Annotated in this window: 108 protein-coding genes (2 of these 108 only partly in view); 46 read left to right on the top strand and 62 right to left on the bottom strand. The window is 73.4% G+C overall.

Translation table 11 applies throughout. The features are described 5' to 3' along the window. The 6 genes from PSED_RS29800 to PSED_RS29775 all read left to right on the top strand — a co-directional run. Positions 1–423: the 3' end of a class I adenylate-forming enzyme family protein gene (locus tag PSED_RS29800; RefSeq protein WP_013677954.1), read on the top strand. The gene continues 1,092 nt to the left of window position 1, outside the view; only the last 423 of its 1,515 coding nucleotides appear in the window; its start codon lies beyond the left edge, outside the window; its stop codon occupies positions 421–423. Continuing rightward, positions 416–2,842, top strand: a complete 2,427-nt coding sequence (locus PSED_RS29795) for a xanthine dehydrogenase family protein molybdopterin-binding subunit (protein WP_013677953.1) — start codon at positions 416–418, stop codon at positions 2,840–2,842. Before PSED_RS29800 ends, PSED_RS29795 begins: the two co-directional genes overlap by 8 nt. 1 nt (position 2,843) lies before the next feature. After that, on the top strand, positions 2,844–3,623 hold the full coding sequence (locus tag PSED_RS29790) for an enoyl-CoA hydratase/isomerase family protein (RefSeq protein ID WP_013677952.1): 780 nt from the start codon (positions 2,844–2,846) through the stop codon (positions 3,621–3,623). Next, entirely contained in the window at positions 3,623–4,495 is an 873-nt protein-coding gene (locus tag PSED_RS29785; protein WP_013677951.1) for an FAD binding domain-containing protein, read from the top strand. Before PSED_RS29790 ends, PSED_RS29785 begins: the two co-directional genes overlap by 1 nt. A gap of 59 nt (positions 4,496–4,554) precedes the next feature. After that, positions 4,555–5,763 carry a xanthine dehydrogenase family Fe-S subunit gene (locus PSED_RS29780; RefSeq protein WP_233899199.1) on the top strand — a complete coding sequence of 403 codons (1,209 nt, stop codon included), beginning with the start codon at positions 4,555–4,557 and terminating at the stop codon, positions 5,761–5,763. Between the two features lie 75 nt (positions 5,764–5,838). Beyond that, positions 5,839–6,942 (top strand): serine hydrolase domain-containing protein, encoded by a 1,104-nt coding sequence (locus PSED_RS29775; RefSeq protein ID WP_013677949.1) that lies wholly within the window; start codon positions 5,839–5,841, stop codon positions 6,940–6,942. Positions 6,943–6,996: 54 nt separating this feature from the next. On the opposite strand, the gene PSED_RS29770 is transcribed toward PSED_RS29775, so the two are convergent. The 5 genes from PSED_RS29770 to PSED_RS29750 form a co-directional block, all read right to left on the bottom strand. Next, complete coding sequence (locus tag PSED_RS29770; protein ID WP_013677948.1) at positions 6,997–7,491, bottom strand: DinB family protein; 495 nt, start codon at positions 7,489–7,491, stop codon at positions 6,997–6,999. 87 nt (positions 7,492–7,578) lie between these two features. Beyond that, positions 7,579–8,565, bottom strand: a complete 987-nt coding sequence (locus tag PSED_RS29765) for a phosphotransferase (RefSeq protein ID WP_013677947.1) — start codon at positions 8,563–8,565, stop codon at positions 7,579–7,581. 18 nt (positions 8,566–8,583) lie between these two features. After that, complete coding sequence (locus PSED_RS29760; RefSeq protein ID WP_013677946.1) at positions 8,584–9,960, bottom strand: phenylacetate--CoA ligase family protein; 1,377 nt, start codon at positions 9,958–9,960, stop codon at positions 8,584–8,586. 47 nt (positions 9,961–10,007) lie between these two features. Beyond that, positions 10,008–11,009: a cation diffusion facilitator family transporter gene (locus PSED_RS29755; RefSeq protein ID WP_013677945.1), complete on the bottom strand. Its 1,002-nt coding sequence runs from the start codon at positions 11,007–11,009 to the stop codon at positions 10,008–10,010. Positions 11,010–11,045: 36 nt separating this feature from the next. Beyond that, entirely contained in the window at positions 11,046–12,869 is a 1,824-nt protein-coding gene (locus tag PSED_RS29750; protein ID WP_013677944.1) for a glycoside hydrolase family 15 protein, read from the bottom strand. A gap of 102 nt (positions 12,870–12,971) precedes the next feature. Here PSED_RS29750 and PSED_RS29745 point away from each other — a divergent pair, with 102 nt between their 5' ends. After that, positions 12,972–13,544 (top strand): QsdR family transcriptional regulator, encoded by a 573-nt coding sequence (locus PSED_RS29745; protein WP_013677943.1) that lies wholly within the window; start codon positions 12,972–12,974, stop codon positions 13,542–13,544. Positions 13,545–13,652: 108 nt separating this feature from the next. Next, positions 13,653–15,155, top strand: a complete 1,503-nt coding sequence (locus tag PSED_RS29740; RefSeq protein ID WP_013677942.1) for a carboxylesterase/lipase family protein — start codon at positions 13,653–13,655, stop codon at positions 15,153–15,155. A 21-nt stretch (positions 15,156–15,176) separates the two neighbouring features. Here the strand turns inward: PSED_RS29740 and PSED_RS29735 are convergent, their stop codons facing one another. The 12 genes from PSED_RS29735 to PSED_RS29680 form a co-directional block, all read right to left on the bottom strand. Next, a complete protein-coding gene (locus tag PSED_RS29735; RefSeq protein WP_013677941.1) occupies positions 15,177–15,908 on the bottom strand; it encodes an FAD-binding oxidoreductase in 732 nt (243 codons plus the stop codon). Beyond that, complete coding sequence (locus tag PSED_RS29730) at positions 15,898–16,506, bottom strand: sulfite oxidase-like oxidoreductase (protein ID WP_013677940.1); 609 nt, start codon at positions 16,504–16,506, stop codon at positions 15,898–15,900. Before PSED_RS29730 ends, PSED_RS29735 begins: the two co-directional genes overlap by 11 nt. A 103-nt stretch (positions 16,507–16,609) precedes the next feature. Continuing rightward, positions 16,610–17,407, bottom strand: coding sequence for a polysaccharide deacetylase family protein (locus PSED_RS29725; protein WP_013677939.1), 798 nt, complete (start codon positions 17,405–17,407; stop codon positions 16,610–16,612). Between the two features lie 464 nt (positions 17,408–17,871). After that, positions 17,872–19,773, bottom strand: a complete 1,902-nt coding sequence (locus PSED_RS29720) for a feruloyl-CoA synthase (protein WP_013677938.1) — start codon at positions 19,771–19,773, stop codon at positions 17,872–17,874. Position 19,774: 1 nt separating this feature from the next. Continuing rightward, entirely contained in the window at positions 19,775–20,962 is a 1,188-nt protein-coding gene (locus PSED_RS29715; protein WP_013677937.1) for a thiolase family protein, read from the bottom strand. 94 nt (positions 20,963–21,056) lie between these two features. Further along, positions 21,057–21,668 carry a hypothetical protein gene (locus PSED_RS29710; protein WP_013677936.1) on the bottom strand — a complete coding sequence of 204 codons (612 nt, stop codon included), beginning with the start codon at positions 21,666–21,668 and terminating at the stop codon, positions 21,057–21,059. Between the two features lie 13 nt (positions 21,669–21,681). Then, positions 21,682–23,736 carry a hydantoinase B/oxoprolinase family protein gene (locus PSED_RS29705; protein WP_013677935.1) on the bottom strand — a complete coding sequence of 685 codons (2,055 nt, stop codon included), beginning with the start codon at positions 23,734–23,736 and terminating at the stop codon, positions 21,682–21,684. Then, positions 23,733–25,952 (bottom strand): hydantoinase/oxoprolinase family protein, encoded by a 2,220-nt coding sequence (locus PSED_RS29700; protein WP_013677934.1) that lies wholly within the window; start codon positions 25,950–25,952, stop codon positions 23,733–23,735. Before PSED_RS29700 ends, PSED_RS29705 begins: the two co-directional genes overlap by 4 nt. Then, positions 25,949–26,326 (bottom strand): acetone carboxylase subunit gamma, encoded by a 378-nt coding sequence (locus PSED_RS29695; RefSeq protein ID WP_013677933.1) that lies wholly within the window; start codon positions 26,324–26,326, stop codon positions 25,949–25,951. Before PSED_RS29695 ends, PSED_RS29700 begins: the two co-directional genes overlap by 4 nt. Further along, on the bottom strand, positions 26,326–28,209 hold the full coding sequence (locus PSED_RS29690; RefSeq protein WP_013677932.1) for a hydantoinase/oxoprolinase family protein: 1,884 nt from the start codon (positions 28,207–28,209) through the stop codon (positions 26,326–26,328). Before PSED_RS29690 ends, PSED_RS29695 begins: the two co-directional genes overlap by 1 nt. 141 nt (positions 28,210–28,350) lie before the next feature. Next, a complete protein-coding gene (locus tag PSED_RS29685) occupies positions 28,351–29,736 on the bottom strand; it encodes a phenylacetate--CoA ligase family protein (protein ID WP_013677931.1) in 1,386 nt (461 codons plus the stop codon). Continuing rightward, positions 29,733–30,452 (bottom strand): FadR/GntR family transcriptional regulator, encoded by a 720-nt coding sequence (locus PSED_RS29680; protein ID WP_013677930.1) that lies wholly within the window; start codon positions 30,450–30,452, stop codon positions 29,733–29,735. The genes PSED_RS29685 and PSED_RS29680 overlap by 4 nt, the downstream gene beginning before the upstream one ends. Positions 30,453–31,156: 704 nt before the next feature. Here PSED_RS29680 and PSED_RS29675 point away from each other — a divergent pair. Both PSED_RS29675 and PSED_RS29670 read left to right on the top strand, forming a co-directional pair. Then, the gene (locus tag PSED_RS29675; RefSeq protein ID WP_013677929.1) at positions 31,157–31,651 is read left to right on the top strand and encodes a cupin domain-containing protein; all 495 of its coding nucleotides are present in this window, start codon (positions 31,157–31,159) and stop codon (positions 31,649–31,651) included. A 59-nt stretch (positions 31,652–31,710) separates the two neighbouring features. Next, the gene (locus tag PSED_RS29670; protein WP_041760136.1) at positions 31,711–31,914 is read left to right on the top strand and encodes a hypothetical protein; all 204 of its coding nucleotides are present in this window, start codon (positions 31,711–31,713) and stop codon (positions 31,912–31,914) included. Positions 31,915–32,057: 143 nt separating this feature from the next. Here PSED_RS29670 and PSED_RS29665 read toward each other — a convergent pair whose 3' ends face one another. From PSED_RS29665 to PSED_RS29645, 5 genes are all read right to left on the bottom strand, one after another. Next, on the bottom strand, positions 32,058–32,315 hold the full coding sequence (locus PSED_RS29665; RefSeq protein ID WP_013677928.1) for a hypothetical protein: 258 nt from the start codon (positions 32,313–32,315) through the stop codon (positions 32,058–32,060). A gap of 43 nt (positions 32,316–32,358) precedes the next feature. Further along, positions 32,359–33,633 carry an aminotransferase family protein gene (locus tag PSED_RS29660; RefSeq protein WP_013677927.1) on the bottom strand — a complete coding sequence of 425 codons (1,275 nt, stop codon included), beginning with the start codon at positions 33,631–33,633 and terminating at the stop codon, positions 32,359–32,361. A gap of 112 nt (positions 33,634–33,745) precedes the next feature. Continuing rightward, positions 33,746–34,963, bottom strand: a complete 1,218-nt coding sequence (locus tag PSED_RS29655; RefSeq protein ID WP_013677926.1) for a cytochrome P450 — start codon at positions 34,961–34,963, stop codon at positions 33,746–33,748. After that, entirely contained in the window at positions 34,960–35,685 is a 726-nt protein-coding gene (locus PSED_RS29650) for a VC0807 family protein (protein WP_013677925.1), read from the bottom strand. Before PSED_RS29650 ends, PSED_RS29655 begins: the two co-directional genes overlap by 4 nt. Before the next feature lie 140 nt (positions 35,686–35,825). Then, entirely contained in the window at positions 35,826–37,091 is a 1,266-nt protein-coding gene (locus PSED_RS29645; RefSeq protein WP_013677924.1) for a cation:proton antiporter, read from the bottom strand. 76 nt (positions 37,092–37,167) lie between these two features. Here PSED_RS29645 and PSED_RS29640 point away from each other — a divergent pair, with 76 nt between their 5' ends. Further along, positions 37,168–37,623, top strand: coding sequence for a flavodoxin family protein (locus PSED_RS29640; RefSeq protein ID WP_013677923.1), 456 nt, complete (start codon positions 37,168–37,170; stop codon positions 37,621–37,623). Between the two features lies 1 nt (position 37,624). Here PSED_RS29640 and PSED_RS29635 read toward each other — a convergent pair whose 3' ends face one another. Then, positions 37,625–38,149: a mannosyltransferase YkcB-related protein gene (locus PSED_RS29635; protein WP_013677922.1), complete on the bottom strand. Its 525-nt coding sequence runs from the start codon at positions 38,147–38,149 to the stop codon at positions 37,625–37,627. A 189-nt stretch (positions 38,150–38,338) separates the two neighbouring features. On the opposite strand from PSED_RS29635, the gene PSED_RS29630 reads away from it, so the two are divergent. Together PSED_RS29630 and PSED_RS29625 are read left to right on the top strand one after the other, a co-directional pair. Beyond that, complete coding sequence (locus tag PSED_RS29630; protein WP_013677921.1) at positions 38,339–39,739, top strand: right-handed parallel beta-helix repeat-containing protein; 1,401 nt, start codon at positions 38,339–38,341, stop codon at positions 39,737–39,739. An 83-nt stretch (positions 39,740–39,822) separates the two neighbouring features. Then, positions 39,823–40,716 carry an LLM class flavin-dependent oxidoreductase gene (locus PSED_RS29625; protein ID WP_013677920.1) on the top strand — a complete coding sequence of 298 codons (894 nt, stop codon included), beginning with the start codon at positions 39,823–39,825 and terminating at the stop codon, positions 40,714–40,716. 17 nt (positions 40,717–40,733) lie between these two features. Here PSED_RS29625 and PSED_RS29620 read toward each other — a convergent pair whose 3' ends face one another. Genes PSED_RS29620 through PSED_RS29610 form a run of 3 tightly spaced genes read right to left on the bottom strand, consistent with a single transcriptional unit; the run spans position 40,734 to position 44,151 of the window. Then, positions 40,734–42,179, bottom strand: coding sequence for a glycosyltransferase family 39 protein (locus PSED_RS29620; protein WP_202946320.1), 1,446 nt, complete (start codon positions 42,177–42,179; stop codon positions 40,734–40,736). A gap of 35 nt (positions 42,180–42,214) precedes the next feature. Then, on the bottom strand, positions 42,215–42,916 hold the full coding sequence (locus PSED_RS29615) for a TetR/AcrR family transcriptional regulator (protein ID WP_013677918.1): 702 nt from the start codon (positions 42,914–42,916) through the stop codon (positions 42,215–42,217). Positions 42,917–42,939: 23 nt separating this feature from the next. Further along, a complete protein-coding gene (locus tag PSED_RS29610; RefSeq protein WP_013677917.1) occupies positions 42,940–44,151 on the bottom strand; it encodes a YbfB/YjiJ family MFS transporter in 1,212 nt (403 codons plus the stop codon). A 198-nt stretch (positions 44,152–44,349) separates the two neighbouring features. On the opposite strand from PSED_RS29610, the gene PSED_RS29605 reads away from it, so the two are divergent. Beyond that, on the top strand, positions 44,350–45,507 hold the full coding sequence (locus PSED_RS29605) for an aromatic ring-hydroxylating oxygenase subunit alpha (RefSeq protein WP_013677916.1): 1,158 nt from the start codon (positions 44,350–44,352) through the stop codon (positions 45,505–45,507). Positions 45,508–45,510: 3 nt separating this feature from the next. Then, positions 45,511–46,002 carry a hypothetical protein gene (locus PSED_RS29600; protein WP_041760135.1) on the top strand — a complete coding sequence of 164 codons (492 nt, stop codon included), beginning with the start codon at positions 45,511–45,513 and terminating at the stop codon, positions 46,000–46,002. A gap of 100 nt (positions 46,003–46,102) precedes the next feature. Here PSED_RS29600 and PSED_RS29595 read toward each other — a convergent pair whose 3' ends face one another. The 4 genes from PSED_RS29595 to PSED_RS29580 all read right to left on the bottom strand — a co-directional run bounded on the left by PSED_RS29595 (position 46,103) and on the right by PSED_RS29580 (position 53,064). Next, entirely contained in the window at positions 46,103–49,345 is a 3,243-nt protein-coding gene (locus PSED_RS29595; RefSeq protein WP_013677914.1) for a bifunctional cytochrome P450/NADPH--P450 reductase, read from the bottom strand. Further along, entirely contained in the window at positions 49,342–50,061 is a 720-nt protein-coding gene (locus tag PSED_RS29590; RefSeq protein ID WP_013677913.1) for a hypothetical protein, read from the bottom strand. The genes PSED_RS29595 and PSED_RS29590 overlap by 4 nt, the downstream gene beginning before the upstream one ends. Continuing rightward, positions 50,054–50,245 (bottom strand): hypothetical protein, encoded by a 192-nt coding sequence (locus PSED_RS29585; RefSeq protein WP_013677912.1) that lies wholly within the window; start codon positions 50,243–50,245, stop codon positions 50,054–50,056. The genes PSED_RS29590 and PSED_RS29585 overlap by 8 nt, the downstream gene beginning before the upstream one ends. A 119-nt stretch (positions 50,246–50,364) precedes the next feature. After that, positions 50,365–53,064, bottom strand: coding sequence for an ATP-binding protein (locus PSED_RS29580; RefSeq protein WP_013677911.1), 2,700 nt, complete (start codon positions 53,062–53,064; stop codon positions 50,365–50,367). A 138-nt stretch (positions 53,065–53,202) separates the two neighbouring features. On the opposite strand from PSED_RS29580, the gene PSED_RS29575 reads away from it, so the two are divergent. Continuing rightward, the gene (locus PSED_RS29575; RefSeq protein WP_013677910.1) at positions 53,203–54,435 is read left to right on the top strand and encodes a metal-dependent hydrolase family protein; all 1,233 of its coding nucleotides are present in this window, start codon (positions 53,203–53,205) and stop codon (positions 54,433–54,435) included. 6 nt (positions 54,436–54,441) lie between these two features. On the opposite strand, the gene PSED_RS29570 is transcribed toward PSED_RS29575, so the two are convergent. Then, on the bottom strand, positions 54,442–55,443 hold the full coding sequence (locus tag PSED_RS29570) for a helix-turn-helix transcriptional regulator (protein WP_013677909.1): 1,002 nt from the start codon (positions 55,441–55,443) through the stop codon (positions 54,442–54,444). A 63-nt stretch (positions 55,444–55,506) separates the two neighbouring features. Here PSED_RS29570 and PSED_RS29565 point away from each other — a divergent pair, with 63 nt between their 5' ends. Continuing rightward, a complete protein-coding gene (locus PSED_RS29565; RefSeq protein ID WP_013677908.1) occupies positions 55,507–55,914 on the top strand; it encodes a VOC family protein in 408 nt (135 codons plus the stop codon). Positions 55,915–55,952: 38 nt separating this feature from the next. Next, positions 55,953–56,537: a TetR/AcrR family transcriptional regulator gene (locus PSED_RS29560; protein ID WP_041762807.1), complete on the top strand. Its 585-nt coding sequence runs from the start codon at positions 55,953–55,955 to the stop codon at positions 56,535–56,537. Here the strand turns inward: PSED_RS29560 and PSED_RS29555 are convergent. Beyond that, positions 56,521–57,384, bottom strand: a complete 864-nt coding sequence (locus tag PSED_RS29555; protein ID WP_013677906.1) for an SCO6745 family protein — start codon at positions 57,382–57,384, stop codon at positions 56,521–56,523. The genes PSED_RS29560 and PSED_RS29555 overlap by 17 nt on opposite strands. A gap of 95 nt (positions 57,385–57,479) precedes the next feature. Between PSED_RS29555 and PSED_RS29550 the strand changes: the two genes are divergently transcribed. Together PSED_RS29550 and PSED_RS29545 are read left to right on the top strand one after the other, a co-directional pair. Next, a complete protein-coding gene (locus PSED_RS29550) occupies positions 57,480–57,950 on the top strand; it encodes a GNAT family N-acetyltransferase (protein ID WP_013677905.1) in 471 nt (156 codons plus the stop codon). A gap of 1 nt (position 57,951) precedes the next feature. Then, a complete protein-coding gene (locus PSED_RS29545; RefSeq protein WP_013677904.1) occupies positions 57,952–58,854 on the top strand; it encodes an NAD(P)-dependent oxidoreductase in 903 nt (300 codons plus the stop codon). A 13-nt stretch (positions 58,855–58,867) separates the two neighbouring features. On the opposite strand, the gene PSED_RS29540 is transcribed toward PSED_RS29545, so the two are convergent. Further along, complete coding sequence (locus PSED_RS29540; protein WP_013677903.1) at positions 58,868–59,542, bottom strand: biliverdin-producing heme oxygenase; 675 nt, start codon at positions 59,540–59,542, stop codon at positions 58,868–58,870. Between the two features lie 112 nt (positions 59,543–59,654). On the opposite strand from PSED_RS29540, the gene PSED_RS29535 reads away from it, so the two are divergent. Then, positions 59,655–59,885: a hypothetical protein gene (locus PSED_RS29535; RefSeq protein WP_013677902.1), complete on the top strand. Its 231-nt coding sequence runs from the start codon at positions 59,655–59,657 to the stop codon at positions 59,883–59,885. A gap of 9 nt (positions 59,886–59,894) precedes the next feature. On the opposite strand, the gene PSED_RS29530 is transcribed toward PSED_RS29535, so the two are convergent. Next, positions 59,895–60,311: a hypothetical protein gene (locus tag PSED_RS29530; protein ID WP_013677901.1), complete on the bottom strand. Its 417-nt coding sequence runs from the start codon at positions 60,309–60,311 to the stop codon at positions 59,895–59,897. A gap of 67 nt (positions 60,312–60,378) precedes the next feature. Beyond that, the gene (locus PSED_RS29525; RefSeq protein WP_013677900.1) at positions 60,379–60,993 is read right to left on the bottom strand and encodes a dihydrofolate reductase family protein; all 615 of its coding nucleotides are present in this window, start codon (positions 60,991–60,993) and stop codon (positions 60,379–60,381) included. 18 nt (positions 60,994–61,011) lie between these two features. On the opposite strand from PSED_RS29525, the gene PSED_RS29520 reads away from it, so the two are divergent. After that, a complete protein-coding gene (locus PSED_RS29520) occupies positions 61,012–61,347 on the top strand; it encodes an ArsR/SmtB family transcription factor (RefSeq protein ID WP_013677899.1) in 336 nt (111 codons plus the stop codon). After that, positions 61,344–61,811, top strand: coding sequence for an SRPBCC family protein (locus PSED_RS29515; RefSeq protein ID WP_013677898.1), 468 nt, complete (start codon positions 61,344–61,346; stop codon positions 61,809–61,811). The genes PSED_RS29520 and PSED_RS29515 overlap by 4 nt, the downstream gene beginning before the upstream one ends. A 4-nt stretch (positions 61,812–61,815) precedes the next feature. Here PSED_RS29515 and PSED_RS29510 read toward each other — a convergent pair whose 3' ends face one another. Next, complete coding sequence (locus PSED_RS29510) at positions 61,816–62,865, bottom strand: NAD(P)H-dependent flavin oxidoreductase (RefSeq protein ID WP_013677897.1); 1,050 nt, start codon at positions 62,863–62,865, stop codon at positions 61,816–61,818. A 248-nt stretch (positions 62,866–63,113) separates the two neighbouring features. Between PSED_RS29510 and PSED_RS29505 the strand changes: the two genes are divergently transcribed. Both PSED_RS29505 and PSED_RS29500 read left to right on the top strand, forming a co-directional pair. Next, positions 63,114–64,292, top strand: a complete 1,179-nt coding sequence (locus PSED_RS29505; protein WP_233899196.1) for a L,D-transpeptidase — start codon at positions 63,114–63,116, stop codon at positions 64,290–64,292. 132 nt (positions 64,293–64,424) lie between these two features. Further along, positions 64,425–65,654 (top strand): PucR family transcriptional regulator, encoded by a 1,230-nt coding sequence (locus PSED_RS29500; RefSeq protein ID WP_013677895.1) that lies wholly within the window; start codon positions 64,425–64,427, stop codon positions 65,652–65,654. On the opposite strand, the gene PSED_RS29495 is transcribed toward PSED_RS29500, so the two are convergent. Further along, positions 65,610–66,059, bottom strand: coding sequence for a TraR/DksA family transcriptional regulator (locus PSED_RS29495; RefSeq protein WP_193788430.1), 450 nt, complete (start codon positions 66,057–66,059; stop codon positions 65,610–65,612). The genes PSED_RS29500 and PSED_RS29495 overlap by 45 nt on opposite strands. A gap of 54 nt (positions 66,060–66,113) precedes the next feature. After that, positions 66,114–66,467, bottom strand: coding sequence for a hypothetical protein (locus tag PSED_RS29490; protein ID WP_013677893.1), 354 nt, complete (start codon positions 66,465–66,467; stop codon positions 66,114–66,116). Positions 66,468–66,907: 440 nt separating this feature from the next. Between PSED_RS29490 and PSED_RS29485 the strand changes: the two genes are divergently transcribed. From PSED_RS29485 to PSED_RS29470, 4 genes are all read left to right on the top strand, one after another. After that, positions 66,908–67,189, top strand: coding sequence for a DUF3040 domain-containing protein (locus PSED_RS29485; protein WP_013677892.1), 282 nt, complete (start codon positions 66,908–66,910; stop codon positions 67,187–67,189). A gap of 156 nt (positions 67,190–67,345) precedes the next feature. Further along, a complete protein-coding gene (gene ctaD / locus PSED_RS29480; protein WP_013677891.1) occupies positions 67,346–69,043 on the top strand; it encodes an aa3-type cytochrome oxidase subunit I in 1,698 nt (565 codons plus the stop codon). Positions 69,044–69,075: 32 nt separating this feature from the next. Next, positions 69,076–69,252, top strand: a complete 177-nt coding sequence (locus tag PSED_RS29475; RefSeq protein WP_013677890.1) for a hypothetical protein — start codon at positions 69,076–69,078, stop codon at positions 69,250–69,252. After that, positions 69,249–70,142: a hypothetical protein gene (locus PSED_RS29470; RefSeq protein WP_013677889.1), complete on the top strand. Its 894-nt coding sequence runs from the start codon at positions 69,249–69,251 to the stop codon at positions 70,140–70,142. The genes PSED_RS29475 and PSED_RS29470 overlap by 4 nt, the downstream gene beginning before the upstream one ends. Here PSED_RS29470 and PSED_RS29465 read toward each other — a convergent pair. The 3 genes from PSED_RS29465 to PSED_RS29455 all read right to left on the bottom strand — a co-directional run bounded on the left by PSED_RS29465 (position 70,111) and on the right by PSED_RS29455 (position 74,224). Continuing rightward, entirely contained in the window at positions 70,111–71,205 is a 1,095-nt protein-coding gene (locus tag PSED_RS29465; RefSeq protein ID WP_013677888.1) for a zinc-dependent alcohol dehydrogenase, read from the bottom strand. The genes PSED_RS29470 and PSED_RS29465 overlap by 32 nt on opposite strands. 134 nt (positions 71,206–71,339) lie before the next feature. Continuing rightward, entirely contained in the window at positions 71,340–73,079 is a 1,740-nt protein-coding gene (locus tag PSED_RS29460) for an MFS transporter (protein WP_013677887.1), read from the bottom strand. 206 nt (positions 73,080–73,285) lie between these two features. Then, a complete protein-coding gene (locus tag PSED_RS29455; RefSeq protein WP_013677886.1) occupies positions 73,286–74,224 on the bottom strand; it encodes a hypothetical protein in 939 nt (312 codons plus the stop codon). Positions 74,225–74,417: 193 nt separating this feature from the next. Here PSED_RS29455 and PSED_RS29450 point away from each other — a divergent pair, with 193 nt between their 5' ends. Together PSED_RS29450 and PSED_RS29445 are read left to right on the top strand one after the other, a co-directional pair. Next, a complete protein-coding gene (locus PSED_RS29450) occupies positions 74,418–75,014 on the top strand; it encodes a carboxymuconolactone decarboxylase family protein (RefSeq protein ID WP_013677885.1) in 597 nt (198 codons plus the stop codon). A gap of 103 nt (positions 75,015–75,117) precedes the next feature. Beyond that, positions 75,118–75,858, top strand: coding sequence for a DUF5995 family protein (locus tag PSED_RS29445; RefSeq protein ID WP_013677884.1), 741 nt, complete (start codon positions 75,118–75,120; stop codon positions 75,856–75,858). 64 nt (positions 75,859–75,922) lie between these two features. Here PSED_RS29445 and PSED_RS29440 read toward each other — a convergent pair whose 3' ends face one another. From PSED_RS29440 to PSED_RS29425, 4 genes are all read right to left on the bottom strand, one after another. Next, positions 75,923–77,911, bottom strand: coding sequence for a potassium transporter Kup (locus PSED_RS29440; RefSeq protein ID WP_233899194.1), 1,989 nt, complete (start codon positions 77,909–77,911; stop codon positions 75,923–75,925). A 133-nt stretch (positions 77,912–78,044) separates the two neighbouring features. Then, positions 78,045–78,299 carry a hypothetical protein gene (locus tag PSED_RS29435; RefSeq protein WP_013672487.1) on the bottom strand — a complete coding sequence of 85 codons (255 nt, stop codon included), beginning with the start codon at positions 78,297–78,299 and terminating at the stop codon, positions 78,045–78,047. A 153-nt stretch (positions 78,300–78,452) separates the two neighbouring features. Then, the gene (locus tag PSED_RS29430) at positions 78,453–79,649 is read right to left on the bottom strand and encodes a glycosyltransferase family 4 protein (RefSeq protein ID WP_049803539.1); all 1,197 of its coding nucleotides are present in this window, start codon (positions 79,647–79,649) and stop codon (positions 78,453–78,455) included. Between the two features lie 73 nt (positions 79,650–79,722). Continuing rightward, positions 79,723–81,201, bottom strand: coding sequence for an amidase (locus PSED_RS29425; protein ID WP_013677881.1), 1,479 nt, complete (start codon positions 81,199–81,201; stop codon positions 79,723–79,725). A gap of 315 nt (positions 81,202–81,516) precedes the next feature. On the opposite strand from PSED_RS29425, the gene PSED_RS29420 reads away from it, so the two are divergent. Next, on the top strand, positions 81,517–82,293 hold the full coding sequence (locus PSED_RS29420; protein ID WP_013677880.1) for a methyltransferase domain-containing protein: 777 nt from the start codon (positions 81,517–81,519) through the stop codon (positions 82,291–82,293). A gap of 20 nt (positions 82,294–82,313) precedes the next feature. On the opposite strand, the gene PSED_RS29415 is transcribed toward PSED_RS29420, so the two are convergent. Next, the gene (locus PSED_RS29415) at positions 82,314–82,814 is read right to left on the bottom strand and encodes a carboxymuconolactone decarboxylase family protein (protein WP_041762768.1); all 501 of its coding nucleotides are present in this window, start codon (positions 82,812–82,814) and stop codon (positions 82,314–82,316) included. Between the two features lie 50 nt (positions 82,815–82,864). Between PSED_RS29415 and pdxR the strand changes: the two genes are divergently transcribed. Beyond that, positions 82,865–84,268, top strand: coding sequence for a MocR-like pyridoxine biosynthesis transcription factor PdxR (gene pdxR, locus PSED_RS29410; RefSeq protein ID WP_013677878.1), 1,404 nt, complete (start codon positions 82,865–82,867; stop codon positions 84,266–84,268). A gap of 30 nt (positions 84,269–84,298) precedes the next feature. On the opposite strand, the gene PSED_RS29405 is transcribed toward pdxR, so the two are convergent. Further along, positions 84,299–85,459 carry a luciferase domain-containing protein gene (locus PSED_RS29405; RefSeq protein ID WP_013677877.1) on the bottom strand — a complete coding sequence of 387 codons (1,161 nt, stop codon included), beginning with the start codon at positions 85,457–85,459 and terminating at the stop codon, positions 84,299–84,301. 245 nt (positions 85,460–85,704) lie between these two features. Here PSED_RS29405 and PSED_RS29400 point away from each other — a divergent pair, with 245 nt between their 5' ends. Continuing rightward, the gene (locus PSED_RS29400) at positions 85,705–86,937 is read left to right on the top strand and encodes an IS110 family RNA-guided transposase (RefSeq protein WP_013677876.1); all 1,233 of its coding nucleotides are present in this window, start codon (positions 85,705–85,707) and stop codon (positions 86,935–86,937) included. Positions 86,938–87,032: 95 nt separating this feature from the next. Here PSED_RS29400 and PSED_RS29395 read toward each other — a convergent pair whose 3' ends face one another. After that, positions 87,033–87,467: a VOC family protein gene (locus PSED_RS29395; RefSeq protein ID WP_013677875.1), complete on the bottom strand. Its 435-nt coding sequence runs from the start codon at positions 87,465–87,467 to the stop codon at positions 87,033–87,035. 250 nt (positions 87,468–87,717) lie between these two features. Between PSED_RS29395 and PSED_RS29390 the strand changes: the two genes are divergently transcribed. The 6 genes from PSED_RS29390 to PSED_RS29365 all read left to right on the top strand — a co-directional run bounded on the left by PSED_RS29390 (position 87,718) and on the right by PSED_RS29365 (position 97,240). Then, positions 87,718–88,728 (top strand): TerC family protein, encoded by a 1,011-nt coding sequence (locus PSED_RS29390; protein ID WP_013677874.1) that lies wholly within the window; start codon positions 87,718–87,720, stop codon positions 88,726–88,728. A 49-nt stretch (positions 88,729–88,777) separates the two neighbouring features. Beyond that, complete coding sequence (locus tag PSED_RS29385; protein ID WP_013677873.1) at positions 88,778–92,194, top strand: ATP-binding protein; 3,417 nt, start codon at positions 88,778–88,780, stop codon at positions 92,192–92,194. 85 nt (positions 92,195–92,279) lie between these two features. Then, a complete protein-coding gene (locus PSED_RS29380) occupies positions 92,280–94,265 on the top strand; it encodes a maleylpyruvate isomerase family mycothiol-dependent enzyme (RefSeq protein WP_013677872.1) in 1,986 nt (661 codons plus the stop codon). Further along, complete coding sequence (locus PSED_RS29375; RefSeq protein ID WP_013677871.1) at positions 94,262–94,642, top strand: DsrE family protein; 381 nt, start codon at positions 94,262–94,264, stop codon at positions 94,640–94,642. Before PSED_RS29380 ends, PSED_RS29375 begins: the two co-directional genes overlap by 4 nt. Before the next feature lie 193 nt (positions 94,643–94,835). Next, positions 94,836–95,726, top strand: coding sequence for a hypothetical protein (locus PSED_RS29370; protein WP_143770671.1), 891 nt, complete (start codon positions 94,836–94,838; stop codon positions 95,724–95,726). 62 nt (positions 95,727–95,788) lie between these two features. Beyond that, positions 95,789–97,240, top strand: a complete 1,452-nt coding sequence (locus tag PSED_RS29365; RefSeq protein ID WP_013677869.1) for a hypothetical protein — start codon at positions 95,789–95,791, stop codon at positions 97,238–97,240. A 44-nt stretch (positions 97,241–97,284) separates the two neighbouring features. Here the strand turns inward: PSED_RS29365 and PSED_RS29360 are convergent, their stop codons facing one another. Then, positions 97,285–97,839, bottom strand: a complete 555-nt coding sequence (locus tag PSED_RS29360) for a sigma-70 family RNA polymerase sigma factor (protein WP_013677868.1) — start codon at positions 97,837–97,839, stop codon at positions 97,285–97,287. A 106-nt stretch (positions 97,840–97,945) separates the two neighbouring features. Between PSED_RS29360 and PSED_RS29355 the strand changes: the two genes are divergently transcribed. Together PSED_RS29355 and PSED_RS29350 are read left to right on the top strand one after the other, a co-directional pair. Continuing rightward, entirely contained in the window at positions 97,946–98,152 is a 207-nt protein-coding gene (locus PSED_RS29355) for a hypothetical protein (RefSeq protein ID WP_013677867.1), read from the top strand. Between the two features lie 11 nt (positions 98,153–98,163). Next, complete coding sequence (locus PSED_RS29350) at positions 98,164–98,901, top strand: zf-HC2 domain-containing protein (RefSeq protein ID WP_013677866.1); 738 nt, start codon at positions 98,164–98,166, stop codon at positions 98,899–98,901. Positions 98,902–99,114: 213 nt separating this feature from the next. Here the strand turns inward: PSED_RS29350 and PSED_RS29345 are convergent, their stop codons facing one another. From PSED_RS29345 to PSED_RS29295, 11 genes are all read right to left on the bottom strand, one after another. After that, positions 99,115–100,425, bottom strand: a complete 1,311-nt coding sequence (locus PSED_RS29345; RefSeq protein WP_013677865.1) for an IS30 family transposase — start codon at positions 100,423–100,425, stop codon at positions 99,115–99,117. A gap of 91 nt (positions 100,426–100,516) precedes the next feature. Beyond that, the gene (gene zwf, locus PSED_RS29340; RefSeq protein ID WP_013677864.1) at positions 100,517–102,010 is read right to left on the bottom strand and encodes a glucose-6-phosphate dehydrogenase; all 1,494 of its coding nucleotides are present in this window, start codon (positions 102,008–102,010) and stop codon (positions 100,517–100,519) included. Between the two features lie 153 nt (positions 102,011–102,163). Further along, positions 102,164–103,108 (bottom strand): quinone oxidoreductase family protein, encoded by a 945-nt coding sequence (locus PSED_RS29335; RefSeq protein WP_143770669.1) that lies wholly within the window; start codon positions 103,106–103,108, stop codon positions 102,164–102,166. Between the two features lie 180 nt (positions 103,109–103,288). Further along, positions 103,289–103,858: an NADPH-dependent FMN reductase gene (locus PSED_RS29330; protein ID WP_013677862.1), complete on the bottom strand. Its 570-nt coding sequence runs from the start codon at positions 103,856–103,858 to the stop codon at positions 103,289–103,291. A 27-nt stretch (positions 103,859–103,885) separates the two neighbouring features. After that, positions 103,886–105,250 carry an NtaA/DmoA family FMN-dependent monooxygenase gene (locus PSED_RS29325; RefSeq protein WP_013677861.1) on the bottom strand — a complete coding sequence of 455 codons (1,365 nt, stop codon included), beginning with the start codon at positions 105,248–105,250 and terminating at the stop codon, positions 103,886–103,888. Further along, a complete protein-coding gene (locus PSED_RS29320; RefSeq protein ID WP_013677860.1) occupies positions 105,247–106,440 on the bottom strand; it encodes an LLM class flavin-dependent oxidoreductase in 1,194 nt (397 codons plus the stop codon). The genes PSED_RS29325 and PSED_RS29320 overlap by 4 nt, the downstream gene beginning before the upstream one ends. Positions 106,441–106,718: 278 nt before the next feature. Further along, positions 106,719–107,015, bottom strand: a complete 297-nt coding sequence (locus tag PSED_RS29315; RefSeq protein ID WP_013677859.1) for a DUF3349 domain-containing protein — start codon at positions 107,013–107,015, stop codon at positions 106,719–106,721. A gap of 39 nt (positions 107,016–107,054) precedes the next feature. Beyond that, the gene (locus PSED_RS29310; protein ID WP_013677858.1) at positions 107,055–107,297 is read right to left on the bottom strand and encodes a hypothetical protein; all 243 of its coding nucleotides are present in this window, start codon (positions 107,295–107,297) and stop codon (positions 107,055–107,057) included. 11 nt (positions 107,298–107,308) lie between these two features. After that, a complete protein-coding gene (locus PSED_RS29305) occupies positions 107,309–108,463 on the bottom strand; it encodes an inorganic phosphate transporter (RefSeq protein ID WP_013677857.1) in 1,155 nt (384 codons plus the stop codon). A 165-nt stretch (positions 108,464–108,628) separates the two neighbouring features. Further along, the gene (locus tag PSED_RS29300; RefSeq protein WP_013677856.1) at positions 108,629–109,036 is read right to left on the bottom strand and encodes a DUF427 domain-containing protein; all 408 of its coding nucleotides are present in this window, start codon (positions 109,034–109,036) and stop codon (positions 108,629–108,631) included. A 65-nt stretch (positions 109,037–109,101) separates the two neighbouring features. After that, complete coding sequence (locus PSED_RS29295; protein ID WP_013677855.1) at positions 109,102–109,311, bottom strand: hypervirulence associated TUDOR domain-containing protein; 210 nt, start codon at positions 109,309–109,311, stop codon at positions 109,102–109,104. Between the two features lie 330 nt (positions 109,312–109,641). On the opposite strand from PSED_RS29295, the gene PSED_RS29290 reads away from it, so the two are divergent. Beyond that, positions 109,642–110,118 carry a hypothetical protein gene (locus tag PSED_RS29290; RefSeq protein WP_013677854.1) on the top strand — a complete coding sequence of 159 codons (477 nt, stop codon included), beginning with the start codon at positions 109,642–109,644 and terminating at the stop codon, positions 110,116–110,118. 39 nt (positions 110,119–110,157) lie between these two features. On the opposite strand, the gene PSED_RS29285 is transcribed toward PSED_RS29290, so the two are convergent. Continuing rightward, positions 110,158–110,955 (bottom strand): COG4705 family protein, encoded by a 798-nt coding sequence (locus tag PSED_RS29285; RefSeq protein ID WP_013677853.1) that lies wholly within the window; start codon positions 110,953–110,955, stop codon positions 110,158–110,160. A 133-nt stretch (positions 110,956–111,088) separates the two neighbouring features. Between PSED_RS29285 and PSED_RS29280 the strand changes: the two genes are divergently transcribed. After that, on the top strand, positions 111,089–111,511 hold the full coding sequence (locus tag PSED_RS29280; protein ID WP_041762753.1) for a YccF domain-containing protein: 423 nt from the start codon (positions 111,089–111,091) through the stop codon (positions 111,509–111,511). Between the two features lie 27 nt (positions 111,512–111,538). Here the strand turns inward: PSED_RS29280 and PSED_RS35420 are convergent, their stop codons facing one another. Next, positions 111,539–111,847, bottom strand: a complete 309-nt coding sequence (locus tag PSED_RS35420; RefSeq protein ID WP_083845326.1) for a nuclear transport factor 2 family protein — start codon at positions 111,845–111,847, stop codon at positions 111,539–111,541. Between the two features lie 193 nt (positions 111,848–112,040). On the opposite strand from PSED_RS35420, the gene PSED_RS29270 reads away from it, so the two are divergent. Both PSED_RS29270 and ectA read left to right on the top strand, forming a co-directional pair. After that, a complete protein-coding gene (locus PSED_RS29270; protein ID WP_013677851.1) occupies positions 112,041–113,642 on the top strand; it encodes a flavin-containing monooxygenase in 1,602 nt (533 codons plus the stop codon). Positions 113,643–113,863: 221 nt separating this feature from the next. After that, positions 113,864–113,945, top strand: the start of a protein-coding gene (ectA, locus tag PSED_RS29265; protein ID WP_013677850.1) for a diaminobutyrate acetyltransferase. It continues 449 nt past the right edge of the window; 82 of the gene's 531 nt are visible here — the first part of the coding sequence; it begins with the start codon at positions 113,864–113,866; its stop codon lies off the right edge, out of view.

Here is a 113,945-nt window from a genome sequence, read left to right as displayed (position 1 = left end):
GCGAAGGCGATCCGTGACGGCTGGTACTTCACCGGTGATCTCGCGGTCGCCGACGACGACGGTGACCTGTGGGTCTCCGGCCGGGTCGACGACATGATCAACTCCGGCGGCGAGAACATCTATCCGGACGAGATCGAGGCGGCCCTCGTCCGGTGCGCCCACGTCGCCGACGTGTGTGTCGTGGGCCTGCCCGACGAGCGCTGGGGGCATGCCGTGACCGCGTTCGTCGTCCCGGCCGCCGGCAGTGACCCCGTGGTCGCCGCGCAGGCGACGATGGACTTCGCCAGGGCGCAGCTGCCCTCGCTCAAGCGCCCGAAGCGGGTGATCAGCGTGGACGCCGTTCCCCGGTCGGCCGTCGGGAAGACGTTGCGGCGCGTGCTGGCCGCGGGGGACTACACCTCACGGGGTGAGGTGCATGTCTGACGTTCGCGCTGCGCGGTGGACGCCGTCGCGCGTCGAGGACGCCGCGCTGCTGACCGGGCACGGCGGGTTCCTCGACGATCTCGACCCGCTGCCGGGGACGCTCGTCGCGGCGGTCGTCCGCTCGACCGTCGCACACGGCAGGCTGCGCTCGGTCGACCTCACGCGGGCCCGGGCCCACCCCGGTGTCGCGGCCGTCATCGGTCCCGACGACGTGCGCGCCGCGGTCCGGCCCTTCCCGCTGTCGACCGCGACCCCGATGCCGTACCACCCCACCGCGGTCGACCGGGTGCGGTTCGTCGGCGAGCCGATAGCCGTCGTCGTCGCGACCGACCGCTACACCGCCGAGGACGCCGCCGAGCTGGTCGACGTCGAGTACGAGCCGCTCGAGGCGGTCGTGTCCCCGCGGCGCGCGCTGGAGCCCGACGCCCCGCGGCTGCACGAGGACGCCGACGGCAACGTCGCGACCGACCGCACGTTCTCCTTCGGTGCCGTGGACGAGGCCTTCGCCGCGGCGGCGACCGTCGTCGAGGCCGACTACGACTTCCCGCGCTACTCGTCGGTGCCGATGGAGTGCTACAGCGTCATCGCGCACTGGCAGGACACCGATGCGGGCCCCGCGGTCGAGGCGTGGGCGAACTTCCACGGCCCGTTCACCATGGTCCCGGTGATGGCCGGGGCGCTGGGCGTCCCGACCTCGCAGGTGCGGCTGCACGTGCCGGCCGACATCGGCGGCAGCTTCGGGATCAAGGCCGGCATCTACCCGTACGTGGTGCTGATGGCGCTGGCCTCCAAGCACGCGGGCCGGCCGGTCCGGTGGACGGAGGACCGCCTCGAGCACCTGCTCGCCAGCTCGACCGGGGCCGACCGCGCGATGCACTGCGCCGCGGCCGTCGACGCCGACGGGCGCGTCACCGCACTGAAGGTCGACCTCGTCGACAACGTCGGCGCCTACCTGCGCCCACCCGAACCGTCGACGCTCTACCGCTGCTTCGGAAACGTCACCGGCCCGTACCGCATCGGGGCGGTGGAGATCCGCGCGCGTGCCGTCGTGACGAACACGATGCCCACCGGGCTGAACCGGGGGTTCGGTGGCCAGCAGCTCTACTTCGGGCTGGAACGGCTGATGGACGCGGTGGCCGCCGCGACCGGCACCGACGCCTTCGAGGTGCGACGGCGCAACCTGGTCGACGCGTTCCCGCACGAGACCCCGTCGGGCGGCGTGTACGACTCCGGTGACTACCGGGCCGCACTGGCGCTCGCGGAGAAGAACGCCGAGCTCGACGAGCTTCGGGCCCGTCAGGCCGCCGCGCGCGCCGACGGTGCGTACTACGGGATCGGGGTCGGCCTGGTCGTCGACCCGTCCGGGACCAACATCGGCTACGTCGGTCTGGCCACCCCCGCCGAGCAGCGCAAGCCGGGGCGCGACAAGTCCGGCTCCACCGAGCACGTCCGGATCTCGGTGGACCTGCAGGGCCGGGTCACGGTGCTGCTCGGCAGCGTCCCGCAGGGGCAGGGCCACGCCACCGTGGCCCGGTCGGTGGCGGCCCGCCGGCTGGGGCTGCCGGAGGAGCAGGTCCGCGCCGTCGTCGACATGGACACCGCGACCACGCCGTGGACGGTGACCTCCGGCAGCTACTCGTCGCGCTTCGCCCCGCTGGTGACGAGCGCGGTCGTGCAGGCGGCCGACCGGATCGCCGAGACCGTGCGGGCCGCCGGGTCGGTCCTGCTCGACGCGGCACCCGAGGAGCTGGAGCTCGTCGACGGGACGGTCCGCCACCGCGACGACCACGCGCGGGCCGTGCAGTTCCGGCACGCGGCCGGGCTCGTGCACTGGGACCCCGGCGCGCTCCCGGACGGGGTGTCGGCCCGGCTCTACGAGGAGGCCGCGTTCACCCCGCGGGAGATCCGCGCGGCGACGCAGGACGACCGCATCAACTCCTCGCTGTGCTACGGGTTCGTCGCCGAGATCGTCGCCGTCCGGATCGACCCGGACACCCTCGAGATCGACATCGACCGGGTGTCGTCGGTGCACGACGCGGGCACGGTGCTCAACCAGCAGCTGCTCGACGGGCAGGTGCACGGGGCGCTCACCCACGGGCTGGGTGGGGCGATGTACGAGCAGTTCACCTACGCCGACTCCGGCCAGCCCACCGCGGGCACGTTCCTGGACTACCTCTGCCCCACGAGCGCGGAGGCGGGGTTCGACCTTCGTGCCGACCACGTCGTCAGCCCGTCGCCGCTGACGCCGCTCGGTGCCAAGGGCTGCGGCGAAGGGTCGTCGATGAGCTTCCCCGTCGCCTTCGCGAACGCCGTCGCCGACGCGCTCGCCCCGGCCGGGGTGTCGATCCGCAGCCTCCCGCTGCACGGCGAGGTGCTGCATCAGCTCCTCGACGCGGACCAGCAGAAAGGAACCGACTGACATGGCGCTGACCGGCGGGGACGTCCTCCTCGAGCGCAGCGGCGACGGACGGGTCGCCTACCTGACCCTGTCGCACGGCAGGTACACCGTGATCACCTGGGAGATGCGCGGGCTGGTCGCGGACCGCTTCGCGGAGATCGACGCGGACCCGGACGTGCGTGTCGTCGTCGTGCGCAGCGACGGCGAGCACTTCACCTCCGGGGGTGACATCGCCGGCTTCATGGAGGTCGACCCGATCGACTTCACCGATCTCGGGCACAACGTCACCGCCGCGGCGCGCAGCCCGAAGCCGGTGATCGCCGCGATCGACGGCTACTGCTTCGGGGTCGGGCTCGAGCTCGCGCTGTCCTGCGACATCCGGCTGGCCACGCCGCGCAGCCAGTTCGCGCTGCCGGAGATGAACCTCGGCATGATCCCGGGCTCGGGCGGCACCCAGCGGCTCGCCCGACTGATCGGGTTGTCGCGTGCGAAGTTCCACATCATGACGGCCACCCGGATCGGGGCGCAGCAGGCCCTGGACTGGGGTCTCGTCGCGGGCCTGCACGACGACCGCGCCGCGTTGACGGCCGCGACCGACGAGCTTGCGGCGAAGATGGCCACGTTCTCGCCGATCGCGCAGCGGACGGCCAAGGAGGTCCTCGACAAGGGCGTCGACGGGCCCCTCTACACCGGCATCGACCTGGAGCGGAAGGCCTACGCGATGCTGCGGTCGAGCAACGACTTCGCCGAGGGCGTGAAGGCGTTCGGAGAGAAGCGCAAGCCGGAGTTCACGGGTCGCTGATGAAGCCCGCACCGTTCGCCTACGTCCGCCCGGCCGCCGTCGCCGACGCCGTCGCCGAGCTCGCCGACGGCCACGGCAAGGTCCTGGCCGGGGGCCAGTCGCTGGTGCCGGTGCTGGCGATGCGGCTGGGCCGGCCCGCGACGCTGGTCGACATCACCGCCATCGAGGAGCTGCAGCAGCTGCGCCGCACCGGGGACCGGCTGCGGGTCGGCGCGGCCGTGCGGCAGCGCGGCGTCGAGCGCGCCGCGGACGCGGCCGCGGTCCCGCTGCTCGGGATGGCCCTCCCGTTCGTCGGGCACCGCGAGCTGCGCTCGCGCGGCACCGTGTGCGGGAGCCTCGCGCACGCGGACCCGGCCGCGGAGCTCCCCGCCGTGGCCTGCTGCCTCGGGGCCCGGATCGAGCTGGCCGGCCCCGCGGGACGGCGGACCGTCGACGCACGCGGGTTCTTCGTCGGCGCGATGACGACGGCCGTGGGCGCCGAGGACGTCGTCACGGCGGTGGAGTTCCCCGTCGCGGCGCCGGGGGACGGCTTCGGGTTCGGCGAGATCGCGCGCCGGCACGGCGACTTCGCGCTCGCCGGGGTCGCCGCGGCCGTGACCGTCCGCGAGGGCGCGGTCGACGCCGCACGGCTCGCCGGGTTCGGCATCTCCGACCGCCCGGTCTTCCGCGACGTCACCGCGCTGATGACCGCGGTCGGTGACGACCCCGACGCCCTGCGCGGCGCGACGGCTGACCTGGCCCGCGAGCTCGTCGACACCGGGGGCGACGGACACGGCTCCACCGGCTACCGGCGACGCCTGTTCGCCGTGCTGACCGCGCGCGAGCTGGGCGCGGCGCTCGCCCGGGCCCGGTCGAGCGAGGTGTCACGATGACCGGGTACCCGCGACCGCGCCCCGCCAGGGTCGGGCCCGGCGAGGCGACGGACGTCCGGATGACCGTGAACGGAGCCGAGGTCACGGTCGCCGTCACGCCGCGGATGCACCTGGCCGACGTGCTGCGCGAACAGGTCGGCCTCACCGGTACCCACCTCGGCTGCGAGCACGGCGTGTGCGGGATGTGCACGGTGCTCGTCGACGGCGACGCCGCGCGGGCGTGCCTGCTGCTCGCCGTGCAGTGCGACGGCGCCGAGGTCGTCACCGTCGAGGGGCTCGGGCGTGCCGACGACCAGCACCCGCTGCAACGCGCCTTCTCGGCCCACCACGGGCTGCAGTGCGGCTTCTGCACGCCGGGCATGTTGATGAGCAGCTACGACCTGCTCGCGAACGGCCCGCGGGGCACCTCGGTGACGCCGGAGGAGCTCCCGGCCGAGATGTCGGGGGTCTTGTGCCGGTGCACCGGGTACCGCGGGATCCTCGCCGCCGTCGCCGACACGGCCGCCGCCCATCCGGACGGGCTGCCGCCGCCGGCGAACCTGGAGTCGCGCACGGTGCTCGCCCGGTCGCGGGGCCCGGCCGCGGCGGAACCGGGGACCGAGCAGCCGGCCTCCGGCCGGGCCGGCGCGACCGAGGTCCGGGTGCCGTCGGGGGCGCCGTCCGCCTCGGTGGCGGTGAGCAGCGCGCTCACGTCCGACATCGACGACGTCTGGGCCGTCGTGCTGGACTTCCGCAGGCTGGCCAGGTGCCTGCCCGGTGCCGAGCTCGTGGAGACGCTCGACGGCGGGCTGTTCCGCGGACGTGCACGGGTGCCGCTCGGCCCGGTGACGCTCGCCTTCGAGGGTCTCGCCCAGGTGCTGGACTCGGATCCGGGGCAGCACCGGATGCGGCTCGTCGCGCAGGGCACGGACGTGGGCGGCAGCGCCACGCAGGCCGACATCCGGCTGGCCGCGCGCCCGGGTCCCGACGGCGGCACCGTGCTCGAGGCGGCGGCCGACCTCCATCTCACCGGCCGGATCGCGCAGTTCGGCCGTGCCCTGGCCGGCGACGTCAGCCGGCGCATGTTCGAGCAGCTCGCCCGCGCGGTCGACGAGGCCGCCCGCACCGGCGCCGACCCGGTGGTGTCCGTGCCGGGCCCCGCGCGGGTCCTGCTGGGGGTCGCGCGCGACGCCGCGCGACGGGTCGCGGCCGAGGCGGTGGTCCGACTGCGGACCCGACTGCGACCCCGACCGCGACGCGGTCGACGTGCCCACGGACCGAACGGGTGAGCCCGACGATCTAGCTTCAACCATATATTCTGCACTATCTTGCTGGTGCTCCCATCCATCGGCAAGGAGGCCGCAGTGAGTTCTGCTTCGACGAGTTCCGCTTCGATCGACCAGGTGCTCTACGAGGGCGCCGCGGGACCGGCGGCCGCGGGGGCCGAACGGCCCGCCACGCCGGACTCCATGTTCCGCATCGCGTCGATGACCAAGATCGTCGCGACCGTCGCCGCGCTGCAGCTCGTCGAGCGCGGTGACCTCGACCTCGACGCGCCCGTCGAGAAGTACCTGCCGCAGTTCGCCGACGTCCGGGTCCTCACGGGGTTCGACGGCGACACCCCGACGCTGCGGCCCCCGGCGTCGTCCGCCACGGTCCGCCAGCTCGTCACCCACACCGCGGGGTTCGGCTACTGGTTCTGGAACGCCGACGTGCACCGCTGGGAGGAGGTCACCGGCACCCCGAACGTGCTCGCGGGCGACCGGGCGATCTTCTCCGCGCCGATGGTCGCGGACCCGGGGACCCGCTTCGAGTACGGCATCAACACCGACTGGCTCGGGGAGGTCGTCGAGGCGGTCAGCGGGCAGCCGCTGAACGACTACCTCGCCGCGCACGTGTTCGAGCCGCTGGGCATGCGGAGCGCGACGTTCGCCCCGACCGCGGAGGCCCGGAAGGACCTGGTCGCGGTGCACGTCCCGACCGACGACGGGTGGGCGGCCACCGAGATCGACTGGTCGCCCACCCCGCAGTGGTGGGCCGGCGGCCACGGCATCTACTGCACCCCGCGCGACTACGCGCGGTTCCAGCAGATGCTGCTCAACCGCGGATCGCTCGACGGGGCGACGATCCTGAACCCGGAGACCGTCGACGACGCGTTCCGCAACCAGATCGGCGACCTCGACTTCCCCGTGCACATCCCGACCGCCGAACCGGAGACCTCGGGCCCGTGGAACGGTCCGGCGGGTCTGAAGTGGGGGCTCGGGCTGCTGCTCAACACCGCCCAGGCCCCCGGCATGCGGGCGCCCTACAGCGGCGCCTGGGCCGGAGTGTTCAACACCCACTTCTGGGTCGACCCCACGACGGGCGTCAGCGGGGCGATCTACAGCCAGTTCCTCCCGTTCATCACCGACGCCGCGCTCGGCGTGTACGCGGACTTCGAGCGCGCGGTCTACGCCGAGTTCGGCTGACTGCCGGCCGGCGGGGTGCGCCGGGCGGGTTTCGTGCCCGCTCGGCGCAGCCCGCTACCGGCCGGTGACGCCGTCGATCTGCTCGCGGAGGATGTCGGCGTGGCCCGCGTGCCGCCCGGTCTCCTCGATCATGTGCGTGAGCGCCCACCGCACCGACGGGGTGCGATGCCCCGGGTCGGGGTGCGGCACCGGCGCGCCCAGGTCGGCGCAGCCGTCGAGTATCCGGTTGGCGCGGTCGACGGTGTCCCGGTAACGGGCGACGACCTCGGCGACGGTGTCCTGCGGGTCAGCGGGGAACGTCGCCGGCCAGCTCGCGACGTGCGCACCGAGGAACGTCGCCGCCTCGACGGCGGTCAGGTGGGTGAGCAGGCCGAGGAGGTTGGTGCCCGACGGCACGCCTGCGGTGCGGACCTGCGGCTCGGGGGCGTCCTCGACCTTCGCGGCGACACCGGCGCGGAGGTGGTCGAGGAAGCCGCGGAGGACCTCGGCCTCGGTGTTCCCGGTCCGGGGTGGCGGCGTGTCGCGTCGACGGCCGGAGGTGGCGGGCATGGCGGCTCCCTTCGCGGGGTCAGGTCCTACCGGACGCGACGGCGCGGCGCCCCGGTCGTTGCCGGAACGGCACGCCGCGGCGGTCGCTCATCCGGACCGCGCGTCGTCGTGGGCGGCGGCGAACCGCTCGATCGTGGCCAGGCAGACGTCGTCGGGCTGGAACGTGCCCGCGGCCCAGGTCTGCAACCAGGAGCCGAGGCCGAAGGCGGGGGTGCGCCGATAACGCGACCAGGCGTCGGCCGGGCGGTGGCCCAGCGCGTCGAGGTAGCCCTCCAGCAGGGCCCGCTCGTGCTCGCGCCGGTCGTCGACGCACAGGCTCGACGTGACGAAGTAGCCGACGTCGTGGACCCAGCTGCCCGAGCGGACGAGCTGCCAGTCGTAGAAACCGACGCCGGTCCCGACGCCGTAGGTGTTGCCGGGGTGGGGATCGCCGTGCAGCAGCGTCTGCGGGCCGGTCGACGCGGTGCGCGCCCAGGCCCGGAAGTCCCGGTCGAGATCGGCCGCGCCGACGCGGAGCCGGTGCCCGGCGCGCCGCAGCTTCAGCAGCGCGTGCACGAAGCCGCCGCGGACGACGGGCGCCCAGGCCGGGCCGAGCCGCCACGGTCGCGCGAAGGCCGGCAGCCGGGCGTCCCAGTAGGCCGCGTGCAGTCCGGCCAGTTCGCGCAGGCCGGCGGCCACCTGCTCGACGCCCAGCGGTACGAGCGCACTGTGGGGGCGGCCGCCGCGCAGGGTCACGTCCTCCATGACGACGACGGTCGCGAGCCGGCGGCGGTCGGCGGCCGCGGCGTGGAACGCGGGGTGTTCGAGCGGCAGCCGGGTCCCGTGGCGGACGAGGTCGGTCTCGGCCTCGCGGGCACCGAGGGCGGTCAGCGCGAGGCGGCCCAGCACGCGGCCCTCGCGCTTGACGAAGACCCGCGGCGGGCCGGGTCCGTCGGCGTACGACACCTCGACGAGGGCCCGGGAGTTCGTGCCGTGGACGACGTCCCCGACCCGGGTCCGGGTGACGGGCCTGCCCAGCGCGGCACTCATCCACGACGGGGTGAGGTCGGACCAGGCCCGTGGCGCCGTCAGCACGACCGGATCATCGCGCGCTCACCCGGGCAGTGCGACGAAGCGGCGGAGCTTGCCCGTCGCGGCGTGCCGCGGGATCCGTCCGACGGTCTCGACCCGGATGGCCGCGTCGGCCAGCCCGTGCGGCGCCACCGACGTGACCAGCGCGGCGGTGACGGCGTCGACGTCGGGGGTGCCGACGACGAGCACCTCCGCGCCGTCCGGCGTCTGCCGGACCTGGTACTCGGCGATCGCGGGGTCGGTCCCCAGCACGTAGCGGAACGCCGCGGCCGGGACGGTGGCGCCCGTCGGGTAGTGGAAGTCGTCGTCGCGGCGACCGGCGATCGAGGCGACCCGTGGCATCGCGCTCCCGCACGGGCACGGTCCCGGCAGCAGGGTGACCTCGTCGCCGAGGTCGTAGCGCAGGAACGGGAAGGTGCGCCCGGCGAGCCCGGTCGCGAGCGTGCGGACCGCGGGCTCGTCGGGTCCGACCGGGCGGCCGTCGGCGTCGACACGTTCGAGGATCACCTCGTCGGCACAGATGTGCAGGCCCTCGCCCTCCCCACAGCCGACGGCCTGGACCCCGATCTCCGTCGAGCCCCACAGGTTGTGCACGGGCACGCCCCACGCGGCGGTGATGGCGTCGCGGTCCTCGTCACTCAGCGGCTCGGAGTTGGTGCTCACCCGGGTGGGGGCGACGTCGAGCCTGCCCGCGGTCACCTCGCGCGCCAGGCGTCCGATCACCGACGCGTACCCGACGAGCTGGGTCGGCCGGGCGTCGGCCACGGCGGCGCGTACCTCGTCGAAGGCGGCCGCCGCGGGGATCACCACCGTCCGCATCGCGTCGTCGGTCGCGACGTCGAAGAGCGGGGTGCTGGCGTGCGGCGGCCCGCCGGCCTCCAGCACCCCCAGCACCGACGGGCCCGACGGGCCGGAGCGGCGCGCGCCGCGCACCTGCCACCGCCAGGCCAGGCACGCCAGCGTGACGAACTGGTCCCAGTCCCAGACGTAGACGCCGCGGACGCCGGTCGAGCCGCCGGAGCTGAACACCTGCAGGCCGTCGGGGCCGTAGGAGAACCACTGCTGCGAGGCCAGCACGGCCTCGGCCCCGGCCCGGTCGACGCGCGGTGCGGTGACGATCGCGTCCCATCGGTCCTGGGCGTCGCTCTTGAGCATCGGGGGGATCCGGACGAGGTCCTCGACCGTGGCGGTGGCGGGGTCCACTGTGGTCAGCCGTGCCGCGTGGAACGGCGAACGCTCGCGGGCGAAGGCGAGCAGGGAGCGCAGCCGCTGGGTCCGGTAGCGCTCGATGCGTTCCAGGGGCCAGTCCGCTCGTGCGACGTGGTCCTCCAGCGCGGCCCGGACGGCGGCGAGGTGGGCGCCGCGCAGCCGCTCGTAGGCCGCCTTCGGGTCGGACATCGGCCCAGTGTGGACCGGTGGCGCGGCCCGGTCGAGGGTGCGGGACCTCAGCCGGTGCCCTCGCCCTGGCCCGTCGGGACCGGCCGGTGGGCGGGGCCGTGCGCCTCCTCGCAGTGGTCGGACTCGTCGTGCGCGCCGTTCTCGTGGTCGACCTGGAGCGTGGTGTGCCGCAGCCCGTGCCGGCTCCGCAGCACCTCCTCGATGTCGCTCTGGACGCGGTGGCAGTCCTCGTCGTGGAGGACGAGGACGTGCGCGGACAGCGCGGCCTCACCGGAGGTGATCTCCCACAGGTGCAGGTCGTGCACCTCGGCGACGCCCGGGATGGCGACCAGCTCGGCGCCGAGGGCCTCGGGGTCGGTCCCGCGCGGGGCGGCCTCCAGGAAGATGCGGCCGGACTCGCGGACGAGGCCCCAGCCCGCCTTGACCATCAGCGCCGCGACGACCAGCGCGGCGATGGCGTCGGCCCGGGTGAACCCGGTGGTCACGAGGACGACGCCGGCTATGGCCGTCGCGACGAAGGCGAAGAGGTCGTTGAGGATGTGCTGGAAGGCGCCCTCGACGTTGAGCGAGGTGCGGTTCGCGCGGCTGATGCACCAGGTCGCGGCCAGGTTCACGACGATGCCGACCAGCGCGGTGATCAGGACGAGCCCGCCCTCGACCTGCGGTGGGTCGACGAGCCGGCTGATGCCCTCGTATCCGAACCAGACGGCGAGCAGCAGCAGCGTGATGCCGTTGGCCTGGGCGGAGAGGATCTCGATGCGCCGCAGGCCGTAGGTGTACCCGCCGGTGGCCGGCCGGGCGGCGAGCCGGATGGCGATGAGCGCCAGCACGATCGCGGCGGCGTCGGTCAGCATGTGCGCCGAGTCGGACAGCAGCGCCAGCGAGCCCGCGACGAGCCCGATCACGAACTCCGCGACCATGAACGCCGAGATGAGGACCAGCGCGAACGTGAGCCAACGCCGGTCGGTGGCGGCGGACACGCCGTGCCCGTGCCCGTGGCCGTGCCCGTGTCCGGTGGCGGCGCCGGCCGGCTCGCGCAGTGCTCCCACGCCCCGGAACTTATAGTGTTATGCGCATAAGTGCAATCAGCGTCGGCGGTCGAGCGCCTCGTCGAGGGTGACCGCCGCGTCGATCAGGGCGAGGTGGGTGAACGCCTGCGGGAAGTTGCCGATCTGCTCGCCGGTCAGCGCGATCTCCTCGGAGAACAGGCCGACGTGGTTGGCGTAGGTCAGCATCTTCTCGAACGCGAGCTGCGCGTCGTCGAGCCGACCCGCCCGGGCCAGCGCGTCGACGTACATGAACGAGCACAGCGAGAACGTGCCCTCCGAGCCGCGCAGACCGTCGGGGGAGGCGGCCGGGTCGTAGCGGTACACGAGGCTGTCGGTGACCAGCTCCTGCTCCATCGCGGCGAGGGTGGAGTGCCACATCGGGTCGGTGGGCACCACGAACCCGACCGTCGCCATCCGCAGCAGCGACGAGTCGAGGACCTTGTCGTCGTAGTGCTGGACGAAGGCCCGCCGCTCCTCGTCGAAGCCGCGGGTCATGATCTGGTCGTAGATCGCGTCCCTGGCCGCCGTCCAGCCCGCGACGTCGGCGGGCCGGCCGCGTTCGCCGGCCATCCGGATGCCGCGGTCGAACGCCACCCAGCTCATCAGCCGGCCGTACGTGAAGTCCTTGCGCCCGCCGCGGGTCTCCCAGATGCCCTCCTCCGGCTGGTCCCAGTTGCGGGCCAGCCAGTCGAGCACCCCGCCGATCTGTTTCCAGCCGCGGTGCCCGTAGGCGATGCCGCGCCGGTCGGCGAAGGAGATGCTGTCGAGCGCCTCGCCGTAGATGTCGAGCTGCAGTTGGTCGGCGGCGCCGTTGCCGATGCGCACCGGCCGTGAGCCGCGATGGCCCGACCAGTGCGGCAGCTCCTCCTCGGAGAGGTCGGACGTGCCGTCGACGCGGTACATGATCTTGAGCGGCGAGCCCGAGTCGCCCGCCTCGCCGACCCGTTCGCGCAGCCAGCCGACGAACTGCGCCGCCTCCCCGGTGAAGCCCATCTTGAGCAGCGCGTACACGCTGAACGACGCGTCGCGCACCCACGTGTAGCGGTAGTCCCAGTTGCGCTCGCCGCCGAGCTGCTCGGGCAGCGCCGCGGTCGGCGCCGCGACGAGCGCACCCGTCGGCCGGTAGGTCATCAGCTTGAGGGTGATCGCGGACCGGCCGAGCATCTCCCGCCAGCGGCCCCGGTAGGTGGAGCGGCCCAGCCAGGTCCGCCAGAACCCGACGGTCTCGTCGAACAGCTGCCGCAGTTCGGCGACCCGCATGTCCCGCGGCGGCCCGGACGCGCCCGCCTCCAGCACCATCCCGCGCAGATCACCCGCCTTGAGGTCGACGCGCACCTGCAGGTCGCCGTCGTCGACCGCGACATGCCCGAGCTCCGGGTCGCCGGGCTCGCGCACGCCGTGCAGCGTGAGCGTGAGGTCGTCGGTGGCGAACACCGCGCCGTGGTCGTTGAGGTGCAGTGCGTGCCGGGCCCGCCCGTAGTCGAACCGCGGTGCGATGTCGACGTCGAACGACACCTCGCCGCGCACGCACCGCAGCATCCGCACGATGCGGTGGTGGCCGGTGACGTCAGGGCCGGCGGGCGGCATGAAGTCGACGACCTCGCTGACGCCGCCCTCGGAGATGAACCGGGTGATCAGCACGGCCGTGTCCGGGTGGTACATCTGCTTGGACTGGTAGACCGCCCGGCTCGGACGGATCCGGAAGTGGCCGCCCTTCGCGTCGTCGAGCAGAGCCCCGAACACCGACGGGGAGTCGAACCGAGGGCAGCAGAACCAGTCGATGGACCCGTCGGTGCTGACCAGGGCCGCCGTGTGCAGGTCCCCGATGAGACCGTGCTCGGCGATCGCCGCCTCGACCATCGTCGTCCCCCTCGCTCGTCCGGCCGTGATCAGCTTTTCAGTCACCGCAGCCCGGCGCCAGGCCCCGTCGACCGGGCCGCGACGGCCGGGCACGATGTCGCCATGACGGGGACGGCCGAGGGGGTCACCGCGGCGGTCCGGCTGGCGCGCCGGGCCTTCGTGGCCGGTGAGCGCATCGACCTCAATCGGCTCTCCGCCGAGCTGGGGGTCGACCGGACGACGCTGTTCCGCTGGGTCGGCAACCGCGACCAGCTGATCGGCACGGTGCTGATCTCGCTGGCCGACCCCACCCTGCGCGGGGTCGCCGAACGGACCGGCGGGTGCGGCCCCGAGCGCGTCGGGAGGATCATGGGCGAGTTCTCCCGCGCCGTGATCGAGGCGCCGTACTACCGCGCGTTCCTGCGTCGCGAGACCGAGCGTGCGCTCAGGCTGATCACCACCCGGGCCGGGCCGGTGCAGCGCCACGTCGTCGAGGCGGTCCGGGAGCTCGTCCGGGTCGAGCTCGCGCGCAGCGACCGGGTGCCGACGATGCCGCTGCCCGACCTGGCCTACCTGGTGACCCGCATCGCCGAGTCGTTCATCTACACCGACCTGATCAGCGGCGAGGATCCGGACGCGGACAAGGCGGAGGCAGCCGTCACGGCGTTGCTGCGCGGGGCCTCCCGGCCGCGGTGACGGTCGGGCGGCGCCGCCGCTGCCGCCATCCGGCCGTTGACAGCGGTTCCGCGCGGGGCCACGGTGGGACTGCAACATTTCGCCGATCTGTGGCAAAGGAGCCGACAGATGACGGAGCACCCGCGAGTGACGATCCGGTCCGGTGCCGTCGAGGGCCGGTGGCGCGACGGGGTCGCCGCGTTCCTGGGCATCCCCTACGCCGCGCCGCCGTTCGGGGCGAACCGGATGGCCCCGCCGCGGCCGGTCGAGGCGTGGGACGGGACGCGCGACGCGGGCCGGATGGGCCCGACCGTGCCCAAGGGCGACTACCCGCCGCAGTACCAACCGCTGTTCCCCGAGGTCGTCGTCCCGGGTGAGGACTGCCTGAACGTCAACGTCTGGACCCCCGATCCCGGCGCGGCCGGGCTGCCGGTCCTGGTCTGGATCCACGGCGGCTCGTTCATGAACGGGTCCAACTCCGTCGCCGAGTACGACGGGACGGCGTTCGCCCGCGACGGCGTCGTCTGCGTCGCGGTGAACTACCGGCTCGCCGCGGAGGGCTTCCTGTTCCTCGACGACTCCGCCGAGGCCGGGGTCGCGAACCTCGGCCTGCAGGACCAGGTCGCGGCGCTGGAATGGGTGCGCGACAACATCTCGGCGTTCGGCGGCGACCCGGACCGGGTGACCGTCGCGGGGGAGTCGGCGGGCGCGATGAGCGTGACGACGCTGACGGCGATGCCCTCGGCACGGGGCCTGTTCGGCCGCGCGATCACGCAGTCCGGTGCCTGGGCGCACACGCTCACCCCGGAGCTGGGTCGCACCGTCGGCAGGCTGCTCGCCGAGGCGCTCGGCGTGCCGGCGACCCGCGAGGCGATCGCCGCGGTCCCGCTGCCGCGGCTGGTGCAGGTGGCATCGGACCTGGTCGTCGAGGTGCAGACGGCACCCGATCCGCAGAAGTGGGGCAGCATCGCGATGAGCCTGCTGCCGTTCGCCCCGGTCGTCGACGGCACGCTGCTCCCGGAGCATCCGCTGGAGGCCGCCCGCGCCGGCCGGACCGCGCCCGTCGACCTGCTGACCGGATGGAACCGCGACGAGGCCCGGCTGTTCCTGGTGGCCGCGGGCACGATCGACCTGGTCGACGAACCGACGCTGCTCGGGGGCGCCGCCGCCTACGGCCTCGGCCCCGACGGGGTGGCCGCGTATCGCGAGGCCCGACCGGGGGCGAGCCCCGGCGACCTCATGGCGGCCCTGGTCACCGACTGGTTCTTCGGGGTCCCGGCACTGCGCTACGCCGAGGCGCGGGTCACCGCCGGCACCGGGACGAGCTGGGTCTACCGGTTCGACCACCCGGAACCGGGCGTCAACGGCGGGCTCGGCGCCTGCCACGGCGTGGAGATCCCCTTCGTGTTCGGCACGGCCGACCACGAGAGCACGCGCACGCGGATCGGCCCGCCGTCCGCCGCCGTCACCGAGGCCGCGCACGGCGCCTGGACGGCGTTCGTGACGCGCGGCAATCCCGGCTGGGACGCCTACGACCTCGACCGGCGCATCACCGGGCTGATCGCCGAGAAGGCGCAGGGCGTGCCGGACCCGAACCGCTCGGACCGGCTGCTGTGGGAGGGCGTGCGGTAACCCGGCCGCGTCGCTGCCGGGTCAGCCCGGCGCGACGCCCGCGCCGAACCGCTCGACCCGGATCGTCGACGCCGGCTGACCGCCCACCGCCAGGTGCGTCTCCATCGCGAGGGTGAACCGCGTGGAGCCGCACAGGTAGACGGTCGCGCCGGGGTCGACCAGCGCGCCGAGCACCGCCGCGTCGAGCCGGGTCGGCCCGGGCGGCAGGTCGTTCACCCGGGTGAGCGCGACGAGCGCCTTCGCGGCGCGCAGCTCGTCGACGTAGGGCAGCTCGGCCGCGGACCGGGCCGTCACGGCCAGCGACAGCAGCTCGGGACGGCCGATCTCGTGGGCGTGCCGCAGCATCGACACCAGCGGCGCGACCCCGCTGCCGCCGCCGATGCCGAGCGCCCGGCTCCGCCCGTCCCACACGAACCAGCGCCCGATCGGGCCGCGGGTCTCGAGCAGGTCCCCCGGCTCGACGACGTCGACGAGGAACGTCGAGACCTCCCCGTCGGGGATGCGCTCCACGTAGAGCTCGACCAGGTCCTCCGACGGCGCCGAGACCACCGAGTACGACCGGCTCGCGGTGTAGCCGTCCTCGGCGCGCAGCCGCAGCACGTAGTGCTGGCCGGGCCGGTGCGGGATCCGGTCCGGGACGTCGAGGCGCAGCACCACGCCGCGGTCGCCGTGGTGGGTCACGTCGACGACGCGGGCGTCGCGCCACCGGGTCGCCCGCGCGGCCGCGGCTCTGGTCAGGTCGTCAGTCACCATCGAAACGCTGCTCCAGCCAGGGGTCGCCGCGCATGTGGTAGCCGTTGCGCTCCCAGAACCCCGGCTCGTCGGAGTCCCGCAGGGTGATCCGGCTGATCCACTTCGCGGACTTCCAGAAGTACAGGTGCGGGACGAGCAGCCGCACCGGGCCGCCGTGCTCACGGGCCAGCGGCGCGCCCTCGTGCTCCCAGACCACCCAGGCCTTCTCGTCGACGACGTCGGCGAGCGGGAGGTTCGTGGTGTAACCGGTCGACGAGGTCACCATGACGTGGGTGGCCGTCGGCAGCGGGCGCGCCGCGTCGAGCAGCACGTCGACCGGTATGCCGGTGAACCACGTGTCGAGCTTCGACCACGTCGTCACACAGTGGATGTCGCCGCGCCAGGTCGATGCGGGCAGCGCGCGCAGCTGCGCCCAGTCCCACGTGACCTGTTCCTCGACCGCCCCGTCGACGGTGAGCCGGAACCGGTCCGTGCCGATGCTCGGCGTGGACTCCGCGGTCAGCACCGGCCACGAGGAGCCGACGTCGTACTGGCCCGGTGGCAGCCGGGGGTCGCGCGCCGAGGCCCGTCGTCCGACGAACCCCCTCGTGACGGCCATGATCCACCTCGCAGTCGTCGCGTCGTCGGGGCGAGCCTACGGCCCGCCCGGGTCCCGGTGGCGGTCCCGCGCAGACGGTACCGGGCAGGGCGGGTGTCGGGCGTCAGCCCGTGGCGCGGCTCGTCCCGAACATCTCGTCGAGGGTCACCGGGGTGAGCCGCCGCTGCCGGATCAGGTCGGTGACCTGGTCGAACAGTCCCAGGATCGTCGGGTGGTTGGCATGCCCGAGGTTGATGACCCCGGGCTGGAGGTACTTGCGCGCCATGCCCATCAGGAACTCGGGGGTGACCGTCTCCGAGTCCGAGAAGGAGCCGTCCCACAGCACGGTGCGGGTGTAGCCGAGCTCGCCCGCGAGGGCGTCGATCGCCGGGGTGCGGAACCCGAAGGGCGGCCGGTAGTAGGGCCGGGTCGTGACGCCGAAGGTGGTGACGACCCAGTCGTCGTTGCGCTCGAGCTCGGTGCGCCGGTCCGCGTCGCCGAGCTTGCGCAGGTCGCGGTGGGTGAACGTGTGGTTGATGATCTGCACCTGACCGGTGGCGACGAGCGGGCGCAGGACGGGCGCGTGCGGGGCCCACGAGCGGTTGTAGGTGCCGTTGGGGCTGAACGTGAGGTGGATGCCGGTGCGCTGGGCGAAGTCCACGTAGCCCGCGACGACGTCGGGTGCGGTCCCGTCGTCGACGGTGAGCGCGATGCGCCGGTCGGTCGCGCCCGTCGGGCCGTGGCTGAGGACCTGGTTCGGCCCGGGGTGCGGCCCCGGGACGGGTGGCAGCGGCGGGACCGCGGCCGGCGCGCCCGGCGTGGGACCGGGAGTGTCGCCGGGATGGCCGCAGCCCGACAGCAGCGCCGCCGTCCCGACGGCGAGCATCAGCAACGAGCGGCGGTCGACGGTGCGCCGCAGCATCGGGCCGAGGGGAGGCCGCCGCGGAGCGGCCGGACCGTCGGGAGGCACCACGGGCAGACCGTATCCCTCTCCGCGGGGGCTCTCCGCGCGGGTGAGGGGCCGGCCGGGCGTGTGTCACGACACACGAGGGCCGCGACCGCCGCCCCCGGCGGGCCTGCGCCGAGCCCGACGCGAGATGCGCCGGCGAGCGCGGGCAGGGAGCGGCCGAGGTCGATCCCCCTGCCGAAACGGGCACGAGCGGCGCGACCGGCGCGACGAGGTCGACGGGCGTCGCGAGAAGGGCGACGAGAAGCAGCGCGCCGCAGCCTTGCCGATCTGGCTGCACATCGGCAGCCGCCACCGCAACCACACCGCGCTCGGCGGCCGGCCACCCGTCACCGCGTCGGCAACCGGTCGGGAGCCATGCCGGCCGCTCGATTCGTGCGTCACTCCACGAGAGGTGGACTCGCGAAGTCGATCTGTTCTCACGATGAAGCAGGGCCTCGACCGCGAACAGCCACCGGCGCCGACTCGATCATGCGGGCGTCACCGTCCGGCGAATAGAGCAGCTCCACGAGGTCGGCTCGATGCTCCAGGACCGCCCGCTGGTTGATGTAGCCCTTGTCGGTGATCTCGCCTGCGTCGAGGTCGGGGGGTTCGTCGCAGAGCAGCAACCGCACGACTCGCCCTGCAGACCCAGTGCCGGCTCCGGCCTGGGCAAGGGCGGCGGCGAGGTGTCGCCGCAATGCGGGGTGGTCGAGTTCCACGTCGCCGTCCGGGGGGAGGCCGCAGACGGCGCGGGCTTCGTCGATGTTGAGCCACGCGAGTGCGGTGATCTCGTCGCGGTCGTGGCCGGCGAGGACCACGTCGGTCAGCACCCTCGCAGCTGACAGAAGCCTGCCGCGGACCGTCGCGACGCTGACCCACGTGCCCGTCGCGAGCTTGAAGTCCTCGGCGATCCGGCCGTCGAACATCAGGCCCTGGCCGGGGTCCTCCGCGTCGACCAGGACGACTGCGTCGCCGGTCCGGTAGAAGCCCTCGTCGTCGAACGCGTCGGCGGTGGCATCAGGGCGTTCGTGGTAGCCCGGTGTGATCGACGGGCCCGCGATGCGGATCTCCTGCTTGCCATCGGTGGGGACGAGCTTGAGGCGTACGCCGGGCAGCGGCACCCCGATGCAACCGCAGCGGGAGCCGAACCAGTGCGCCGACGTGGCGGCGGGCGCGGTCTCGGTGGTACCCCACGAGGCGGTGAGCGGGATCGGATGATCGGCGTGCTTATCGACGAGTAACTCCAGGCGATCCCACAGCGCCTGCGGGAGCGCGGCGGCGGCGTAGAACAGCAGCCGTAGCCGGGAGAAGAAGTGTCGGGCGAAGCCGGGGTCCGCCTCCAGACGCGGCACGAGCAGTGTGTATCCGGCCGGCACGTTCACGTAGATCGTCGGGGGGACCTCGGTGAGGGCGGCGATGGTGCGGTCGAAGTGCACCGGAGCGGGCCGTCCTGCGTCGATGTGCAGGGTGCCGCCATTGCTGAGGACCAGGCCGAGGTTGTGGCTGCCGCCGAAGGTGTGGCTCCAGGGCAACCAGTCCACGAGGACGGGCGGCTCGCTGCGCAGGAACGGCCAGACCTGCCGCATCATCTGCTGGTTGCTGGTGAGCATCCGGTGGGTCGTCAGCACACCTTTGGGCGACCCGGTCGACCCCGACGTGAAGATGATCTTCGCGACGGTGTCGGGTGCGATTGCGTCGTAGGCCTGCCGGGCCGCACGGCCCGGTCGCGTCGTGGCGAGTTCGTCGAACGTGACGATCGAGCGCCCGGCCCGGGTGCCGGAGCCGCACCGCGTGACGACGATCGGGGCGCTCGTGCCGTGGGCATGGGCGACGTCGACGACGGCGTCGATCGCCGCGGCGAACGCCCTCGCGTCGTCGACGAAGACCACCGAGGGCCGGACGAGCGCGGCCATGGCGCGCAGCTGACGATGGTCGGCCGAGGACAACGAGTACGCGACGCTCGCGGGCACCACCGGAACACCGGCCAGGTAGCAGGCCAGCGTCACCTGCAAGTGCTCCGGGGAGTTCCCGGACAGCACCAGTACCGGGCGGTCGGGGCCGGCGCCGAGGTCGAGCAGCGCCTGCGCGAGGCCCTGGGCTGTGGCACGGGCCTGGCCGTAGGTGACGGCGCGGCGACCCTCGGGCGTCGGCTCGGTGATCAGCAGCTGGTCGGGTGCCGCGTCGGCCCAGCGGTGCAGTTCCTGCCCGACGTGGTCGGGATGGGCGTGCAGCTCGTCGGTCGACTGCAGCAGGACCGCGCCGTCCGGGCACGCCTCGGCAACGATCCGCGGCCGGGCGAATGTTGCCGAGGTCGTCCCGCCGTTGTCAGCTCCGGCCATGTCAGTCGGTCACCTCGAGCACGAGTGCCCCGCCGGTGTCGCCCGCCGCGCATCCGGTGAACAGCCCGACTCCTCCCCCACGCTCGCGCAGGGTCCCGATCAGCTCGGCGATCGCCCGCAGCCCGGTCGGCCCCTGCGGATGACCCCAGATGAGGCTGCAGCCGTGGGTGTTCATGCGCTTGACGTCGATGCCGGTCTCGCGGCTGAGGTAGAGGTCGTTGACCGCGAACGGGTTGTGCGTGGTCACCGCGGCCACGTCGCCGATGCTCCGGCCGGCCGCCTGCAGCGCGGCGGCGGCCGCGGGCACCGGGGCCTGGGGCATGCGGCTCTTGGCGACGCGGGCGAACCCGGTGCCGAGCAGCCTGACGACCCCGGCCCCTCCGGAGAGGTCGCGGGCGCGGTCGACGGTGGTGACGACGGCGCCGGCGCAGCCGTCGGCGGGGTGGGTCTGGGAGGCGAAGGTGTGGACGCCGTCCGGACCCGCGGGCGGGAGCTTGCCGATCGCGTCGCGTTCCTTGGAACGGACCCCTTCGTCCGCGTCGAGGACCAGCGTGCCGTTCTTCTTCGCGATCTCGACCGGCACCATGTAGCGCTTCTGGAAGGCCCGGTCGTCGGCGAGTGCGGTCGTGTACTGCTCCCACCGCAGTGCCGTGAGGTCGTCCAACTCGTCGCGGGTCGCGCCGAGCTCGGCTGCCACGGCTTCCCCGGCCGTGTTCATCGACGTCCCTGCCCAGGGGTCGCGCGCGAAGCTGTCGAGTACCCAATGCTCCTGGACGGGCGCGCCGCCCTGCCGCGACGGGGCCGGATAGGTCAGCGTCGGGCCGTTGGAGGTCCGGTCGGTGGCGACCACCAGCTGCACGCCGCCCGTGCTGTCGACGGTGTGCGCGGCCGCATGCAGCGCGGCGACGCTCGTCGCGCAGGCCTGACTGATCATCGGTCCGGTCACGCCGATGGCGCCGAGCCGGGCGGCGAGGGTCGGCGCACCGTAGAAGATCGCGGGCTGCGGGACCGTCCAGCCCAGGGTCAGGCCGGTGATCTCGGCGGGGTCGATGTCGCGGTCGGCCATCGCGCGGGAGGTGACGGCGGCGGCGAGGTCGAGGCTCGAGACCTCGGCCAGCGATCCCTGCCACTTGACAAACGGGGACGACCAGGCGTGGCCGAGGGGGATTGCTGCATCGCTGTACTGCATGAAGGTGTGTCCTTGGTGTAGTCGGTCGCGCGCGGGCTCGGCGACCCCGGGAGCTGGGACGGTCTCCCGGAGGTCACCGAGGTTCCGCGCGGTGTCAGCCGTGGACGCCGGCGACCCAGTCCTCCACCAGTGGAAGGGGGGTGCCGTCGGGCACCTCCCCGTCGGTGAGGACCAGGCCGGTCTCGGCGACCGGCGCGTCGAGCGGTACTGCCTCGGCTCCGAGCAGGCCGGAGTTGCCGGTGCCCAGAACGTGCGCCATCGCCCGGTGGAACCGGGTGACGTTGCCGATCGTGCGGGCGTCGGCAGCATCGACGTCGCCCTCGAGGACCACGCCGTCGACGCCGGCGTCGAGGAACGCGCGGACGGTGTCGACCAAGCCCGGCCCCGGCCCGAGGACGGCGAGCAGCACCGCGTTGTCCCCGACGGTGACCCGCAGCCGCCGTGTCGCCTCCAGCGCGGTGCCCAACCGCGCCTCACGGTCCTGGGTGAGGACGCCCGGGACGGTGACCGGCACGCCGTCGGGCCGGACGGCGTCGAGCAGGTCGCCCAATCCGTTGGCGAGCTGGGTCGGATCGCTCAGGAACGCCTCCCAGGGGCGTTCGGCGATCTTGGCGGCGAGCCGCAGCGCGAGCGGGACGGCCAGGGTGTGCGGGCCGCCCCGCCGCGCTGCGATGGCCTGCGCTCGTTGGCGAGGCGCGAGACTCATCGACGGCCTCCGGTCACATCCGCATGAGCGGGTTCACGACAGCCGCGTCCGGCCACGACCCGTAGAGGTTCAGGACCTCCTCGGGAGGCTTGCGTCGCGACCAGCCCTCGTGGAACTCGTCCCACGTCTTGCCACGGGCCTTTCGCTCGGCGAGCACCTCGCGGCGGAAGGCCGAGGTGCTCTCCTGGTCGACGCGGCCGGTGCGCTCGTCGAAGCGCACGGCGTAGACGTTGGTGGCCGACCATTCCGAGATCAGGCCGTCGGTGACGTCCTTCTCCACCGCCTGCGGGTCCCGGTCGAGCGGGTCGCCGTAGCCGGCTCCGCCGGTGGAGATGCCCAGGGTGATGACCTGGTCAGACATCACCGGACGTGCGGTGCGGGCGTAGGTCTCGGACACGATCTCTCCGCCGTACTTCCCCGCGAGCAGGCTGGCGAGGTCGAGCGTGCCTTCGTCGCCGGCGCGCAGCAGCTCGGGGATGTCGACGCCTTCCATCGACAACCCGGGACAGGTGCACATCGTGTACCCGCCGAACAGCGGCTGCGGGGTCTGGACGATCGAGTTGTCCGCGATCGACATGAAGATGACGTACGGGACGTGGTGGGTGACCCAGAGCTGGGCCGTGCCGACGCCGCCGCGGTGTTTGCCGGCGCCGCCGGAGTCGGGCCAGTGCTGGGAGAACGGCACGAGCATCGGCAGCTCGTTCTCCATGTTCTCCACGTCCGGGGCTCGCCCGAACGCGCACCACGGGAAGCCGTAGGCGTTGATTCCGTCGGAGTGCGAGCGGGCGCCCTGGCCCTCGGTGTTGATCGTGTAGGCGAGCATGTCGGCGAAGGGCATCCCCCACTGCGAGACGCCGGCGAGCACGGAGGCGTTGCCGCCGTTGCCCAGCGAGGCGGTGACCTGGCGCCACTCCGTGGTGGCGAACCTCGCCCGGCCGACGCAGTTGGCGATCGAGCTCATCGCCCCGGTGGCCGCCATGACCGCGCAGCTCGTGGCTGCGTTGGGTGCCGGCGAGAGCATCGAGTTCGGCGGGAACTCGAAGTCGATCGGCTGGAACGTCGCCGAGGAGATCGGCAGGTCGTGGAAGACGTACTCGTAGATGTAGTTGGCGAGGTGGCCGATGACCGCCTGCGGGTGGGCGTTGTAGGACGACCCGTTCTCCGGGCTGGTGCCGGTGAAGTCGATGTGGAGGGTGTCGTCCTTCTTCGTCATGGTCATGAAGCAGTTGCGCATCAGACCGTGCTCGGTGCCGGCCGAGTCGGAGAACGTCGCGCACCGGTAGACACCGTCGGGCCAGGATGCGAGCCGCTTGCGGGCACCCTGTTCGGCCTCGATCAGCATCCGGCGGAACAGACCGGTGACGAAGTCCTTGCCCTCGCGGGCGAACATCTCCAACAGTCGCACCCGCACCCGGTCCGCGGTCGTGCAGCGGGCCCGTAGGTCGACGGTCACGCTCGTCTCGGAGCGCAGCCCGAAAGCGGCGAACATCTCGATCACGTCGTGGCGCAGGACGTGGTCGTGCCCGATCTTCATCGGGGGCAGGTTCATGCCCTCGTCGAACCGGGACTTCGCCGAGACCGGCATACCTCCCGGCTCGCAGGCGCCGGTCTCGGTGGTGTGCGACAGGGCCGCCGTCCAGGCGACGAGCTCGCCCTCGAAGAACACCGGCATGATCGCGACCTGGTCGGGGTTGTGGATCCCGCCGTAGAGCGCGTCGTTCGTGTACCAGATGTCGCCGTCGGCGATGCCCGGGTTCTCGCGGAAGTTCTTCAGGATGTATTTGATGACGATCGGCGGGATGACCGCGTGCAGATACGTGCCCGCGGACGCGTTCACGAGGTCGCCCTGGGCGTTGAACATCGCGACGATGGAGTCGCCGGCGACGCCCATCTGCGACCGGGAGCTGCGCATGAAGACCTCGTAGCCCTCGTCGAGGATGTCCGCGGTGCGCTGGACGCCGATCTCGTAGTCGCCGGGGCTGACCGCGTCCAGGCAGGATCGCTCGTAGTCGGAGGGTTCGCTGACCTTCAGGGCGGCGAGCTTCTCCTCCAGGCTCGGGTAGCTCATGCGGGCGCTCCTTCCAGGGTCGGCGCCGCGGTGCGGGCGGGCTGGGCCGCGTCCGTTCCGGCGACGTCGGAGTTCTGCAGCAGGCCCAGCCCGTGCCGGTCGATCGTCAGGCTCTTGCCGGGCGGAATGACGATGGTCGTGAACTCGGCCTCGACCAGGGCGGGGCCGTCGACCTGGTTGCCGGGCCGAAGCTGGTCGAAGGCGAACACCGGGGTGTCGACGCGGCCGCTCTGCTCCGGCCAGTACGCATTGCGGGAGCCGGTGCGTGCGGCGGAGGCGTCCTTCCCGACGAGGTCGTGGACCGGTAGCGCGAGCTTCTCCGTGGGCACGGTCGCCTTCACGATGATGTTCTCGATGTAGGCGCCGCCGGGCTTGTTGACCACGTGCGGGCTGAACGCCTCCGAATACTCCTTCTCGAACTCGTCGTAGACCCGCTGCGCGTCCTCCGGCGAGTTGATCGACAGCAGCGGCGAGGCGACCCGCTTGACCTGCACCTGTCCGCCGTAGAGCATGTCGAGCTCGACGGTGAAGACGGCCGAGTCCGGGTCGAGACCCTCGGAGGTCAGATCGGCCCTGGCCTGCGCGACCATCTCCTCGATCGGCGCGTTGTAGGCGGCGTAGTCGTCGGTGAACTGCTGGGTCATGCCGTTGAGGAACAGGATCCGCTTGGACTGCTCGTAGACGTGCATGATGTCCATGACCGAGCTGCCCAGCGCGGAGAACACCGGCGCCTGCGGGAAGATCACCGACGTCGGGACGTCGGCGCCGTAGCCGGCGACGTGGGTGGGGCCCCCGCCGCCGAAGGCGAACAGGACGAAGTCCTCCGGGTGGTAGCCGCGGAGGTGCACCTCTCGCTTGATGGCCGACGCCATGTTCTGCTCGACGATGCGACGGATCAGCGCCGCCGCCTCGTCGACGCCGAGCCCGAGTGGCTTGGCGATCTTCAGCTCGATCGCCTCGACCGCCTTGTCCCGGTTCAGCGGCATCCGGCCGTTGAAGTAGCCGTCCGGGGAGATGTATCCCAGCACGACGTCGGCGTCGGTCGTGGTGGGCTCCGTGCCACCCAGGTCGTAGCAGACCGGTCCCGGGTAGGAGCCGGCCGAACGCGGCCCGACCTCGAGCCGACCGCCGAGCAGCTCGTTGATCCAGGCGATCGAGCCGCCGCCGGCGCCCATCGTGGTGGACTGCAGCATCGAGATGCCGACCATCCACTTGTCGATGATCGGGCGGAACTCGTAGGAGCGCACCGAGGCGTCGACGACCATGCCCAGGTCGAAGCTGGTGCCGCCGACGTCGGAGGCGATGACGTTGCGGTACCCGAGCGCCTTGCCGATGTGGTAGCTGCCCATCAGCCCGGAGATGGGGCCGCCGTTGTAGGTGCGCGACGCGGTCGTCTTGAAGATCTCCGCGGAGCCGCCGGTGTTGTGGGTGAGCAGGAAGCTGCCCCGGTAGCCGTGGTCGCGCAGCTGGTCCCAGGTGCTCTCCATCTCGGCCTTGATGGAGCCCTGCAGGTACGCGTCGAGGATGGCGGTCATCGTGCGCTCGTACTCGCCGACCTTGCCGACGACCTCGTGCGAGAGCACGACCGGCAGGTAGCCGACGTGGTAGCTGCGGTACTCCTCGCGGATGATCTCGCGGATCCGGCGCTCGTGCTCGGGGTGGGCGAAGCTCCACAGCAGCGACACCGCGATCGCGCGGGCGCCGCCGTCGACGAGCTTGCGCAGCTTGCGCCGCACGTCGTCCTCGTCGAGGGGGCGCAGCACTGCACCGAATGAGTCGACCCGCTCCCGGACGCCGGCGATCATGTCGCGGGTGATCAGCGGGGCCGGTTTGTTCTGGACGGCGACGTTGCGTCGCTCGGAGATCCGGGTACCGTCGGTCCACTGGGCGCCGCGGCCGATCAGGATCGCGTCCTCGTGGCCCTCGGTGGTCAGCAGACCCAGCCGCGGCCCCTTGCGCTCGATCAGCCGGTTCATCGCGACCGTGGTCGAGTAGCGCACCAGCTCGATCTGCGGCAGCAGCTCGTCGATGGACATCTCGAGCTGGTCGGCGCCGTCGGTCAGGACATCGAGGAAGCCGACCGACAGGTCGTAGGGCGTGGTCGGCGCCTTGGCGCTGATGCGGCGGTCGCCCCAGGTCAGGACGAGGTCGGTGAACGTGCCGCCCACGTCGATGTCGATCGTCCTCCTGCCGGCCTTCACGCTGGGACGACTCATTTGGCTACCTCCAGCTTGCCGTGCTCGTTGATGCGCAGCTGGCCGGAGGCGAGCTTGCGCTTGAGGCTGTCGAGGTCGATCTCGGTGTCGTGGGTGATCGGGTGCCCCGGCGGCAGGTACTCGGTCTCGACCTGACGGCCACAGCCGGGGCAGTAGAACTCGAGGATCCGGATCCACTCGGGGTTCGGCGCGAAGGTGAACTCCCCGTCGATGAGCGGCGGGTGCACCTCGCTGGGGTCGCGTTCGTAGATCAGCAGCCCCTTCTTGTAGTTGTCCCGCGCGTCACCGACGTCGTGGCCGCAGGAGTGGCAGTGCCAGCGCTCGGAGTCGACGTCGAGGTCGAGGTACTCCGCGACGTGGATCGTGTTGGGCATCAGTTGCCTCCTCTGGTTGCCACGGCGTCGCCGGTGGGATCCACGGCCAGGGACCAGCCAGGCCCGACGAGCCAGGTGAAGCTGCCGCCGTCGACGAGCGCGGGACCGGTCACCGTCGAACCGGCCACGGACGCCCAGTCGCGGGTCGGGATGCCGCCGCGCTCGCCCCTGCCGCCGGCCCCCGCGCCGCCGGTGACCGCGGCCTTCTCCAGGCTGGGCAGGGGAAACCTGGCGGTCAGCCGGACCAGCGACGGATCGTCGACGGCGGACAGCGCCGCCTCGACGGACCCGTCGGCCGTGCCTCGGGAGCCGCCGGTACCGCGGACCTCCCAGTGCAGCACCGCCTCGTCGGGTGGGAAACCCTCGCCCTCGAGGTCGCGGCGGGCCTCGTCGGCGAGCAGCTCAGCACCGGTCCGGGCGGCGTCGGCGGAGTTCACGGCGGACTCGTAGACGTGCAGGACGTCGGAGATTGCGGAACCGTAGGCCGAGAGCACGTTGCCGAACCCGAACATCCGCACCGTCCGGGCACCGATCCGCTCGGCGACACCCGTCGCGAACAGTGGGCCGTTGCCACCGAAGGCGTACACGGCCGTGTCGGCGGGGTCCCAGCCCATCTCGGTGGCGGTCTCGCGGGCGAGCGCGGCGGTCATGTCGAACGCGATGTCGACGATGCGCTGGGCCGCCTCGACCGGGGAGATGCCCAACGGGTCCCCGACGGTGCGGGCGATCGCGTCCCGGGCCGCGTCCGCATCGAGGGTGCGTCTGCCGTCGAGGAACGCGTCCGGCGCGAGGTAACCGAGCAGGAGGAACGCGTCCGTCGTCGTCGCGTTGCGCCCGCCGAGCCCGTAACAGGCCGGCCCCGGGGCCGCGCCCATGGAGTCCGGCCCGAGGGAGACCGTGCCCCCGGAGGCGCGGGCGACCGACCCGCCGCCGAGTGCAATGGAGCGCAGCAGGGGCAGGTTGGTGCGCACCGGGATGCCGAACAGGTGTCCCTCGTCTCGGTCGACGACGCGCCCGTTCTCGACGGCCGAGACCTTGGCGGTCGTGCCGCCGACGTCGATCGCGAGGACTTTCGCGTCACCGAGCCGGGCGGCCTCTGCGGCACTGGCGTGGGTGCCGAACAGGGGGCCGGACTCGATGGTGTCGAAGGCGGTCGTCTTGCCGATCCGTGCGACACCGCCGTTGATGTGTCCGACCAGCACGTTGCCGCGCCACGAGTGCTCCTGCTTGAGCGTCTCCTCGGCGCGGTAGAGCGTCGTGGCCAGCGAGGGGTGGACGTAGGCGTTGATCAGGGAGACGAACGTCCGCGTGGAGTCGTCCGGGCGCAGCAGAATCTCACTCGCCGGTAGCGCGGGGATAGAGCCGAGGAAGTGGTCCGGGTACTGCGCATCGATCATCGACACGATCTTGCGTTCGCGGGAGTTGTCCTCGAACGCACCCTCGAGCGAGATGTTGATCCGGCGGATGCCCTTGTCGAACAACCCCTTGACCGCGGTGCGGACCTCGTCGTCATCGGCGTCGGCGCTGATCCCGGTGATGTTCTCCCGGGTGATGAGCGGTCCGAGAACCGTCGCCGCTTCTTCGGGCGAGGTGTAGAGGTCGTCTTCGTGGCCTGCGCTGACGATCAGGCCGAGCTTGGGCCCGGACTTCTGGGCGAGCACGTTGGAGGTGATGGTCGACGACCACCGAATCAGTGCCACATCGTCGAGCAGATCGCGCAGCGACGCGGCCCCGACGTGCCCGCGGGCGGCTTCGAGAATCTCGAGGAACGAGAGGGTCACGTCGTGCGGCGTGGTCTCGACCTTGATCGAGAACACCGTGCCGTCGCCGCTGACCAGACCGTCGGTCATGGTGCCGCCGGTGTCGATGTCGATGTTCAGCATGCGCTCGTCACCTCCTCGGTCAACGCTGTGCGGGACTTCATCCGTGTCCTCTCCTCGGTGCGTCGTCGGTGCGGGTGCGTCGTTCGGTGCGCCGGTTCGGTGCCTCCGCCGTCGGTCGCCGGCGTGCCTGGTGCGCGGGTGTCATCGGCGCCTCCTCACCAGCTGGGCCTTCATCTCCCAGCGAGGAAGTGAGTTCGGCGGGACCAGATCGACGGTTGCGGCGACGACCAGCTTGTCCCGCAACATGTTCTCGACGTCGACTCGCAGCTCGTCGAGATCCTCGACGTCGAGGCCGTACTCGACCTGCACCCGCATCGGGGGCCTCACGAGCGGCCCGGGGTCGGACAACACGATCTGCATGGCGCCGGTCGTCCGCGGAGCCATGGACGCGACCACGTCCTTGACCGCACTCGGCCACACGTTCACCCCGGCCACGAACAGCAGGTCGTCGGTCCGGCCGACGCAGTGCAGCCGCGGGCTGGCCCGTCCGCAGGGGCAGCTCGTCGCGGCGACGACGACCCGGTCGCGGACCCGGAACCGCACGAGCGGCACGCACTCGCGCTGTAGGTGCGTGACGACGAGCTCGCCCTCCGCGCCTTGGGTCCAGTCGAGCCGCTCCCCGCTCTGCGGGTCGATCAGCTCGGTGAGCAGCTGGTCCTCGGCGCACAGGTGCAACCCGTCCTGCTCGGGGCAGCTGGCCAGGTAGATCGGGAAGACGTCGGCGTTGCCCATCCCGTCGCCGACGACGGCGCCGTAGTCCGCCTCCAACCGCGCCCGCACCGCGGGGATGGACGCGCCGGGCTCGGCGCCGAGCAGGAGCTTGCGCAGGCCCAGCTCGACCGGCTCCAGACCGAGCTTGTTGCGGCAGTACTCGGCGAGGTAGGTCGCGTACGACGGCGTCGACATCAGCACGGTGCCGCCGAGGTCGCGGATGCTCTGCACGACCCTGTCGCTGCTGCCCGTTCCGATCGGGACGAAGGTCGCGCCGATGCGTTCGGTCGCGTCCTTGAGCGGCAGCCCTCCGACGAAGAAGCCGAGGCCGAACGCGTGCACCACGACGTCGTCGGGTCGCATGCCCTCGCAGTAGAGGACTCGGGAGACGACCTGGGTCCAGTCCTCCAGATCACGGGCGGTGATTCCGACGTAGGACGGCCGCCCGGTCGTCCCGCTCGACGCGTGGACGCGTACGACGTCGGCCATCGGGACACCGGCGTGGCGTCCCAGCGGCGGGGCTTCGAGCTGGCTGTCGCGAAGCATCTCCTTCGTCGTCAGCGGGGCATCGAAGTCCTCGAGCGAGGTGACCGAGGTGGGGTCGAACCCGTGCTCGGCCCAGAGGTCGGCGTAGAACGGCGAGCGCCCGGCAAGGCCGGCCAGTTGGGCGCGGAGGCGGTCGAGCTGCAACATCCGCATCCGCTCGCGCGGCATCGCCTCGACCGCCCGGTCGAACAGCTGCCCGTCGGGCCCGCCGTCGTCCACGCTGGACAGCGGGCGTGGCACGCTCCCGTCGAGCGCCCCGGAACTGGTCACCTGTCCTCCTCCCGCTGGTCCCGGTCGTCTTCGAAGTCGAGCAGGTACTTCCGCATCGCGCGCTCAGCGGCGCCGCCCTCGCCGTCCTCGATCAGGCGCACCACGTGGGCCAGGCCGTCACGTGCGCGACCCGGCCAGTCCCGTTCGCGGACCCGCTGCCCGAGACTCATCGCAACCGGACCCCGCAGACTTTCGAAGACGGCGACGAACACCGGGTTCTGCGAGGCCTCGACCAACGCGACGTGGAAAGAGGCGACGGCCGCGACGGCGCGTGCCGGTCGCGTACCGGCCATCCCCAGCATCCGCAGCGCCCGCTCCAGGTCCGCGGTATCGCCGTCCTGCGCACTCAGCCGCGCCGCCATCGGCTCGACCGCCAGCCGCACGTCCATCACGTGTCGCGGTTCCACGTCCATCGTGGACAACGGGGCGGCAGTGATCGCGTGGAACTCCTCCGGTTCCGGCATCGCCACGAAGCGCCCGCCGCCGTAGCCGCGGCGCACCTCCAGGTACCCCGAGACCTCGAGGGCCTTGAGGGCCTCGCGCAGCATCGGCCGCGACACCCCGAGCTGGCCCGCGAGCTCCGGCTCCGAAGGCAGTCGCTGCCCCGCCACCAGTTCTCCCCGCACGATCGCGCCGCGAAGGCTGGTGACGATCTTCTCGAACCCGCGGCCCGCCCCGATCGGCTCGAAGACGAACTCCGAGTCCTGCACGGACATCCCGTTCTCCCTCCAGGCCTGCCCGTGTCATCTCGGCCACCGCACGCACTGGCGGGCCCTTCACCTCGAGATGAAGAGCCGGTCCGAGCCGCCCGATGAGGGGGCAGCGGGGGCGGAGCCAAGTCGTCACTGACGTTCTCCGAGGAGGCGATCGATCCGATGTAACCGAATGATGTCTGACATCAGCTAGTGAGCGTGCTCACTGTAGCAACCGGGTCGGCCCTGTCAATAGCTCTTCACTCACCTGACGTTCCGTGACGTTCTTGTAGAAGAATCCTGCTATTTACCAGCACCGTTCCGGCCAGTGGAACTGAATACCGCCGTTCGGTGAGACCTGGCTCACCCACGGCCCGATGACACTTCAGCTGACATCTGACGTCAACCATGAGGCTGGAGGTTCCATGGATGGCTTGAAGGGGCTGGCCAACGGATCCCGGGGCGGGCGAGCAGTGACGGTTGGAGCGCAGAGGTCCGCACCTTCGAATGGACCGTTCGGGGCCCCGCGGTCGGGCCGTGCGGCCCTGGTGAGTAGGCGAGGGCTGAGCTAGCGTCCGCGCCGCAGCCGCAGGCTGACCACATCGTCATGGTCCCAGGGGCGTGGGGGTGCGGGGCCGGCCTGAGAGCGGGACGTGTGATTCCGGGCCCGGCGTCCGCGCCGCGTCCAGCCGGGGACGTCGCCGCGTTCGCGAAGGAGGGATGGCTCGATGGCCGAGCGATCCACCCCGTTCATCCTGGAACCGGACGGCACACGTAGGGAGGGCGCATTTCTGCCCTTCAAGGTGTGCGCGCCGGACACCGGCGGATTGCTGAGCGTCTGTGAGTTCACGCTGGATGCGTGGGATTCCGGGCCGGTCCTGCACCGGCACACGGACGTGGACGAAGCCTTCTATGTGGTGTCCGGTGCTCTGGAGATGCAGCTCGACGACGAACGCCTCGTGGCGCCTACCGGCGGGTTCGCCTGGGTGCCGCGGGGAACCGCGCACACGTTCGCCAACGGCGGAACCGACCCGGTTCACGTCATCGCTCTCGCGGTGCCGGGAGGGATCGAGGACATGTTCGCGGAGCAGGCAGCCCACATCGTCGCCAGTGGAGGCGCTCCGGACGAGTCGGTACTGGACGAGATAGGTCGAAGACACGGAGCGACGACGCTGGGACCGCCGATTCGGGCGTTGAACGCGCCGGCCTTCGAGTCGCCATAGGCCGCCTGCCGCACGGCGTGTTCGTCACGGTGGCCGTGTGTAGCTGAGTCGCCGGACCGATGACCAGTTCCGGACGGCGTGCGGCGCCCGCGTCGCTCGCGGACCCGGACGGTCGCGATCTCGCCGGGCTGCGGCTCACGGGCCCGCTCGCAGAGGTGCAGGATGCCGTCGACGCCCTCGGCGAGGTGTACGAACGCACCGAACGGGAGCACCGACAACACGACGCCCTCGGTGGGCGTGCGTCCACACTGCGCGGTGAGTGACTGCAGCCACGCCGACTCCGGCGTGCTGCCGTGGGACTCACCCATGTGATCACCTCCGTCCAGCGCGGAGTCCGTCGATCCGAGCCCGGTGGCGGGACCGCAGCGCGGTGGCGCCCCGGGCCGGATCCGCTGGACGGTCCTCGTCAGCCGGGTCGGGGGGTCCGCCGGCGCAGCCAGGACGTCGTGCCTGGCGCCAGCCCCCGCGACTTCGGGGTGTGCTCCACCGGCGTGACGACGAGAGCGGCGTCGTCGGGCAGGCACCACTTCACGGCGTGGTACACCGCCGAGAGGGACGCGGTGCTCTCGATCAGCAACAGTCCCGGCGCGACCGGGCGCGTCTCCTCCCACGGCCCGGTGAGGTCGGTGGGCGGCTGGGAGGTCCAGGCGAGAAAGACCGGCACGCAACCCGGTACCCGGTCCGGGCCGCGACGACGCCCGGCCGCGTCAGCCGCGTTCCTGCTCGGCGAGCACGTGGTCGATCGCGTCGACGAAGGCGACCAGCTCGTCGTCGGTGGTGATGAACGGCGGGCTGATCTGCAGGTTGTTGCCGCGCAGGGGCCGGGAGACGAACCCGAGGTCGAGCAGCGCGTCGGTGACGTCCTCGGCGCGGATCTCGTCGACGACGGTGACGCCACCCAGGAAGCCACCGACCCGGACCTCGGCCACGCTCGGGCGGTTCGCGGCGAGCTGCGCGAGCCGGGTGTCGAGCAGCTGCTCGAGCTCGGCGGCGCGGGCGACCAGACCGTCCCGCTCCAGCACGTCGAGGTTGGCCTGCGCGACGGCGCACGCGGTGGCGTGGCCGGAGTAGGTGGCGCCGTAGCGGAAGGCCGGGGTGTCGGCGCCGTCGGCGTAGAACGGCTCCCAGATCCGCGGGGCGACGAGGACGCCGCCGAGCGGCGCGTAGCCCGACGTCACACCCTTGGCGAAGGTGACCAGGTCCGGCTGCAGGCCGTAGCGCTCGGCGGCGAACATCGTGCCGGTGCGGCCGAAGCCGGTGATGACCTCGTCGAGGACGAACAGGATGTCGTTGTCGCGGCACAGCTCCTGGACGGCCTCGAGGTAGCCCGGCGCGGGCGGGTTGACGCCGCCGGTGCCCTGGACGGGTTCGGTCACGAACGCGGCGATCGTGTCCGCCCCCAGCTCGGCGATCGTCTTGGCGAGGGCGTCGACGTCGTGCACCGGGACCCGGACGGTCTCCGGGACGAGCGACTCGGTGCCGTAGCCCTCCCGGTTGACCTCGATCCCGGCGATGCTGGTGCCGAAGGCGTGCAGGCCGTGGTAGGCGTGCTCGCGGCTGATGACGACGGTCTTGCCCGGCCGTCCCTCGCGCTGCCAGTGCCGGCGCGCGAGCTTGCACGCGACGTCGATCGCGTCGGACCCACCGGAGTTGAGGATGACCTTGGGGTCGGCGATCGGCGACAGCCCGGCGAGCCGTTCGCCGAGCGCGATCGCCTGGTCGTTCACGAAGCGGGAGAAGACGTGGTAGGTCTCGAGCCGGAGCATCTGCTCGCGCGCGGCCTCGGCGAGGGCCGGGTGCCCGTGCCCGATGTTGGCGTACCAGAGCCCGGCGGTGCCGTCGAACAACCGGCGTCCGTCGACGGTGTGCAGGTAGGACCCGGCTGCGCGGTCGATCACGATCTGGCGCCCCAGCACCGACGGGAGATGGGCCTGGGCGGGCCAGAGGGCGGGTCCGTCGAGGACGGTGGGGGTGCGGGACACGACGTGTCGTCCTTTCACCGGGTGCGCGCGGTCGGAGCAGCTCCTGGTCGACCCTATGCGGAGCGCCCCGTCCGGTCCCGGACCGGGCGCCGGGGACCGGTTCGGGGCGTCGTCACCACCGCACGGGCAGGGCGTCGAATCCGCCGGTCAGCAGGTCGGTCCGCAGGGCGAGGTCGGCGGGGTCCACGGCGAGCGCGAGGCCGGGGAAGCGCCGCGGCAGTTCGGTGAACACCGCGGCCAGCTCGACGCGGGCCAGCGCGGCGCCGACGCAGTAGCGGGGGCCGTGCCCGAAGGCCAGGTGCAGGTTCGACGGGCGCGCCGCGTCGAAGCGGTCGGGCTCGTCGAACCGTGCCGGGTCGCGGTTCGCCGCACCGGGGGAGAGCAGGACGGCGTCGCCGGTCGCGATCCTCACCCCGCCGATCTCGATGTCGGCCTGGGCGTAGCGGGGCAGCCCGCCGCCGGCCGACGGCGCGGCGAGCCGCAGGATCTCCTCGACGGCGCCGCGGACGCGGCCCGGGTCGGCGGCCAGCGCCGACCATTGCCCGTGGTCGGTGAGCAGCAGGACCGTGCCGACGTCGATGCGGGTCACCGTCGTCTCGTGGCCCGCGAACAGCAGGCCCGCGCCCAGCTGGGCGACGGCGGCGTCGCCGGACCCGTCGTCGCCGCGCGGGATCCGGGCGGCGAGGTCGCTGAGGACGTCCTCGCCCGGCTCGTGGCGTTTGCGGTCGACGATCTCGTGGATGTAGGCGACGAGCTCGCCCATCGCGCGGGCCGACGCCTCCCGGTCGGTCAGCCCGCCCGCACCCTCGGACGCCGCCCGGAACCGGTCGCGGTCGGCGTAGGGCACCCCGAGCAGCTCGCAGATGACGAGCACGGGCAGCGGTAGTGACAGCAGGGCGTGCAGATCGGCGGGGGAGCCGTGCGCGGCGAGGTCGTCGAGCAACGTCGTGACGAGCTGTTCGACTCCTGCGGTGAGGGCCTGCATCCGGCGGGCCGAGAACGCGGGCGCGAGCAACGCCCGCATCCGGGCGTGCTGTTCGTGCTCGTCGGCGGCGTCCCCGATCGAGCCCCCCAGCACCGCCGACCCGGAGATCCGCGCGGCCCGTTCCGGATCGGGGTGCGCGCGGCCCAGCCGGGGGTCGGCGAACAACGCGCGGGCCTCCGCGTAGCCGGTGACCAGCCACGCGGGGTCGCCGGCCGTCGTCCGGACGGGGGTGATCGGCGCGGTGGCGCGCAGCTGCGCGTAGAGCGGGGCGACGTCGAGGACGCTCTCGCGGGCAAAGGGCAGGCGGGGCAGCTCGGTGGTCGCGGCGGTGGCGAGGTCGGTCATCGGGTGCCTCCGGTGGCGGTGGCGGTGGTGGTGACGGTGGCGGGCAGGTCGGCGGGGCCGGCGCCGAGCCGGGCGGTGCGGCGGCGCAGGGTCCAGGCGGCGGTGGCGCCGAAGACGGCCAGCGACAGCGCCGTGCCGACGACCATCTGCGTCCCGGGTTCGAGCACCCACGCCAGGCCGATCCGCAGCGTCGCCTCCAGGACGCACGCGGCGCCCCACACCAGGGTGAGCGTCCGGAGGTACCGGCGGAAGCCGTGGTCGGCGGCCCACAGGGCGTCGACGGCCGGCCCGCGCAGCCGTCGCGTCACGAGCAGCAGCAGCGGCCGGCCGACCGCGACCGAGCCGAGGAATGCCAGCCCGACCGTCGCGGTGATGATCGAGTCCTTGATCAGGAGGAACCGGGCGCTGTCGAAGACCAGCCCGCCCGCGAGGCCGACGACGATCGCCGCGAGCGACATGGCGTTGACCACGTCGAGGCGGCGCCGCCGGACGAACTCGATCACGATGCCCGCGAACGGGAACGCGGTGCCGTAGGCCAACGCGGGCAGCGGCGCGACGCCCATGGTCGTCAGCACCTCGTAGGAGACCAGCGGCCCGAGCACCCCCAGCAGGATCGTGGGCGAGCGGAGCGCGCGCCGGACCGCGCCGGTCCGGTCGGACTCGGTGGGGCCACCCGGGTGCCGGGTCGTCGTGGCCGTGGGCGAGGACGTCGGTGAGGTCATCGTTGCCTCCGGGACAGGGTCGGCGGGGCGCCGACCGGACCTCCGGAACGCTAGGCACGCAGGCCCGCCGGGTCGTCAACCCCGAGGTGGGTCCGCGGAGGTCAACCCGCGGGTGGAGACCGCGCGGCGGAGGGCGCCGGTCAGGTGCCGGTCCCGTCCTCGGGGGTGGAGGTCTCGGTCGGCAGCGCGTCGGCGGACGGGCCGCCCGGCGCCGCGGGGGCGACGGGCGGGTAGCGGCGGGCGACCCAGCCCGTCGACAGCCCGTGCACGGCGACGCTCGCGACGATCGTCACGACGGTGACCGCCAACACCAGCTCGGCCTGTGGACCGTGCAGCTCGACGAACGCGAGCATGCCGAACACCAGCGTCGCGACGCCGCGCGGCCCGACCCAGCCGATCACGACCCGGTCGCGCCGGGCGATGTCCGTCCCGGTGAGCGACACCACCACCGGCGCGACGCGCAGCACCGTCAGCGCGAGCAGCGCGAAGACGACGACCTGCCACGTGATCGCGCCGCGGGCCAGCGTCTGGTTAACGATCGCGCCGAAGATGAACCACAGCGCGAGGGAGAGCAGCTCGCCGACGTCCTCGACGAGGTGCAGGGTGCCGGCCGGCAGCCGGCGCGCGGCGGGCTCGAACAGCACCCCGGCGACGAATGCGGCGACGAACCCGTTGCCGCCCAACTCCATCGCGGTGCCGTAGGCGAGCAGCGGCAGCGCGAGCACCCCGATCCGCAGCGCCGATCCCTGGGTCCAGCGGGCGTCGAGCGCGCGGCGCAGCAGCTGCGCGGCGACCCAGCCGACGGCGCCGCCGGCGACGACCGCGATGGCGAGCGAGGGGACGGCCTCGACGGCCGTCTCCGCGAGCGACTCCCCGCCCGCGGCGGTCGCGGCGGCCAGCGTGAACAGGAAGATCGGGGCGACGATGCCGTCGTTGAGCCCGCTCTCGACGTTGATCAGCGCCCGGATCCGCTCCGGCACCCGCTTGTCGCGCAGGAACGCCGCGGCGGGCGCGAGGTCGACGGGGGTGACGATCGTCGCCAGCACGGCGATCAGCCACAGCCCGCCGGAGCTACCGAACAGCGCGAGTCCCGCGAGCCAGGTCAGCAGCAGCGAGAGCGGCAGCGCGATCAGCAGGAGCCGCAGCGTCCGCCGGGGCTCGCGGCCGAGCACGCCGCCGGGGACCTCGGTGGCGTCGACGAACAGCAGGATCGCCAGGATCGCCTCGACGACGTGCTCGGCGGGCTGGAAGTCGACTTCGAAGATGAACACGGGGTCGGAGCCGGCGGTGAGCACGATGCCGCCGACGAGCATGGCCAGCGGCATCGTCACGCTGAACCGGGCGAGGCGCCCGGCGACCAGCGCCCACACGAGCAGGATCAGCATGATCACGACGAGCGCGAGCATCGGTCCCCCTGCAGCCGGTGTCAGTCCCGCCGGGGAGTCTCGCACCCGTGACGGGCCTGCTGGCAGCATCCGGGCCATGGCGCGGCTGCTGATCGTCCATCACACGCCCTCGCCCGCGACGGCCGAGCTGCTGGACGCCGTCGTGCGCGGGGCGGGCGACCCGGAGATCGAGGGTGTCGAGGTCGTCCGGCGGGCCGCGCTGGGTGCCACCGCGTCGGACCTGCTGGCGGCCGACGGCGTCGTGCTCGGCACCCCGGCCAACATCGGCTACATGTCCGGCGCGCTCAAGCACTTCTTCGACACCGTCTACTACGTGGTGGCCGACGACACGCGCGGCCTGCCCTACGGCCTCTACGTGCACGGCAACCTGGGCGTGGAGGGTGCGGTCGGGGCCGTCGACACCATCGCGACGAGCCTGGGCTGGACGCGGGCGGCGGCGACGGTCGAGGTGACGGGCGCTCCGGACCGGGCCGCCCTCGACGCCTGCTACGAGCTCGGGGCGACCGTCGCGGCGACGGTCGCCCCCGGCTGAGTCACGGCTTCGCGGCGTCGGCCGGCACGCAGAAGAAGTCCTGGAACGGCGGCGTCGCACCGGTGAGCGCGCGGCAGCTGCGGGCCACCCACCGGATGCGCGGGTCGGCGCTCGGGAACGCCAGCACCAGGTGGAACTCGCCCGCCGCGACGTCGGCGCGCAGCTGCTGCAGCGTCGGCGACGGGCCGGTGCCGGTGGAGCCGCCGATCGGCAGCACCTCGTCGCCGGTCGGGTGGGCGAACACGGACGCGACCGCCGACGACTGGACGGCCAGCAGGTCCGGCGCACCCTCCCGGCCCCGTTCGAGCGTCGGGAGCGTGCGGGCGATCTCGGCCGAGACGGTGACGAACAGCCCGTCGACGCCGGTCGCGGTGCGCGTCGACTCGAACGGGGTGTCGAAGGCGCCCTGACCGCGCACGACGAGGACCACCGACGCGACGGCAGGCGCGGCCGGCCCGGCGACCAGCGCCGCCGCGAGCCCGCCCGCCAGCAGCCGCGACGACGTGCGGCGCAGCACGGACGTCACCAGTGGTCTCCGGACGAGTGGCGCCAGGCGCGGGGGTGGACGGTTCGGAGCCACTCGGGTGGGGGATGCGCTGTCGCGACGGTGCGCGCTGAGCGCTGTTGCGGGCCGTTCGGCCGCACGTCGTGCACCTTTTTGCCGTCCGCTAACCCGCGGGACGCAAGATGGAGGTATGACGACGAGGGCCCGAGAATGACCTCCTCCCCGCCGCCGACCCCGCCGCGCGTCGAGGACACCCAGCCCATCCCGCCCTCGCCGCCCAAGGCGCCCCGGCCGCGGTGGCGGTTGTTCGCGGCGGTGGGTGTCGTCGTCGTGCTCGTCGCCGTCGGACTGTGGTGGGCCCTGTCGCCGAAGGGCGCGCCGTCCTCGTCGCAGGCGCCTGTCGCGATCCCCTCCGGCGTCGGGCCGGCCCCGGCGGGCACCGGGAAGACCCTCGACGTCGCCGCCGACGGTTCGAAGCAGTACCGCACCATCGCCGACGCGGCCGCCCAGGCCCAGCCCGGCGACACGATCCTCATCCAGCCGGGCTCCTACGCCGGCTTCACCGTCCCGAGGAGCGGCACCGACGGCGAGTGGATCACCTACCAGGCCGCGCCCGGCGGGCAGGTCCTGATCGACAGCGACGACGCGTCGGACAAGGGCCGCGTCGACCTCTCGGGCCGCTCGTTCATCAAGCTGGCCGGCATCGTCGTGCAGGACGCGAACCACTTCGGCATCTACGCCGAGAAGACCTCGAACATCGTGCTCGACCACGTCGAGGTGGCCGACTCCCGGCATGGCGGCGTCGTGTTCCTGACGGGCACGAACATCACCGTCCAGTACAGCAACGTCCACGGCAACAACTCCATCGGCACCGACGCCGAGATGGAGGCCATCAGCATGGACAACGTGCAGGGCTTCGAGATCGTCGGCTGCACGGTCACCGGGAACGGCGAAGAGGGCATCGACGCGAAGTACGAGTCGAGCAACGGCCGCATCCACGGCAACACGGCCACCGGCAACCGCGGGCCGAACATCTACATCGACTCCGCGCACGACATCGTGGTGTCCGACAACAAGGTCTCCGGTGCCACCGGCCCCGGCAAGAGCGGGATCATGCTCGGTGTCGAGGACTACTCCGACAGCCGGCGCATCGCGAACATCACCGTCGAGAACAACGTCGCGACCGGCAACACCGGGGGCGGCATCGCCTTCTTCACCGAGTCGAACGGGACGTTCCAGAACATCTCGATCATCAACAACACGCTGGCGGGCAACCAGACGGCGGGCCTGGTCGTCGGCGACACTCAGCTGTCGGGCACGAACGTGCTGCGCAACAACGTCTTCGGCGACAACGCCGGCCGCGACATCAAGGGCTCCACCGACGACTTCACGGTCGACCACAACCTGTTCTCCGCGCCGGGTCCCGGCAGCGACAACGTCGTCGGCGCACCGGTGTTCGTCGACGAGGCGGGCGGCAACCTCGCGCTGGCGCCCGACTCGCCCGGCATCGGCGCGGGCTCGCCGGAGGGGGCACCCCCCGCGGACATCAACGGCGTCGCGCGACAGGGCGACAAACCGGACATCGGCGCCTACCAGGCGCCTGCGGGCTGAGGCCCGCGACACATCGCCCTGCGGCATCGGCGACGTCCGACCCAGGATGGCGGTCGTAGCTCCCGACCGAACGAGGAGATCGAGTGTCGACGCTGGCGATCGGTGCGTGGCTGGGTACGTCGTGGTCGCCCGACGAGGTGGTCACCGTCGGACGTGAGGTGGAGGCGGCCGGCTACGACGGCATCTGGCTCGCCGACCACTTCATGAACAACACCGGCACCGAGGAACGCTCCGGGAGCCGGAACCTCGAGGTCTTCGGCCTGCTCGCGGGCCTCGCCACGACCGTGCCGCGGGTCCGGCTGGGCAGCCTCGTCGCGTCGATGACCTACCGCCATCCCGCCGTGCTCGCCAACATCGCCGCGACCGTCGACGGGCTGAGCGGCGGTCGCCTGGTGCTGGGCGTCGGCACGGGCTGGCAGCTCAACGAGCACGCCGCCTACGGCCTGCCGCTCGGCCCGCCCAGGGAGCGGATCGACCGCTTCGTCGAGGGGCTCGACGTGCTCACCGGCCTGCTGCGCGACGACAGCACGACCGTCGACGGCGAGTACTACACGGTGTCCGACGCGCCGCGCGTCGTCGCCGCCGACGCGCCCCGGACCCCGCTGCTCATCGGGGCGAGCGGCGAGCGGCGCATGCTCGGCGTCGTCGCCCGCTACGCCGACGAGTGGAACTGCTGGTCGACCCCGGAGCTGTTCGCGCACAAGTCGGCCGTGCTCGACGAGCACTGCGCGCGCGTCGGTCGCGACCCCCGGACGATCCGCCGCAGCACCCAGGCGATCATCGACATCGACGGTGAGGGCCTCGGCCCGGGCAGCGCCGTGGTGTCCGGCTCGGTGGCCGAGATCGTCGACGTGATCGGTCGCTGGCGGGAGGCCGGGCTCGACGAGCTGATCGTCCCGGGCATCCGCGGCACCGCCGACCAGGCGAGGCGCCTGTTCGACCGGATCATGGGCGAGATCGTCCCGCAGCTGGTCTGAGCCCGCGGCACGGCCGCTCAGCCGAGGTGGCTCAGCCGCGGCCACAGCTGCGCCCACGTCCCGCGCGGTGCCCGGCAGTCGTAGATCGCGGCGTGCAGGTCGGTCTCCTCCCCGTCGACGTGGCGGGAGTAGGTGATCGGCGCGATCTCGCGGACGTCGGCCCAGTAGGCGCCGAGCTCGCCGGGCGCCCACGTCCCGACGCAGAGCACCTCGTCGGGCGTGCCCGTGGGCGGCGCCCAGTCGGCGTAGGAGTTCTGCCCGCTGACGACGGTCGCGTGCAGGCCTGACGCCGGCCCGAGCAGCTGCAGCGCCCCGGCTTCGCCGTAGTTGGCCGCCAGGATCGGCGTGCCGGGTGGCATGCGCGCCTCGGCGTCGCGGACCTGATCGACGAACTGCGGCCAGCCGTAGGTCTCCAGCACGAACGGGCTGACGGCGCGCAGGTCGTTCGCCGTCGTGACGGGCAGCGTCGGCAGCCAGACGAGCACCGCCAGCACCCCGGAGACGGCGACGGCGACCGGCCAGCCGACTCGCCCGCGCCGCCCGTCCGATGCCTCCACACTGACGGCGCCCGCCGCGAACAGCGGGGCGAGGACCGGGCCGGCGTAGTAGAACTTGCCGCCCGTCGCGACGAACGCGACCACAACGACGACCACCGCGCCCAGCAGCCAGCGGTCTTCCCGCGCCGCTGCCGACGCGAGCCGGCGCACACCGAGGACCCACAGCGCGATCAGCGGCGGCCCGGCGAACAGCAGGAGCAGGACCGGCAGCTGCGCCAGCGCACCGAGCGTCCCGCCCTGCTGCGCCGACAGCAGCGCCGCCATCCGCTGCTGCGGCCAGCCGTGCGTCGCGTTCCAGACGACGTTCGGTGCCGCGAGCGCCGCGGCGAGCAGGCCCGCCACCCACGGCCCGGGGCCGCGCAGCACGTCGCGCCGGAACACCGCGAGCCCGACCGCGACGCCCGCGAGCAGTACGAGGACCGTGTCCTTGTTCTCCAGTCCGACCCCGGCGACGAGCCCCGCGGCGAGCCACGCGCCGACCGTCGTCCGCCGGACCGCCCGGACGACCAGCACGAACGTCGCGCACCACACGACCTGGTCGACGACGGTCGTGCCGAACAGCAGCGCGGAACCGACGAACAGGGGACACGCGGCGACCGCCGCGGCGGCGAGGGCCTGCGCCCGGGCCCGCCCGCCCAGCTGCGCGGTCAGCACCGCCGTCAGCGCGACGCACCCGACCTGGCAGCCGATCGCGAGCACGCGCAGCGCGAGCAGCTGGTCGGGGAGATCGGCGGCGAGCCGGGCGACCAGCGGTGTCAGCGGCGGCTGGTCGACGTAGCCCCAGTCGGGATGGCGGCCCGCGACGACGTAGTAGAACTCGTCCCGGTGCCAGCCGTAGCGGGTCGCGACGGCCAGGTGCACGGCGGCCGCGACCGTGGCGACGAGCAGCACCGGCCGCCAGGCCACGCGCGCCGGTCCGGTACGAACGGCCGCGTCCGTGCTCACGCCGCGCCGCCGGGGAGCAGGAACGCCGCCGGCACGAGGTCGTGCACGGTGGTGCGGGCCGCGTCGTCGCCCAGCATCGCGGAGTCCGGGTCTTCGCGGCGGTGCCAGGCGAACCACGCCACCGTCTCGACGACGAAGCGCGCGGCCGCGTCGACGTCCGGAACAGGGCGCAGGTGCCCGGAACGGATCCGCCGCCGCAGGTACGTCGCCAGCCGGCCGACGAGCTCGCGCCGCCGCTCGACGAAGTGCAGGGTGGCGAGCTCCGGCAGGTCGGCGGCGCAGCGTTCGACGAGGGCGAGCAGCAGGCGATTGCGTTCGACGAAGCCGTACAACTCGTCGACGACGGCGACGAGCTCGTCGGCCACCGGCATCGTGCGGCGGCGACAGGCGGCGGCGAGGACCGGCAGCGTCGCGTGCGTGTCGGCCCAGGTCCGGGCGAGCGCGACGATCCGTTCGGGATCCGCGCCCGCGACGGGGAGCGGGAGCTCGTCGAGCGAACCGGGCTCGACGGCCCTCAGCAGCACCAGGTGCAGCAGCGCCTCCTTGCTGCGCACGTAGGTGTAGAGCGCGCCGTGGCTCAGCCCGAGCCGGCCGGCGACGTCGGAGATTCCCGCGCCCCGGTAGCCCTTCTCCACGAACACCCGTCCTGCCGCGTCCGCCACCTCGTCCAGCGGCCGCGGCGCCACCCGCCCACGCATGCCCACGAGATTAACTGACTGAGTCAGTCAGTCTTCAGGTCCCGGGGGGAGAGCCGGCCGGACGCGGTCGCGCACGGGTGCGGGTAGCGGATGCGCAGGGCCGCCGCGGCCAGCGCCGCGACCCCGACGACGATCGCGCCCAGCAGCAGCGCCGGCCGGTAGCCCCCGTGCAGCAGCGGGGCGGCGACGAGCGGGCCGGCGATCTGCCCGGCGCTGTAGCCGACCGTCAGCCCCGCGACCGCCCGTGGGACGCCGAGGTGTGTCCCGATGGGCAGGGCGACGGTGACGACGGCGAGGAAGGTCGCCCCGAAGAGCACTGCCGAGACGAGCGCGGCGACCGCCCCGTCGAACAGCGCGGGCAGCGCGATCCCGACGGCCTGCACGGCGAGCGCCACGATCAGCAACGTCGGTCGCGACCATCGGCGGAGCAGCATCGACCACAGCGCGCACGAGGGGAGGGCCGCGAGCCCCACGACGATCCACGCCGACGCCCCGATCGCGGGGGAGCCGTTCTGCTGCACCGCGGCGACGAGGAACGTGCCCGCGATGATGTAGCCGACGCCCTCCAGCGTGTAGGCGACGGACAGCGCCACGAACCACGGCCGGGCCCGGACGCGCCCGCCACGCTCGGGTGCCGCGGGCGGTGTGGGGCCCCGGCCGACGGGCAGCACCCACGCGACCGCGGAGAGCACGGCCGCCAGCGCCGCCGACGCCCACCACGCGACGGTCCAGTCCGCGATCGGACGCAGCACCGCCACGAGGAGCCCGGTCAGCGCGATGCCGCCGCCGACGCCGCCCATCGTCCAGCCGACGAGATGGTCGGGTCGGCCGCGCAGGTCGGCGACGACCGTCGTGAACATCGCGACGAAGACGATCGCGCTGGCCGCCCCCGCGACACCCCGCAGCAGCTCCCACACCACGGCGTTCCGCGTCGCGGCCATGAGCGCCACGGACACGACCAGCAGCACGAGCGAGATCCGGTAGATGCCGCGGGACCGCACCGTCCGGGGCACGACCGTCCCGAGCACCGCGCCGACGAGGTACCCGACGTAGTTCGCGGTCGCGACCGTGGCGGCGGCCTGCGCGCCGAGCCCGGCCTGGGCCTGCATCATCGGCAGGATCGGGGTGAAGCCGAACCGCCCGATGCCCATCGCCGCCGCGAGTGCGCAGGCGCCGGCGACGACCGTGCGCCACGGCGTCGCCGTGCCCGACGCCGCCGCGGCCCGCGTGGTCATCGGTCTCCTGTCCGTCGACGTCCCCTCCGACGCTAGGTGGGGCGACCTTCCGGTGGAAGGGCGGTGTGGCGAGGCCGTCGGTGCTCCCGGTGGCCGCCTCGTCGCCTTGTCGCGGGCCGAGCGGGTTGCTACAAGTGAGGCACCGCCCGTCGGCCGTCCCACGGTCGGTCGACGCCTCCCCCGGCAGGAAGGCGCGCAGTGGACCGCACGTCGGAGCTGGCCCTCATGGACGAGATCGCCGACCTCCTCGCCCGCGGAACGACGGCGATGGCGCCCGACGTCGGGCGGGTCGGCGCGGCCGACCTGGTGGGGCCGGAGCGCACGTCCGCGGAGCAGCGGCTGTTCACCGACCGTCCGCTGGTCGTCGCGCCCGCTGCCGCGATACCCCGGCCCGGCGACTTCGTCGCCGACGAGATCGTGGGGATCCCGCTGCTGGTCGTGCGGGGTGACGACGGCGTCGCCCGGGTCCTGCTCAACGCCTGCCGGCACCGCGGGAACCTGGTCTGCCAGGAGCCGTCGGGCAACCGCCGGGTCTTCTCGTGCGAGTACCACGCCTGGACCTACGACCGGCAGGGCCGCTGCCGCAGCGTCGTCGACCGGGTGGGGTTCGCCGGCCTCGGCGAGGCCGACACCTCGCTGGTGGCGTTTCCCGCCGAGGAGCGGCACGGCCTGATCTGGACGCGGCTGGCGGCGGGTGCGGACCTCGACGTCGCCGCATGGCTCGGTCCGGACCTCGACGCGGAGCTGGCCGGGTACGCCCCCCACGCGCGCCACCTCTACGCCGGTGAGACGACGTCGTTCGCCTTCAACTGGAAGTTCGGGGTCAACACCTTCCAGGAGCTGTTCCACCTGGCGTTCCTGCACCGCAAGACGCTCGGCTCGGCGTTCATCTCCAACGTGTCCGCCTACCGCAGCTACCCGCTGCACCAGCGGCTGACCGTCGTGCGCAGCACGTTCCCCGAGATGGCCGCGGGCCCGCGGGAGCAGCGGTCGCTGTTCCCGCACTGCACCCTCGTCTACGTGCTGTTCCCGAACACGGTGTTCGTGTGGCAGCTCGACCACCTGGAGGTCTGGCGGTTCACGCCGACACCCGGCGACCCGGGCTCGTGCCAGGTCGGGCTCTGGCTCACGACGGAGCAGGAGCCGCGGACCGAGGGCGCCCGCCGGCACTGGCAGCGCAACTGGGACCTGACCACGGCCACCGTCTACGGCGAGGACTTCGCGACGATGGCCAACATCCAGCGCACCCTCGCCTCCGGCGCGCTGCCCGAGATCGTGTACGGGCGCAACGAGATCGCCCTGCAGGACTACTACCGCGACATCGGCGAGGCGCTCCGGTCCGCGGACGGGGCGTGACCGATGGACCCGACGACACGGGCGCGGCGACCACGGACCGCGGCGCTGCGGCTCGCCGGTGGGCCCGGGGACATGGCGTTCTGGGTGGCGGAGCTGGCGCACCGGGCGGCGGACCCGGACGCGGTGGCCCGTGCCGTCGCGGCGATCGAGCCCGCCGCGGCACCGCTGCTGCGGCCGGCAGCGGGTGCGCCGCCGGAGTCGCTGGTCGCGCTGGACCCGTTGCGCGACCGGCCCTATCTCGACGACGACCCCGACGCCGCGGTCCTCGTCGACGTCCTGCTCACCGGGCTCTCGCGACCCCGCGTCGAGTACCCCGACAGCCGGGTCTGGGCGGCCGACCGCATCGACGGCCCCGACGACCTGGCCGGCCGCCACCGCGCGGTGCGCGCGCTGCTCGATCTCGACTCGATCTACGCGACGCCCGAGTGCCGCGCCCGGCTGGAGGGCCGGGCCCGCTACAACCTCGCGACCGAGGAACGGGCGACGCGCGGCTGAGTCGACCGCCGGGCACACCCGGCCGCAACCTCGCGGCCGGTCCGTGGGCGGACGACCACGAGGTTGCGGCCGGAGAGGCGGGTCGGCGCCGCCCTCCCGGTCAGCCGACCGCGCTCTCGCCCCAGATGTCCTCCAGGTAGCGCTGCGCGGCACGCAGGCCCGCGAGCCAGGCGTCACCGTCGGTGTCGGCCGTGCCGTCGCCGCCCTGGTGCACCTCGATCAGCGCGGCACGGACCGCCGGCGCCATCGTGTTCGCGTTGCCGCACACGTACACGTGCGCACCCTGGTCGAGCAGCCTGCGCACGTCCTCCTGCTCGTCGAGGATCGCCTGCTGCACGTAGCGCCGGTTGTCGGCGACGCGGGAGAAGGCCATGCAGAGCCGCACGATGCCGTCGCGTTCGAAGGCCCGGAGCTCGTCGGAGTAGAGGAAGTCCTGCTCGGGCGTGCGGCAGCCGAAGAACAGCAGTGACTCGCCGACGGGCACCCCGCGCCGCCTGAGCCCCGCCCGCTCCTGCAGGAACCCGCGGAACGGCGCCATGCCGGTGCCCGCCCCGACCATGATCATCGGTGTGTGCGGGTTCTCCGGCGGCCGGAACGGGATCGTCGGTCTGCGGACGAAGGTGAACACGGTCGAGTCCGTCTCGCAGCTGCGCAGGTGCGTCGAGCACACGCCCGCGAACCGGCCGTCGCGGCCACGGGCGGGCACGTCGAGCACGCCGACGGTGATGTGGCAGGTCTCGGACTCCGAGGGCGCCGACGAGATCGAGTAGTACCGGGGCCGCAGCGGCGGCAACATGTCGAGGAACTGCGCGAACGACAGGTCGCAGCTGGGGTACGCGTCGAGCAGGTCGAGCACCGTCACGCGGGGCTCGGCGATCGTCTTGCGGTACCGGGCCCGGCCCTCGTCGTCGAGCGTGGTGAGGGCCTGCAGTGCCTCGCGCTCGGCCGGGTCGGTCGCGGACGCCGCGAGGGTCGCGATGTCGGAGCGTCCGGCGACGTCCTGCAGCTCGACGCAGCTGCCCAGCACCCCCAGCAGCGGCGCCGGCTCGTCGAGCGGGAGATGGGTCCACGAGCCGCCGGTGGGCGTGATCGTCACGTAGGTGCCCGCGTCGAGCTTGAAGCGGGCGATCACCCGGCGGATCAGATCGACGTTGTTGCGGGGCAACACACCGAGGTGGTCGCCGGTCTGGTACTCGGTGCCCGGCGCCAGCGCGATCTCGACATGGCGGGTCGACCGGTCGGCACCGTCGAGGTTGAGCTCGCGGTTGACCCGCACGGTCGACGGCCGGGCCCGGTAGGAGACGACGACCGGGTTGGTGGTCTGCCGGTTGGTCATCGTCACGGTCAGCCGCGGACCCGCCGCGGCGGTGCCGACGGCTGCGGTCTCGAGCCCGAGCGCCTCGGTCATCGCCGGCCACAGTGTCGCGTACCACGCCTCGTACTGGCCGTCGAAGTCCGAGCGCGCGTCGCCCTCGCCGCGGGGGACGACCCGCCGTCCGCCGTGCCGCTCCAGCTGCTCGTCGAGCATGGTGGGGATCGCCTGGTAGGTCGACGCCCAGTCCATGTTGCCGCAGCCGAACACCGCGTACGCCGCGCCGGCGGCCGTGTCGGCGGGGGTCGCCGCGTCACGGATCCAGGCGCAGAACCGCTCGGCGTTGTCCGGTGGCATCCCGTTGTACGACGCGCAGACGACGACGAGCCCGCCCTCCTTCGGCAGGTCCGCGACGTGGTCGTCGAGTGCGCCGAGGGTGACGGCGAAGCCGCGGTCGGCGCCGTCCTGGGCGATGCGCGTCGCGATGCCCTCGGCGGTGCCGAGGTTCGAGCCGAACAGCACGGTGAGCGGGGTGCCGTGCCGGTCGCCGACGGGCGCGAGCCGCAGCTTCGGCTTGGCGGCCGGCGCCTGGGCGGCGTTCGGGGCGACGACGACGGTGCCGGTGGTCCGGTCGGGTCGTGGGCGCAGCTGGATGAACAGGCCCTCGGGCTTGAGGGTGAGCGCCTCCTTGATCTTCAGCTCGTAGCCCAGGTGGTCGACGAAGTCGAAGCGCTGCAACAGCATGCCCAGGACGAGCACCGCCTCCTGCATCGCGAACTGGCGTCCGATGCAGGCGCGCTGGCCCGAGCCGAACGGCTTGAACGCGTTGGGCGGCAACGTCGCGCGGAACTCGGCCCGGAAGTGGTCGGGGTTGAACTCCTCGGCGTCCGGCCCCCAGACCTCCGGTAGGCGGTGCAGCATCGGGGTCAGCGCCGTCAACGATGAGCCCTTGGCGATGCGGTACCCGCCGAGGACCACGTCCTCGTAGGGGTAGCGGGTGAATCCCGGCGCGGTCGGCCAGAGCCGCAGGATCTCGTTGAGGATCTGGGTGACGTAGGTGAGCCCCTGGACCTGCTGGAAGCTCGGCATGACGCCCGGGTCGGTGCCCAGCACGCGGTCGACCTCCGCCTGGGCCTTCGCGACGACGTCGGGGTGCTTGATCAGGTAGGCGATGGTGAACGACAGCAGCCCGCTCGTCGTCTCGTGGCCCGCGACCAGGAACGTCAGACACTGGCCGACGATGTTCTCGTCGGGCAGCTTCAGCCCGGTCTTCTTGTCGACGCCCGTGAGCATGCAGCTCAGCAGGTCCTGGTGCTCGTCGGCGTTCCCGGCGCGGCGCCGCTCGTCGAGGATGTTCTGGACCTCCCGCTCCATGTACTTGTTGTCCGCCATGAGCTGCCGCTGCGCCTTGCGGCGGAGCCGGATCAGCGGCGGGAGCAGCCGGGCCCGCTTCTGGGTCTCCGTCAGCGTCCGCATCATCGCGTCGACGAACGGGTGCTGGGTGTTGCGGTAGAACGAGTTGAAGCGGTACCCGAAGCCGCACAACGCGATGGTGTCCAGCGTCAGGCGCGTCATGTCGGCGGTGACGTCGACCTGCTCGCCCGGGTTGAGCCGCTCCCACTTCTGCATCAGCTGCAGCGCGATGTCGATCATCATCGGCAGGTAGCCCTGCATGGCCTGCATGCTGAAGTTGGGCAGCAGGATGTTGTGCGCGCGCGACCACATCGGGTCGTCGGTGTCCGCGGTGAACAGGCCGTCGCTCGGCCGGGTCTTGCGCAGCTCCTTCTGGGCGGTGCCGACGAGCTTGTCGAACCGGGAGTCGTCGCAGAGGTCGTCGACCATCTCCAGGCCCGACACGATGTACCGGTCCCCTACCGGGGTCTTGAGCCGCATGATCGGGCCGTAGGTACGGGTCAGATCCATCAACGCCTGGATCGTGCGGTCGCCCGGGATGTCGAGCGCGTTGCCGATGACGGGCTTCGGCGGCGGACCGGGGATCTCGCTCGCCTCGCGGATCTCGGTAGTGGTCATGATGCAGCCTCCGGAAGCGCGGGGGCGCCGGGACGTCCGGCGCGGACGAGGACGACGACGCCGACGATCACCGCCCAGCCGGGCAGGACGAGGACGACGGCGGGATTGAAGGTCGTGGCCACCAACATCGCGGCGGCCAGCAGGTAGCTGAGGACACCGAGCCAGCGCGGCAGCACGCCGGCCTTCATGAGCAGCGTCGTGGTGGTCATGACGTACATGCCGGCCGCGCGCACCGCGTACACGAAGACGATCGCGTACCCGATGCTCGTGAGCGCGCGGCCGACGTCGGGGCCGGGCAGCGGGCCCGTCCCGATGTCGTTGACGAGCGCGACGGCCCCCGCCGCCGCGGTGCCGCAGAACAGCAGCCCGACGAACAGTCCGCCGGAGAGCAGCTGCAGCGTCGACGGGATGCCCGGGAGGTCCGGCGCCAGCTCGCGGACCAGCAGCCGCAGCGCCGTCATGTGCCAGAGGAAGGCGATCCCGGCGAACGGGACGAGGTAGAGGCCGACGGTGATCAGGACGGTCGTGCCGCCCTGGCCGTAGAAGCTCTCGTAGGCCGAGTCCGAGACGCCGAGGCCGGGCGAGCGGTTCACGAACAGCAGCGCGAGCACCATCAGCACGGCGAAGGCGATGCCGAGGACGCCGGTCAGCCGGGCGTTCTTCGCCGCCTCGGCCGAGACGGTCGGACGGCTTCCGGCGTCGCGCAGGTCAGTCATCCTCGACCCCCCGGTCTTCCGTGTCGGCCGCCCGGCCGCGGTCACGGTCGGGCAGGTCTATCCCCTCGAGCACCCGGAGCAGGTCGAGCACCCCTGTGAACGGCTCGCGTCCCCCTCCGGGCGGGCTGACGACGCCTTCGAGACGGCCGTCGCCGGACCGGAAGAGGTCCAGCTGGATGCGCATGGCCCCTCCTCGCGCATGTCGAGGTGGCGTGCCCGTCGAGCATCGGGGTGGTGACGCCGGTCCCGGCTGTCAGGACCTTCCAGCGGACCTTCCAGTGGCGCCCGGCGGGCGCGGAGAGGTCAGAGGTGCGCGGCCAGCTGGCGGCGCGAGGAGATGCCGAGCTTGGCGTAGATGTTGCTGAGGTGGAACGCGACGGTGCGGCCGGTCACGAACAGCGACGCGCCGACCTCGGAGTTCGTGCGTCCCTCCGCGACGAGCCGGGCCACGGCCAGCTCCTGCGGGGTCAGGGCGAGGGCGCCGCCCGCGGCGGGCGGGTGCAGGCCCGCGGCGCGCAACAGCTCGTCGGCCCGTTCGGCGAACGGTGCCGCGCCGAGGCGGGTGAGCCGGTCGTGGGCCGTGCGCAGCAGGTCGACACCCGGCCGTCGTTCGCCCGCGGCGACCAGCGCCCTGCCGAACCCGGCCTCGACGCGCGCCCGCACCGGCTCGGCGGCGATCCGCCCGGCGAGCTCCATCGCGTGCTCGTAGGGCTCCCGGGCGGCGGCGGGGCCGGAGCGCAGCTCCGCGAGCTCGGCGCGCAGCCGCGCCGCCTCGAGCGCGGTCCAGCCGGGTGGTCCGGTGAGGCGGGTGTCGAGGTCGTCGAGGGTGGCCGCCGCGGCGTCGAGGTCGCCCGTGCCGAGCTGCCCCTCGGCGAGGAGGGTGCGCCACGGCACGATCACCGCCCGTACGACGGGCCGGGCGACGGTGTCGTCGGCCCCGGTCAACGGGGCGAGCGCGGCCAGCATCCCGGCGGCGTCGCCCCGGGCCTGGGCGAGCACGGCCCGCGCCGTCGCTGCGTAGGCCTGCCCGCCCCACCACGGCAGCGTCCGGGTCGCGCCCTCCGCGGCCTCGACCCTGGCCGTCGCGAGCTCCCACTCCCCGCGCCCGGAGGCGACATAGCTGGTCAGCGCGTTGGTCAGCCCGGCACCGACGAGGACGCCCGCGTCGCGGGCGAGCGAGACGGCGAGCGCGCCGTTCGCGGCCGACCCGTTCCAGTCCCCCGTCCGGTACTGGGCCTCGGCGAGGTGGGCGAGCAGCAGGATGCGCCCCTGCATCGACATGTCCGCCGCGCCGTCGCGGACCACGCCGGTGAGCACCTCCGCGGCGGCGGCCGCGTCCTGCCGCCACAGCGCGACGACCCCGCGCAGCCCGGCGACCTCGGGGGATCCGCCCTTCGCGAGCAGCGCGTCGACCTCGTCGTCGCCGCCCCGGACGACCTCGGCGACGATCCGCACGAACCGCGCGGTCGGCTCGTCCTCGGGCGGGGGCACCCGGTCCAACGCCTGCCGCGACAGCTCGGCCGCGGCGTCCACGTCGCCCTCGACGAACGACAGCAGCGACAGGTGCGCGGCCGCCGCCGCGCGACCCGCGACGTCGTCGCCCGCGCCGTCGAGGGCGTCGGCGAGGGACACGTGCGCGTCGCGGAACCGGCCCGTCGCCGCCTCCAGCCTGCCGACGACGCGGCTGCGCGCGGGGCCCGGCGGCAGCGCCCGCACGTCGGGTTCGGAACGCAGGGCGCGGCGGAGGTCGCCGCCCGCGAGCATCGCGTCGACGCCGGCGATCAGGCGTGCCGCGCGCGCGTCGGGGGTGGCGCTCAGGTCGGCGGCGGCGAGCAGGTGGTCGGCCGCCGCGCGCCAGCGTCGGGCGTCGACGTCCTCGCGACCCAGGGTGGTCAGCTCGGTGGCGAGCTTCTCGTCCGGGCCGACCGCGGCGGCCACACGGTGGGCCGTGGCGGCCGTCCCGCCGACCAGCTCCGCGGCCGCGCTGTGCAGCTCGTGCCGCCGGGCGGGCGGGAGATCGCCGTGCACCGCGGCGCGGACGAGCTGGTGGGTGAACGCGACGTCGTGACGCGTGCCGCCGGTGATCTCGACGAGCAGCCCCGCGCGCACGGCCTCGTCGAGCGCGGCGACGGGGTCGGCCGGGGCGGCGAGCGCGACGGCGTGCGCGAGGGGGCAGCGGTCGCCGAGCACCGCGGCGGCCAGCACCAGCTCGCGGGCGGCTTCGGCGAGCCCGGCGACGGTGACCAGCACCAACGTCGTGAGCGAACGGGGTGCCGGCAGGGGCGTCGAGGTGTCGAGCAGCGTGGCGTGCGGCAGCTCGCGCAACAACGCGGCGACGTGCAGGGGATGACCGTCGGTGTGTTCGCGCAGTCGCTCGGCGGCCGCGGGGGTCAACGGCCCGACGGAGTCGGCGGCGAGCGCGCCGATCTCGTCGGCGCCGAGGCCCCCGAGGACGACCCGCTGCGGCGCGACGGGCCCGAAGCCGCGGTCCCACCAGCGCGTACCGGGCCCGCCGTCCGGGTCGCGCACGCCGAGCACGACGAGCACCCGGTCGCGGCGCAGCCGGCGGACGGCGAAGGCGAGCGCGCCCGCGGACGGGTCGTCGACCCACTGCGCGTCGTCGACCACGAGGAGGACGGGGGCGTCGCCCTCGAGCGCGCCCAGCGTCGCCAGCAGCTCCGCGCCCACCGCCAACGGATCGGCCGAGGGCGACGGCGCACTGCGGGACGTCCCGGGCGGGAGATCGGCGACCAGTTGGTCGACGACCCCGAACGGCAGCGCGACCTCGGCCTCGTCGGCGGCCGCGCGCACCACCGTCACGGCGTCGGCGGCGCCGGGCCCCGGGACGTCGTCGACGAAGCGGCGGAGCAGTGTCGTCTTGCCGATGCCCGGCTCACCCTCGACGAGCACGACCGACGGCCGGCCGTCGCGGGCGGCGTCGAGTGCGCCCGCGAGCACGGCGAGCTCGGCCGCGCGTCCCACGAACGGCTCCGTCCAGGGCATGCACCGAGTGTGGCGAGCGAGCGTGGAGTCGGACAACCGCCGTTCGGCCCGTCGATCAACGCCGAAAGTTTGCATACAATACGGGCGCGAAATCCGCACGACCCGGGCGGGCGACGCCCCTCGACGGGAGGCGACTGCATGCAACGCATCGTTCTGACCAACGGCACCTTCCTCACCGGCGACGACCTGACGCCGGTCGCCGGTGCGCTCGCCGTCTCCGACGGGACGATCGAGGACTGCGGCCCGCACGTGCAGGCCCGGCCCGGCGACCACGTCGTCGACCTCGACGGCGGGTTCGCCATGCCGGGGCTCATGGACGCGCACTGCCATCTCGTCTACCGCGACGTGGCCGATCCCTACGACATCGAGCTGCGCAAGTCGGTCCCGCAGGCGACCGTCGACGCCGTGCACAACGCCGCGCTCCTGCTGCGCAAGGGCTTCACGACCATCCGTGACGTCGGCAGCCGGGCCAACATCGGCGTCGAGGTGCGCGACGCGATCCGCCGCGGCGACGTGCCCGGGCCGCGGGTGCTGGCCGCGGGCCGCATCGTGTCGGCGCCCGGCGGGCTCGGCGACTTCCAGCCGTCGCACCTGTTCGAGCACGCGCCGTACCCGCACAGCCTGGCCGTGCAGGTCGTCGGCCCCTACGAGGCCGCGGCGGTCGTGCGCACCCAGCTCAAGGACGGCGTCGACTGGATCAAGGTCGGCGTCAGCGGCACCGGCTTCAACCCGCTGTGCCCCGCCGAGCGCAGCGGCCTGACCGACGTCGAGTTCCACGCGCTGGTCGACGAGGCCGTCCGGCAGGGCGTGCCCGTCGTGGCGCACGCCGAGTCCGCGGACTCGGTGCGCACCGCCGCACGGGCCGGGGTGGCCAGCATCGAGCACGCGCTGTTCCTGGAGGACGACGCGCTGGCCGCGATCGTGGAGCACGGCCTGACGATCTCGCCCACGCTGTCGATGTACCGCGCCTTCGCCGAGCGCGGGCTGGAGATGGGCATCCCGCAGGTGATCGTCGACCAGCACCGGCGCACGCACGAGCACCACGTCGCCAGCATCGCGAAGGCCACGGCCGCGGGCGTGCCGATCGTCGCGGGCGGCGACGCCGGGCTCACCCACTTCGTGCAGGGCAGCTGCGCCGTCGAGCCCGCGACCTACGTCGAGCTCGTCGGCATGTCGCCGCGCGCCGCCCTGCAGTCGATCACCGTCAACATCGCCCGGCTGCTCGGGATCGACGGCGAGGTCGGCACGCTGGCCCCCGGGATGGCTGCCGACGTGCTGGTCCTGCGCCGTGACCCGCTCGCCGACGTCACCGCGCTCGCCGACGACGCCGCCCGCGCGCTGGTGCTGCAGGGCGGTGTCGTCGTGAGCTGAACGCGGTCAGTACCCTGATGAAGTCGGTGCGGGTCGTCGGGGTGGCCGCGGACGCGGACCTTCGGCCCCGCCGTAGCGGGCGACGAGCTCGGCGCCGATCCGGGCGAGCTCCGCGCGTACCGACCCGGGTTCGACGACCTCGACGCCCGCGCCCCAGCCCGCGAGGTTCTCCGCGATCGACAGGGCCATCGGCGCGCCGACGCGGACCCGCACCCGGCCGTCCGCCTCGGTGCCGAGCGTCGTGAGGTGGCGTCCGAAGTGGTCGCGCAGGATCGTCACGTGCCGCTCGGGCACGAGCACGACGGCCTCGACCAGTGAGCGGCGTCGTTCCATCTCGCCGACGACCTGTTCCCACTCGCGCGCGAGGTCGAGGTCGGCGGGCCGCTCGGCCGGCTCGGTGGTGACCTCGGCGGTGGCGACCCGGTCGACGCGGAAGGTGCGGCGCCCCTGCACCGTCCCGGCGACCAGGTACCAGTCGCCGTCCTTGTCGACGAGCCCCCACGGGTCGACGACGCGCTCGGACCTGCGCCCCCGGCGGTCGGCGTAGCCGATCCGCACCCGACGCCGCCGCACCACCGCGTCCTGCAGGGCGTCGACCATCGCGGGCCGGTCGCGGTCGTGGCGTCCCCACCGGGCGGGATCGACGACGACCGCGTCCGCGGCGGCCTCGGCGTCGGCCCGGAAGGTGTCGGGCAGTGCCCCGACGAGCTTGCGCAGCGCCGACCGGGCCGCCGGCGCCACGGCCGCACCCGGCCCGGCCAGCGCGAACAGCGCCGTCGCCTCGCCGGCGGTGAGACCGGTCAGGTCGGTGCGCGCCCCGCCGACGAGCGACCAGCCCCCGCCACGTCCGGGCTGCGGGTAGACGGGCACCCCGGCTGCCGACAGCGCTTCGAGGTCGCGGCGGGCCGTCGCGACCGAGATCTCCAGCTCCGCGGCGACCTGCGCGGCGGTGACCCGGCCACGGGCCTGCATGAGCAGCAGGGTGGCCACGAGGCGGTCGGCGCGCACACGCCGGATTCTCCTCCGAAAAGTGCTCACTCGGTGAGCACTTCACCTCGGCACGATGCTCCCATGTTCCGAGGACTCAGCACCGTCAGCTTCTACACCGACGATCTCGCCGCCGCCCGCGCCTGGTACACCGAGCTGCTCGGCGTCGAGCCCTACTTCGCGTTCCCGCCGGCCCCGCAGCCGCCCGCCTACATCGAGTTCCGCATCGGCGACGACGAGGACGAGCTCGGCTTCGTCGACCGGCGCTGGGCGCCGGCCGGTGCGTCGGCGGCCCCGGGCGGCGCGGTCGTGTTCTGGCACGTCGACGACCTGGAGGCGGCCGTCGCGCGCCTGCTGGAGCTGGGCGCGACGGAGTACGAGCCCGTCACGCCGCGCGGATCGGGGTTCGTCACGGCGTCGGTGGTCGACCCGTTCGGCAACGTGCTCGGCGTCATGACGAACCCGCACTTCGCGGCGCTGCACGAGGCCTGACCCGGCAGGTTGCCGAGCGACCTATCATGACGGTCGTCATGGCAGAACGCAGCCCTCGGGAGCGCACGGTGCGCAGCGCCGCGCTCCTCTTCCGCGAACGCGGCGTCGGTGCCACCGGGATGCGCGAGATCGTCGCGCACGCCGGGGCGCCGCGCGGTTCCCTGCAGCACTACTTCCCCGGCGGCAAGCACGAGCTCGTCGCCGAGGCGATGGCGTGGATGGCGGAGCGGGCCGCCCGGCCGTTGCGCGCGAGCCTGGAGCAGGACCCGCCGCCCGACGCCGCGGCCGTCGTCCGTGGCGTCGTCGACCGGTTCCGCGAGGTCCTCGCGATCACCGACTTCCGCGGCGGCTGCCCCATCGTCGCCGGGGTGGCCGACGCCGTCTGGGAGGACGCCGGGCTGGCCGATGCCGCCCGTGCCGCGTTCGGGCAGTGGCTCGACCCGCTGACCCGGGCACTGGGTCGCGGCGGCATCGACGAGGACCGCGCGCCGCGGCTGGCGATGATGGTCGTCTGCGCGGTCGAGGGCGCCGTCGTGGTGGGCCGGGCGTGGCGCGACGAGAGCGCCCTCGACGCCGTGCAGGCCGAGCTCGACCTGCTGCTCGGCGCTACACCGACCCGCTGACCGGCAGCCCGACGGGGTTCGGGTCGGGGAGCATCCCGCTGCTCAGGATCCGGCCGGTGAGGGGTGTGAGGAGCGCGTCGAGGCGGGCGGTCGCGTCGGCGCCCAGCGCGGTCCACGGGCTCTCGGCCGCGGTGTCCGTGGCCGCCTCGATCTCCTCGTGCAGTGCGCGGCCCGCGGCGGTGAGGGTGTCGTCGGTGTCGACGATGCCGGCCGCGCGCAGCCCGGCGAGCCCGTCCTGCCACGCCTCGGGGGCGAACATCCGGCCCAGGCGCAGGCCCTCGCCGTCGGACTCGCCCGCGGCGACCTTCAGCAGGTGCGACGCCAGCGGCCCGATCCCGCGGGCCACCAGCACCGCGATGTGGCCGTCGCCGCGATGCTCCCGCAGTGTCGTCGTCGCCTGCCAGAGCGCGAGGTGGGGCGCGTCCGGCCGGGGGAGCGCCTGGTTCGCCGCTGCGAGGACGCGCCCCGCGGTGTCGGCGGCCATGGCCGCGGTCCACGCCAGCTCGGCGGCCTCGGCGACCTCGGGACCGGCCACGACGTCGTCGCCCCAGAGCCGGCGCAGCGCGGCGTCGACGCCCGCGAGCCGGGCGGCCAGCGCCGTCCGCGGGTCGGTGTGGGCCCAGGCGTCGGGCAGGGCGCGGGCGAGCCGGTCGCGGCGGAAGCCGAAGAACGCGGCAGTGGCGATCTCGGGGCCGACCGCTCCCAGCGGCGCGACCCGCTGCGCGGCGTAGCCCATCCAGTACCCGCGCATCCCGATCGCGTCGGCCGCGGCGCGGGCCTCGGGCGCGAAGTACGTGACGTCGTGGATCGGCTCGACGTGCGTCCACATCCGGCGTGCGTAGGCCATCCGTCCTCCGTTCGGCGCAATTCCACTGCTATGACGACTGTCATGATGCCGGGCCCGGCCGCTGGAGGGTAGAACCGTTCGCTATGACGACTGTCATGACGGCGTGCCACCTGCCCGCCACTCCGGCCGCGGTGGCGGCGCTCGTGCGGTCCTGCTCGCCCGAGTCGCTCGGGGAACGGTTCGCCAGCCGGCATCGGCTCGCGCCCGAGGACGTGCTCGACCGCTATCCGCGCTACCTGCTGGGCGGCGCCGTCGCCCTGGCCGCGTGGACCGACGGGCGCGTGGCCGGCCTGCTCAACCTCGCCGTCGTCCGGCCCGGCATCGTCGACGTGGCGCTGCTCGTCGCCGACGACCTGCAGCGCCGCGGTGTGGCCACCGGCCTGTTCGCGACGACGCTCGCCGACCCGCGCTGGCAGGGCTGGACCGTCGAGGCCACGATCCGGCCGGAGAACCGCGCCGGGTTGGGGTTCCTTCGCGCGCAGCGGCTCGGGCGGCCCCGGCTCGCCGGCATGTCGGTCGGCCAGCTCACCTACGCGATCGAGGTCCCGACCACGGCGGTGGCCTGACGTGGCCGTCGATCCGCTGGGCTTCGTCGGGCTGGGGCTGATGGGCACGCCGATGGCGCTGCGGCTCGCGCGGGCCGGGACGCCGCTCGTCGTCTGGAACCGCACGCCGGCGCGGGCGGCGCCGCTTCGCGCCGCCGGTGCGACCGTCGCCGCCGACCCGGCCGAGGTGTTCGCGCGCTGCCCCGTCGTGCTGCTGATGCTGTCCGACGGCGACGCCGTCGACGCCGCGCTCGGCCGCGGCACACCGGCGTTCGCGACGATGGTCCGCGACCGCCTCGTCGTCGTGCTGGGCACGACCTCGCCGGAGTACTCGCGCGCGCTCGGCGACGACGTCCGGGCCGCGGGCGGCCGGCACGTCGAGGCGCCGGTGTCGGGTTCCCGGGTGCCCGCCGAGCAGGGCGCGCTCGTCGCGATGCTGGCCGGTGCCGACGACGACCGCGCCCGCGTCCGCCCGCTGCTCGCCCCGATGTGCCGCGAGGTCGTCGACTGCGGGCCGGTGCCCGCGGCCCAGCTGACCAAGCTCGCGGTGAACCTCTTCCTGATCACGATGGTGACCGGCCTGGCCGAGGCGCTGCACTTCGCGCGGCGGCACGACCTCGACCTCGACACCGTCGTTCAGGTGCTCGACTCCGGGCCGATGGCCAGCGACGTCTCCCGGATCAAGGCGGCCAAGATCGTCCGTGACGACCTCGCGCCGCAGGCCGCGGCCGCCGACGTGCTGGGCATCTGCCGGCTCGTCGGCGACGCCGCCCGCGGCGCCGGGATCGCGGCACCGCTGCTCGACGCGACGGCCGCGCTGTTCGCGGAGACCGTCGCGGCCGGGCACGGAGGCGACGACATGGCCGCCGTGGTGCACGCGATCGCCGGCCGGTCCGCGCGGAGGGCCGGGGCGCCCGCCGGGTGAGCGCGGGACCGGGTCAGGCCGGGATGCGGTCGTCGCCCGTGAGCGGGTCGAGCTCGTCGAGCAGCGCGATGTTGAGGTCGAACGCCCGTACCGCCTCGTCGACGACCCTGCGCTGCTCGGCCTCGTCGAACGGCGTCGCGTCGAGTGCGGCCCGGTACTGCTTGCGGAACGCCGGAACACTGGGGATGGCGTCGAAGGCGTAGAAGCGCGCGCCGTCGTCGACCAGCCCGTACCTGGTGCGCAGCAGGGCGCGCACCACCTGGCCGCCCGCGAGGTCGCCCAGGTAACGGGTGTAGTGGTGGGCGACCCAGCCGCCCACCCAGCGGTCGGCGGCGATCGTCCGCAGCGCGGCGACGTAGGTCCGGGTCGCCGGCAGCGGCGTGCACTCCGCAGGCCAGCCCGCTCCCAGGAGGTGGTGCAGGTCGGCCGCGAGCGCGGGTGCCCGGCGCAGCTCCTCGCGACGGAACGGTGCCGCGGCCGGCTCGTCGGCCAGCGCGTCGCCCGCCCTCTCGAGCGCGTCGTAGACGTGCCAGAGCTGGCCGGCCAACGCCGCGTAGTCCTCGACGGGCAGCTCGCCGCCGAGCAGGGCGGACATGAAGCGGGAGCCGTGCGCGCGGTCGTGGACGGCCGCGGTGCCTTCACGGAGCCGTCGGGCCAAGGTCACCGGCTCGGCGCTGTCGGACGTCATGCGATGTGTCCCTCCCCGTCGGGTTCGTTCAGATTAGGGGCACCTAACTGGGCGACGCCAGAGGATCTCGCGCTGCGGGAGTGGATCCGGGAGACTGGAGGGGGAGGAACGTGTGACCGACGATCAGCTTGTCGTGGAGTTCGCGCTGGCGCGCCTCGACAACCCGGACCTCGACATCGAGGAGGTCGCCGCGCTCGTCGTGCGGCGTGCGGGCCCGGACGCGATGCTGGAGTTCGCGTCGAACGCGCTCGCGTCCCGCGACGAGCTGCGCGGCCCCGTGTTCGCGTCCGCGGTCGAGCACGTCATGCGCGTGATGCTGACCGTGCGCGGCGAGCGCGACTGACCGACCCGGTCAGGACCGCTTGCGGCGCAAGCCGTCGGCGAGCAGGGCGGCGCCCATGCCGAGCAGCCAGACGTCCTTCGCGATCGCGTTGCCCTGCTGCGTCGGACGCAGCTTGTCGTGCATCCCGGGGGTACCGAGGTAGAGCCCGAGCAGGCTCGCGGCGAAACCCGTGAGCCCGGCGCCGACGACGGCGGCAGGGACGAACGGGGTCAGGAGCGCGGCGCCGAGGGTGATCTCACCGGCGGCCAGCGCCTTGAGGAACGGCTGCGGGGCGACGGCGTCGAGGAACGGGTAGGTCCCCTTCGCCATTCCGTGGACGCCGGCCGCGGTCTTCTCGTCACCCTTCCACTTGCCGATCCCCGTGTTGAGGATGAAGGCGCCTGCCGTCGTGCGCAGCGCGACGTGCGCGGGGTTCCAGCGGGCCACGAGACCTCCCGGTGAGTGAACGCTCAATGATGAGCGACGCTACACAATCGCGGGAGTCCGCGCCCGGTCAGATCACGTCGATGCGCCCGTAGGCCGCCGCGCCCGCGGGTTCGTAGGTGAGCAGTGCGACGCCCGACGGTGTCGTCTCGTGGTCCACGGCGCGATAGGCCGCGGCTGCGTCGTCGTCCCGGAAGAACCGCCTCCCGGCGCCGACGACGACCGGCGCCACCGCCAGTCGCAGCTCGTCGACCAGGCCCGCCGCCAGCAGCGACGCCGCGAGCCGGGCGCTGCCGTGGACCTGCAGCTCGGGTCCCGGCCGGGCCCTGAGCTCGGCGACCCGCCCCTCGACGTCACCGGCGAGGATCGTCGACGGCGCCCACCCCGCCTCGCGCAACGTCGTCGACGCGACGTACTTCGGCAGGCCGTTGAGCCGCGTCGCGACGGGGTCGTCGGGGTCGGTCGACGTCGGCCAGTCACGGCTGAACGCCTCGTAGGTGCGACGGCCGAACAGGAACGCGCCTGCCCGGCACGTCCACTCGGTGACGATCTCCAGGAAGCGCTCGTCGACGAACGGGACGAGCCAGCCGCCGCGGCCGAACCCGTCGGTCGTGTCCTCGTCCGGCGCGCCCGGGCCCTGGCAGACGCCGTCGAGCGAGACGAACTGCATCACGGTGAGCTTCATGCGGTAACGTACTACCACATGGTTGTAGATTCGGGCGAGCGGCGGGCCGTCGACCGGCTCTTCCACGCCCTCTCCGACGGCACGCGCCGCGACATCGTCGTACGCACCCTGCAGGGCGAGCACTCCGTCTCGGCACTCGCGCGGCTCTACCCGATGAGCTTCGCGGCGGTGCAGAAGCACGTGGCCGTGCTGCACGAGGCCGGCCTCGTCGCCAAGCGCCGGCAGGGACGGGAGCAACTCGTCTCCGGCGACGTCGAGGCGCTGCGCCGGGCGGGTGCCGTCCTCGACGCGCTGGAGGACGTGTGGCGGGCGCGGGTCGAACGGATGGGCGCGTTGCTGGAGGAGGACTCGTGAGCGTCGTGTCGGTCGAGAAGGACGCGGTCGCCCGGACGATGACGATCACCGCCGAGTTCGACGCCCCCGCCGACCGGGTGTGGCGGCTGTGGGGCGACCCGCGCAAGCTCGAACGCTGGTGGTTCCCGCCGGAGGTGACCGCGACCGTCCAGGAGCACGATCTCGTGCCCGGCGGGCGCGTCTCCTACACCTGTGCGACGCCCGGCGGCGACCGTTCGGGCTGGTGGGACGTCCAGCACGTCGACGAGCCGCGCCGGATCGAGTTCACGATGAGCGATCCGGGTGTGCCGAGCACGAGCGTGCGCATCGCCGTCGCGGACCGCCCGGGCGGCACGCGCGTGACGATCCTGGTGCGGTTCGCGGCCGGTGACGACATGGACCTGCTGCTGTCGCTCGGCTTCGACCGCGGGCTGTCGGCCGCCGTCGCCCAGGGGGACGCCCTCCTCGCGGCCGACCAGCCGTGAGCCATCAGGCCAGGATCGCGCGGGCCTCGTCCCACATCCGGGTGACGACGTCGCCCGCCGGCTCGGCGCGCGCGAGGGCGGCCGACTGCCCGGCCCAGAAGTTCAGCGGGTCCACGCCGGGCGCGTCGCCCCGCCGGAACCGGCCGACGAGCCGCCGCTGCTGCGGGTACGGCGCCGGGCGGGGCGCGTCGTCGGCCGCCCAGGCGTCGGTGTAGGACGTGCGGACCGCCCGGCCCAGCCGGCCGGTGTAGGCCCGCGTCGGCGTGGTCGCCTCCGGGGCGGCGCCGTCGAGCGCCGCCGCCCACTCGGGAGCGATCCCGGCCTCCGGCGAGCGCAGCAACGCCGTCCCGACCTGCACCGCGCTCGCCCCGAGCGCCAGCGCCGCGGCGACCCCGCGGCCGTCCCCGATCCCGCCGGCGGCGACGACGGGGACGTCGAGCGCGTCGGCGAACCGCGGGACGAGGGCCAGCAGCCCGACGGTCGTCGCCTCGGCCGCGGTCTGGTCGAACGTGCCGCGGTGCCCGCCGGCCTCCATGCCCTGCGCGACGATCGCGTCGGCTCCCGCCTCCTGGGCGGCCAGGGCGTCGTCGAGCGTGGTGGCGCACGCGAACCAGGCGATGCCCCGCTCGCGCAGCCGCGTCACGTACTCCGGGTCGAACAGGCCCATGATCGAGGAGACGACGGTGGGCTCCGCCGCGAGCATCGCCTCGCACTGGTCGGCGAAGTCCGGGCCGGGTGCGTCGGGGCCGGGCGTGCCGAACGTCTCGAGGAAGGCCGTCGCGGCGGCGACCCGGTCGGGCGCCTCGACGGGCTCGTCGGGGATCCAGATGTTGAGCTGGACGGCGCCGTCGGAGGCCGCCCGGAACTCCGAGACCCAGTCGGCGATCTTCGCGGGACCGTCGAGGACGACGCCGTCGGCGCCCATCCCGCCCGCGTTCGCGACGGCCGCCGCCAGCGCGGGCGGGCACGCCCCGGCCATCGGCGCCTCCAGCACCGGCAGTCGCAGCCCGTAGCGGTCGCAGAACGCCGCAACGCGGTCCGTCACAGCCGACATCGTCCCTCCCTGAGGTCGTCGCGGACGCGATGAGCATAGGTCGTGCCCGACTGGGCGCCGCGCCGGTTCCGTCCGCTTCCTGGCACTTCGCGTGTCTTGTGCCGCAACGGATCCGCCTCTCGGCAGCGCTGTCACCCGGCAGTGGCAGTCTGTACCGGTGGGCCTCCGCACGGGGAGGTCCGGAGGGGCAGGGTGGGGACTCCGTGAGAGGGCCGACGGGTCGCGTTCGCACGAGGTTGTCGTTCTCGTTGGGGGTCGCGGTACTCGCATGCCTCGTGCTGGCGGGGCTGGTCATCGCCGCGCCGCGGCAGGCGCAGGCGTTGTCCGCGGGAATCACCAGCGGAGCCGGGGGGCAGCCCGCCGCCGCGGCGGCGCCGGTCGTGGCGACGAGCGCCGACAGCGGGCCGCTCAACCCGTCGTCGCCGCTGCAGCTGACGGTGACCGGCGGCACCATCGCCGCCGTCGCGATGACCGACAAGGCCGACGGCAAGCCGGTTGCGGGGACCCTGGCCCCGGGTGGTGCCGGGTGGGCCTCGACGGGAGATCTCGCCTACGGCACGACCTACTCCGTCGGGGTCGACACCGTCGCGGCCGACGGCACCCGGCACCACGACGACAAGACCGTCAGCACGGTCGCGCCGAGGACGACGGCCTACCCGTCGTTCATCCCGCCGCCGTCGCAGACCTCGGTCGGGGTCGGGCAGCCGATCGTCGTGCGGTTCGACCACGCCGTCCACGACAAGGCCACCGCCGAGAAGGCGCTGTCGGTCACGGCCAGCCCGCCGCAGGAGGGCAGCTGGTACTGGCTGTCGGCCACCGAGGCGCACTACCGGCCCAAGACCTACTGGCAGGCCGGGTCGACGATCACGCTGAAGGCCGACATGTTCGGCGTCGACCTCGGCGACGGTACGTACGGCGAGACCGACCGCACCGAGACCATCCACGTTCACGACTCGTGGATCGCCAAGGCCGACGGTGCCACCGAGCAGATGCAGATCTTCCAGAACGGCAAGCTCGTGAACACGATGCCGATCAGCCTCGGCTCGCCGGGCTTCCCCTCGCACACCGGCCCGCACGTCATCTCCGACAAGCAGCCGTCGATCATCATGGACTCCTGCACCTACGGCGTCTGCCAGGGCCAGCCCGGCTACTACAAGGAGCAGGTCGACCTCGACGAGCGGATCTCCGACGACGGCGAGTTCGTGCACTCCGCGCCGTGGTCGGTCGGGTCGCAGGGCGGCGCCAACGTCTCGCACGGCTGCGTCAACCTCAGCCCTGCCAACGCGCAGTGGTTCTTCGACCACTTCGGCATCGGCGACGTCGTGGAGATCACCAACTCGGGCGGTCCCACGCTGCCCCTCGGCGACACCTACGGCGACTGGGAGCTCAGCTGGTCGCAGTGGCAGGCGGGCAGCGCGGCGAAGTAGTGGGCCGGACGGTCCCGCACCGGCCGCCGTCGCCGGATCGCGCGCGCTTGTCCGTCGTCGGACCCCGGCCTGCTGTCGCCACCGCCGATCGTCCAGCAGAGTGGTGGCTGGGCGAGGAGCGGAGGGACGCGCGTGACGGAGCGGGACGAGCACCGGCCGCGGACGAGGGCCGAGGCGGCGGCAGCGGACGACTCGTGGCTGACCGACGTGGCGCAGGCCGCCGGCCGGGAGGCGGGCGGCGTGCCGGTTGAGCTCCTCGGGGACTACCTGACGCTGCTGGCCGACGCCGCGACCACCGGGCGCAAGCCGGACCCGGCCGAACTCGACGCGGTGGAGATGCTGGGGCGGCGGGCCGCCGAGCTCGGTGTCTCGGCGGGACACGCCGTGCAGCTCTACCTCTCGGCGGCCAAGCGGCTGTGGGCGGAGCTCCCGATGGTGATCCGCTCACGCAGCAGCGGGGCCGTCCGGGACGCCGCTGCCGCGGTGCTGCACGTCGTCGACGCCGCGGTCGGTCGGCTGGCGGAGGGCCACAACGAGGTCCGCCGGGAAATGGTGCGGTGGGAGGAGCGGCTGCGCCACGAGTTCATCGAGGACCTGCTGCGTGGCGACGCGGACGTGGGCCGGCTGGTCGAACAGGCGGAACCGTTCGGCCTGGACCTGGGCCTTCACCACCAGGTCGCCCTGGCCGCGCCGACCGGGCGGATCAGCGAGGTCGACCCGATGATCAGCTCCCTGGAACACGCGGTGGTGGACCGCTTCGGCGACCGCGACGTGTTGGTGGCCACGAAGGACGGCTGGATCGTCGTGATCGCGCCGGGTGGCTCCGACGCGTCGGGCAGGCCGCGGGCCAAGCTCGGCGACTTCATCCACGCGGAACTCGGCCGCTCGCCCCGTGGCCGCCCGTGGCGGGTGAGCGTGGGGCGGCCCTACCCGGGCTCGTACGGAGTCCCGCGCTCGTACGAGGAAGCGCGCGAGGGTCTCGCCATGGCCGTGCGCCTGCACCTGGACGCCCCGGTGATCGAGGCCGAGCAGCTGCTGATCTACCGCGTTCTGCTGCGGGACCAGCCCGCGATCACCGACCTCGTCCAGTCGGTTCTCGGTGGGCTGGTCCACACCCGCGGCGGTGCCGAGCCACTGCTGGCCACTCTCGACGCCTACTTCGCCACCGGGGGCGTCAGCACGGCGACCGCGCGCCGCCTCAACCTGTCCGTCCGGGCCGTGACCTACCGCCTCGATCGGGTCAGGACCCTGACCGGACGTGACCCCACCGATCCCGCGCAGCGGTTCACGATGCACGCCGCGACACTCGGCGCGCGGCTACTCGGCTGGCCGGGACACGACGACTTCAGCGCGCCGCTCTGACCGGCGGCCCGACGACCGCGGTCCGCGATGACGCCCGGCGCGCGGGATGCGGTCACGCAGCCGGCAGCAGCGCAGGCACAGCGTCGTCTGGGGGATCGCTTCGAGCACGGCGAGGGAGATGGCGGCACCGCATGCCCGGCACCGGCCGTAGCGGCCGGTCCGGATCCTTGCCAGCGCGAGCTCGATGTCGCCCAGCGCGTGTCGCGCGCCGGACTCGACGAGCGCCTGGACCTCGCTCAGCCCCGGCGACTCCTCGCGGTCCGGACCGCGACCGGCGAGCCGGTCCGGGTTGCTCCCGCCCGGTGCGAGCGAGGCGAGCTGTTCACGACGGAACCCCTGCTGGCGCACCAGTTCGGCGCGCAGGGCGGGAACGCGCCGGGCGAGCAGATCGCGATCATCCGTCACCGGCCGGTCGCCGGCACCCGGCGGACGCGGCGGCGCCACTGCGAACCTCCTTAGTCATCCCATCCGCCCGAGCCGGATGGAGGGGGTGAACGGAGCGCTCCGGCGACGGCCGGAGCCGGGACGTGCGCCGAACCCGTGACCGTGGCGGGCGGGGCCGCCGGGGACGGGGACGGAGGACCGACGCACGAGGTGCGCGGCGAGATCCACCGCGGCGCGGCGCACGGCCTCCGGGAGCGACTCCCGCCCGGTCTCCAGCTCCGCGCCCACCGCGCTCAGGAGACGGTCCATGGGCGGGGCCAGGTCCTCCCCGTCCGGGCTGGCCTCACCGGCGCGGAGAAGGAGAGCGGCCTCCTGGCACACCAGGGCGTCCGCCACGACGGACGTGTCCGACAGGTCGTGCACCTTCACAATGCGCCTCCTGGTCGACGTGGGCCCGTGGGCAGCCCGGGGGACGAGCTGTGCGTGTCCGGTCGGGACCCGGCCGCCGCTGCTCCCCGACCTCCACGTTGCCGTCGGCGACCGAACCCGGCAGGGGTCGTCCCCGGCGAAGTTCGCGCCGACCAACTGCCGACGACCGGCAGCAAGGCTCGCCGTCACGCCTGCCCGCCACGATCCCGGCGGACCGCGGTCGCCTGCCGGGAGCACAGCGACTCCGGACGATCGAGGCGAGCCGACGGAGGCGTCCGGACGTCGGCGCGACGCCACGATCTATGTCCCGGTACTGCCGTACCTCGGCAACCGATCGGGTCGAAGTTGGCCGGTCACACGGGTGTCCCCGCCGTCGGAACGGGATGCACCGTGGAGTCACCGGACGCGACCCGGTGGGACCCACCGTGAGGAGGTGCGTCGTGCTCGACGATCACGAGCGACGGACGTTGCAGGATCTCGAGCGTCAGCTCATGGCCGAGGACGTGGAGTTCTCGCGGTCCTTCCGCGCGCACACCCAGCACCTCGGCCGAAAACACCTCGGCGGCGCGGCGACGGTCGGACTGGCGGTCGTGATCGTGCTGTGCGCGCTCATGGTGATGGCCGGGTCGCCCGTCGGCGCGCTGGCGTTCGCCGCGCTGAGCGGCGTGCTCTGGTTGGCCAGGTGGGGCGCGCGCCGCCGTGAGGGCCGCGACCGCCGCTGAGATCACGGACCGCAGCCCGGCCCGTCGCAGGACGCCGCCCGGGGCCGGAACGGGGAGGCGAGAACAGATGCTCATCGACGGTCCGTCGGCGGCCCCACCGCCATCAGGCCTGCGAGGTCGAACCATGCCGTCCGGACGTCCGCAACCGAGGCCGTCGTGACCGACGTCCGACCGAAACCCGTTACGCGTCCGTACCCGGCGCGCCGCTCGGCCAAGGGATCCACGCTGCTCACGATGATGCGGACGACGGACCCCAAGGACATCGCGATCCTCTACCTGGTCACGTCGTTCGGCTTCTTCCTGGCCGGCGGTGCGATGGCGCTGCTGATGCGCGCCGAGCTGGCCCGGCCGGGCATGCAGTTCCTCTCGCCAGAGCAGTACAACCAGCTGTTCACGATGCACGGCACGATCATGCTGCTGCTGTACGCGACGCCGATCCTGTTCGGCTTCGCCAACTACATCGTGCCGCTGCAGATCGGTGCCCCCGACGTCGCGTTCCCGCGGCTGAACGCCTTGTCCTACTGGCTGTTCCTGTTCGGCGGCCTCGTCGTTATCTCGTCCTTCCTGACTCCCGGCGGGGCGCCCGACACGGGCTGGACCGCCTACGCGCCGCTCTCGGAAGCCGTGCACGCCCCGGGAGCAGGCCAGGACCTGTGGCTCACCGGGCTCATCGTGGCCGGCCTGGGCACGATCCTCGGTGGCGTCAACTTCATCACCACGATCGTCTGCCTGCGCGCGCCCGGCATGACGATGTTCCGGATGCCGATCTTCACCTGGAACATCTTCATCACCGCGATCCTGATCCTCATCGCGTTCCCCGTGCTCACCGCCGCCCTGTTCGGCCTGCTCGCCGACCGGCACCTCGGGGCCCACGTGTTCGACCCGGCCAACGGCGGGGCGATCCTGTGGCAGCACATGTTCTGGTTCTTCGGCCATCCCGAGGTCTACATCGTCGCGCTGCCGTTCTTCGGGATCGTGACGGAGGTGTTCCCGGTGTTCAGCCGGAAGCCGCTGTTCGGCTACAAGGGAATGGTCTTCGCCACCTTGTCGATCGCGATGTTGTCCGTGGCGGTGTGGGCGCATCACATGTTCGCCACCGGCGCGGTGCTGCTGGCCTTCTTCTCGCTCACGAGCTTCCTGATCGCAGTGCCGACGGGGATCAAGTTCGTCAACTGGATCGGCACGATGTGGCGGGGGAGGCTCACCTTCGAGACGCCGATGCTCTTCGCGGTCGGCTTCGCCGCCACATTCCTGTTCGGCGGGATGAGCGGCGTGCTGCTGGCCTCGCCGCCGCTGAACTTCCACGTCACCGACACCTACTTCGTGGTGGCGCACTTCCACTACGTGCTGTTCGGGACGATCGTGTTCGCCACCTATGCCGGGATCTACTTCTGGTTCCCGAAGATGACCGGCCGGATGCTCGACGAACGCCTCGGGAAGGTGCACTTCTGGCTGACGTTCGTCGGGTTCCACACGACGTTCCTGGTGCAGCACTGGCTGGGCAACGAGGGCATGCCGCGCCGCTACGCGGACTACCTGCCGACCGACGGGTTCACCACGCTGAACACGGTCTCCTCGATCGGGGCGTTCGTCCTGGGCGCCTCGACGCTGCCGTTCATCTGGAACGTGTGCCGTTCCTACCGTTACGGGCGTGTGGTGACCGTGGACGACCCGTGGGGCTTCGGGAACTCGCTGGAGTGGGCCACCTCCTGCCCGCCGCCGCGGCACAACTTCACCGAGCTGCCCCGCATCCGGTCCGAGCGGCCGGCGTTCGAGCTGCACTACCCGCACCTGGTCGGGCAGTTCCGACGCGAGGCCCACGTGGGTCGCAGGCGTGGGACGCGGTCCCGGTGAGCCGGGTGCAGGGCCGTGGAGGAGGTGCTCCCGTGGTCGACGACCGCGATGGGGACCCGCGCGTGGGGATCACACAGCGGTCGTCGGGAGTGACCGTCGTCGGCTCTCCGGCGGTCGACGCCGCCGACCGCGACCTGGCGTTGCAGAGATGGGAGAACGAGGGTGGTGCCGTAACGACCCGGTCCGGCCCGGCGACGAGCCAGACGTGACCCCCGAGAAGCGGCTGTTGTCGGGCCGCGTGGGCGCGCTCGTCGTGCTCGTGGCGCTGTTCGTGCTCTACCTGGCCGGGCTGCTGACGGTCGCCCAGCTCGTGACGCTGCTGGTGTTCGCGATCATCGCGGTCCTGGTGCTCACCGTCCGCCCCGCGCAGGTGCGCGCGCTGCTCGACCGGGTCCAGGAGGTCTCGGCGGGCGGGGTCAGCATCGAGCTGGCGGCGGCCGGAGCGCACGCCGCGGCGGCGGCGCCCACCGGGTTCGAGGACCCGGGCGCCGCACCGGCCGCCTCGATCGTCGAGCTGCGCTTCGAGCTCGAGCGCAAGCTGGCCGACCTCGCGAGCGGCGTCCTGTCGGAGGTCGTCGACGGGATCGTCGTGCCCACCCACGTCACCGTGGGGCGCCTGGTCCACGATCGGCTGCTCGACCACCAGGAGGGGCTCGTCGCCGACACGATCATGACGACGAGCGAGCAGGCGTTCCTGCTCCTGCCGCCCGTGCAGCGGACGGCGCTGCTGCACGACGGGAGCCGGTTCGTCGCGGGCGTGCGCGCCGCGGTCTTCCACGAGCGGGCCGCGCAGGTGCTGCGGCAGCGCTTCGGCGCCGTCGAGCGTGTGCACCGGACCGGCTCCGCTCGTCCCGACCTGGTCGTCGTCGACGCCGGCGAGCGCGTCCGCTACGTGCCGGTGTTCTCGACCGCGGGCGCCGACGGCGAGGTCGTGCAGCGTCAGCTGCGGCAGCCGGCGATCCCGGACGGCCGCACGGTCGTGCTGCTGCCGTCGCTCGGGCACGTTCCGGCCGGCCCGGCCCCGGCGTGCGTCGAGACGTTCGGCGACCTGTTGCGCGACAGCGCCGTCACCCCGCCGGAGGCACCAGGACGACCTTGAGCCGGTCGGTCAGCGCGTGATCGGCGACGGTGGCGACGGCCTCGGCCGCGTCGTGCAGGTCGAACCGGTGGGTGACGAGCCGTTCGAAGGGGAACAGACCGGTCGCGGCCAACGCCATCGCCCGCCGCACGGCGGCGCTGTCGAAGCTGAACACACCCTGCAGTCGGATCTCCTTGAGCGTGACGACGTCCATCGGCAGCGGTGTGAGCACGTCCTTGCCGGTGACGCCGCCACTGACCACGGTTCCGGTGCGGCGCACCAGGTCCAGCGAGGTCCGCAGCGCCGCGGGGCTGCCGGTCGTGTCGACGACGACGCGCGCGAGCTCGCCCCGCGTGGCGTCCCGCACCGCCGCGACGACGTCCTGCTCCCCGGCCGTGACGACCACGTCGGCGCCGAACTCGGGCGCGAGGGCCCGGCCGAGCACGTCGTGCGGCAGGCCGGTCGCCACCACGGTGCGCGCGCCCGCCGCGCGGGCCGCCGCGACACAGCACAGCCCGATCGGCCCGACGCCCTGCACCACGACGTCGTCGCCCTGCACGACGCCCCCGCGGGCCAACGTCCACTGCACGGCGTTGGAGATCGCGACGGTGCAGAGCATCCCGACCTCGGCGCTCGTGCCGTCGGGGACGCGGTGCACGAGCGAGCCGGGCGCGAGGTACATCAGCGGGGAGTAGGCACCCCAGAGGAAGGGCTCGGCGTCGCAGGCGGTGGCCGTCCCGTAGCCGATCGCCGACTCGCAGAACCGGCCGTTGCCCTCGGTGCAGTAGCGGCAGCCACCACAGCCCACCATCGGCTCGACGACCACCCGGTCCCCGGCGGTGACGCCCCAGCGCCGGGCGGCACGCTCGCCGACCTCCTCGATCCGCCCGACGATCTCGTGACCCATGATCAGCGGCAGCGGCGTCGGGTAGCCGCCGGTGACGATGTCGACGTCGGTGTGGCAGATGCCGGCCAGCTCGACGCGCAGCAGCCCGTCGTCGGGCCCTGGCCGCGGCCGCGGGAACTCGCGCGCGGCGAACTCCCGCGCCTCGGTGAGCACCATCGCCTCGACGGTCGCCGCCATCGTGTCTCCCTCCGGCGGGGTCCACGCCGACCCCGCGTGAGGGCATTGTCGGCCGTGCCGCGGTCTGTCGCGTGGTCGCGCCGCGCCCGGCTGTGAGTGGCGATGGTCGCCATGGCGACCATCGCCACTCACGGTCAGTGCTCGGGTGCCGTGGCCGGCGTGGTGGAGCGGTCGGCGGCGACGTACCGAGTCCCGCGCGAGACGCTCGCCGCCGCGGCGATCAGGCACGCGGCGATCGCGAACCCGAACGCGATGTGCAGGCCCGCCTCGAACGGCCCCGAGATGAGGTCGGGGAAGAACGTGTTGCCGGTGACGGCCGCGACGTCGACGGGCGGCATCTGGGCGAGCACGGCGTCACCGAGCAGGTGCTGCATCGGGTTGTAGCCCAGGAACGCCGCGAAGAGCACCGACACCGGCGGGCTGCTCGCGATGGCCGTCGCCGCCGCGGCGGGCACGTGGTGCGCCTCGAGGCCGGAGGTCAGTGCCGAGGGCAGTGTCGCGGCCAACCCGGCGATCATCAACGAGAAGAAGATGCCGATCGAGAAGACCTGCGCGGAGTTCTGGAAGGTCGAGTTCATCCCCCCACCCGCGCCGCGGTCGGCCGCCGGCAGGCTGTTCATCACCGCGGCCCGGTTGGGCGAGGCGAAGCAGCCCATCGCGAGCCCGTTGAGCAGCAGGATCCCGGCGAACTGCCAGTACGGGAAGTCGATCGGGAGCAGCTCGAGCAGCCCGAACGTCACGGCGGCGACGATCATCCCGCCGGTGGCGAACGGGCGTGCGCCGAAGCGGTCGGAGAGGTAGCCCGAGACCGGGCCCGCGGCGAGGAAGCCCACGGTCAGCGGCAGCATGTGGATACCCGCCCAGAGCGGCGTCTCCTCGAACGTGTAGCCGTGCAGCGGCAGCCAGATGCCCTGCAGCCAGATGATCATCATGAACATCAGGCCGCCGCGGCCGAGCGCGGACAGGAACGTCGAGAGCGTGCCGAAGGTGAACGCGCGGATGCGGAACAGCGGTAGCCGGAACATCGGGAAGCGCACCCGTCGTTCGATCGCCGCGAACGCCAGCAGCAGCACGACCCCGGCCGCGAGCGAGCCGAGCACCAGCGGGCTCGTCCAGCCCATCGTGTGGGCGCCGTAGGGCTGGATGCCGTGCGTGATGCCGATCATGACCAGGATCAGCCCGGCCGCGAACGTGACGTTGCCCAGCCAGTCGACGGGCTCGTGCGACCGGGTGCCGACGTCACGCAGCCTGCGGTAGGCCCAGACGGCGCCGAACACCCCGCACGGCACCGAGATCAGGAAGACCAGCCGCCAGTTGACCGGGGCGAGCAGGCCGCCGAGCACGAGACCGATGAACGTCCCGCTGATGCCGGCGACGTTGTTGATGCCGAGGGCGAGTCCGCGCTGGTGGGCGGGGAAGGCGTCGGTGAGGATCGCGCCGGAGTTGCCGACGAGGAACGCCCCGCCGATCCCCTGCACGATCCGCCAGACCAGCAGCCAGATCGCCCCGGCGTGCCCGGTCATCCAGGTGATCGTCAGCATCAGCGACGCGAACGTGTAGACGACGAAGCCGAGGTTGTACATCTTCACGCGGCCGAACAGGTCGCCGAGCCGCCCGACGCTGACGACGAGCACGCTGCTCGTCACCAGGTAACCGAGGATCATCCACAGCAGGTAGAAGCTGTTCTCGGGGAGCAGCGGGTCGAGCTGGATGCCGCGGAAGATGTCGGGCATCGCGATGAGCATGATCGAGGCGTCGATCGTCGCGAGCAGCACGCCGACCGTCGTGTTCGTGAGGGCGACCCACTTGTAGCGGTCGTCGCGCGACGCACGATCCGATCCGGTGCCGCGGTCCAGGTCGTCCTTGATGCTCATGCGGTCGCCCGCACCTCCGTCCGACGCGGCTGGGGGCCGGCCGGGGCGCGGGGCGCGACGGCGGCGGCCACCACCACTACAGCAGGTTGCTTAGCGTCAGGCAATTATCGGTGACGCCGCGCCGCCGGACGGCGGGGACGGCTGTCCGGCGGTGCGGTCGATCGTCCGGATCGTCCCGGGCTCCGGCCCGGCGTCGGCGACGAACGTCACCGGGGGAGGGCGGCGACCACGTCCCGCAGCACCGGGGTGTAGTCGTCGCCACCGAGGCGCTGGAAGCTGCTCATGGTGATCGTGTAGCCGCCCTTGCCGGTGACGGCCATGGCCATGGCCTCGACGTCCTTGGTCGCGATCCAGCCCTTCGTGCCGCCGGGCAGGTCCTCGACGTTCGCGTACATGCGGGTCGCGCTGTCGCGCATGTAGTCCATCGTCATCTCGGTCGTGCTCGCGCTCGCCGGCACGATCGTGAGGGTGGCGACGCCGTTGCCGTCGCCGAACAGGCAGCTGCCGCCGTCCTTCATCGGCTGTCCGACGAGCTCGCTGACGCGCGCCGCGGTGAACGGGCAGTCGGGGGTGACGTCGGCGCCGCCCGCGGCGAAGGCCACGTCCGGGTCGCCGGTGCCGCCGCCGGCCGTCGAGCCGGTGTCGGTCCCGGGCGCGGAGGCCGGGGCGTCGGTCGAGACGGCGGCGGGCTGCGTGGGTGCGGCCGACCCGAACGGCACCGTCCCGCCGAGCAGCAGGTAGATCCCGGCGCCCACGGCCGCGACCAGGACGAGCCCGAGGACGACGACCGTCGCGATCCTGCGGCCGCTCGGACCGGCGGGCAGGGGGGCGGTCGGCGCGGGCCGGCCGGCCGGTCCGAGCGGCGGCTGCTGGCCGGGGGTCCCGCCGTGGTGGCCGAGCGGGGGACCGACCGGCGGCCGGGGCGGCGGCGCACCGTGGGACGGCGGGGGCGCTGCGCCGTAGGGCGGCGGGGGCGCTGCGCCGTAGGGCGACGAGGGCGCCGCGCCGTAGGGCGACGAGGGCGCTGCGCCGTACGGCGACGGGGGCGCTGCGCCGTAGGGCGACGAGGGCGCCGCGCCGTAGGGCGACGAGGGCGCTGCGCCGTACGGCGGCGGGGGTGGGAAACCGGGGGCGTTGCGGTTCATGGGGGCTCCTTCGACGACTCCGCGGGAACTCCCGCATCCGAGGAGAAGCCTGCCGACGATCACCGCCCGCAACGACCGTGCCGACCCCCGACCCGGGTAGGGTCCGCCCCCGGATCAGGGCGTCGCTAGAACCTTGACGACGCTCCCCGGATCCGGTGAGACTCCTCTCGTCCGCTCAGCGAGGAGATGACCCGTGGCCCGACTCCGTGCCGTTCCGACCGACGAGTTCGACCCCGCCCTGCGGGCGACGCTCGGCCCGGCCCTCGACGACCCGCAGGGCCTCGGGCTGCTGCGGGTCCTCGCCCTGCGTCCCGACGTCACGTCCGCGTTCCTGACCTTCCGCAGCGCGCTCGCCGCGACCTCGACGCTCCCGCCCCGGCTCGTCGAGCTGGTCCGGCTGCGCATCGCGTTCCACAACCAGTGCCGCAGCTGCATGGCGCTGCGCACGGCCAGCGGCGCGGAGGACGGGGTCACCGAGGGCCTGGTGTGCTCACTGGAGAAGCCGCAGGAGGCGCCCGACCTCACCGCGGCCGAGAAGGCCGCGCTGCGGTACGCCGACCTGTTCGCGACCGACCACCTCGCCGCCGACGACGCCGTCTTCGACCTGCTCCGCGAGCACTTCACCGAGCCCGAGATCGTCGAACTGGGCGTGCAGATCGCCGTCTTCGTCGGCTTCGGTCGGCTGTCGGCGACGTGGGATCTCGTCGACGACCTGCCCGAGCGCTTCCGCGACCGCTCCGGCGCCGTGACTCCCTGGGGCGCCGACGCCGTCGTCGCGGACCACCGCTGAGCGACGCCGCCGCCGGCCTGCGCGCAGGCCGGCGGCGGCGTCGGAACATCCTCGCGCGGGCGCGACCCTGGCCCCGGGCGGCGCGTGCGGGCAGGATGCGGCGATGGCGGAGGGGCCGATCGCGGCGGTGGCGGCGTCCATGCAGGAGCGGCTCGACGGGATGCCGCCCGGCCGGGCGGCGCAGCGGGATTTCCTCGGCACCTACCGGCGCACGACGCTCGCCGTCGGCGACGCCGTGGCCCGCGGCGACTTCGAGGACCCGGCGTGGGTCGAGGAGTGGGACGTCGCGTTCGCGGGTTTCTACCTCACCGCGCTCGACGGTGACCTCACCGGCGGACCGGTGCCGCGGCCGTGGCGGCTGGCGTTCGGGGCGCGGGAGTCGCTGCCGTCGCTGGTGCACGTGCTGCTCGGGGTCAACGCGCACGTCAACTACGACCTGCCGCAGGCACTGCTCGTGGTGATCACCGACGCCGACTTCACCGACGACGCGCTGCTCGACCGTCGGCGCCGCGACCACGAGCGGATCGACGCCGTGCTGTCCGCGCGCGTCGCGGCCGAGGACGGCGAGCTCGCGGCGCGCTCGGCCCGCGGGCTCGTCGACCGTGCGCTCGCCCCGCTCAACCGCCGGGCGTCGCGCCGCTTCCTGCGCGAGGCCCGGCAGAAGGTGTGGCACAACACGGTCGAGCTGCAGAAGGCCCGGCTGGCCGGCGCCGACGCCTACGCCACGCGGCTCGCCGAGCTGGAGGTGCTGGCCGCCGCCCGGATCGCCGACCTGCTCGCGCCCGGGCAGGTCCTGCTGCGGCTCGCCGTCGCCGGGTTCGGCGTCACGCTGCCCCCGCCCTGACCGGCCCGCCCCGACGTGCCCGCCGGGTCGTGAGCGGCGATGGTCGCCTCGCGACCGTCGGCGCTCACAGCTCGATGCGCGAGCCCATCACGACGGTGCGGTCCACGGGCAGCCGGAACACCGACGCCGGCGTCGCCGCGTTGTGCGAGAGGCCGATGAACAGCCGCTTGCGCCACGACGCCATGCCGTTGCCCGCCCCGCGCTCGATCGTGATGCGGGACAGGAAGTACGACGCCGCGTCCGGGTCGATGTCGAGCTCCGGGGTGAGGTTGCGGGCCTGCCGCAGGACCTCCGGGATGTCCTGGTCGTCCTGGAAGCCGAAGCTCGCCGTCAGATGGACGATCCCGTCGTCGTGATGACCCAGCTCGTCGACGGTCAGCCGCTCGGCCACCGGGACGTGCGGCACGTTGAGCGAGAGCACCGAGACGATCACGACCCGCTCGTGCAGCACGTCGTTGAACCGGACGTTGGCCCGCAACGCCAGCGGGGCAGTCTGGTTGGTCGGGTGCGGGAACACCGCCGTCCCCGGGACGCGCCGCACCCGCTTCTCGTGCAGGTGGTCGATGAAGTCGGGCAGCGGGCCCTCGAGGTCGATGCGCCGGCCCGTGATCAGTCGCCGGCCGCGTTGCCACGTCGTCATCACGGTGACGACGATTGCCGCGATCACCAGCGGCAGCCACCCGCCGTGCGGGATCTTGGGGATGTTCGCGGCGAGGTAGAGCAGCTCGAGGCCGCCGAACACGACGCCGGTGAGGACCAGCTGCCACGTCGGCCAGCGCCACTTCGTGGCGGCGTACATCAGGAACAACGTCGTCGTCAGGAGCAGGGTGCCGGTCACGGCGAGCCCGTACGCGGCCGCGAGCTTGTCCGACGACCGGAACGTCACCATCAGCACGAGCACGCCCGCGAACAGCAGCCAGTTGACGGCCGGGACGTAGATCTGGCCGCTCTCCCGCGTCGAGGTGTGCCGGACGGTCAGGTGCGGCAGGTAGCCCAGCCGCACGGCCTGCCGCGACACCGAGAACGCCCCGGAGATCACCGCCTGCGAGGCGATGACGGTCGCGAAGGTCGCGAGCACGACCAGCGGCCACCGGGCCCAGCTCGGCGCGAGCAGGTAGAACGGGTTGTCGACGGCCTTCGGGTCGGCCAGCAGCAGCGCCGCCTGGCCGAGATAGTTGACGATCAGCGCCGGGAAGACGACGGCGAACCACGACACCCGGATCGGCCGCTTCCCGAAGTGGCCCATGTCGGCGTAGAGGGCCTCGGCGCCGGTGATCGACAGCACGACGGCACCCATCGCGATGAACGCCGTGTAGGGGTGGTCGACGATGAACGCGCCGATCCACGTCGGCGACAGCCCGACCAGGACGCCGGGGCGCTCGACGATGTGCGGTACCCCCAGCACCGCGAGCACGACGAACCACAACACCATGATCGGCCCGAACAGCCTGCCGACGCGGTGGGTGCCCCAGCGCTGGGCCAGGAACAGCAGCGCCAGGATCGCGATGCCGATCGGTAGTACCAGCTCGGCCAGCTGCGGTTCGGCGACCTCCAGACCCTCGACCGCCGACAGCACCGAGATCGCCGGCGTGATCAGCGAGTCGCCGTAGAACAGTGACGCGCCGAGCACGCCGAGCAGCAGGGCCACCATCCCGCGTCGCGCCGTGGTCCGCGTGACCTCGCGGACCAGCGCGGCGAGCGCCATGATCCCGCCCTCGCCGTCGTTGTCGGCGCGAAGGATGAACGACACGTACTTGATCGTGACGACGATCGTCACCGACCAGAAGATCAACGACACGACGCCGTAGATGTCGGCCGTGTTCGGCCGGACGGCACCGCCGTCGATCGAGAAGACGGTCTGCATCGCGTACAGCGGGCTCGTGCCGATGTCGCCGAAGACGATGCCCAGCGCCCCGAGGGCGAGCCCGGCCAGCCCCGCGCCGTGCGCGGCGGGGTGATCGGGGTTGCCGACGGGCGGCGCGGCCGTCGGCGGGGGCTCGACCGGGCCGGGCGCGGCGGCATCCACGTCGGCGGTCGGCTGCGGGTCGGTCACGCGCACAGTCTGCCCGGCCCCGGCGTTCGGCAGGGACCGCGGTGATCACGACGTGCCGGGCGCGACCGGGAGCGGGTCGCGACGCGCGAGCGCCCCGGACTCTGCGTGGGTCCGGGGCGCTCGTCGTGGGAGGTCAGTTGTAGGCGTGGTGGCTGCCGTAGGACGAGGAGTGGTCGTAGTTGTCGTGGCAGCCCTTGTCGTAGGAGTCGTGGCAGTGGGAGTCGCTGTAGGAGGACTTGTCGCAGTAGTCGTCGTCGTAGCGGCCGTTGTCCCAGCAGTGCGAGTACTTGTCGTCCCAGTTGTGGTGCTTGTCGGACCAGTTGTCGTCGCAGTGCTTGCCGTAGTCGTCGTTGTGGTGCTTGCTGGTGCTGCAGTGGGACTTGAACATTTCGGGCCTCGTCTCGGTGGGGTTCGTGCGCCGGGTTCGTGCTGTGGGGTTCGTGCTGTGGGGGTGTTTCCGTGTTGAGGAGAACTCTGCCGTCGCGGAGGCCTCGCGACGATCGAGTGCGCCCCCGTTCCCGAGGGGGAGAACCCCACTTCCTCAGCGGGCGCCGCGGACCCGGTCGACGGTCTCGCGGACGCGTCGGGCCACCGCGGTCCACGACGCCTCGGCCTCCAGCCAGGCCGCACCGGCGTCGCCCATCGACTGTGCGCGGTCGGCGTCGGTGAGCAGGTCGACCAGTGCCGCGGCGAGCGCGTCGGGGTCGTCGGGCGGTACCAGCAGCCCGGTCTCGCCGTCGCGGACCGCGGCCGGGATGTCCCCGACCGCCGTCGCGACGACCGGCCGGGCGAACGTGTACGCGAGATGCACGACGCCGCTCTGCGTGGCCCGCCGGTACGGCGTGACGACGACCCTGGCCTCCCCGAACAGCCGCGGCACGTCGGCCGTCGCCACGTAGCCGGGGCGGGCGTGCACGCCCAGCGCCCGGGCGCGCGCCGTCAGCGCCGCCTCGTCGACACCCAGCACCGATCCCGCGACGACGATCCGCGCGTCCGGGACCTTGTGCCGCACGGCGGGAACCGCGTCGAAGAGCAGGTCGATGCCCTTGTAGGCGGTCCAGGCGCCGAAGAACAGGACGACCGGCCCGGTCCGCGCACACGGCGGGACCGGCGCGTCGCCGCGCAGGGCCGCCTCGTCGCCGTGCGGGATCACGACGACCGGGCACGCGACCTGCCAGCGCTCGTGCACCTTCGCGCGAGCCTCCTCACCGAGCACGAAGACGGCGTCGACGCTGTGCCACGCCCGCTCCAGCGCGGGGTCGAGGACGCGCCCGTGCCGCTCCTTCGTGGTGTCGGCGCGCACCCGCGGCACCGGCTCGTGCGCGACGAGGACGATCGTCGAACGCGGCAGCAGCCGACGGGCCGCGACGGCGCCCAGCGCGTCCATGCTGAACCGCCACGTCGACCAGACGACGACGTCGGGGCGGCTGCGCCGCAGCAGGGCCAGCACGACGAGCCAGGCCAGCGCCCGCTGTCCCGCTCGGAGCACGCGCCGCGCCTTCTTCGCGAGCCGGCCGATGGGCTTCTCGTCGGCCGGGTGCCAGGTGGGCAGCACCGGCCGCATCCGGACGCCGGGGTGGGTCGGGCCGAGCTCCGGGTCGGGGCCGGTGATGAAGTCGACGGCGTCACCACCCGCCGCGACACCCCCGGCGAGCTGCGCCGAGAACTGGAACAGCCCGCCGGAGGGGCTGAACTCCACGAACGTCACGGTGCGACGCCTGCCGCCTCCCGAATCCACGCGTCGAGGCTAGGGGTTGTGCGCCGGCCGACCCGCCGCGGGCGTTCGCCGCCCGCGGCGACGGCGGCCGTCCTCAGAGGGGCGGCTCCCGGTCGGCCCACGGCCGGAGGGCCTCCAGCTGCGCCGCCAGCGCGAGCAGCCGGCCCTCACCACCCAGCGGGCCGACGAACTGCACCCCCAGAGGCAGCCCGGCCGGCGTCCGGTACAACGGCACCGACATCGCCGGACGGCCGGTGATGTTGGCCAGCTGCGTGTACGGCACCGGCGACAGGTTCTGGTCGATCAGCGTGTCCAGCACGTTGGTCCTCGCCAGCAGGCCCGCCGCGTGCGCGCGCAGCAGCACCCGGCTCGCCCGCGCGACGGCCTCCGGCGCGGCCAGCTCGCCGATCCGCACCGGCGGCCGGGCCAGCGTCGGGGTGAGCAGGAGGTCGTACCGCTCGTGGAACGCGGCCAGCCTGCGGGTGTGGGAGTTCCAGCGGTCGTGCGCCGCGATGTAGGTGGGTGCCGACGTCGCTCGTCCGACCGCGGCCATGATCCGCGTGTCCAGCTCGAACGCGTCGACGCCGCAGCCGGTCACCGCCCGGGCCTCGGCGACCTCCGCGGCGACGGCCGCGAACCACATCGTCAGGAAGTCCTTGGCGAGACCGCGTTCGTCCACCCCGGTCGAGGCCGGCTCGACGTCGTGACCCGCCGCGTCCAGCAGCGCTGCCGCGTCCTCCACCGCCGCGACGGCCTGCGGGTCGACGGGGGTGCCCAGCGGTGAGGCCGTCGCGAAACCGATGCGCAGGCGTCCGGGATCGCGGCGGGCGACCTCGGCGAAGGACTCCGGGGGGCGGGGGGTCGGGAACGGACCGCCCGGATCCGGGCCGACGAGGACGTCCAGCATCGCCGCGGTGTCGCGCACCGTCCGCGAGACGACGCCGTTGACCGCCGCGCCGTGCAGCCGTTCGCCGACGTCCGGCCCGTCGGGCAGGAGCCCGCGGCCGGGCTTGAGGCCGAACAGCCCGCAGCACGCGGCCGGGATCCGGATCGACCCGCCGCCGTCCGAGGCCCCGGCCACCGGCACGATCCCGGCCGCGACCGCCGCCGCCGACCCTCCCGACGAGCCGCCCGGCGTCCGTGTGGTGTCCCACGGGTTGCGCGTCGGACCGAACACCTCGGGCTCGGTGATGCCCTTCGCGCCGAACTCCGGGGTGTTGGTCTTGCCGAACGGGACCAGGCCGGCGTCGAGCCACCGCTGGACGACGAGCGCGTGCGCAGGCTGCGGGTGCCTCGCCAGCGCCCGGTTCCCGGCCGACGTCGGCAGCCCGGCGTAGTGCTGGCCGAGGTCCTTGAGCAGGAACGGCACCCCGGCGAACGGCCCGCTGAGCTCGCCGCGCGCGCGTTCCCGCGCGATCTCGTACATCGGCCGGACGATCGCGTTGATCCGCGCACCGACGGCGTCGGCGCGCGCGATCGCCGCCTCGAGCAGCTCCGACGCCGACACCTCGCCCTTCGCGACGAGCTCGGCGAGCCCCACGGCGTCGTACGAGCGGTACTCGGGCTGGTCCACGCTGCCTCCCTGCGCCGGGCGGGACGTCCGGACGTGCGGTCCCGGCGACCCTAGCCCCGGCCGCACCCCCCGACCGTCCGCCGCGGCCGGGCCCGGCGCGCCGACCCGCCCCGCGCAACCTCCGCAGCACGTGGCCACCCGCGCCGACCCCGCCCCGGGCGCAACCTCCGCCGCGCGCGCCGCCCCGCCGCCCTCGTCCCGCGCGCAACCTCGCTGCTGCTCCGAGGCCCGGTGACGACGGTGAGGTTGCGCGCGGATGCGTCCGGTCGCGGGCCGGTCAGGCGCGCCGGGGCGGGCTAGCCTCCGAACGTGGCGATGTTGGAGTTCGGCGACGAGGAAGCGCGGCGACTGGACCGCAGCTACGCGACGAGCGACGTCGTCGCCCAGCGTGCCCAGGTGCTCGACATGTTGCGGCTGCGGCGCGGGGAGCGGGTGCTCGACGTCGGGTCCGGACCCGGCTATCTGCTCGCGTCGATGGCCGAGGCGGTCGGCCCGGCGGGGGCGGTGCAGGGGATGGACCCGAGCCCGGCGATGAACGCGATCGCCCGGCAGCGGTGCGCGGCGATGCTATGGGCGACGGTCGGTGAGGGCGACGCCTGCGCGCTGCCGTACCCGGACGAGGAGTTCGACGTCGTCGTCGCGACGCAGGTCTACGAGTACGTCCCCGACATGCCCGCGGCGATCGCCGAGGTCGCCCGGGTGCTGCGGCCCGGCGGGCGGGTCGTCGTGCTGGACACCGACTGGGACTCGCTGGTCTGGAACGTCGCCGACCGCGCCCGGCACGAGCGGATCGTCGCGGCCTGGGAGGAGCACCTGGCCGACGCCCGGCTCCCGCGACGGCTCGCCGGGCTGCTGCGCCGCGGCGGCTTCGAGGTCGTCGACCAGCGCGTCATCCCGCTGTTCAACCCGCGCCTGCACGCCGACACCTTCAGCGCGAACATCATGGAGACGATCGCCGCGTTCGTGCCCGGGCGGCGCGGCGTCACCGCGCAGGACGCCGCCGACTGGCTCGCCGACCTGCGCGCCCGCGCCGCCGAGGACGAGTACCTGTTCAGCCTCAACCGCTACAGCATCTCGGCGGTCCGGACGTAGGCCCGGTCCCGGCGCGCGACTCAGCCGTGCCGGGCGGGCGTGTAGTGCCCCGGCGCCAACCGGGAGGTGACGCCGAAGCGGTTCCAGGCGTTGATCACGGTGATCGCCACGATCAGGTGGGCGAGCTCGGTCTCGTCGAACTCCGCGGCGGCGCGCGCGTAGACGTCGTCGGGCACGAACCCGTCGGTGAGGACGGTCATCGCCTCCGTCAGCTCCAGGGCCGCGACCTCCTTGGCGCTGTAGAAGTGCAGTGACTCCTCCCAGGCCGACAGCTGGATGATCCGTTCGACGCTCTCGCCCGCGGCGAGCGCGTCCTTGGTGTGCATGTCGAGACAGAACGCGCAGTGGTTGAGCTGCGAGGCGCGGATCTTCACCAGCTCGGCGACGACGGGGTCGAGGCCACGGCGGGCGGCGCCGTCGAGGGCGATCATCGCCTTGTAGGCCTCGGGGGCGAGCTCGGCCAGCTCGAGGCGCGCCGGGCGCTCGACGTTGCGTTCGGGGGCGGTGGTCCGTTGCGACATGTACGCGACGGTAGTTCCGCAGTGGCCGGTGAACATGTTCCACTTCTGGTGTGAGTTCGCGGTCCACTTCGGCAGGTTCCGATCTGCACCTGGACCTGTCCGTCGGTCACGGCCGCGGCGTGCGCGTCGCGCTGACGGACGCGGTGCGCGACGCGATCCGCGACGGGCGGCTGGCGCCGGGCGCGCGGCTCCCGTCGTCACGTTCGCTCGCGGCCGATCTCGGGCTGGCCCGGACGACCGTCGTCGAGGCGTATGCGGAGCTGGTCGCCGAGGGGTGGCTGACGGCGCGGCACGGGTCGGGGACCCGGGTCGCGACGCGCTCGCCCGCGGTCCCGCAGCACCCGACGTCGCCCGCCCCGCCGCACACCTCCGGCCCGCGCCACGACCTGATCGCCGGGCGGCCGGACGTCGCGAGCTTCCCGCGGGCGCAGTGGCTGCGCGCGACCCGCCGCGCGCTGGCCGCCGCGCCCGACGAGGCGTTCGGTTACGGCGGCCCGCGCGGTCGTCCCGAGCTGCGCGAGGCGCTGGCCGACTACCTCGCACGAGCCCGTGGCGTGCGCACCGACCCGGCCCGGATCGTCGTCTGTGCCGGGGTGTCGCACGCGCTGACCCTGCTCGCGACGGTGCTGCGCCGTCGCGGGGTGCGCGCCGTCGCCGTCGAGTCGGTGGGGCTGCACGTGCACCGCGACCTGCTGCGCGCCGAGGGCCTGCGCATCCCGCCCGTCGAGGTCGACGGGCTCGGCGCCCGCACCGACACCCTGGGTCGCGACGTCGGCGCCGTCCTGCTCACCCCGGCCCACCAGTTCCCGACGGGCGTCGCCCTCGACCCGTCCCGGCGCGCCGCGGCAGTCGAGTGGGCCCGCACGACGGGCGGCCTCGTCGTCGAGGACGACTACGACGGCGAGTTCCGCTACGACCGGCAGCCGGTCGGCGCGTTGCAGGGGCTCGATCCCGAACACGTCGTCCTCCTCGGCACGACGAGCAAGGCGCTCGCCCCCGCCGTCCGGCTGGGCTGGATGGTGCTGCCCGCGTCGCTGGTCGCCGAGGTCGAACGGGCCAAGGGGCTGGTCGAGCCGGTCACGAGCGGCCTCGACCAGCTCGTCCTGGCCGATCTGGTCGGGTCCGGGGCCTACGACCGGCACGTGCGCGCCCGGCGCCGCAGCTACCGGCGCCGTCGCGACGAGCTGGTCGCCGCGCTGGCGCGGCGGGCGCCGCACGTCGGGGTGAGCGGCCTGGCCGCGGGCCTGCACCTGGTGCTGACGTTGCCGCCGGGCACCGAGGCCGACGTGCTGCGCGCCGCGGCGTGGCACCGGCTCGCCCTCGAGGGCCTCGGGACCTTCCGCCATCCCGACGCCGGCCCGGGTCCCGACGGTGTCGTCGTCGGGTACGCGACCCCGTCGGACAGCGCGTGGGCCGGGACGCTCGACGCCCTGTGCCGGGTGCTCGCCCCGTGACGCCCCGGAGCGCGCGCCGCGTCCCCGCGGTCAGCCGCGGGCGTGCCGGTACCCGGCGGCCACGATGCCCGTCACCGTCTCCAGCTCGGCGTCGTCGCGCGGCCCCGGCACCAGCACCATCCCCGGGCTGACCCGCACCCCGGCCAGCGGGTGCACGACGGCCCAGCCCTTGGCCACCGCGTCGTAGGCCTGTTCGGGCGGCAGGACGAGGTGCAGGCTGAAGTCGGGCGCGGGGTGCTGGTGGGCGAACTCGCCGTCGGCGGGCAGCACGAACGCGACGTCGGGCCCGTTGCTCGCGTCCCGGTCGAGCAGCAGGGCCCGGGTGCCGTCGACGCCGACGCGGGTGGGTCCCGTCGTCACGCCGTCGAAGGCCGCGATCCGCGACCACAGCGCCTCGGCGAGCTCGGCCGGCCCGTTCTGCGACGACTGGTGCTGCGGCACCCCGGCGGTCACCTCGGGAGGCTCGCCCGCGCGGGGCGGCAACGGGCCGCCGAGGGTGGGCCAGGCGGGCTCGTCGCCGTCGGCGAGGGGGTTCTCGCCGTGGGCGCGCAGCCAGTCGAGGCGGTCGCCCAGCCACGTCCCCAGATCGCCGACGACCTTGCCCGCGAGCTGGTCCCCGCCCGGTTCGCGCTCGGCGAGGACCGGTGCGCCGCTGTGCCGCGTCAGCCAGTCCCACGTGCGCTCGAGCAGCGGTGGCGGGGTGCGGGTGTCGTCGGCGCCGTGGGCGAGGAAGACCGGCATCCCGGCGAGCGCACCGCGGGGCATGGGGATCCCGGCGTCGAACGGCAGCGCGCCGTAGAGCAGCACCGCACCGGAGAACCGGTCGGGCGCCACCAGCATCAGCGCCCCGGCCAGCGCCACGCCCTCCCGGAAGCCGAGCAGCAGGACGGGCCGCTCGGGGTCGCCCTCGGTGTCGAGCCAGGCCAGCACCCAGCGGCAGGCGGCGGCGAGGCCCTCGGCCTCGGGTGAGCCGTCGACGAGGGGGAACCACGAGTAGCCCGTCGGCCCGGCGATCGGCGCGCGGACCGACACGTACCCGACCGGCCCGTGGGGCAGCCACGGGGAGATCTCGATCAGCGAGTGCTCGCTGGTCCCGTTGCCGTGCAACGCGACGACCAGTGGTGCCGACGGATGCTCCCACCCCCACCGGGCGACCATCGGCTCGTCGCCCGGCAGCCCGACGTCGGTCACTGGTCCACCCTCTTCTGTGCGGGGGTCATGAGGGCCTCTGTGGTAGGAAACGGTCGGGAGCCGGGGTGACGGCCCGCGTCGGTCGCCGTGAGACGGCCGCGATGACACTGCCGCCCCCGGTTCCTGCCCGGTCTGAGATCGACGACAGAGGGCTGCTGCGGTGTTGAGTGCCGGTCAGTGACCACTCGACTCGGGGCCGGGCTCTCGACCGTGTCCTGCCCACTGTGGACAGGAAGGCGACGAACGTGTCGCTGGTGGGTGCCGAGTACTTCGTGGGGATCGACTGGGCCGCGACGAACCATGCGGTATGCGTTCTCGACTCGTCCGGGCGTCGAGTCACCGGGTTCGGCGTGGAGCACACCGCGGCGGGGTTCACCGGTCTGATCCGCCGACTCGCCAAGCTGGGTGAGCCGGGCGGGGTGCCGGTGGCCATCGAGCGCCCGGACGGGCGGCTGGTCGACGCGCTGCTCGCCGCCGGCTACCCGGTGGTGGCGGTGAAGCCGAACGCGATCAAGACCTGGCGTGAGGGTGAGGTGATCTCCGGGGCGAAGTCTGATCCCGGTGACGCTCACGTGATCGCCGAGTACCTGCGTCTGCGCGCGCATCGGCTGCGGGCGGCGACCCCCCTGTCCGAGGACACCCGCGCGCTGCGTCTGGTGTCGCGCACCCGCTCGGATCTGGTCGCCGCCCGTGTCGCGGCGGGCAACCAGCTCGCCGCGCTGCTGGACACGGCCTGGCCCGGGGCGAAGGAGATCTTCGCCGAGGTGACCTCGGCGATCAGTCTGGCGTTCCTTCACCGCTATCCGACCCCCGATCATGCCGCGCACCTCGGGGAGAAGCGGATGGCGGCGTTCTGCATCAAGCACGGCTACTCCGGACGTCGCAGCCCCGCCGAGCTGCTCACCCGGCTGCGCGCCGCACCGGCCGGTGTCAGCGGCGCAGTCGTGTCCGACGCGCTGCGCGACGCCGTCCTCGCCCTGATCGCGGTCCTGACCGCGCTCAACACAGCGATCAAGGACCTCGACCGGTCCAACGCCGCGCACCTGCACGCCCACCCCGACGGAAAGGTGTTCACCAGCTTCCCCCGCGCCGGACTGGTCAACGCCGCCCAGATCCGCGCTGAGCTCGCCGAAACCGACGCCTACTCCGGACCGGATGCCATCGCTGCCCTCGCCGGGCTGGTCCCGGTCACCCGCGCGTCGGGCAAGCACCACGCGGTGAGTTTCCGTTGGGCCTGTAACAAGCGGCTGCGCGTCGCGTTGACCACCTTCGCCGACAATTCCCGCCACTCCAGTCCCTGGGCCGCCGGCATCTACCGGCGAGCTATCGCCGGCGGCAAGGACCATCCGCACGCGATCCGGATCCTCGCCAGAGCCTGGGTTCGAGTGATCTGGCGCTGCTGGAACAACGGACAGCCCTACGACCCCGCCCGCCATGGCGGGGCAGCCCGCCAACTCAACCCACCGACCGCAGCCTGACGATCTTGAGGTTGACACAGAGGGTGTCATCGGTCGAGCCTGCCGTGCCGCACGGCCGGGCTCCGTCTCAGTTCGAGACGCCCGGTCCGGGAGGCTCATCCGAGCACGACCGTGCCGTCGGCCTCGACGCGGTGGCCGGGGTTGTGCGCGATCTCCCAGACGACGCCGTTCGGGTCGCGGACCAGCGCGTGGAAGATCCCGCCGAACTCGCTCTCCTGCGGCGGCTTGACCACGGCCGCACCCGCCGCGACGGCCGCCGACGCCAGCGTGTACACCCCGGCGCGGTCGCCGACGTTGTGCGCCAGCGTCATCCCGGAGACCCCGCTGGTGCTGCCCGCCGGGAGGCCGAGGTCGCGGTCGAACGACGCCGCGTCGAAGAAGCCGACCAGCAGACCCGGCGCCACCTGGTAGAAGACGATCTCGCCCGGCACGTCCAGGTGCGGTTCCCACCCGAAGGCGTCGCGGTAGAACGCGCGCGCGGCGTCGAGGTCCGGGGTCGCGAGGGTGACGAAGCTCAGCCGCTGGTCCATCTGTCCTCCTGGGTCGGGACCGGGTCGGTCAGCACCGTAGGCCCGGCGCCCGCGCCGTCGATCCCGTCGTCGTGGGGATCCACGTCGGCGCGCCGCCCGACGTCGCGCGGGAACCGGTCGGGCGCAATAGCCTGTGCCGGTCCCGCCGTCGCTCCTCCCGGTGGCCGCGCCGTCGGGCCCGCTCGTGGCAGTGTGGGAACCGGCCGCCCGAATCGTCCGGATCGGTGGGCCTTCGGCGAGGAGGGGTGCGGTGCTGGAGATCGGCGCGCTCGGGTGGGGTCTGACGATCGCGCTGGTCGTGGTTCTCCTGGCGATCGACCTGGCCGTCGCGGCGGCCCGCCCGCACAAGGTCGGGTTCCGCGAGGCCGTGCTGTGGTCGGTGTTCTACATCGCCGTCGCGGTGGCCTTCGGCGTCGTCCTGTGGATGACGGCGGGCAGCCAGTTCGGCACCGAGTTCTTCGCGGGCTACATCGTCGAGAAGAGCCTGTCGGTCGACAACCTGTTCGTCTTCGTGATCATCATGTCGACGTTCGCGGTGCCCGAGGAGCACCAGCACAAGGTGCTGACGTTCGGCATCGTGCTCGCGCTGGTCATGCGCGGCATCTTCATCGCCCTCGGCGCGACGCTGCTCAACTACTTCTCGTTCATGTTCCTGCTCTTCGGCCTGCTGCTCCTCTACACCGCGGTCCAGTTGTTCCGGCACCGCGACGAGGACCCGGACGTCGAGGACAACGGCCTGGTCAAGGTCGCCAGGAGACTCCTCCCGGTCACCGACGAGTACGACGGCGGCAAGCTGCTCACGCGCGTGGGCGCCCGCCGGATGGTGACGCCGCTGCTCATCGTGCTGATCGCCATCGGCGGTATCGACCTGCTCTTCGCGCTCGACTCCATCCCCGCGGTCTTCGGGGTGACGAGGGAGGCCTACATCGTCTTCGCCGCGAACGCCTTCGCCCTGCTCGGGCTGCGTGCGCTGTTCTTCCTGGTCAAGGGCCTGCTCGACCGTCTGGTGTATCTCTCGACGGGCCTCGCGATCATCCTCGCGTTCATCGGCGTGAAGCTGATCCTGCACTGGCTGCACGTCGACATCGCGCCGTCCGTGCCCGAGATCCCGACGCCGCTGAGCCTCGGCGTGATCGTCGGCGTCCTGCTGGTCGTCACCGTCGCGAGCCTGGTGAAGACGCGCCGCGACCCGACCGCGACGGCTCACGCGGGGTCACTGCGGGCGACCCGGCCCCGCGAGCAGGCCGAGCGCGACGGCTGAGGACCGGTCACGCAGTAGTTCGGGGTGTTTGTCCGGGTACGGTGGCGCGGTGTCGAGCCCGCCGCGCATCAGGCTGCTCGGCCGTCTCGAGGTGTGCTCCCCGGAGGGTGCGCCCGTCACGCTCGGCGGCCCGCGCGAACGGTCGCTGCTCGGCCTGCTGGCCCTGCACCCGAACCGCGTCCTGCCCGCGCAGTGGCTCGTGGACACCCTGTGGGCCGAGCGGCCCGGGTCGGGGAGCCGGGTCACCGTCCGCACGCATGTGTCGCACCTGCGCCGCCGGCTGGCCGCGGCCGGGCTGCCCGACGTCCTGGTGACCCGGGCGCCGGGCTACCAGCTGGAGATCGAGCCCGACGACGTCGACAGCAGCAGGTTCGAGCGCCTCGTCCGGCTCGGGCAGGAGGCGCTGGGAGCCGGTGACGCCGCCGCGGCGGCGACGGGACTCCGCACCGCGCTGGGGCTGTGGCGGGGCCCGCTGCTCGCCGACCTGGAGGAGCCGGAGTTCGCGGCCGACAGCGCAGCCCGGCTCGACGAGCTGCGGCTGACGGCGCTGGAGAGCTGTCTCGCCGCCGAGCTCGACCTCGGCCGCCATCTCGACGTGGTGGCCGAGCTGGAGGCGCTCGTCGCGCACCACCCGTTCCGGGAACGGTTGTGCGGGCAGCTCATGGTGGCGCTCTACCGCTGTGGGCGGCAGACCGAGGCCCTTGCCGCGTACGCCGCGGCGCGGTCCCGGCTCGCCGACGAGCTCGGTCTCGACCCCGGCCCCGAGCTCGCCGCCCTCGAAGCGGCGATCCTGCGGCAGGACCCGGTCCTGCTGCCGGCGCACCACCACGCACCCCCGGTCCGACGGCAGGACGCGCGCACCGTCGTCGAACCGCCGCCCGACGCGCTCTTCGCCGCAGCGCGTCGGCTCCGGCTCGTGGGCCGCGACGCCGAGCTCGCCCGGCTCGCAGCGCTCTGGCGCGAGACGTGCGCGGGCGCCTCGCCCGTCGTCCTGCTCAGCGGGGAGGCCGGCGTGGGCAAGTCGCGGCTGGCCGCCGAGCTGGCTCGGCTCGTGGCCGACGACGGCGGCCGTTGTCTCGTCGGCCGCTGCGACCCGGTCGCGGCGGCGCCGTACCGGCCGCTCGCGGCGATCGTGCGGATGTGCGCGCAGCCGGCGGCGCCGCGGGCCGGCGAGCCGGCCGCCGGGATCGAGGTCCTGCTCGACGCCCCACCCGGGCCGGCCGGTGGCCGTCCGGAGCCGGCTGCCGCCCTGCGACTCCTGCTCGCCGGCACCGCGCACACCAACCCGACGGCGGTCGTCGTCGAGGACGCCGAGTGGATCGACCCCGCGAGCGCCGACCTGTTGCGAGCGCTGGCCGCCGATCCGCCCGCGAGGCTCATGCTGCTGATCTGCTTCCGGGATCCGCCGGGCAGCCGCCACGAGCCGCTGCGCGCCCTCCTCGGCGACGGTGCGGCCGTCGCCGAGCGGGTCGTGCTCGGTCCGCTGGCCGAACCCGATGTGCGTCGGCTGGCGGGCGAGATACTCGGCCGAGCGGTCCCCGATGGCGCGGCGCACCGGTTGTGGGAGCGGTCCGGGGGAAACCCGTTCTTTCTCACCGAGATCGTGCGGGACCTGCGGGACCGGCGCGAGGAGCCGGCCGTCGGCCCCTTCAGACGGATCCCGACCCGGATCCGCGACGTCCTGCGCGACCGGGTCGCACGGCTGCCACCGGTGGCCCAGCACGTCGTCACGGCCGCGGCGGTGGTGGGCGGTGAGGTCGGGTTCGAGCTGCTCGCGGCCCTCGTCGACGGCTCCGAGGACGACCTGGTCGACGGTATCGAGCGTGCCGTCGACGCCGGCCTGTTGCTCCCGGCCGGACAGGGCTGGGGCAGCAGGTACGCCTTCCGACACGGGCTGATCCGGGACTGCGTGTACGACGACGTCGCCGGTCGCCACCGGGAACGGCTGCACGCGAGGGCCGGCCGGGCGCTGCTCACCGACCGGAACGTCGCTGCGGCGGCAGTGCACCTGCGGGCCGCGGGCCCGGCTGCCGACGCGGCCGAGGTGGCGGCGGTGAGCCTGCGTGCCGCGGAGCTGACCGGCGCCCGCGCGGCCTGGGAGGACGCCGTCGGGCACGCCGAGGCCGCCGTGGCGATCCTCGCGAGGATCGACGCGCCGGCGGAGGCCCGGGCGGACGCCGCGGTCGGAACCGCCATGCTGCGGATCAAGTCGGGGCGGGGCCATCCGGAGGCGATCCGGCACCTGGAGGAGGCAGTGGGGCTCTACCGCGCCGCCGGCTCCGACGAGCTGCTCGGCGCCGTCCACAGCCGGATCGGTGGGGCGCTGAGCACCCACCACTCGGTGATGGACATCCCGCGCGCGCTGGAGCATCTCGCCGCCGCCGAGCGGCTGCTCGCAGAGCCGGCCGCGGTGTTCCACCTGCAGCGGGGGCTGACCCAGGCGGCGATGTACGGCATGCGCACCGCGCTGCTGGCGACGGCCGCGGACCGGGCCGGCGAGCTGGCGAGGCGGCTGGGCCGCCGCGATCTGGGCGTGCTCGCCGGTTGGGCCCGCGGGTGGGCCCTGTTCAACCGCGGGGAGCCGGCTGCCGCGGACGCCTGCTTCGAGGAGGTCTGGGCCGTCGCCCACGAGCTCGGGGATCCCTTCCTCGGGTGGGCCCCGGTCAACGCCGGGGCACTGGCCGCCACCGCCTACCTCCTCGATCCCACCCGCGGCCGGGACTGGTGCCGCCGGGGACTCGCCCAGCCCGGATTTGCGGGCTTCGCCGACCCTCATACCGCCGTGCTGGACCAACTCGCGCTCGCGCAGGTCGAGGCCGGTGAGCTCGCGGCGGCCCGGAGCACCGTCGGGCGCCTGCCCGCCGAGTCGGTCAGCCGGCGTCTGCTGGCCTTCCGGTCCGGTGCGGTCGAGCGGGCCGCGCACGGCTGGGCAGCGGCGCTGCGGGCCGACGAGGCGGCGGGCGACCTGCACGACGCCGCCCTCAACGCGCGCTGGCTCGCCATGGCACAACTGGCGCTCGGCGACCGTGCCGGTGCGGATGAGTCCTTGACGAAGGCGGTGGCCTGGGCGGTCTCCGCGCCACAGGTCCCCACCGAGCTCGTCGCGCGGGCCGAGCTCGCCCGGGTGCGCGTGGGCGCCGGTGACCTGGGCGCGGCCCGGGCGCAGCTCGACGCGTGCGACCTGATCCTGGCCGGCGGGGCGGACTGGCGGGGTGCTGCCGGGGTCGTCGAGCTGGCCCGCGGGGCCGTGGCGGCGGCTGCCGGAGACCGTCGGCGAAGCGACCGGTCCCACCGGCTGGCCGTCGAGTCGTTCGTCCGGTACCGGACGCCGTGGCACCGGATCGAGGCGTTGCGCGCCTGGTCGCGGGCCCGGCGTGAACTCGGCGACCCTGCGGGCGCGACGGGTCCGGCCAAGGCGGCCGACGAGCTGCGGGCGCGGCTGACCGGCCGCGGGAGCACCGGTTGAGCCGCCCGTCCCGGACCTCAACGCGATCTCAACACCGGACGGCCATCGTGATCGGTACCGAGGACCCCACAGCGACGGGAGCGAGATGGACCGGGCCTATGACGTCATCGTGGTCGGTGCCCGCTGTGCCGGGTCCGCCCTCGCGACGGTGCTGGCCGACGCAGGTGCGCGCGTACTGCTGCTCGACCGCGATCCCTTGCCGTCGGACACGGTGTCGACCCACCTGCTGTTCCCCGACGCGGTGGCGCTGCTCGACGAGCTCGGCGCGCTGGACCGGCTCGCCGGGGCTCACGAGCTGCCCTGGCTGCAGTTCGGCTGGCGGGTGCACGGGCACGAGGTCGGGGGCGCCTTCACCCCGGTCGGCGGCTTCGATCTCGCGACCTGCGTCCGCCGGAACGTCCTCGATGCCGCCCTCCTCGACGGCGCGATCGCCGCCGGCGCCGAGGTCCGTTCCGACTGCGCGGCCGTGGGCCTGATCGGTGCCGGTACCGACGAGGATCCGGTGCGCGGGGTGGTGCTGGCCGATGGCGCCCGGCTCGCGGCCGGCCGGGTGGTCGGCGCGGACGGCCGGACATCGCTCGTCGCGCGTAGCCTGCGGCTGGCCGCGCAGCAACGCCGCCGCGGCGAGATGGCCTTCCTGCTCGGCTACTGGCGCGGGCTGCCGGGACACGGCTGGTGTCGGATCGACACCCACGAGCATGCGGCGCTGATGTCCGCACCGTGCGAGGACGGGATCCATCTGCTGTCGCTGGCCGGACCCCCCGGGCTGACCCGAGGCAGCGCCGCCGTGCGCCGCGCCCGGTACCTGGAGGGTCTCAGGCAGTTCCCCGCGGTGCTCAACCAGCGGCTGCTCGAAGGAGCCGAACAGATCTCGCCCGTCGTCGCGGTCCCCGAGACGATGATGCGGGGCTTCCGGCGCCGAGCCGCGGGCCCGGGCTGGGCGCTGGTCGGGGACGCGGGGGCGGTGACCCATCCGGCGACGGCGCAGGGCATCGGGGACGCCCTCGCACAGGCCCGGCACGTCGGTCGCGCGCTGGCGGCCGGATGTGAGCTGGACGGCTTCCAGGCGTGGCGGGACGCCCGGTCCGCCGGTCACGACGCCTGGTCGTTCGAGATGGCGCGCTTCGGCAACGCGCGGGCCGCGGCGGTGTTCGCTGGTCTCGCCGCCGACCCCGGCGCCGGGGCGGAGTTCCTCGACGTGCTCACCAAGCGTCGTCGGCCCACTGCCGTGCTGCACCGCTCGCGCCTGGTCCGGTGGGAGGCCGCCCGCGCGTACGAGGACGGCGTGCGGACGCTGGCCGCCCTCGTGACGAACCCGGCCGGCGACCTGCGGACGACAGTCGTCCCCGCGTGCCCGAGATGGACCGCCCGGGACCTGCTGGCCCATCTCGCGGGGGTGGCGACGGACGTCGTGCGGGGTGCGTACTTCACCGACGCCGTCCGTGCGTGGGCCGACGAGACAGTCGCCGCCCGCCGGGAGTCCTGGACCGCCGAGCAGGTCGCCTCGCGCGCGGATGTCGGCGTCACCGACCTCGTCGCGGAGATCGAGCGGCAGGGCGCGGAGCTGGTCGCGGACCTGCGCCGGGGCACCGGCCACGCGGCCGGGGCGCCGGAGTGGCTGCACAGCGCACCCGTGGCGGACCTCGCCGTGCACCTCGACGACCTGCGGGAGGCACTCGGTGTAGAGGTGGAGCCGGACTCACCCCTGACCCGGTTCGGGTTCCGCGTCTACCGGGACTGGCTCGGGCTGAGACTGGAGCAGACCGGCCGCGCCCCGCTGCTGCTCACCGACGGGAACCGGCGCTGGCAGGTGGGCGGCGCGGGGGAGCCGGGTGCGGTGCTGCGCGCCTCCCGGCACGAACTGTTCCGGATCGTCACAGGTCGGCGGGCACGGACGGATCTCCGGAACCGCTCGTGGTGCGGTGATCCGGAGCCCTACCTGGAGCTCATCGCTCCCTATCCGCTCGCCGAGCCCGCGGGCGCGGCAGGCCGCACGACCACCGGCGATCTCGCCGGCGCCGCCACGGTCCAGACCGGAGCGGGCCGCCCGAACCGAGGAGAGGATCGATGACGACCGGCAGCACAGCGACCAGTGGTCGCGCCGTGGTCAACCTGACGACCGGGCTGGAGGATCCCGAGCGGGTCACCGTGGCGATGCTGACCGCGGTCGCCGCGGCCGAGTCCGGCCGCCCGACGATGACGTTCCTGAGCAAGGAGGCTGCCCGGCTCGCGGTGCCAGGCGTCGCGACCGCGACGGCCTGCGCGGGCTGCCCGCCGTTGACCGAGTTGTTCGAGCGCTACGCCACGGCCGGCGGCCGATTCCTCGTGTGTCCGATCTGTGTGGATGCGAAGAGGCTCGACACCGACCTGATCCCCGGAGCGGAGCTCGGCGGCACCGTTCCGTTGTGGGAGTGGATCGGCGACGGCGCCACGACGTTCAGCTTCTGATGCGACGAGCGCATCGCCGCGCCCCGTGCGGGGCGTGGTCCTCGCGCCCGCCGACCCACTGGTCCGGACACCGTCAGGACCAGTCTTCCGACCACCGGTCGCGACCGCGACCGACCGATCCCGAGGACGATCGAGGATGTCTGGACCCACCCGTCGCGCGGCCCTGGTGGCCGCCGCAGTCACCGTTCTGTTCGTGACGACCACCGCCGGACCTGCCGGGGCCGCACCGTCCGGCGCGGGCGCCCGCGCCGCCGCGGCAACCGGCTCCGAACCCGGCACCGATCCGGCCCCGCCGCCCCCGGGGCCGGCGTCCCGCGTCCCCGCAGATGCGCCGACGGCCCCCCGACCCACCACCAACGCACCGCCGGACCCGTTCCACGACGCTCCCACCCCGGCGATCCACCGGGTCGTCAGCGGGCTGCGGCTCGAGTCGAAGAGCGTCAACCTCAAGCTGTCGGCCCGGCCCGGGCTCGGGGCCGGCAGCCCCGTGCGGGTGGCGGTCCGGTTCACCACCGCGTCCCCGTGGCAGGAGGCGCTCTACTCGGAGAGCAGCGGCCTGGTCCTGCGCGCGGCCGTACCGCACGCCGACTTCGCGAGCCGCCTGGAGACGGTGACGGTCCGGCTGCAGGACACCGCGACCGGAGCGAGCTACCTGAAGGTGTGGGGGCACCGGGTGAACCCCGTTGCCGACGTCCGGATCGGCGATCTCACCTTCGGCACCTCCGAGGACTGCGATCCCGGGGTCCCGCCGTGGAGCGCGCCGGACCCGGACGTCTACTGGCGCGACGCGCACGGCAGGTCGGGGTTGGCAGCCCTGGGTGACAACGAGCGGGCCGGCCGGATCCCGGAGTTCGCCCACACGCTGACCGAGGTGAGCGCCGCCGACGGGCTGCGCGCGCCCACTGCGGCGTGGAACGACCGTGACCCGGTCTTCGATCCCGGTGCCGATCCGAAGGACAGGGGTCCGCTGCTGCCCGCACGCACGGGCCGGGTCGCGTGGACCGAGGAGGCGACCTCGGGCGACTGCAGCGCGGAGCTGGCCTTCGAGATGACGGTGACGCCGCGGTCGTACCCGACGTTCTGACGGGGAGCCCTGTCGCGGAGGGCCGGAGACGGGCATCGAGCGGGAAGGGCGCGGCGGTCGGGGTGGGTGGCGGCGAACACGGGGCACGGGCCGACGACGACGAGCGGGCGCTGTGGGAAACCGTGCTGGCCGATCCGGACGATCCCGCGCCGCGGATCGGCCTCGCCCTCCTCTGGCGGCGCCGCGGCGACCCGCGCGCCGAGCTGGTCCGGATCGAGTTGGCGCTCGCCGCGCAGGACGAAGCGACCGGACAGCGGGATCCGGTGCTGATGCGCCGTAGGCGGGCACTGCTGGACCGGATCGGCCACCGCGCCGCGGGCCCGGTCGTCGAGCTGGTCGACGGCTACGACTTCCACCGCGGCTTCGTCGGTGAGGTGAGACTGCCCGTCGACCGGTTCCTCGAGGTCGCCGACCGGCTGCTCCGCACGGCGCCGGTGCAGCACCTCGATCTCACCGCCCCGCACACCCGGTTGGCCGAGCTGCTGCGCTCACCTCACGTCGGCCGCATGGTGTCGCTGTCGCTCGCCGGGCTCGGGCTCGACGACGAGGCCGCTGCTGATCTCGCCCGGGCCGAGCAACTGCGGTCGCTGCGCTGGCTGTCGTTGGCACACAACCGGATCGGCCGGCCCGGGGTGGACGCGCTCGCCGAGTCGCCGGTCCTGGCGGGGCTGTCGGTGCTCGACCTGACGGGCAACCCGTGCGATCCGGTGCCGCGGCCCTCGGGCAGGGACCTCGACGGGCGGATCTCCGCGATGGAGCGCCCGACCCCCTGGGACGGGCCGGTCCCCGCCTGGTTGGCCCATCCCGCACAGCCGGAGCAGTGGCCGCTCGGTCGCGACACCTACCGCAGGCACGCCCCAGCTGCGGGCGGGCCGCGCAGCACGATCACCGTGGCCCCACCGGAGGCCACCTGGCGGGTGCAGCGCTGCTGGGCCTCCTGGACGGTGGCGAGCCGGCCCGACCCCGCCCTGTCACCGCAGCAGGCACTGGCGATCGCCGCCACGCGGATGCTCACGGCGCTGACCGGGTTCGCCGTCCCCGCCGCTTTCGACTGCCGTGGGCCGGGGAGCGGAGCGGAGCCGGACCGGCTGCTGCACCGGCACCCGCGGGGCACTCCGATCGACGAGCGGACGGTGCTCGCGCTCCTGCGCCGGTGCCCGCGGGCGGCCCAGCTGCGCCTCGATCTCGACGTGGAGCTGGAGTCGGCGGGAGGCGCCGTCGACGTGCTCGTGGACGGCGCGCAGGTCCGTGTGCAGTACCGGGACGGTGCCGTGGGGCATCGGCTCGACCTGCACTGCGATGCTCACTCGTGGCACACCTGGGATGGGCGCAGACACAACACCGGGCCGGCCACACTCAACGCACCCCGCCTCGCCTCGTTCCTCGCCCGCCTGACGATCGCCACCGGCGGCACGTGCACAGCGAAGGGACCACCGGGAATCGTCGACGAGAACGGTGTCGTCCCGCGCGGGCTGCTGACCGGCTGGGTGGTGCGGTCCCGACCGCGCTGGTGAGCCGAGGCGCCGTCTCGTCGGCGCGACGCAGGAGGACCGGCAGGTCATCCCGAGGCGATCGTGCGGCCCGGTTCGAGCGCGGCCACCAGGTCCTCGCGGGCGCGCGCCACCCGCGAGCGGATCGTGCCCACCGGGCAGCCGCAGACCTGCGCCGCGTCGGCATAGGCCAGGCCGAGCAGCTGGGTGAGGACGAACGCGTCGCGACGGTCGGGCTCCAGGCGGTCGACCAACGCGCCGACCAGCACCGCCTCGTCGCTCGCCCGGCCGCGCGGGGCGTTCACCGCCTCCCAGTCGTCGACCGCGACGGTCCGCGGACGGCGCACCGCGTCGCGCACGGCGTCGGCGGCCGCGCGCCGGGCGATCGCGAGCAACCAGGCACGGGCGGGCCCGTCGCCGGTGAAGCCCGGCAGCGACCGGACCGCGCGCAGGTAGGTCTCCTGCAGGAGGTCGTCGGCCTCGTCCGCGCCCGCGAGGTGCACCAGGAACCCGCGCACGTCGTCACGGGTGGCCCGGACGAACTCGTCGAGTGCCGCCCGGTCGCCCCTCGCGGCGGCGAGGGCGCGGTCCGTGACGTGGCCGTCGGTCGGGCGGGGTGCCATGGCGCGACGGTAGAGATCACCCGCGCGCCACGATCGGGTCGGCCTCGCCGCCACACGTCCGGGTGACACCGGGAACTCCGGGCGCCGCGGCGCCGACCTCTCCTACATGCGCCACATCGCCACGTTCTGCGGTAGCTGCAACTGCGGATGCCCCGAGCTCCATGTCGACGACGCCGCCGTGCCGGAGAAGCGGATCGTCATCACCGACGACTTCGGCCAGCGGATCCAGATGAGCGTCGAGCAGCTCGCCGACCTCGTCGCCGACGTCCGCCGCGGCGTGCTCGACGAGGTCGTCGCGCCGGCCGCACGCTGACCACACGCGGGATGGACTGCGCGACCTGCCGGGAGGTGTTCTCCGCGCGGCTCGACGGTGAGGACCTGCCGGGCGAGGCCGTCGCGAGCGACGCGCACCTCGCCGGCTGCGCGCGGTGCCGCGCGTTCCACGAGCAGGCCGCCCGGGTCACGCGGCTGACCCGGACCCGGCTCGTCGACCTGAGCGGGCCGCGTGACCTGCCGGCGCTCGACCTGCCGCCCGTCGTGCCCGCCCGCACCCGGCTCGACGTGCTGCGGGCGCTCCTCGCGGCCGCCGGCATCGCCCAGCTGGCCCTGGGGGTCAGCGGTCTGCTCGACGCGGCGGCGGCCGGGCAGCACGGCGGGCTGCTCGGCGGTGCCGGGCTGGCGCACCTCGGCCACGAGAGCGCCGCGTGGAACCTCGCCGTCGGTGTCGGGTTCCTCGCCGTCGCGCTGCGCGCCGCCCGCCCCGCGGGCAGCCTCGTCGCGATGCTCGGGGCGTTCACCGCGGTGCTCCTGCTGACCTCGGGCATCGACGTCGTCTCCGGCCGGGTGGGCCTCGGCCGGTTGGCCGGGCACACCGTGCTGGTGACGGGGCTGGTCGTGCTCGTCGTGCTGGGGCGCCGCGGCCCGGGCGACGACCGTCGCCACCGCGCCGGCCGGCCCGCGGCACACCGCGCCCCGCTCGTGTCGGACGACGCGCCCGTCGCGCCCGTCGACGCGGGTCCGGGGTACCCCGACCTGCGCCCCTCGGCCCGCCGGGCGGCCTGAGCCCGCACGCCTACCCGCGGCCGGGCGACCGACCAGGCCGGCGGCCCGCCGGTACCCGGCCCGCACCGACAGACGGTGCCCGCCGGGCCCGGCCCGCCGCCGGCCGCCACCCGGGCGGCCGCAACCCCACTGCTCTCCGCGCGCGGAGACGCGACGGTGAGGTTGCGCGCGTGGGGCGGGCCGCAACCCCACTGCTGCTGTTGTCGCTCGGGTTCAGGGGGTGGTCGCAACACCGGTGGTTACTGGCCGCGACAGTAGTCGGGTCAGTCTTTCCCCGGGGGTGTCCCAGTCCAGGGTTTTGCGGGGGCGGGAGTTGAGCTTGTCCGCGACCCGGTCCAGATCGGCGTGGGTGTGCACGGACAGATCGGTGCTTTTCGGGAAGTACTGGCGCAACAGCCCGTTGGTGTTCTCGTTGCTGCCCCGCTGCCAGGGGCTGTGTGGGTCGCAGAAATAGACCGGCAACTCCGGCGCCATGGTGATCTCGGCGTGGCGGGCCAGCTCGATGCCCTGGTCCCAGGTCAACGACCGGCGCACCATCGCGGGCAGCACCCGCATCGCGGCGATCATCGCGTCCCGGACCTGGACTGCGCCGTGGCCCCCGGGCAGGTGCAGCAGCAACACGAACCGGGTGGTCCGCTCGACCAGCGTGCCGATCGCGGTCTCGTTGCCGGTGCCGAGGATGAGATCGCCTTCCCAGTGCCCGGGCACGGCCCGGTCGGTGACCTCCGCGGGCCGCTGGGAGATCATGACCTTGTCCCGGATCCGGGTCTGGTTGCGGTGTTGGCGTTGGTCGGGCAGCCGGTTCGGGCGGCGCAACGCCCGCCCGGTCCGGAGACACCCCGCGAGCTCGCGGCGCAGCTGCCCGCGGCCTTGGACGTAGAGGGCCTGGTAGACGCCCTGGTAGATGGTTTCGTGGGACACCCACATCTCCGGCCGGTCGGGGAAGTCTCGGCGCAGAGTCTGACTGATCTGCTCCGGGCTCCACTGCTGCTCGACCAGCCTGGTGTGTACGTGGGCGGCCAGCTCGGGGTGGGTGAGGAGTTTGGCGGGTGTGCGGCGGCGGGCGCGGGCCTCGGCTTTGGCCTGGGCCACCACCGCCCGGTACCGCAGCCGTTCGTGCTGGGGCCGGTCCCGGCCGCCGTGCGTGCCCGGGTCTGGCCCCAGGCGGTGCGGGCGCCCGTCAGGCAGCGGGGGCCGGCGTGGATAGCGCACGGTGCGGTTACGGGCCAGTTCCCGGCCGATGGTGGCGCGGTGGCGGCCCAGCCGCCGGGCGATCTCGGCCCGGCTGTGCCCGGCCGCCCAGCCCACGGCGATCTCTTCACGTTCGGCCAGGGACAGATAACGCCCGCCGGGCTCGGTCAGGTCCGGGATCATCCCACCAGACTCGACGACCCACCCCCGCCCGGCCGAGGCCGACACCCCCACCTCCGCGGCGGCCTGCGCGATCGTGGCCCCCGCCAACCGGGCCCTCCAGAACCGGCGGACCCGTTCCCGCGGCACCCTCGGCGGACCGATCACACTCATCACCCCAGCTCGACAGGGTGTTGCGACGAACCCTTGAATCCACCTCGCCCGCGAGGACGGTGAGGTTGCGCCCGGAGGGGGAGCGCGGCCGCTACTCGCGCCAGGCCCGCTCGAAGGGCAGCCGCCAGGCGCTGGGGGCGATGAGCTGGTGGATCGCGTTGGGGCCCCACGTGCCCTGCGGGTAGCTCTTGACCGGCGGCGGGTCGTCCAACAGCGGCGCCGAGCGTTCCCAGAGCGACTCGATGCCCTCCGCGGTGTTGAACAGCGTGTGGTCGCCGCGCATGGCGTCGAGGATGAGCCGCTCGTAGGCCTCGAGGACGTCGCCGCCGTGCTCGGTCTCCTGCGTCGAGAACTGCATCGACAGCTTCTCCAGTCGCATCCCCGGTCCCGGCCGCTTGCCGTAGAAGGACAACGAGACCCGGCCCGATTCCGCGAGGTCGAAGGTCAGGTGATCCGGTCCCTGCGAGCTGACGCCGGAGCCCGTCGGGAACATCGTCCGCGGCGCCTCCTTGAAGGCGATGGAGATGATGCGCATGCCCTCGGCCATCCGCTTGCCCGTCCGCAGGTAGAACGGGGTGCCGGCCCAGCGCCAGTTGTCGAGGCCGACCTTCAGCGCGATGAACGTCTCGGTGTCGGACTCGCGGCTGACACCTTCCTCGTCGCGGTAGCCGACGTACTGGCCGCGCACGACGTCGGACGGGTGGATCGGCAGCAGCGACCGGAAGACCTTGTTCTTCTCCTCGCTGATCGCCCGCGGCTCCAGCGCCGTCGGCGGCTCCATCGCGACGAACGCCAGCACCTGCATCAGGTGCGTGACGACCATGTCCTTGTAGGCGCCCGTCGACTCGTAGAAGTTCGCGCGCAGGTCCAGGCCGAGCGTCTCGGGGATGTCGATCTGGACGTGGTCGATGAAGTTACGGTTCCAGATCGGCTCGAACAGGCCGTTGGCGAAACGGAACGCCAGGATGTTCTGCGCGGCCTCCTTGCCGAGGAAGTGGTCGATCCGGAAGATCTGCGACTCGTCGAAGACCTCGTGGACGAAGTCGTTGAGCCGGATCGCGCTGGCGAGGTCGGAGCCGAACGGCTTCTCCATGACGACGCGCGAGTCCGCCACCAGGTCGGAGTCGCGCAACATCGTGATGACCGCCTCCGCGGCCCTCGGCGGCACCGAAAGGTAGTGCAGCCGCCGGCAGTCGGGACCCAACAGTTCCTGCGCGCCCTTGACCGCGGAGGACAGCCCCTCCGGCCCCGCGCTCTGCGGGACGTAGGTGAGCCGCTCGGCGAACTGGGCCCAGCCCTCGTCGTCGAGCTTGTGCATGCCGAAGCTCTCGATCGCGGCACGGGCGAGGGCGCGGAACTCGTCGGTCGTGATGTCCTCCATCGCGGTGCCGACGACGCGGATGTCCGGTGCCAGCGACGACCGCTCCAGATAGGCCATGCCCGGCAACAGCTTCCGCTTGGCGAGGTCGCCGGTGGCGCCGAAGAGGACGATGACGTGCGGCGCCAGCGGCTCGGTGTCACGCAGCCGCGGCCGCGCGCCGGTGGCCGGATAGGCGATCGTCTGAGCACGACGGGGGCTGACCACAGCTGCGACCTCCCACAGAACGCGTCCCGGCGGACCGCGCGGGACCTCTCCCGGGGGAACCGTACTCAGATCCCGCCCGCTCCTCAGGTCGGCGAGGTGTCCGGCCGGTGACGTTCCGACGCAGGCACTCGGCCCAGCCGGGGGCGGGTGCCGTCAGGGCCGCAGCACGACCTTGCCGCCCGCGTGCCCGCTCTCGACGAGCGCGATCGCCTCGGCCGCCTCGACCAGGGGGAACGTCCTGGCGACGACGACGCGCAGCGTCCCGTCGGCCAGCGCCGGGAGCAGGGTGCGCCACGCGTTCGACCGGATCTCGGTGCCCGGGTCCGCGCCCGGCCCGCCACCGATCAGCGCGATGCCCTCGGAGGCACGGCCGAACGCGGCGATCGAGACGATGCGGCGGCGGTCGGCGACCAGCTCCAGCGAGGTGTCGACGGCCTCGTCGGTGCCGACGGTGTCGACCGCGGCGTCCACACCGGACGGTGCAGCCCGCCGGATGCGGTCCGCGAGCCCCGCGCCGTAGGTGACCGGGACCGCGCCGTAGCCGCGCAACGTCTCGTGGTGCCGCTCGCTCGCCGTCGCGACGACGGCGGCGCCGCGGGCCAGCGCGAGCTGTGTGACGAGCGAGCCCACCCCGCCCGAGGCACCGTGCACCACCAGGGTGTCGCCCGCACCGGCTCCGACGACCTCGAGGGCGTGCACCGCGGTGGCGCCGACGAGCAGCACCGCCGCGGCCTCCTCCCACGACACGTCGGCCGGCTTCGGGACGACGTTCCGCGCCGCGACGGTGAGCTCCCCGGCGAACGCGCCGGGCGCGGGGTACACGACGACCTCGTCGCCGACCGCGAGCGGGCCGGCCGGGCCCTCCGCGCCGGGACCGACGGCCGTGACGACGCCCGCCGCCTCGCTGCCGATCCGCATCGGGAGCCTCGCCGGGTCGGCGCCCATCGTGCCGCTGAAGCGCTTGTGGTCGATCGGGTTGACCGACGCGGCCACCACCCTGACCGTGACCTCGCCGGGGCCGGGCGCGGGCACGTCGACGTCGACGACGGACAGGACCTCCGGGCCACCGAACGCGGTGGCCACGATCGCTGTGGTCATGCGGCCAGTCAACCGCTCCACCCCGCCTTCGTCCGACCCGGGACCCGGCCCCGCCCCGACGCCACCGACCCCGGCGCAACCTCACTGCTGCGGATCGGCCGCGGGACGACGCTGGGGTTGCGCGCGACGCGGGGTCGCGGACCGACCACGTCCCGCGGGCTCGCGGGCGCGGGACGTGGGTCAGGCGCGGGGGCGCAGCGGTTCGATGGCGGTCCGCAGGCGGGCGATCTCGTCGAACATGGTCTTGGCGGCGGCGACCATGACGTCGTTGGCGACGAGGGTCCCGTCGTCGGCGATCTTCTCCCCGATGAACGGGATGTGGACGGCGTCGACGGCCGGGACCATCCGCAACGTCGTCAGCACGCTGCGCAGCGCGACCGCCGCCCGGGTGCCCGCGGAGACCCCGCCGTAGGACACGATCCCGGCCGGCTTGTAGCGCCACTCGTGGTTGAGGAAGTCGATCGCGTTCTTCAGCGAGCCCGGGTAGGAGCCGTTGTACTCGGGCGTCACGAAGACGTGGGCGTCGCCGCGCGCGACCGTCGCCGACCAGCGCTTCGTGTGCTCGTTCGTGTACTGCGCGCGGACGGGGTGGATCGGCTCGTCGAACATGGGCAGGTCGATCTCGGCCAGGTCGAGCACCTCGACGTCGAAGCCGCCGTGCTCCCTCGCGCGCTCGGCGATCCAGGCCGCGACGGGCGCGCCGACGCGGCCGGGCCGGGTGCTGCCGACGACGATCTGCAGAACGGGCACGGGCTTCCTCTTTCGGGTCGGACGGGGTCAGACGCTCGCGCGGGCGTCGAGCGGGGCGAGGCCGAGGTGGTCGCGCAGCGTCGAGCCGGTGTAGTCGGCCCGGAACGAGCCGCGCTCCTGCAGGATCGGCACGACCTTGTCGGCGAACTCGTCGAGCCCCGTCGGGGTGATGTGCGGGACCAGGATGAACCCGTCCGACGCCCGCTGCTCGACGAACCGCTCCATCTGCTCGGCGACGCTGCTCGGGGTGCCGACGAACGACTGCCGCGACGTCACCTCGGTCATCAGGTCGCGGATCGAGAGGTTGTTCGCTGCTGCCCGTTCGCGCCATTCCCGGGCCGTGGCGAGCGGGTCGCGGTACATCCGGTCGGCGGCGCGGCCCTGCGACACCCGCGGCGTGTCGCCGTCGACGACGAGCGGGTCGATGTCGGGCAGCGGGCCGTCGGGGTCGAGGTGCGAGAGGTCGCGGTTCCACACCTGCTCGAGGAAGCGCAGCGCGGTCTGCCCGCTGACCTGCTGGCGCCGGATCTGCCGGCCGCGCTCCTCGGCCTCGGCCTGCGTGTCCCCGAGCGCGAAGGTGGTGGCGGGCAGGATCTTGAGCTGGTCCTCGGTGCGGCCGTACGCCGCGAGCCGGCGCTTGACGTCGGCGTAGAACGCCTGGCCCGCTTCGAGGCTGCCGTGCCGGGTGAAGATCGCGTCGGCGCTGGCGGCGGCGAACTCGCGGCCCTCGTCGGAGTCGCCGGCCTGCAGCACGACCGGCCTGCCCTGCGGGCTGCGCGGCACCGAGAACCGGCCGCGGATGTCGAACTGGTCGACGTGCACGTCGAACCGGCCGGCGTCGGCGTCGCGCAGGAACTCGCCGGTCGCCTTGTCCGCGACGATCTCGTCGCCGCGCCAGGAGTCGAGCAGCGTCATGACGGTGTCGAGGAACTGTGTAGCGCGCAGGTACCGGTCGCCCTGGGCGAGGTAGCCGCCGCGGCGGAAGTTCTCCCCGGTGAACTTGTCCCACGACGTGACGACGTTCCAGGCCGCGCGCCCACCCGACAGGTGGTCGATCGACGCGAGCCTGCGGGCGACCTCGTAGGGCTCGTTGAACGTCGAGCTGATCGTCGCGGCCAGCCCCAGCTTCTCGGTCACGGCGGCGACGGCGGCGAGGATCGTCGCGTTGTCGGGGCGGCCGACGACGTCGAGGTCGTAGATCGCGCCGTTCTGCTCCCGCAGCCGCAGCCCCTCGGCGAGGAACATGAAGTCGAACCTGGCGCGTTCGGCGGTCTGGGCCATGTGCGCGAACGACGAGAACTCGATCTGGCTGCCCGACTCGGGCTCGCTCCAGACCGTCGTGTTGTTGACGCCGGGGAAGTGCGCGGCGAGGTGCATCTGCCTGCGGCTCATCGGGTGCTCCCTGCACGGTCGCGGACGACGGTGGCGTAGCGGTCGGCGGGCCGGGGCAACCCCAGGAGCCCGCGCAGTGTCGACGCCTCGTAGCCGGTGCGGAACTGGCCCCGGCGTTGCAGCTCGGGGACGAGCCCGCGGGTGACCTGGCGCAGGTCGTCGGGCAGGACCGCGGGGCGGAGCCGGAACCCGGACAGCCCGGCGGTGCGCAGGTCCGCCATGAGGTCGGCGAGTTCGGCCGGCGACCCGGCGAACACCCGGGCGTCGTCGGTGTACGCGGCCACCGAGTCGAGACGGGCCAGCCGGTCACGGGCGGCGCTCGCGTCGTCGTCGAGGACGACGGTGAGGTCGGCCCAGACGTGCACGGTCTCGGCCTCGCGCCCGGCCGCCGCCTGCGCCTCCCGGATCGCGCCGACGGTCGTCCTGGCGTCCGCGGTGTCGCGCGGGGTGACGAAGCCGAGGTCGGCCGACGTCCCGACCAGCGCGAACGGCTCCGCACGGTGCGCGAGCGCGGCCACGATCGGCTGGCCCTGCGGCGGCCGCGGCGTGATCGACGGCCCGCGCACGCTGAAGTGCCGTCCCTCGAAGTCGATGTAGTGCAACCGCTCGCGGTCGACGAACCGGCCGGTCGCCGCGTCGCGGATGATCGCGTCGTCCTCCCAGCTGTCCCACAGCCGGCGGATGACCTCGACGGCGTCGGCGGCCTCGTCGAACAGCTCGGCGAGCAGTTCGTCGCGGTCGGTGGGCAGGGTGCGCCTGCCGAAGAGCTGGGCCTCCTCGGCGCGGCCCGAGACCCGCACCTGCACGCCGCCGCGCCCGCTGCTGACGTAGTCGAGCGTGGCGATCGTCGTCGAGACGTGGAAGGGCTCGGTGTGGGTGACGACGACCGTCGGCAGGATCCCGACGTGCGAGGTCAGCGGCGCGATGCGGGCCGCCAGCATCGACGCGTCGAGCCGCCCGCGGACCTGGTCGGTGCGCGGGTCGAGGGCGAACGCGTCGGCGGACTGCAGGCCGAGCGTGTCGTCCAGCGTCACCAGGTCGAGCAGGCCCTGCTCGGCCTCGGCGACGAGCTCGGCCCAGTAGCCGGCGGTGAACAGGTCGGTGGGCCGGGCCTGCGGCTCGCGCCAGGCGGCGGGATGGCGGCCGGCGCCGTCGAGCAGGACGCCGAGGTGAAGGGGGGTATCGGGCACGGTGAGGCCTTCGGGTCGGGCCGGCAGGGACGCGGGGCGGGGCCGCGCGTCAGAACCCGGCGGGCGATCCGAGGCCGTCGAGCCACAGCCTGCCGACGAGCACGGCCTCGGGACCGGGCAGCGTCGTCGCGACGCGCCTCGTGACCTGCTCCGGGCCGTGCATCACCCCAACATGGCACACGACCGGGCCCAGGTCAGCGTGATCCTGTCCTCGGCCTCTGCGGGAATAACCGGGAACGGTCGTGAGTGGCGTTGGTCGCCATGGCGACCAACGCCACTCACGGGTGGATCGGCGCCAGTGGCCAGCCGCCCGCGGCGAGCCGGGCCCGCACCCTGGCGATGTCCTCGTCCTGCGGCACGGCGTGCGAGATGGTCGCGCACGCCTCGCGGATGGCGTCGGCGGTGGCGGGGTCGCCGGTCTCGGCGAAGTGGTCGGCGACGGCTGTGACGTCGGCGTTGGTGAGCTGGTGTCCCAGCAGCGCGACCAGCGGGAGGTAGTCCTGCTGGGGCAGGCCCTCCGGGTAGCCGGCACGCACCCAGTCGATGATCGACTGCAGGAACGGGGGGAGCGGCATCGGGGTGTCCTTCCGGGATTCTCGGAGCGTGGCGCCGGCTCAGCCGGTGACGACCTCGTAGATGCCGAATGCGATCGCGGCGAGGACCACCGCGAAGCACAGGTACGCGACCGTCTGCCGGGCCGGGGAGGCGGCCACCCGGGCGGTGCCGTCCGTGCCGCTCGTGCGACCCGTGTCGAGCATCGTCACGCCGACGGCGACCAGCGCCGGCAGCCCGGCGCCGAACACCAGACCGAGCAGGAGGATGTTCCCGATCGCGGGCAGGTTGATCCACTGGGTCATCGGGCTGCTCCTCAGGCCGAGGCGGGGGTCGGGGTCTGCTCGCTCGGCGGCACGACGCTGCTGCCCGCCCACTCCTCGTTGACGTTCGACGGGGTGACGGCCGTGCGCCGCGACCGCAGGTAGATCCCGAGCGCGACGGCCGCGAGCACCAGGAACACGACGACGACCCCGGCCGTGCCGCCGATGCCGTCGGCGACGAGGTAGGAGACCGCGCCGACGACGCCCGCGGCGGGCAGGGTGACCAGCCATGCCGTGGCCATCCGGCCCGCCACGCCCCAGCGGACCCGCGCGCCACGCTTGCCCACCCCGCTGCCGAGGATCGAGCCGGTGGCGACGTGCGTCGTCGACAGGGAGTAGCCGAGGCCCGCCGACAGCAGGATCACCGCCGCCGACGACGCCTCGGCGGCCATGCCCTGCGGCGGGTCGATCTCGACGAGGCCCTTGCCCAGCGTGCGGATGACCCGCCAGCCGCCGATGTAGGTGCCGGCGCTGATGGCGATCGCGCAGGCGACGATCACCCACAGCGGCGCCTTCGCCGACGGCGGCAGGCTGCCGCCGGCGATCAGGGCCAGCGTGATGACGCCCATCGTCTTCTGCGCGTCGTTCGTGCCGTGCGCGAGCGACACCATCGACGCCGAGCCGATCTGCGCGTAGCGGAATCCGCGGTCGCGCGCTCCCGTGGCGATCCGGCGGCTGATCCGGTACACGAGCCAGGTGCCGACGGTGGCCACGATCCCGGCGATGACGGGGGAGAGCCCGGCCGGGATGACGACCTTGGACACGAGGTTCTGCCACTGCACGGCGTGGGCGCCCGCCGCCGCGAGCGTGGCGCCGACGACGCCGCCGATCAGCGCGTGCGACGAGCTCGACGGGATGCCGAGGAACCACGTGAGCAGGTTCCAGACGATGCCGCCGGTCAGCCCCGCGAACACGACGGTCGGCGTCACGAGCCGGGTGTCCACCAGGCCGCTCGCGATGGTCGCGGCGACGCTCAGGGACAGGAATGCGCCGACGAGGTTGAGCGCACCGGAGAGCGCGACCGCCGCACGCGGCTTCAGGGCGCCGGTGGCGATGGACGTCGCCATCGCGTTTCCGGTGTCGTGGAACCCGTTCGTGAAGTCGAACGCGAGGGCGGTCACGACCACCAGGACGAGGACAACGGTCACCCGGAAATCGTCCGTCCCCGTTCGGGTGACGTCGATGTCTCACGGCATTTCTGCATCGACCCGACGGGGTGGGTTCACCTGCTGTTCACCTGGCCCGGACGCTTTCCGGAAGAATCCGGAACAATGCCGCCGAGAGAATAGAAAGGCATTTCCGGACAACCATCGCTAACTCGCCGAAGCGGACCCGCGCGGTCCGGGTCCGGTCTCCTCGGCGACGATCTCGACGCGGTCCGGGTAGAACGCCAGGTGGCCCGCGATCGGGGCGACCGACTCGTACGGCTCGCGGTAGGTCCAGGCCGCGTCGGAGACGGTCCCGGCGGCCGTGCTGACGTCGTGGTAGGACGCGTCGCCCTTGTACGGGCAGTACGTCGTGGTGTCGCTGTCGGCGAGCACCGCGGGATCGACGTCGGCGAGCGGCACGTAGTAGACCACCGGGTAGTCGGCCTCCTGCAGGGCGAGCGCACGCGTCGTGCTCGCGACCACGTGCCCGCCCGCCCGTACGACGACGCGGCGGTCGGCCGGCGCGATCGTGATCGGGTGGTCGGGCCCCGGAATCTTCACGGTGCGGGTCATGCGTCCTCCTCGACGGTCCACGGCGCCCTCGCGCCGTACACCGGGTAACCCGCCGCGGCCCGGATCTATTGCCTCTCGAGCGCGTCCGGCCTGTGGACGGCCTCGCCGCCGCTCTTGGCGCTGCGCACCAGGTACTGCGGCTCGTCCGCCGACGCACGGACCGTCCGCCCGCCCGCCTCGGTGTCGGAGGTGATCCGGCGCAGCACCTCGCCCTCGGCCCAGCCGCCGTGGCTCTTCCACCGCACCTTGTCGCCCTTGCGGAACTCCTGGCTCATCGCGGCCTCCTCGTCGGGACGTGGGTCCCCACGCCGTACCCCGGCGACCGGTCGTCCACGCCCGCGTGCCCCGATGGGAGACTCGACGGCCGAGCGGCACGAGCGTGCGACGGACGGGGGACCGCGGTGGGTGATCACGACCCGGCACAGGGCCCGGGACCGACACGGTCCCCGGCGGGCCCGCCGCCCGGACCACCCGGCCCGCACCCCGGCCCCGTGCCCCGGCCGCTGCCGCAGCCGCAGCGGGGGCCGGCCGGACCCGGGTGGCAGGTCCAGCACCGCGCCGAACACGGGCGGCACACCCACGGTCGGTCCGGCCCCTGGACGGGGATGGCCGACCAGCCGATCCCCGCGACGGGCAAGCTGCCGTTCCCGGCCTCCGGTCCGGCCCGCGACGGTTCGGGACTGACGGCACGCGGGCGTCGCAACATCGCGATCGCGGGCGTCGTGCTGCTGGTGGTCGCCGGATCGGTACTGGGCGCGCTCGCCGCGACGGGCGAGCTCGGGTCGGCACCAGCCGTCGTCGGGACCTGGTCGGGCACCTGTGTGCCCAGCCCCGGCGCGGGGACGGTGACGCTGCGTTTCGACGAGGACGGCACCGTCGCGGGCCTGTCGACGCGCCGCGGCGGCGGCCCGACCCGCTGGTCCCTCGACGGCGACGTCCTCGTGCTGACCGACCCCACGCGCCCGCAGGAGCCGCCGCTGCGGCTCGCCGTGACCGAGTCCGACGGCGACACCCTCGTCCTGGCCGGCGACGGCAGTTCCACCGCGCAGAGCCTGCGCTGCAGCTTCACCCGCGCGGGCTGAGCGGCGGGACCGGCTCGGCCGACGACGTCGCGACGCCGGTCATCCGCGCCGGTCGAGCGCCTCCCGGCGGTCGGCAAGGGTCAGCCGCGCGACGAGGACGACGATCAGCGCCAGCAGCACGGCGGTGACGGTGCCCGCGCCGATGTCGAGACCGCCCGCGGCACGGGCCGCGGCACCCCAGTCGGCGAACGACGCGCCGAGCGGCCGGGTCAGCACGTAGGCGATCCAGAACGCCGGGACGGCCCCGAGCCCGAGCCATCGGTGCGCGGCCGCGGGCACGGAGATCGCGACGAGGAAGACCGCCCCGGAGGCGAGGTAGCCCCAGTCGAGCACCGTGGCGGTGAGGTCGCCGACGGCGGTGCCGAGCGCGAAGGTGGCCAGCACCGTCGCCCAGTAGAAGCACTCCCGGCGCCGCGACGTGACGCTGTGGATGGCGAGCGTTCCCTCGCGCAGCCACCAGGCGCCGAGCACGACCCCGAGGCCGACGGCGAACAGCACCGTCGACGTCACGTACGGCATGCCGAGCCCGACGTGCAGCGCGTCGGCGGCCATCGTGCCGAACACGCTCACCATCGTGACGGCCGACCAGTACACCCACGGCACGTAGCGGCGGACGGTGAGCTGAGCCGCCAGCGCGACGACGAGCAGCGCGCCGGCGATCGCCACCGCGACCGGCGGCGCGAGGTGGTGGCCGAGGGTGTCCGACGCCGTCTCCCCGGCGCCCGTCGTGATCACCTTGATGATCCAGAAGGTCGCGGTCACGGCCGGGAGCGCGGTCGCGGTCGCGCGGGCCGGGGCGGTGCCGGCGTCGCCCCGGCTGCTGGTGGGAGCGGTCACCCGCGGGACGTTAGGAGCGGTCCGGCCAGCGTCGGTGGCTCAGCGGGCAAGCCGACGGCAAAACCTCGGGAGTGTGGCGACGGTGACCCCGGCGCGGGCACACTGGGTCGTCCCGGAGGAAGGGGACGGAGTCATGCGCACGGTCCTCAACGTGATCTGGCTGGTGCTGTGCGGTGTGTGGCTGGCCATCGGCTACGCGATCGCGGGCGTCATCTGCTGCCTGTTGATCATCACGATCCCGTTCGGGATCGCCTCGTTCCGGATCGCCAACTACGCGTTGTGGCCCTTCGGTCGTGACCTCGTCCGCCGGCCCGACGCGGGTGCCCCCTCGGTGGTGGGCAACGTGATCTGGTTCATCTTCGCCGGCTGGTGGCTGGCGCTGGGCCACCTCGGGACGGCGATCGCGCTGGCGATCACGATCATCGGAATCCCGTTGGCCTGGGCGAACATCAAGCTGATCCCGGTGTCGCTGGTGCCGCTGGGCCGGATGATCGTGGAGCGGCCCGAGCTGGCCTACCCCGGTTACCGTCCAGCCCAGCCGGCACCGCGCTACTGAGCCCGTACCGCGCCACCGGGTCGTCGGCTACCGGGCCGGCACCGCGGCCGGGCCGAAGAGCGCCTGCTCGAAGTGGGCGGTGTCGAGGTGCTCCGGCACCTCGGCGATCCGCCCGTCGCGCACGGTGAACACCACGCAGTACGAGTTGTCGTAGTCGGCGCCGGTGACCGTCCGGCCGGTCGTGCGCCACTGCGCGACGGCCACGTCGCCGTCCGCGACGATCGACCTCAGGGTCGGGTTCGTCGGCGTGTCCGGGTCGAAACGAGCGACCGCGCGGCTGTAGAAGCCTCCGAAGACCCCGCTCGGGGTGAGCCTGCAGCACGTCGTCGCGGAGATCCGGTACCGGGCCTACGGGCACATGGACGAGATCGCCGCGGCCCGCGACCGGTACGACGCCCGGGACAGGACACCGGTCTGATCGCAGACCCGCCGGTTTCGTAGACCGCTCGTTACACTAAAACGCGACCCAGTCCGTCGCTCCGACGTGCGTCCGCGGGCGTCGAGCCGCACCCTCGAAGTGGAGGGACACATGACCGAAGAGCAGACCGTCGACGTGGTCGTCGTCGGAGCGGGTTTCGCCGGGCTCTACATGCTGCACCGGCTGCGCCGCAGCGGAATGCGCGCCGTCGTGCTCGAGGCCGCCGACGGGGTCGGCGGCACCTGGTACTGGAACCGCTACCCGGGCGCCCGCTGCGACTCCGAGAGCTACTACTACTCCTACTCGTTCGACGACGACCTCCAGCAGGAGTGGACCTGGTCCGAGCGGTACGCCGGGCAGGAGGAGATCCGGCGTTATCTCGACCACGTCGCCGACCGCTTCGACCTGCGGCGCGACATCCGGCTCAACACCCGGGTCACCGCGACGTCGTGGGACGAGGAGGCCGGCCTCTGGAACGTCGGGACCGAGGCGGGCGACACCGTCAGGGGCCGCTACCTCGTGACGGCGGTGGGCTGTCTGTCGTCGGCGAACGTCCCCGACATCCCGGGCCTGGACTCGTTCGAGGGCGACTGGTACCACACCGGGCAGTGGCCGCACGAGAAGGTCGACTTCTCCGGCAAGCGGGTCGGCATCGTCGGCACCGGGTCGACGGGTATCCAGGCCATCCCGGTGATCGCCGCCGAGGCCGCGCACCTGACCGTGTTCCAGCGGACGCCGAACTACAGCATCCCGGCGCGCAACGGCCCCATGTCGCCCGAGGTCTCGGCGAAGATCAAGCAGGAGTACGACCGGATCCGTGCGGTGCAGCGCGCCTCGACCAACGGCCACCCGTTCCTGATCAACGAGACCTCCGCGCTCGCCGTCGACGACGACGTGCGCACCGCGACCTACGAGTCGGCATGGGAGTTCGGCGGCCTGCGGTTCCGCGCCACCTACGCGGACCTGCTGGCGGACAAGGCCGCCAACGACACGGCGTCGGACTTCATCCGGAACAAGATCCGCGAGATCGTCAAGGACCCGGAGGTCGCCGAGCGGTTGCTGCCCAAGGACCACGGCTTCGCGACGAAGCGCCCGCCGATCGACACCGAGTACTTCGAGACCTACAACCGCGACAACGTCACGCTCGTCGACGTCCGGGCCACGCCGATCCAGGAGATCACCCCGACGGGCATGCGCACGAGCGAGCACGAGTACCCGCTCGACTGCATCGTGTTCGCGACGGGCTTCGACGCGCTGACGGGCCCGTTGCTGCGCATGAACATCCGCGGCCGCGACGGTGTCGCCCTGCGCGACCGCTGGGCCGAGGGGCCCAAGACCTACCTGGGTCTGCAGGTCGCCGGCTTCCCCAACATGTTCACGATCACCGGGCCGGGCAGCCCGTCGGTGCTCACCAACATGCCGACGTGCATCGAGCAGCACGTCGAGTGGATCATCGACTGCCTGGAGCACATGCGGGACAAGGGTCTCGACCGGGTCGAGACGACCGAGGACGCGGAGCGCGAGTGGGGTGCCGAGGTCGCCCGCGCCGCCGATCGCACTCTCCTGCCGCAGGCGTCGACGTCGTGGTACCTGGGCGCCAACGTGCCGGGCAAGCCGCGCGTCTTCATGCCCTACGCGGGCGGCATGGCGAACTACGCGAAGACGTGCGAGGAGGTCGCGGTGCGCGGCTACGACGGGTTCGTGATGACCTGATCACGACGGGTGCGGATACGGCCGCGTGGGTACGGAGATGTTTCCCGTGCCCACGCGGCCGTTGATATCGGAACTATTTCGGCTGCGCAGTCCGATGTACTTCCCCGCATCGGCCGGCGCCAAACATTTCCGTGGAGCACCTCACAGAATTTCTGTGTTTTCGCAGGTCGGGGACTCACGGGGGCTGCACGTCGGCAATTCGGTTGTTACCTTGGATCACCATGTTGGCGCGAGACGAGGACACCGATCATCCCGCCAGTCCGCCACCCGTCGTGGTCATCTCGGCCCCGACGGTCGACGACG

Origin of the sequence: Pseudonocardia benzenivorans CB1190, from assembly GCF_000196675.2 — a bacterium.
GTDB lineage: Bacteria > Actinomycetota > Actinomycetes > Mycobacteriales > Pseudonocardiaceae > Pseudonocardia > Pseudonocardia benzenivorans.
The sequence above is the reverse complement of the archived record's forward strand: the minus strand, read 5'-3'. Positions and strand labels throughout refer to the sequence as shown.

Coding starts and splice junctions, on each gene's coding strand:
- PSED_RS29675 (WP_013677929.1), top strand. CDS start 31,157: ATGGCCGAGCGATCCACCCCGTTCATCCTGGAACCGGACGGCACACGT.
- PSED_RS29420 (WP_013677880.1), top strand. CDS start 81,517: ATGTTGGAGTTCGGCGACGAGGAAGCGCGGCGACTGGACCGCAGCTAC.
- PSED_RS29355 (WP_013677867.1), top strand. CDS start 97,946: ATGCGCCACATCGCCACGTTCTGCGGTAGCTGCAACTGCGGATGCCCC.
- PSED_RS29395 (WP_013677875.1), bottom strand. CDS start 87,467: ATGGACCAGCGGCTGAGCTTCGTCACCCTCGCGACCCCGGACCTCGAC.
- PSED_RS29645 (WP_013677924.1), bottom strand. CDS start 37,091: ATGCTCGCGCTCGTCGTGATCATGCTGATCCTGCTCGTGTGGGCGCTG.
- PSED_RS29465 (WP_013677888.1), bottom strand. CDS start 71,205: ATGGCGGCGACCGTCGAGGCGATGGTGCTCACCGAGGCGCGGGAGTTC.
- PSED_RS29555 (WP_013677906.1), bottom strand. CDS start 57,384: ATGGCCTACGCACGCCGGATGTGGACGCACGTCGAGCCGATCCACGAC.
- PSED_RS29415 (WP_041762768.1), bottom strand. CDS start 82,814: ATGTCGCAACGGACCACCGCCCCCGAACGCAACGTCGAGCGCCCGGCG.
- PSED_RS29600 (WP_041760135.1), top strand. CDS start 45,511: ATGGACCCGACGACACGGGCGCGGCGACCACGGACCGCGGCGCTGCGG.
- PSED_RS29730 (WP_013677940.1), bottom strand. CDS start 16,506: ATGGCCGTCACGAGGGGGTTCGTCGGACGACGGGCCTCGGCGCGCGAC.
- PSED_RS29550 (WP_013677905.1), top strand. CDS start 57,480: ATGACGGCGTGCCACCTGCCCGCCACTCCGGCCGCGGTGGCGGCGCTC.
- PSED_RS29360 (WP_013677868.1), bottom strand. CDS start 97,839: ATGGCACCCCGCCCGACCGACGGCCACGTCACGGACCGCGCCCTCGCC.
- PSED_RS29445 (WP_013677884.1), top strand. CDS start 75,118: ATGGCGGAGGGGCCGATCGCGGCGGTGGCGGCGTCCATGCAGGAGCGG.
- PSED_RS29575 (WP_013677910.1), top strand. CDS start 53,203: ATGCAACGCATCGTTCTGACCAACGGCACCTTCCTCACCGGCGACGAC.
- PSED_RS29650 (WP_013677925.1), bottom strand. CDS start 35,685: ATGACCTCACCGACGTCCTCGCCCACGGCCACGACGACCCGGCACCCG.
- PSED_RS29740 (WP_013677942.1), top strand. CDS start 13,653: ATGACGGAGCACCCGCGAGTGACGATCCGGTCCGGTGCCGTCGAGGGC.
- PSED_RS29760 (WP_013677946.1), bottom strand. CDS start 9,960: ATGTCCGACCCGAAGGCGGCCTACGAGCGGCTGCGCGGCGCCCACCTC.
- PSED_RS29790 (WP_013677952.1), top strand. CDS start 2,844: ATGGCGCTGACCGGCGGGGACGTCCTCCTCGAGCGCAGCGGCGACGGA.
- PSED_RS29375 (WP_013677871.1), top strand. CDS start 94,262: ATGACGACCGGCAGCACAGCGACCAGTGGTCGCGCCGTGGTCAACCTG.
- PSED_RS29460 (WP_013677887.1), bottom strand. CDS start 73,079: ATGAGCATCAAGGACGACCTGGACCGCGGCACCGGATCGGATCGTGCG.
- PSED_RS29780 (WP_233899199.1), top strand. CDS start 4,555: ATGACCGTGAACGGAGCCGAGGTCACGGTCGCCGTCACGCCGCGGATG.
- PSED_RS29735 (WP_013677941.1), bottom strand. CDS start 15,908: ATGGTGACTGACGACCTGACCAGAGCCGCGGCCGCGCGGGCGACCCGG.
- PSED_RS29750 (WP_013677944.1), bottom strand. CDS start 12,869: ATGGTCGAGGCGGCGATCGCCGAGCACGGTCTCATCGGGGACCTGCAC.
- PSED_RS29745 (WP_013677943.1), top strand. CDS start 12,972: ATGACGGGGACGGCCGAGGGGGTCACCGCGGCGGTCCGGCTGGCGCGC.
- PSED_RS29455 (WP_013677886.1), bottom strand. CDS start 74,224: ATGAACCGCAACGCCCCCGGTTTCCCACCCCCGCCGCCGTACGGCGCA.
- PSED_RS29715 (WP_013677937.1), bottom strand. CDS start 20,962: ATGCAGTACAGCGATGCAGCAATCCCCCTCGGCCACGCCTGGTCGTCC.
- PSED_RS29560 (WP_041762807.1), top strand. CDS start 55,953: ATGGCAGAACGCAGCCCTCGGGAGCGCACGGTGCGCAGCGCCGCGCTC.
- PSED_RS29720 (WP_013677938.1), bottom strand. CDS start 19,773: ATGGCCGGAGCTGACAACGGCGGGACGACCTCGGCAACATTCGCCCGG.
- PSED_RS29525 (WP_013677900.1), bottom strand. CDS start 60,993: ATGAAGCTCACCGTGATGCAGTTCGTCTCGCTCGACGGCGTCTGCCAG.
- PSED_RS29590 (WP_013677913.1), bottom strand. CDS start 50,061: ATGACTGACCTGCGCGACGCCGGAAGCCGTCCGACCGTCTCGGCCGAG.
- PSED_RS29565 (WP_013677908.1), top strand. CDS start 55,507: ATGTTCCGAGGACTCAGCACCGTCAGCTTCTACACCGACGATCTCGCC.
- PSED_RS29705 (WP_013677935.1), bottom strand. CDS start 23,736: ATGAGCTACCCGAGCCTGGAGGAGAAGCTCGCCGCCCTGAAGGTCAGC.
- PSED_RS29670 (WP_041760136.1), top strand. CDS start 31,711: ATGACCAGTTCCGGACGGCGTGCGGCGCCCGCGTCGCTCGCGGACCCG.
- PSED_RS29700 (WP_013677934.1), bottom strand. CDS start 25,952: ATGAGTCGTCCCAGCGTGAAGGCCGGCAGGAGGACGATCGACATCGAC.
- PSED_RS29690 (WP_013677932.1), bottom strand. CDS start 28,209: ATGCTGAACATCGACATCGACACCGGCGGCACCATGACCGACGGTCTG.
- PSED_RS29325 (WP_013677861.1), bottom strand. CDS start 105,250: ATGAGCCGCAGGCAGATGCACCTCGCCGCGCACTTCCCCGGCGTCAAC.
- PSED_RS29695 (WP_013677933.1), bottom strand. CDS start 26,326: ATGCCCAACACGATCCACGTCGCGGAGTACCTCGACCTCGACGTCGAC.
- PSED_RS29785 (WP_013677951.1), top strand. CDS start 3,623: ATGAAGCCCGCACCGTTCGCCTACGTCCGCCCGGCCGCCGTCGCCGAC.
- PSED_RS29315 (WP_013677859.1), bottom strand. CDS start 107,015: ATGCCGCTCCCCCCGTTCCTGCAGTCGATCATCGACTGGGTGCGTGCC.
- PSED_RS29580 (WP_013677911.1), bottom strand. CDS start 53,064: ATGCCCTGGACGGAGCCGTTCGTGGGACGCGCGGCCGAGCTCGCCGTG.
- PSED_RS29350 (WP_013677866.1), top strand. CDS start 98,164: ATGGACTGCGCGACCTGCCGGGAGGTGTTCTCCGCGCGGCTCGACGGT.
- PSED_RS29655 (WP_013677926.1), bottom strand. CDS start 34,963: ATGACCGACCTCGCCACCGCCGCGACCACCGAGCTGCCCCGCCTGCCC.
- PSED_RS29630 (WP_013677921.1), top strand. CDS start 38,339: ATGACCTCCTCCCCGCCGCCGACCCCGCCGCGCGTCGAGGACACCCAG.
- PSED_RS29680 (WP_013677930.1), bottom strand. CDS start 30,452: ATGTCCGTGCAGGACTCGGAGTTCGTCTTCGAGCCGATCGGGGCGGGC.
- PSED_RS29585 (WP_013677912.1), bottom strand. CDS start 50,245: ATGCGCATCCAGCTGGACCTCTTCCGGTCCGGCGACGGCCGTCTCGAA.
- PSED_RS29710 (WP_013677936.1), bottom strand. CDS start 21,668: ATGAGTCTCGCGCCTCGCCAACGAGCGCAGGCCATCGCAGCGCGGCGG.
- PSED_RS29270 (WP_013677851.1), top strand. CDS start 112,041: ATGACCGAAGAGCAGACCGTCGACGTGGTCGTCGTCGGAGCGGGTTTC.
- PSED_RS29510 (WP_013677897.1), bottom strand. CDS start 62,865: ATGTCGGCTGTGACGGACCGCGTTGCGGCGTTCTGCGACCGCTACGGG.
- PSED_RS29520 (WP_013677899.1), top strand. CDS start 61,012: ATGGTTGTAGATTCGGGCGAGCGGCGGGCCGTCGACCGGCTCTTCCAC.
- PSED_RS29380 (WP_013677872.1), top strand. CDS start 92,280: ATGGACCGGGCCTATGACGTCATCGTGGTCGGTGCCCGCTGTGCCGGG.
- PSED_RS29300 (WP_013677856.1), bottom strand. CDS start 109,036: ATGACCCGCACCGTGAAGATTCCGGGGCCCGACCACCCGATCACGATC.
- PSED_RS29640 (WP_013677923.1), top strand. CDS start 37,168: ATGGCGCGGCTGCTGATCGTCCATCACACGCCCTCGCCCGCGACGGCC.
- PSED_RS29725 (WP_013677939.1), bottom strand. CDS start 17,407: ATGCTGCGGCGCACCGTCGACCGCCGCTCGTTGCTGATGCTCGCCGTC.
- PSED_RS29435 (WP_013672487.1), bottom strand. CDS start 78,299: ATGTTCAAGTCCCACTGCAGCACCAGCAAGCACCACAACGACGACTAC.
- PSED_RS29540 (WP_013677903.1), bottom strand. CDS start 59,542: ATGACGTCCGACAGCGCCGAGCCGGTGACCTTGGCCCGACGGCTCCGT.
- PSED_RS29615 (WP_013677918.1), bottom strand. CDS start 42,916: ATGCGTGGGCGGGTGGCGCCGCGGCCGCTGGACGAGGTGGCGGACGCG.
- PSED_RS29295 (WP_013677855.1), bottom strand. CDS start 109,311: ATGAGCCAGGAGTTCCGCAAGGGCGACAAGGTGCGGTGGAAGAGCCAC.
- PSED_RS29795 (WP_013677953.1), top strand. CDS start 416: ATGTCTGACGTTCGCGCTGCGCGGTGGACGCCGTCGCGCGTCGAGGAC.
- PSED_RS29280 (WP_041762753.1), top strand. CDS start 111,089: ATGCGCACGGTCCTCAACGTGATCTGGCTGGTGCTGTGCGGTGTGTGG.
- PSED_RS29610 (WP_013677917.1), bottom strand. CDS start 44,151: ATGACCACGCGGGCCGCGGCGGCGTCGGGCACGGCGACGCCGTGGCGC.
- PSED_RS29290 (WP_013677854.1), top strand. CDS start 109,642: ATGGCCGACCAGCCGATCCCCGCGACGGGCAAGCTGCCGTTCCCGGCC.
- PSED_RS29310 (WP_013677858.1), bottom strand. CDS start 107,297: ATGACCCAGTGGATCAACCTGCCCGCGATCGGGAACATCCTCCTGCTC.
- PSED_RS29595 (WP_013677914.1), bottom strand. CDS start 49,345: ATGACCACTACCGAGATCCGCGAGGCGAGCGAGATCCCCGGTCCGCCG.
- PSED_RS29770 (WP_013677948.1), bottom strand. CDS start 7,491: ATGCCCGCCACCTCCGGCCGTCGACGCGACACGCCGCCACCCCGGACC.
- PSED_RS29335 (WP_143770669.1), bottom strand. CDS start 103,108: ATGACCACAGCGATCGTGGCCACCGCGTTCGGTGGCCCGGAGGTCCTG.
- PSED_RS29345 (WP_013677865.1), bottom strand. CDS start 100,425: ATGAGTGTGATCGGTCCGCCGAGGGTGCCGCGGGAACGGGTCCGCCGG.